The following is a 112,607-nucleotide window of genomic DNA, read 5'->3' on the forward strand; positions in this document are numbered from 1 at the left end:
AGTCAAATCCGGTCATAGACCAGCATTTTGCTCACGTAGACGCGTTCAGGTGAACAGGAAGTCAGATGCCATATATCGATGCCACGGGTGTGAAGCTTTATTTTGAGGAAGCCGGGGAAGGTCATCCGATCATTTTCCTGCACGAGTTCGGCTCAGATAGCCGCGGATGGAAAACCCAGGTTCGCTACTTTTCTCGTGCCTATCGCTGCATCACTTTCAACGCTCGCGGATATGCCCCCAGCGACGTTCCTGACGATCCGACGCTATATGGCTGGGAGCTCGCTGTGAACGACATCGCCGCCGTCATGCGTGGCCTCGCTGTCGAACACGCACACCTGGTCGGATTGAGCATGTGCGGATATGCCGCCTTGCAGTTCGGATTACGCTATCCGAAGAGAGCCAGCGCGATTGTCGCGGCCGGTGTGGGATCCGGATCGGCTCCTTCCCAGCAGGACGCCTGGTCGAGAGAAACCTCCATTCTCGCGCGGGCTTTCATCGAGCGCGGGATGGACGCGATGGCCCGGAGAATGGCGCATGGTCAGACTCGTATTCAACTCAAATACAAGGACACACGGAGCTGGGAAGAGTTCCAGGAACGCCTGCGTCACCACTCACCGCTAGGTATGTCGAATACGATGGCGCGCTGTCAGGGGGTGCGACCGCCATTGCATGATCTGGCCGATCAGTTCTCAACGATGCGAACACCGGTATTGCTGGCCCTGGGCGATGAAGACGCGCCCTGCCTTGAGACTAACCTGATGCTGAAAGCAGTGCTTCCCAACGCCGGTCTTTGGATCTGTCCCAACACCGGCCACACCATCAATCTGGAAGAGCCGACAGCATTCAATGCTCAGCTCGACAGCTTTCTAGCCGCCGTCGAGCGTGGGAGCTGGCGCCGCGGGCATCCGGAAATTGAGGCTGAATCCGATCTGAAACTTGAGATGACGTGCGATACACGCACGAAGGCAGTGGCCCGTTACTGCAACACTCCAGGCGCTTCACAGTGAGTCCTCTCATGAAATCCCGGACCGGCGTTCATCTCAGCGAATCCATGTCAACGCGGTTGACCGCCGCGGCTACACGCACGGGAGTCACAAAGTCAGAACTTATTGAAGCCGCGCTCGATAGCTTTCTCGAATCCGATAACGCTGCTGAACATTTCGCGATCGTGGCAGGCCGCCTCACTGAGTTGAACGATCAGATCGGGCGTCTCGGTGCCGATCTCAAGATGGTGAATGAGGCCGTCGCCCTTCACGCGCGCTTTCACTTGGCTGTTACGCCCTCGTTATCGGCGGCAGAGCAGCATATGGCGACTGTGGTGGGCTCAGAACGCTTCGATGAGTTCGCTGCGCAAGTAGGACGTCGTGTTGAGCGGGGGACATCCCTCCTCCGGGAGACGATGAACCGGCGCCTCGTGACGAATAAGAACCGCTGGGCGAGCCACCTTGCGGCAAGCGCGGATCGCCGCACGAATTGCAGGTCTTCAGAACCAGACCGTCGTCTGTCCGACACGGTTGATGGCGGGTCAGAGCCGAATGCTGCCGTGCGGGAGGGCGGCAGCATTCGAACCTTTCCAGACCGGACCAACATCCCGCTACAGCGAGAGATCTAACGGCGCTGAAACCACGCCTTATTCGCGGCCGCCTAGCCCAAGCCGCACCTACGTGCCGCGACGATCAGTTGCAGACGTGATGGGTGTCTCCGCACTTGTCATGCGGGTGTTTCTACCTTTTGCTGTCGGTTATTACCTCTCGTACCTCTTCAGGACAATCAACGCTTTGATCGCCGCTCCCCTGACATCGGAATTGGGGCTCGACGCTGGTGATCTTGGCTTGCTGACTTCGGTCTATTTTCTCACCTTCGCGGTAGCGCAGATACCCGTCGGCATCCTTCTGGATCGATATGGTCCGCGGCTGATCCAGAGCGTGCTGCTGGTTGCTGCTGCGGTCGGCGCCGCATTGTTTGCTACGTCAGACAATTTGCTCATGCTGCTTCTAGGCCGGGCGCTACTCGGTCTCGGCGTCGCCGCGAGCCTGACCGCCGGATTGAAAGCCCTCGTTCTCTGGTTTCCGAAGGACCGTCTTCCGTTTCTCAACGGCCTGATGGTCATGCTCGGTGCATTGGGAGCAGTCACCACGACCTCGCCGGCGCAGTGGTTGCTGGCTTGGGTTGGGTGGAGGACGCTCTTCGCATTGTTAGCTGTCTTCACGGCCGGCTGTTCGGCGATGATCTATCTCGATGATCTATCTCTTGGTGCCGGAGAGTGCATCGGCAACGCCGGTCCTGCGTGGAACAGCCGTGGCCAGCTTGAAGAAGATTTATACCGATCCGCATTTCTGGCGTCTGGCGCCGCTATCAGCGACTTCCGTCGGCACCGCCTGGGCGCTGCAGGGACTTTGGGCAGCGCAGTGGTTCACTGACGTCGAGGGACTTGATCGCGCTGCTTTGGTGCAACATTTGCTTGTCATGACCGTCGCGGTAGCCTGGGTGCGCTCCTGCTAGGCGTTCTGGCTGATCGGCTGCGTCGCTATGGCATTGGAACAGAGGCGCTCCTCGCGGTCGTCGGCCTTATGTTCATTGCCGTGCAATTCGCGATTATCCTGCGATGGCCGTTGTCATCATACGTCCTGTGGGCCGCTGTGGCCGCCGTCGGCGCAGCTACGGTGCTTAGCTATGCGATCCTGGCTAGTTATTTCCCGAAAGAGCTTGCCGGACGGGCCAATGCTGCGCTGAACGTGTTCCATATCGGTGGAGCGTTTGTCCTGCAATATGCCACTGGCGTCGTCCTTGAACATTGGACGCCTCAGGCGGGGCATTATCCGGAGATCGCGTACCAGATAGCCTTTTTCCTCAATCTTGTCCTTCAGATCATCGCATGGGTCTGGTTCGCTTTCCCGTGGGTGCTTCGGCCGTCGACGAGCGCTAGGTTCAGCGATTAGGGGCGCGAGTCGGCGGCAGCCAAGGTTCAGCCTGCCGGGACTGTGAGCGATCACAGCAAGCACCGGCGAATGTTCGACACCGCGACGCACCTCGTCCAGGAAATGCCGCCCCCCAGGGGTGATCGTGACACCCCGATGCCGATGCTCGAACAGATGCTGCAGTCTTCAGGGATCTCAAAGCTATGCCGATTCTGACGCGTAGCGGCGGCGCGACGACGCCGACCAAGGCTGCCAAGTTGATCGCCAATGGTTGGGCGCTTTATCGCAACCGACCGCGCCTTTGCGAAGGCCCGACGAAATGCTGTTCAGCTCGCATCTGGGGCAGCGGAAATATCAGGATAGCGCTCCCGAAGCAGGTCGAGCAACGGACGCAGCGATGGATTAGCGTTGTCCTGCCGCCAATAAGCGCGCAAGCTCAGCCGCGTCGGCCCCTCGGCATCATGCACCTCGCGGAAGGTGACACCCGGATAGACTGCGCCCGTCGCACTTTCCAATACCAGTAGAATGCCCCAGTCCACGCCGACCAAGGAGAGAAGACGGTCGAGCACCACATCATGGCGAACCAGCGGGCAAGGATCGGAAGACCCCAATTTGCTGTCAAGGAGCTTCAGGAATTCCGGTCCCGGGCCTCGCTGCGACATCAAAAGCGATTCGTGCCTCAGTTCGCCCCAGTGAATTACGTCACGACCTGTCAGCGGATGGTTCGCGGGGAGGGCGGCAACGACACGCTCGCTCCAGAGCAACAATGACCTGTCGCTCCACCTTGGACTGAGGCCGGCCACAAAGGCGACGTCAATCGCGGAGCTGGCGAGATCCGAAATCAGATGGTCGCTCGCTCCGTCAACCAGTTGTCTGTCGACATCGGGGAAGCGGTGCCGGTGCTCGATGAGAGTGGCCCGGAGATTGCCGGCTGACAGGGAAGTGTGGATGCCGATGGTCAATCGGCCGCTCTCACCACGCGAGCGGTTCTTGCCACGAACCGTGATTGCTTCCGTCTCATCAACGAAACGCCGGGCAGCTTCGAGGAATTCCTGCCCTTCAACGGTAGGTCGTGTGCCGCCATTGGTACGCTTAAACAGAGTGACGCCCAACCTGTATTCGAGATTGCGCAGGCCGCGACTAAGAGTGGGTTGCTTGATTCTGAGCGCCTCTGCCGCTTGGCGGAGGCTTCGGTGCTTGGACGCGACGATCGCCCAGCGCAGGTCTCGAAATTCCACAGGCACGGTCGAAACCCTAGGGTAAGTTGCCGGTGACCAATTGACCAATTTTTGTCTTGAATGGCGCACGCCATTTGCTTGCGCTGCTTCTGGATCTTCCAATTTGGCAAGCGCAAAAATGGGCGAGGCTGGAGCCAAAAAAGTTTGGCAAGTTTGCCTTTCATTTGCTTGCGCTGCTTCAACCCGCCAATTCGGCCTCGAAAGGGCCATCAAAAGACATCCGCCCTCCGGGCCGGTTAAGACCCTGCCGCCATTTGCTCGGTACCTAGGCTCGCTGGAGGCACGAGAAGCGCAAGCTCTTCTAACTTCATGTTTCGGGTAAACTGCTATGATTCCAAATGACAGTGAACCAATCGCCAACCCAACCCGATCATGAAAAAGCCTCCCGAACGACCCGAGAAGCAGTCTTTTCGATTGAAATGGGTAGAACGGGGAAAATCCGTTTTTGTGACCGAGCGTGTGATCCTACACGAGGTAATTTTGCGACAGGGCAACAGAAACCGACTGAGCTTCAGGTCAGCTTGGTTGTCCGCCTAAATGCTGTCCGCCAACGGCGCGCAACTGAGGATCGAAGTCGACAGGTTTTTGACGACAGTTCAGGCGGCCTGAGCGAACTAGAAGTATAACTGAATCATCGGGATGAAAGCCTCCCACCTATCCAAGTTAAGGCCTAGCTGCCCGCCTTGCCTTTCTTCTAATCCGCAATTCCTTTTCTGCTACCGATTTTCGGGGTAACTCAATCTTACCCAACTTCAGCGTGAAAGGGCGCTTGAGACCAAAAAATGGCGATTAGCCTTTCAGTACTACGGCCCCTGGAAGAGGAGGGGCGCGCGGATTACGGGTCGAAGAGCCCAGGAGGGATTAATGCCAAGGACGCACGCCGTTTTTCGCGGCTATTCGATGAATCTTGCCCGAAACGCTCTCATCTGCTCCACCCTTCTGGCGCGAACGGTTGGATACAGCGACTGGGGCGGTGTCATCCCCGCTAGGGATTGTCCCGGAAGCATGACGCTGGCAGCAATTACAAGCGCGCCAGAACCATAGACGAGATAGTTGTTGGAGGAGTTTGAACTGAGCGTGGTCGTGCCTGAAGAAACAAGATTGGTTGTCACGGCTTGCTCCAAATAGATTACGGAAACTTGGACGAGCTTAATTAGTCAAATTCGGTATCGGTCCTCGCCTGCCGGATCGGCCCAGCAAGGCCACCTTGGATCCTCTGATTGTATTCCCCAACCGCGGCATGCGTGCGCAGCACGCTGTTCACCATCTCGAACATGTCGTGCATGCGCTGCTCGGAGACCGGGCTCTCGACCACGACGACGAGCTCGGGCTTGTTCGAGGACGCGCGCACCAGGCCCCAGCTGCCGTCCTCGACCGTGACGCGTCCGCCGTTGACGGTGACGAGATCGCGGATCGCCTGGCCGCCGATCCTGGCGCCCTTGGCCTGCAAGCCTTCAAAATGCTTCACCACCTGGTCGATGACGCCGTACTTGGTCTCGTCGGCGCAATGCGGCGACATGGTCGGCGACGACCAGGTTTTCGGCAGCGCGTTCTTCAAATCGGCCATCGACTTGCCCGGCGCGCGGTCGAGCATGTCGCAGATCGCGAGCGCCGACACCAGGCCGTCGTCATAGCCGCGCCCATACGGCTTGTTGAAGAAGAAGTGGCCGGACTTCTCGAAGCCCGCGAGCGCACCCGTCTCGTGGGTGCGGCGCTTCATGTAGGAATGGCCGGTCTTCCAATAAGCGACCTTGGCGCCCTGCTTCTGCAGCACGGGATCGGTGACGAACAGGCCGGTCGACTTCACGTCGACGATGAACTGCGCGTCCTTGTGGATCGCCGACATGTCGCGGGCGAGCATCACGCCGACCTTGTCGGCGAAGATTTCCTCGCCGGTGTTGTCGACGACGCCGCAGCGATCGCCGTCACCGTCGAAGCCGAGACCGACATCGGCCTTGTGATGCAGCACCGCATCGCGGATCGCGTGCAGCATCTCCATGTCTTCCGGATTCGGATTGTATTTCGGGAAGGTGTGGTCGAGCTCGGTGTCGAGCGGGATCACCTCGCAGCCGATCGCCTCCAGCACCTGCGGCGCGAACGCGCCGGCCGTGCCATTGCCGCGGGCCGCGACGACCTTGAGCTTGCGGGTCAGCTTCGGACGGCTGGTGAGGTCGGCGATGTAGCGCGCCGGATAGTTCTCGTGGAACTGGTAGGAGCCGCCGGCCTTGTTCTTGAATTCGGCGTTGAGCACGATTTCCTTCAGCCGCGTCATCTCGTCGGGGACGAAGGTCAGCGGGCGGTTGGCGCCCATCTTCACGCCGGTCCAGCCATTGTCGTTGTGCGAGGCCGTGACCATGGCGCAGCAGGGCACGTCGAGGTCGAACTGCGCGAAATAGGCCATCGGCGTCACCGCGAGCCCGATGTCGTGCACCTTGCAGCCCGCAGCCATCAGGCCGGAAATCAGCGCATATTTGATCGAGGCCGAATAGCCGCGGAAATCATGGCCGGTGACGATCTCCTGCTTGACGCCGAGCTCCGCAATCAGCGCGCCCAGCCCCATGCCGAGCGCCTGGATCCCCATCAGGTTGATTTCCTTCTGGAACAACCAGCGCGCGTCGTATTCGCGAAAACCCGTGGCCTTCACCATCGGCTCGGATTCGAAGGCATAGGTGTTGGGCAACAAGACGGATTTCGGCTTGGGGAACATTGAGACAATCTCAGAAATGCGAGGAATTGACCGCCGCCATAGCGAATGCCCAGGCCGAGGTATCGCGGGCATCACACAATGGACAAGGTAGGCTTGTTGGCTAAGTCTTGGTCAGCTTTCCGTCATCGAAAACCAGGAAACGTTGACCTGCACAGCGAGAAGAATGCAGCCGGCCGGCCAGTTTGGATGGGCGGGGTTATAGAAGCCGGGACAATAGCGAGACTAGCTCAGCTTGCCGCCTGGTCCCGGTTCGCAAAAAGACAGCTTTCAGATGGTTTCGCGCTGTCCCCGACGAAATGTTCATATAAAATGCAATTTCTTCCAGCGACTTTCCCTCCACCAGCAGCGATGCGAGACGAGCCTGCGCGGGAGTCAATCCAAAGATCTCCATGACAGAGCTCTGCGAGACGCGAGGTATTTCATTCAGATCAGTCAGGATCAGAAGGGCGCCCATGTCCGGGAGGAGGGGATCGCCTGCACTTTCCCAGTCCTGAACGATGGCATCAATGACAATCGGCCGGCGCTGACTCCGGGTGACAACTGTTTGCAAGGTGCTACGGCCCGGTTTGCCAGACAAAAAGCGGACCTGAGTGATCAGTCGGTCCAGCCTCAGTCGTGACTGAGCATCCGCTGCAAACAGACGCCGTCCCTTCACCGATAGATCGTCATCGAAAAGCTTCGACGCGTTGTCGTTGACAGCCGCCACGAAGCCATTCTGATCGATCAAAATCGCAGGCCGGCCCAATAGATCAAGCGTACCAATCATACTGGGCCGTTCCCCACGAGCGATGCGCAATTCACTCGGGCAAAACAAAGCTCCTTTCGGACCTGCCCCCGTTCTCTCGTCACCCTCAAGCATAGCAACAGTTCAAAAAATGGTTCGCATAACTAATGCTGAAAACGCCATCGTCCCATGTCTCAACTTATAGCTGCGTGCGTCAAAGTGGACAGTCCCATTTGAGATATGTTTCGCACTAATTTCTAGAGTTTCAGACTGAGTCCGTAGGCTACGGACCTTTCGGGCGCGCGATGAATAAGCGCTCGCTGCGTTTGCCCGTTCGAATTCAGCGCTTCTTCGCCGGCATTCGAGCTGCGCGATCGATGCAAAAGTGAAAATCTAACTAGTCATAGGAAGAAGCCGCTGATCTTCGCAGTCCTGCCTGCACAAATCCGGCGAACTTTCCCATTTTTGTGCTGAATTTGATCACGGCAGGCTCTCTTGAACGCGCCTCCTGATTTTGCCTCGCGCCGCGAACCCTCTAACGCAGAGCGGGCTTCACCCTGAGTGGCTCCGGGCTCTGGTACGCCACTGCTTTCGATCTCCCTAGGAGGCGTAGATGCCTTTGGGAACTTGAAAACCAAGGGAAAAATAGCCGAGACTAGCGCGTCGAGAGCACATCGCTCCTCGGACAGACGTCTTTCGACATACTGGCGGTCAAGCCCCGCGACCTCTGTTTCAAGCAAACGGCGATAGCGGTGGATGCGGTTACGGTGGGTTCGCATGGCGGCGAGCGTTTCGCTGATCATCGGCAGAATCTCATTCGAAATCAAATCCTCTCCTCCTTAACCGCGTGCCTGCGGTGGAGCATAGCTGACTCCGCGGAGCGCTGTGATTTGATGTCCTTTCTCTAGGGACAGCCCTGAAGGGTCAATTGGGTTCGTAACGCGCCGCTTCTGTACGTAACGTACAATGAATCCAGCGGGCGCCGTCCGGACAGTGAATATGGCAAGCCAGATGTTGCGCCCTGTTCTGCCGAAAGCAAGACATTCTGAGGGGCGCGCAAAGCCCGATCGCTAGCTGAGAGCTGTTCGTTTGCCCGAGGCACTCACGGGCCCTGCTCGTCATCGTCGCCGCTAGCCGATGAAGCTGAAGCCGACCTTGCTGACCTGTACGACGAGCGCGGCGACCTCAAGCCCATAGACGCTTGGCCGGAAATTTGGCGGCAAGGCCTCGTTGCCGGTGTCGAGATCGACGCGCTATACGAAGGGGCGGGCGAGGAGCGTAGGCAAGTCGGTCACGTCAAGAAGATCAGGTTGAGTGATCGACTGCGCCGCCTGGAGCTGATCGGCAAGCATGTTCGCGTCAATGCGTTCCAGGAGCGGGTTGAGTTTAGCCTGTTGGAAGGACTGGGAGAGCGCATCGATCGCGCCAAGGCTCGCGCAGCATCTCTTCCAGCGCTTCCGGCTCCGCCGATCGTGAAGGTCGCGTCTGCTCCTCTCCCTTCGCGTGTAGAGCAGCCAGCGCCAGCCGCACCACCTGCGCCGCCGTCACCACCACCGCCGCTGCCGAAGCCGGCTTACAAGCCGATCATGCCCGCGCCTGAACCCGCAGCACCGTGGCCGTCGTTCGGCGGCTTCGCTGCGACCGACTACGATCCCACCTAGCAAAAAACGAAATGCTCCATCATGGCAACAATCGCTGCCAACATCGCCACCATCCAAGCCCAAGCCGCCGTTCTCGACACGCTAATTGGGCAATTTGCCGCCGCCAAAGCGTTGATCGACGCGGCCGAACTCGACATTCGCAGTCAGCAAGCCTAAGCGTGGACTTGCACAGGTTTCGCTGCGCTGTCTGCAATCACGCACTTACGACATTCGCAGCGCATGAAGATTCCATGCATTCCAATGGCCGGTGGCTTCAAGGCGATTTGCGCCCACCGAAGTAAGCCGCGCTGCAAGTCGTGACCGAAGGCGAGACGCCGCGGCTGCCGGAAGGTTTCAGGGTCGAGCTCGACAAGGACGGTTGGCGGCACTGATTCGCGCGAAGCGCCGATGGCCTCAATGCATCTGCCGCTCTGACTGATCTTCACTAATCCGCCAGCCGCGTAGGGCATGACCATGTCCGATGACTGGACCAAACGAGCGACGAACATCCTTCGAGAACTTCATGCTGCCGAGACGGAGCTAATCGGCAGGGGGGCTATCCTGACCGACGGTAAGGCGGGGACGGTTGATCACGTCTTCCTTGACGAGGTGCACGGGCTCCGGATCTCGATCGGTGGCCACGACGGCAAGTGGCCGATTTCGACTCTGAAGCTTCTAGACTCCGGTTTCGCCAGATAGCGCAGGCGGTGTCAGCCCGTGGCAATGACCGATCAAGGCTGGGGCGCCCGTTCGAGGATGATCCGATCGAGGTAGACGGGCGCAAGCTGGGGGGTGGCATCATGTGGGCCTTGCACCTCGGAGGGCCGACACCAGATGGCGGGCCACTGCGCAAGAAGGGCAAACCGTGCAGGGTGATCCGATGAGCCAAATAAACCAGACCGGCCGTAGGATTATCTACGTCATGATGGTGGTCGTGGTGCTGGTGGTCATCTGGCAGATTCTCACGCCGCTTTGAGAAGGCCCGCCAGATAGCTTGTCCGCCCGGTCACCGTCCGCGGTGATCACTCGGTGACCGGGCGCCCAGCGCGGTGCGCGGCAGCGAGGCGGAGCCTGGCCGAGTAAGCCAGTCACAGTTTACCTGGAGTGGCAGCCATGATGCAGAACGTTGTAGCCGGATGCGTCGCAGTGGCTTTGATTATCCTGGCCTTGATTGGCTTCGCCCAAACGCACCGTGAATGTTGGCACGGGCACGTGCTCCTAACCCATGAGCCCTGCGGATCCGTCAGCCCTTCAATATAGGAACAACCATTTTCCGCTGATCTGGGCGCGGGACCGAAGCCCCGCGCTCTCGTCGTTCACCGCCTCGGCCGGCGGGCGCAAAACCAGCTGTCGATCGCAGTGAGCGCTTTTCCACACCCACGACGCGCAGTAGCTCGCGCGCGGTCCGAGCCACCAGTAATCGATAATTTGACTGTCGCCCGCGCAGCGGTTGGATCTCGGCATGCCTCACCCTGCCCGCCGCCACACGCCCACGCACGCCGAGGGTCGGCCAATCAAGATCACCTTTGGCGAGATGCGCGAGATGGGCTTGCGCGGCGTCCTCATGTATTGCCCCTGCGGCCGTCACGTTGCGCTCGGCACCGATCGCTGGCCCGACGATGTTCGGCTGTCAGATGTCGAGCCGCGCTTCGTCTGCACCGCCTGCGCCGGGCGCGGCGCAGACGTACGACCGGATTTCAACTGGAACGCAAAAGGGCCGATCGGCGACATGGGCTATCGGTAGCCACCTTAAAAACGGCCCCGGCCATGGGGGCTTTTGAAGTGTGGAGGCCGGGGCCGTTGGAGGTGACCTTGGCGGTAATGGGGTCGCCAGGTGGTGACGAGCATAGGAAAAACCGGCAATCAGTTCTGTCCACTTGTGCCCAAAGCGGTATAGTTCCTCATCGGGAACGGAACCGGTCGCAATGAAGGACATGCAGGCTCAGTTAGAAAAGCTCCGCACGGATGCTGCCGAGTGCGCCTTGATCCGCGATCTTGCTACTGAACCCAAGAAGCGAGATGTTCACAAGGCTGGCCGAGCATCTGACAGTTCTGGCCGACGAGGTTGAACGCGCCATTGCTGCCGCGAGACCTGAGCTGAAGCGGAAGGAATGACGGAACGAGGCTGGGGTCGGCGTTTCGAGGATCCGATCACGATCGGCGATCGCATACTGGTGACGCAGCTCGACGCCGGCGAGTACATCGCCGCGTCGCCGAAGAAAGAGCACGCCGCATCGGAATGGCAAGCCGCGATGAAGGTGGAGGCCCGAGTATGTTTGCCAGCATCGGGGTCATGCGGGCATTGAACCGCCACCACGTCCCGGAGTTTAACCCGAAGGGCAAAGAGCCTCACTGGGGCCGGCGCAAGCTGAAGAGGGACCAATAAGGCGCCGCCAACTGAGGCGGCCTTACTCTCTCACAGGATGCAAGTCGGACGGCTGTACGGCGAGCCGATAAGCAATCTCCCGGGAGCCGTCGAAGACCTCTAGGACGCGCTCACAGATCAGGCACTTGTAGTGCCCGGCGTTGCCCTTGCGGGATTCAAGTTCGATCCGGCGAGATCCCGCCGAACAATCAGGGCACGTCACGTCGCCTTTCTTCATGTGACAGTTATGATGCAGGCTACCGCAGGGGTCAAAGGTTAGTGTTTGCCCGACGGAACGCAGCTGGGACCAGTACGCCCCGAATGGGAAAAGCCGCAGCGTGGTTCCAGCCCCACTGCGGCATTCCCGGAATAACAAAAAAATTAGTGCTCAAATCGCGCCGGTGTTCCTTCAGTAGAACACCCCGTTCCGAAAATGGAGTCCGGACAACTACCGGACTTCGGTTTTCTACGTATTGTCACTTGGAGGGCCGACATGGCTGGGCATGGCAATTCCAGCCCCAATGCTCCCGGTTGCCGATCCAATTGCGGATTTGAGCGCCGGGAGTGCTAGGCCCACCAGCGTGAACCGGCGCCCACCGTAAATTTCCCAAGGTCAAAAAAAAGAACCGCCGACCTTGGTAACTAAGGCCATCAGCTGAGGCTGCTTACCTCTGCTCGTTCCTCGCACGGGAAGCCAGTCTATCCAGCTGGCCAGCCAAACCCACGAAACTTCGGGCGATGTTTTTCAGGGCGGCGGCGCGATCCTTGGAAATGCCGCTCACGCCAGAAAGTCTCTTGTAGTGGTTAGCCTGCTCGCGGCACTCAGCAATGTTGATCAATGGCTCAGCCTTCCTGTTGCCCGCGCGGGACGTGGGATCGCCTTTCCCCGCTGGCTTGCCTTCTACCATGTTAGGCCCTTAAATCAGGTTCGGACACTGGGTTAGATACGGACAGCGCCGGCTCGAGTTTTGAAAAGGAACACAACGGTGGGCGTCTATGTGAACACCGCCAAGCAGGTCGGCGACGTCGATCACATCAAGTCTTCGCGACGGTGGACGCCGCGGAACGATGGTTCGAGGAGAACGACCCGGAGGGCGTCGCCTTCGAATACGATGTGATCGAGTGATGTGGAGCGGATAATCAGCGCCACATCGTTGGTGGGTTCAAGGCCTTGCGACCCGCCGCTTTCAACGCGTCGGTTGAGAGCTGTCCATGTGCCGCAGCATCGAGCAGCTTCGAAGCAACGTACGCTCTGGCGCCCGTTTCGCTTACAGGAATATTTTCGCAAACTTCGTCGAGCACCGCCCTGAGCAGCGCAGTCATTTCAGCATCAAACACGCCGAACTCCCGAAATTGAGAGGATCCTGAACGCTGCACAAGCGGAATATATTCGCTTGGCAGCGTTCGCCGCGTATTCCGGTCTGGGCTCCGAAATCCCAGCGCCTACAAAATTGGCACCTGTACGTCAAAGTAATGTGACAGCTTCCTCGGCCACATCAACGGGCGTTTGCAGGGCCTCCCCAAAGGCCCTTACCAAGGAGGATAGAGCGCGACGAACAGCCCGAGGCCGGCAAGAAGTATTGCCCACGCGACGGCCTGACGATTGCGAAGCGAGCCACGGTTCATTTGCGAGCCTTCTTACGAGACTTTCGCGTAACCGAGGCCGCAGGATTTGACCCGTCGAACACAATGACGTCGAAGAGCGTCTTCGCGTCATCGGATAGGATCCCCAACCAACATCGCTTCTAATTCGGCGGCTGTCGTTGGGACAATCCCACCATTCGGCCGAACAGGCATAGTCGACACTTCATCTCAGAAAAAACCAAATAGCCTCCCATAGGCCCGGGCGACGGGCTCGGTGCCAGGCGTCGTGCGTCGCTCGCTGTCGGGGCGTCATCGCGGCCAGGCGCTCGGCGCGCTGTTTGGCATATCTCTGTTGCTGCCGAACCTTGCGGTTGAACCGCGTCGCGCCGGCAGGTGTTGAGGCGTCCCCGTACTGTGGCAGATGCCAAGCCTTTCCGATCCGAAACGACAGATACGCATGCCCCTTGACGACGTTGCGCTCGACGTTTGGTGGCAGTTTGCGAGGCATGGCCTACCTCTCCCAACCAACATCGGCGTCAACGCCGGTCGCGTGCTCTTCCCCGTGGTGAGGCAGAGCGTCGATCGCGCTCGAGTTCGCGAACGTCCCAAGCCAGTCGTCTCGTACCCGGAATGACCCGCGGCTTGGGCATGCTTCCCGCCGTCACGAGAAGGTCAAACGTGTTCGGGCTAACCGAGGCATATGCTGCGGAGGCCTCACGATCGATTAGGCGCGGCGGCAGAGTTGGCGGCAATGCAGCTTGACGTGCCACTACCGCTTCTCCCCATCCTCCATTTCGAGAGCGACTGCCCCAACTCGGAGATCGGCTGCTTTTAATGGCGGCATTCCGCCGCTTCGCGGCGCTGACGACAGAAAGAGCATTGCGGTCATCATGCCAATGATGTGCAAACAGGTGTGTAATATGAATGGCCCTCTGGGGCTATCTAGCTGATTTTATTGTATTATTTTCTTTAAATGGCGCTCCCTAGCGGAATGTAACCACAGGTAATGATGAGATTTCCTATTATATTTCAATATGTTAAAATCTTGCCGTTTCGACGTGTATCTACGCGGTGTATCTACTTTTTGGGTCGGTAGCCGACTCGGCTACCGAAACTAACGAGTCGATGAGGGGCGGTAGAGCGCAAACCCATAACTATACAACTTGTAACAAAACTTGATTTGACTTTTCGTATTGCGGTTGAGGTCCCGTTCTGCTATGTACCACTCATGGCGACGTTGCGCGATTCGAGGGCGCGCCCGTGACTGCCTGACGGACACCTTGTCCGTCATCGGCTCATAGCCGAGGTAATGCAGCCGCTCAGCGGCAACGCTAACCGAAAATTCCCACACCCATGACCACTTTAAATGCGTCTGCGGTTACCGCTGATCGCCTTGACGCGGCCCTCGACCTCAGAGCTGGCCCCGGTTGTTTGGACAGCGCCGCGCTGGATTTAAGTGGATTCCTGCCGGGTTATGCTGAACGCGGGGCTTTACGATTTTGTCGTTGCGTCGGGAGGGCGTAGCCCGACCAGAGCGACGACAAAATCGTCGGCGACGGTCATGCGGCCATCACCATAGCTTGCGTGCCGAAGTAAGCCTCGTCGGGCGTGCGCCCGTCAAGGCTCGAGTGAGGGCGTCCCTGATTGTAGAAGGCCAGATACTTGGCAATTGACGCTCGCGCCTCGGACACGCTGTCGTAGGCGCGGAGATAAACTTCTTCGTATTTGACCGTGCGCCAGAGCCGCTCGACAAACACGTTGTCGCGCCAGGCGCCCTTGCCGTCCATGCTGATGGCGATCTTCGCGTCCAGCAGCACATCGGTGAACTCGAGGCTGGTGAACTGGCTGCCCTGATCCGTGTTGAAAATCTCGGGTCTGCCGTGCTTCGCCAACGCCTCCTGGACCGCTTGGACGCAGAAGGCCGCCTCCATTGTGATCGAGACGCGATGGGCCAGGACCCGTCGGCTGAACACATCGACGACCGCCGCGAGATAGACGAAGCCACGCCGCATCGGAATGTAGGTGATGTCCATTGCCCACGCATGGTCGGGCCGCTCGATCTTCAATCCGCGCAACAGGTACGGGTAGATCTTGTGACCCGGAGCCGGCTTGCTCGTGTTCGGGCGACGATAGACCGCCTCGATCCCCATGCGCTTCATCAGCGTCGCGATGTGGCGGCGACCGGCGTATACGCCCTCCCGCCGCAGCAACGATCGCAGCATACGCGCTCCCGCGAAGGGATAATCGAGATGCAGCTCATCGAGCCGACGCATCAAGGCAAGGTCCTCGGCCGAAACTGGCCGAGGTTCATAGTAGACCGTGCTGCGAGCCAGCTTCAGGACCTTCGCCTGGCGCACGATAGAAAGATCATGACCGCGGTCGATCATCGCTTTGCGCTCAGCAGGCCCGCCTTGGTGAGCGCGCCGGACAAAAAATCGTTTTCCAACGCCAGCTCGCCGATCTTGGCATGTAACGCCTTCAAATCGACCGGCGTCTCGGCCGATGTCTTGTCATGCCCAAACACGCCGGCGGCGCCTTCCAGGAGCTGGTTTTTCCAGATCGTGATCTGGTTCGGATGAACATCAAACAGTTGCGCCAGCTCCGCCAGTGTCTTGTCTCCTTTGACCGCAGCCAAAGCAACCTTCGCCTTGAATGCCGGAGAATGCGTCCGGCGGCTCTTCTTCGTCATCTTCGCTCCTGATTCGCAGCAAGAATCCTCGCCGCTGTCAGGCAGAAAATCCACTCAAGCTACTGTCCGAATTTGCGAGGCCAGCTCTCTCATCGCCGAGGTGATGGTGCTGCACGACCGGCCGGGCTTCGCGCCCTACGTCGAACGCCTGGAGCGGGAGCTTGCCGCTATGCAGTCGAAGGATGACGTGATGACACGCGCGCGGCGGCGGCTTGCTGCCCGCGGCGCAAACGATAACGGCAAGTCCAAGGTAGCTGCGTGAACAACAGCCCCGCGTCGCCCGCCAAATATCTGCAGCGCGACCTTTAGTGTCACGCCCGAAAAATCTCACTACTCATCACACACTACGAACGGAGGAATTGTGTGCAGCCACAACTCAATTTCCACCACAACTTCAGAGAGCCGGTCAAGATCCCCGGCTCGTTCAACCTGTATTACGATCCGGTTCAGGTCGACCGGCAACTGACTAAGCTTCTGATCGAGGGAGACCCGGAATATGAAAATCCTCGCCACTCATTCGCCGCTCGGTGCTGACGTTGCCCTTGCGGACGTCGAAGTCTGCGAAGGGGTGAAGTTGTTCGGCGTGCGCATTGTGCGTGCGGCCGATGGATCGCATCGAGCTTACGCGCGCGGGGCTGCGCTTTCGCCCGCGATGGTCGAATCAATTTCATCTCTCGTTTTAGAGGGCGATTGCCAACATGCGGGCCACGCTTAAGCGCATTATCCACCTTCGTCGCAGCCTTATTGCTTACGGATACCGTCCCGTCGCGTGTAGTGGCAAAGCCGCTGTCATGGGTAACTGGCAGCGCTCGCGGTGGTCCGCTGCGCAAATGGAAGGCATCGCTCGCAACTATCCGGACGCCACAAATACGGGTCTGCTCTGCGGCGAACTTGTGGGGCTTGATGTCGACACGCCGGACGCTGAGACTGCCGACGCTATCCGCGCGATGGTGATGGAGTTGCCGGGGTCGGACAGAGCGCCGTATCGGATGGGCAAGGCACCGAAGACCCTGTTCGCATTCCGCGCCACCGAGCCTCGCGAGAAGCGCGCAACAGGCGCCTACCTGATCAACGGCGCCAAGTGTCAGGTCGAGGCGTTTGGTGAACGCACGCAATTCGTGGCGTTCGGAACGCATCCCGATACGGGCCGACCTTACGAATGGTTCAACGGTTCGCCGGCCGAAACACCGTTGGCCGAGCTTCCGGAAATCACACCAGAGGCGATCGACGAATTGTTGGCTCGGGCGGAGGCGTACTTCGCCGAGCGCGGGACGCTGATTAAGCCAGCCAGCAAAGCCAGTGACCGCGGCCCGGTGGTAGTCGATAGTGACCACCCGTGGGCTGACACATCAACGCCGCGCGTTGGCTAGCCTCGATGCATGGGTGCCGGAGCTTGGACTCGAAGATCTGCGCAAGTACCAGGGCGGCTTCCACGCTGTTGCATCCTTCCGCCCCTCGATCAACTCGAAGGTGAAGAAGCGAGGCCGCGCGCTGAATATCCAGCCCAGTGGTATTGTCGATTATTCGGCTGGAAACGCCGGCTACTCGCCGATCAACATGGTTTCAGTCAGCCTCAGCATGTCCGCGTCAGAGGCCGCCGAGTGGCTGCGTAAACGAGTTGGCGGCGGCGATGACACCAAGCCAGTCAGCGTTGCTCGTCTTCTTACTCAACCCGCCAGGCGTGCCGCAGCGCGTCGATCAACATCAACTTTGTCCTGAAGGGCGATTGCTGAATGCAAAATGCAATTAAAACCGACGCGTCCAATTCAACCGTTGAAGCCCGCGATGAGGAGCCTGTCGCAGCCAACGACAACAAACCCGCATCTAATCCCGGCACTTCGGTAACCGAGGATAGTGTTGCGTATATATTCGCGAGCACCTATCGAGACACGCTGCGCTTCTGCCACTCCACTGGCGCGTGGTTTGAATGGGATGGTTCGTACTGGCGCAGGAACGAAGTCGGCCTTGCGGCTCACCATGTTAGGGTGATGGCCCGCGATATGTCACAGGGCCTGTCTCCGAAGGCGCTCGCGACTATACGAAAGCGTTCATTCGCTTCAGGAGTCGAGGGGTTCGCTCGCAATGACCCAACCTTCGCCGTCACGATCGAGGCTTGGGACCGCGACCCGTTTCTGCTCGGAACGCCAGACGGCACCGTTGATCTGCGTACAGGGAAAATGCGCGCTGCCGACCCTGCAGATGGCATTACCAAACTAACGTCCACCGCGCCGTCTGCCCAGGCAGACTGTCCACTTTGGTTGCGATTTCTTCAAGACGCGACTGGCGGCGACGGTGAAATGATCCGCTTTCTGCAGCAGTGGTGCGGCTACTGCCTTACGGGCGACACGCGCGAACATGCACTTGTCTTTGTGCATGGCGACGGCGGTAATGGGAAATCGGTTTTTCTCAACACCACTAGGTATATTCTGCACGATTATGCGACTACGGCGTCAATGGACACGTTCGTTGCCAGCCGCAGTGACAGACACCCGACAGACTTGGCGATGTTGCGCGGTGCGCGTCTAGTCAGCGCCAGCGAGACAGAGGAGGGCAGGGCTTGGGCCGAGTCGCGAATAAAACAGATGACGGGCGGCGATGCGATTTCAGCGCGCTTTATGAGGCAGGACTTCTTTACGTTCCAGCCGCAATTCAAACTGTTTGTGGTTGGAAACCACCAGCCAGCACTGCATAGCGTCGACGCCGCAGCCCGGCGGCGATTCAACATCGTGCCGTTCACGCGAAAGCCGACGAAGCCGGATCGTGAACTTGAAGCAAAGCTTCGCGGTGAGGCGCCCGCCATTCTGCGGTGGATGGTTGATGGGTGCCGGGACTGGCAGCGCAATGGTTTGGTGCGACCTGCATCTATTGTTGAGGCGACCGAAACGTATTTTGCCGAGCAAGACACGTTCGGCCAGTGGCTGAAGGATGCTTGCCGAGTTGAGCCGGACAATCGTAGCATCTCAGACTTCGTCGCGGATCTGTTCAAATCGTGGACCGATTATGCTGAAGCATCTGGCGAGCGCCCCGGAAGCCAGAAGGGATTTGTCCAGTCGCTGACCAAGAGTGGCTTCAAGAAGGGGCAAAGGGTACGCGGCGGACAACTCTATATCGGACTGCAACTGCTTAGGCAGGCCGAGAAAGAACCTAGCGTGCGCGATTGAGCACGGATCGCGCACGGGAAAACGAAATGATTTCAATGGTCGGTGCTACGTGTGCGACATGTGCGCGATTTTTCCATTATAGGCGCTTCGCGCGCGCGTGTAGAGAGTCATACGTGAAAATCACGCACATCGCGCACACCGCGCACGGCGGCGGGGTCTAGCTGATCTCTCCCGCCGTTCACATAGGGACCCGCGCCCCCAGGAAAACATCTCCGAGTGCAAAATGAAAACCAAAACATGGGGCGGGGATATAGCAAATCCCTTGGATCCCGCGAGCCGCCCGAACCAGTGGCCGAGTTACGTATAACTTTTTTTGATTGTTTGATTATTCGATCGGCACGCAGATGCCGACGCACAAGACCGCAGAAGCGGTCAGGTACGCTCGTCACGAGAGACAACCAATGCAACACGCAAACGACAACGACCAACCCATAGCAGCCGACCATGTTACCGAGGTCCGCCCGCGCCCTGGCGAGCTGAACCGCATTCTACACCGCCGCTTCCCCGGTATGGGGCCGGCCCATGGCTGGCAATTGGATGCGGCGGCGAGGGCGACGTTTAATGCGGATATGTCCAAGTGGTTTGGTTTGGACGGGCGATGGCATTCAACTGCCGAGCAATATCGCCAGAGCAAAGGCAAGCGCCGCACCAAACAGGCGGCCACCCCCAACAAGCCCGGCAAGCCCGCCAGGCCAGAGCTACTGGATTGGCAGCAGGACGTGGGCGCACCGTACTCCAGGTGGTCGCATGCAGTTGCGGAGGGCGCTGAATTTCTTGCGGGCCGCACCGCCCCGGCGACAAGCGGCATTCGGCTCATGCAATTCGGTGCCGTTGAGGACGCCATGATCCGGGCAATCGACGCCAAGCGATTCCTGACGCAGGTGGCCAATGATAATGAGCCCGACATTCGCAGGAACAGGCCGCGCCGGAGGAAAATCGCGCTGGCGGCTTAAAATCCAGTTTTCGCCATAGTTGGGAACGTATCACCTTGAAGACCACGATTTGTGGTCTGACGTGACGTGCACTCGGCGCGCTGGCCACCACCCGGCGTCGCCACTTTTTCCCGGCCCTGAGCCGCGAAGCCGCTGCATGCGGCGTTTTATTTAACCCTCCAATCGCAATTTCCAATCCTGAAAGGAGAGCGGCCCCAATGGCCACTTGGAATCACGTGCTCGACGCGATCGAGCGTCATCTTGATTTCCCGCGCTCGCGAAGCACCGGAATCGCCAGGCGTTTGCAGGAAGCCGGAATCTTGCCTTCCGGCGCACCGGGCGTTGCGCCTGAGCTAGACGAGGACAATGTTCTCGACCTCGTTGTTGCGCTCGCCTCTGACACCGAGTTGCACACCGCTGTTGACGCGGTCCGCGCCTACCACGCGATGACACCCGGTAGTGTCAACCTGGATGGGGCCCCGCAGTCGATTCCCAACGCGCCGATCGCTGTTGCGATTTTGGTCGAGGACGCACGCACTGGCGTCGCGGAGGCGCGAAAATCTCAGGTTGCCGTATCCTGCAATTGTAGAGCCGTCGCGATTCACAAACCTGATGGGTCGGTCAGTCGCTTCAGTCAGCCGGGCGCTCATTGCGCTCACTGGCAATCCAATGGCCATCACAAGTCAGTCACCATCAACGTCGCCGCTGTGGCCGGTATCATTGATGCATTGTTTGGAAAGGTTGTTGCCTAATGGCTCCGTTGAAGACGAAGACCACCGACGAATTCCGCGTCCCCAGCCTCGCGGAGGCCGACAGCTCGTACGCCGACCTGATCGCGAAACGCGTGGAATTGGAGCAGAGAGACTCTAAGCTCAACAGCGAGCGCTCGAAACTGCGCGGTAAGATCGAGGCGGGCAGGGCGGCTTTTGGGAAACATATCTCGCCCGGCGTGGCCGCGCTGCTTGGTGACGATCCTACTGACAGCATTGCCGATCTGTCGCGGCAGCTCCGCGAAGTCACCACGGAGATAGCAAACATCGAGTCAGCGCGGGAGGTCCTGCATAGGCGCACAGACGAAGCGCGGAACGTAGCCTCCAAGCTCGTGTGCTTCACCGTGATGCCAGAGTACCAGCGCCGTTTGGGTGCGGTATGTGAGGCCGCTCGCGCGTTGGAAGCAGCCAAGCCCGAGAAAAGCACGACGCGCTGCTGGACGATCTGGAGCGCGAGGATGTGCGCCTCGGTTATCTGCGGCCAGTGCGCGCGCACTTCTTGGGCGATCGGCGCGAAGGCCGCGCTTTTTACTTTTTGAAGGAAGTGAAGGAGGCGGGCCACAATGTCTAAGGGATCCGAACGCACTTCCGATGTGGCCGACCGAAAGCCAGTTCGGCGCCGTGTAAAGATGCCTGGCGAAAGCCGACACTCCGAGTGCTCGGACTCACCAGCCGTGATTGCGCGCAAGTTGATGCAAGCGAAACGCGAGAAACGATTGCGGGTGACGCAACGCAATGGCTGAAACCATCTCAGGATTCGCGATTTCCTGGAATCGGCCGGCCATCATCGCGGGGCTCTTCGAGGAACGCTTCGCGCGCGGCGCATTCGACAAGCACATCGCGCAAAATCCAGACGTCGCCGCGCTTTGCAGTCATGATGTCAGCAGGCCTCTGGGGCGCATCAGCAACGGCACCCTCAAACTACGTTCGGATAACGTCGGACTCTACTACTCGTTAGAGCCGCATCCTGATGCGCCTTTAGGGCAGGAGGCCTTGGCACTGTCAACGAGGTGAGCGTGTCGTTTACTCCACTTGTCGAGGAGTGGGACGACGGTGGCGACATTCCGAAGCGCCTCATCACCGAGGCCAAACTTTTCGAGATCAGCTTGGTCCTGTGGGGAGCCTACGGCAAGGACACCTCAGCTCAGATCAGTCGAGCATCCAGCAACAACCAGGCAGCACGACGGCGCGTTGAAGCGAAGATGCGGGCCCGCGGCATCCTTTAAGCGCAGGGGGAGGGGTGGGTCAGATCCCTCCCACTGCCGCCACTAGCTACCGGCGGCCCCCCATTTCACGCGCATCTGCAATTCGGACCCCCAGGGGCAAAATGCCACGACCAAGAAAGCCGGCCGCCAAGGCGCTGGTTGAAGGCCGGCACATCATCAATGCTGGCCGCTATAAACGCAACGATCCAACCGGTGCCGAAATCGGCGCTCCACCCACTTGGCTAAACGAGCAACAGGCCAATGCATGGCGTGAATTCGCCAGCGAGTTGCCATGGCTCAATGCATCTCACCGTTGTCTTGTCTCCATCGCATCAGTCTTGCGCGCTCGCCTGCAAAGCGGCGCGGAGATGGGTACAAAATCGCTCAGCCTACTGAGGCTGTGCCTAAGCAGTATGGGCGCGACACCGGCCGATGCGAGCAAGATCAGTTGGGCGCCGGCAGAGGAGGCGGACGATTTACTTGACTAAAACTCACGGACACTCCGGCAGAGCTAGTAGGTTATCGTTGTAGTAGCCGTCAGCGTGAGTTCGAACATATTTTCCGTTCGGGCCGCTAACGACGCCAACGTCCGCGCGCTTACCGCCGACCAACGTAAAGAATGTATTGGTCCCGTTCTCGATCGATCGAATGACCTCCGATCTCGGCCACACCAACCACACGCCTCCGAATGCGACATACTGGCAATTGCTGGCGTCGAAGGGGGATGCTGGCGCCACGGGCTCAACCGGTGCTGCGGGGGCCAACGCCCCCACGTATGGCGGCACTTCGACCACGTCGCTCGCTATCGGCACCGGATCCAAAGCGTTCACCACGCAGGCCGGCCTCGCCTATCAGAATGGCGCTCGCGTGCGGGCTAGCTCGGCGGCGAACACGGCGAATTGGATGGAAGGCCTCGTCACCTACAGCGGCACGACGCTGACCATGACGTCCGACAAGACCGGCGGCAGCGGCACGCTCGCGGACTGGAACTTCAACGTGGTGGGCCAGCCTGGGGCTGGTGATCTGTCGAGCGCCAACAATCTGTCGGACGTGGCGAGTGCTCAAACGTCACGTGGCAATCTCGGGGTTCTGTCTCCGCCGCAAGGTCGCCTGACCCTGGTGAGCGCAACGCCCGTGATGACGACGACGCAGAGCGCCAAAACGACGCTGTACTATGCGCTCTACAACGGCAATCAGGTGCCAATCTATGACGGCACCAAACTCACGATGACGACATTTGCCGAGTTGTCGATCGCGACGACCGACATCACCAAGAACCCCGCGGCGATCGGCGCCAGCAAGGTCAATGACTGGTTTGTCTGGAACGACAGCGGTACGCTGCGGCTGCCTCACGGTCCCGACTGGACAAGCGACACGGTGCGCTCGGCTGGAACGGCGTTGGGCCAGGTCAATGGTATCTGGCTCAACAATCAAGCCATCACCAATGGGCCGGCAGCGTGGCGCGGAGGCACCACGCGCAGCAATGCATCGTCGCAACTTGATTGGATTCTTGGCGGTTCGGGGTCTGGCGGTGTGGCTGGGTACCTCGGCGTGTGGAATGCCTATAACCGCGTGACGGCATCCGCAGCGGCGATCGATAGCGGCCTCGCATACACCTATTCCAGCGCGACCGTGAGGCAGGCGAGAGCGTCCGCAGGCAATCAGGTGTCGGCTGTATTCGGGCTGGCCGAAGATGCGACGCAGATTTCGTATGCATCACGCATTGGTCTGGTCACGAACTCAGCAGCCGCGGTTTCCGGTATTGGCGTGGATGCGACCAACGTTTTCATTGGTCAGGGGGTTCTTGCAGGCGGACGAATACTACTCAGGTCGGTGGAGCAGCCGCGTACGCGGCTCCGCCACTATTGGGTTTGCACGTGTTCTCAGCCAACGAACAGGGCGATGGCACCAACGCCAACAACATCAACGTGGCAGGTCAGAACGCGCTTAGCGTCCTGGCGAGGATGTAAGATCGGTGCCACCCGTATGGCCTGCGGACGCGCGTCGCGACAAGCCATTCTTTTGTCGGAGTCGCGCACTACTTTTCATTTTTGAAAAATGGAGAAGTAAGGTGGCAATTGGGACAGTGAAGTGGTTCAACCCAACAAAGGGGTATGGGTTCATTCAACCGGATTCCGGCGGCAATGACGTCTTTGTCCACATCTCCGCGGTTGAGAAGGCTGGTTTTACTTCGCTCGCAGAGGGCGCAAAAGTCAGCTTCGACATCGTGAAAAATCGCGGAAAGGAGTCGGCGGAAAATCTACGAATCGAGTGATGCACCACCCATTGTGTTGCTCAACAGAAAGGCCGCAGTGGTACGCCGCTGCGGGCGGCCGAGGAGATCGATCGGAATCGGCCGATGGATAAGGCGCTATTGTTCGCGTGGGCGTGCGCTCTAATCCTCTTGGTACTGTTCGTCGCGCTGTACCTTCCTTGGTAGTAAGTTGCCGATGGCGACTCGCCACGGCGCTGCCTGCGATCCGAGACTGATTGCCAAGTCACCGCCCACAATCCTGGTAGTTGCTCTAGGGCATTCGTCCGGAGGATACGTTGCCCGGTCAGCTTCTCCCTCCCTTGAGGCTGACCGGGCGAAGTTAGTGGCGCGCGCGATAGGGACAGCGCTTTATCGGTCCACCCCAAAGCACCGAGTCACGTGGCCGCTAACGTTCCCGCTGTTTAGGTCGCGCGGCTGCCACCGTGAGCCCGGTGTGATCCTTGAGGCTATCGATTACCTTGAGCGCGGCTTCGAGTTCATCTCGAAGACGCTTCGTAATCCGCAGAATGCCGCTCGCGAGCTCCTCGCGGCTGATTTCTGCACCGTGAGCAACTTTTTCTTCGAGGTCGCGTATAGCTTCGTCGATCTTGTGCAGCGAGAATGTGCTAGGCATCATCCGGCTCCGTCCTGATTAAGGGGCCGGCATCCGCCGACCCGCAGCGTAAAAATGCGTCCGCTACACGGTTTAGTAAAGCGGGTGGTGTTGCGGGAAAATCTGTCCCCATCTCGCGTCTGAGCGCCTCGAATTCGGATAAGGTCGAAAGAGGGCAATCCGCCACCGCGTCCATTTTTGAGCAGATAACTTCAACCCGGGATCGCCAATCGGCCAGCTGTTCTTCAGTTCGCTGTGGCGCGTACGTGTCTTCTGCCGGTGTATGGCTTGGCCTACGGACGTAGTCCGTGAATGCTTGGATTGCCGCTACCACTTCGGTCCTAGGCACGGCGGTTACTCCTATGAGCGGAGCCAGCTCGAACATTTGCAGGCCGAGCACTTTGATATGGCATGCACGCGGGGGCGCGACAACCCACTGGTACTGGTAGGTGCTTCCAGTCCTTCTCAGCGATACTCCTTGGTGGCACCAGGGGGGAATTTTGGGCCCCTCGGGAGCAAAGGTGGCCAGCCCTGCCAATCCAAGGGGCGAAGGCTGGCCACCATCGCTTGCGACGTCACCACACAGGGTAGCTACAGGCCAATGGATGCACATATTCGAGCAGCAAATCACGTCCCTGCGGTCCCAAGCGCTTGCGGTGTTTGCAGCCAATCAGGCCAGCGCGGCCGATCAGTCTTTGAGCCAAGCAGATCGCCAAATCGCGACGTCTAATGCCGAGGAGGCTCGACAGCTTGAAACCCAACCTCGGGCCGAAGGAGGCGCGGAAGATCGCTGCACGCATACGCGCTCTTCTAGGAGAGCCGCGTGTGTGCCAACCGGTTCGGGTGGCATGCCTGTGAGACTTTCGCCAGCGCGCCCGCGCTGCTTGCGGTGTGCGGGTTAGTCATAAAAGGCACTGGGTGCGCTCGCGATAGCTGACGAAAGGGTGACGGACTGTCTTGCTTCAATCACGACCGACAGGCTGCCAGGACTCCAAGTCAGTCTCCGAAAGAGAGACCCCAGCACGGGCAGCATGCTGGGGCGAGACGTTGGGCTGACGCGAGCCAGAAATCGAGCCACGACTCGATCATTATGACCGTGTAAATGTAGAGCAGCATCACGCACCGGTCAAAATCGCACTGCATGACAGTAATCGGCGGTAGGATCTTCGTTCGCGCTTTGAGGTGCAATCCGAGCAAACGCGAGAAAACGGCAGTTGCTAATCGCGCATAAGCAAATCTCACGTCCTGAAAAACGACCAAGTTGCTATCGCAACCAAAGGCTGTCCACCGGAAAGAGACGGCTTCGCTCTCCGCAAATGTCCGGTGGTTGGCTAGGTGCGAGAGGTTTTACATCAAGCGACGTAAGGAGATTTGGGAGCAGGTGCAGGCAGAAATGGCCGTTGGAGAAAGTGCGAGAATTTCTCGCACTTTATCGAAGCCGAAACGGGCCGAGGGAATAAACAATTCGCATCTGCAGCAGGCCATCTCCACTGGTGCCGGTGCGGCGAGTCTCCGCGCCGTAGCCGATTGGAACGAGCGCAAATCGTTTGACGAGCGCCGCCGCGCTGGCGGCCCTGAAGCTCCGTGTCGGGATGCGCAGGGCGGCCGGAAGGAAAAAGCGTTAGCTCGCGGAAGGGGGGTCTTAGCCGTGGAGGCCGTCGCTAGTGGGGATCACGGGCACTCAGCCAGTGAAAGAAGATTGTCTGGCTGAACGCCGTCCGCCGTTGTCTTGATGTATTTGTGCCCGTTGTGTTCGGCCACGACCACGCCAGCCATGAGTCCGTCTTCTTCGACATAGAACTCCCATTCGCCGCTTTCAATGTCTCTGATCGTCTGAACGACAGACTGCTTCCATTGACTTCCGTTTGAATATTCACCTCCGACACTTTCAATCCTCTCGTGGGGATTCATCCTGTCGGTCTTATTGATGCAGCGAACGCGTGCGAGTTTAACCACAGGGCTCTCTCCTTCGTGCTGCAAAGGCTGGGTGACCAGTTTAGCGTTCAGTGGCGGCCCAGGCAGCCCAACCAATCCTGGTAGGGGCCCGGGAGGCTTTTCGCCGATACAACGCGAGGGCCCCCCGCGGGTTGATGCCCCCCCTCGGGGGCGGGGCGGTCAGTTTTGCAGCTCAAGGCGGTAAGGCTGACCACGGAAGTTAGTGGCGCGCGCGATAGGGACAGCGCTTCTTCGGTATGGAGGCGCCGAGTCACGTGGCCGCTAACTTCACCGCGGCGCGGGTGTGGCAGGGACAGCGTCGTTTCGCATGTTTCGCGACGCCGAGTCGCCCCCGCGCCCCCCCCAGGACTGTTGGGCTCAAAAGGCCGATGAGCGCCGCGAGGAACGATTCTACTGGATATGCGCGCGCATTACGCTAATTGATTTGGCCACATTTCCCCACTTAGGATTTGTGGCCGTCATCTGCATTTTTCTGATTCAGATAGTCGCACTTGCCGCCCTGGCCAGAAAATATGCTGATGAGAACATCGCGATAGCGATCGACAAAATCATCGCATCGATTTGCGACAGGTTCGGGTGGAAGTAGGGCGGCGAGATCCTATCCGTAAAAGCCAATCAAAAAACGGATAGCAAAAAACGCCCCTGCGACTACGGCTGCCGTGATGGCTATCGCGAAACCAACCCTAAAGCTTTCGCTCATCAGTTCCCCCTAGGCCGCAGGCACATCCCCCTCCGAAATTGCGTCTGCGGCCTCCGCTGCGACGGTCCGCAATCATGCCGGTCACTGCGGTAGGTGTGCGACTACAAATTCTTGTAGTTGACCAGTTCGTGTTCTCTGGGCTCGAATTGCTGTCGAGCGGACCCTACGCCAGTCGCGAGCCCAATCGCCGGATGGATTGTAGCCATGACGAATGAACCGGATGATCTCATCGGACGTATTGCTGAGATCGAACTAATTGCTGAGATCGAACTAAATGAATCGGCGGCGATCTGTGTGAGCAGATGGACGACGAAATCACGCTCGTCATTGCAAGCATTGTCGGCGTTCACTTCCAAGTGACAGTGGAGCAGGCGCTTGAGTTGTCGCGGGCCTTAGCTGTAGCTGCGGAGAATGCGGAAAAATTCCGTAAGTCAGCCAAGACGTAGCGGCTACTTCTTAATCGAGTGCTCTTGCATAAACCGCGCGGCCCTAACGCGCGCTCGCTCCATCATGTCTTCCTTCGCTTTCGCAGTGGCAAGCTCTGATTCAAGCCGCTCGAAGATCGGGAGATAGACTTCACCGCCTTGTGGCGACTGATCCATTAGGATCGCAAGACAATCCAAGCAACGCTCCAGTGTATCGACCGTGATTGGTTCGTCACTGCGGATCGCGAACCGTTTGGTCATCATTCGCCTACGCTGTCCGCGTCAATAGGGAGCTTGCTCCGCTCCCACTCCAATAACTCGGATAGAAGCCAGAACCTGGTGCGGCCACCGAGGCGCGTCGACGGTTGCGGAAAGGCCGCATCGCGCATGCGCCGGAATAGCCAAGTGTTCGATACGCTGCCGTAGCGCTCGCGAACTTGCTTGGCGTTGAGATACTGATCTGTCGCGAGGGCGTTGAGATCAACGGTCGACACGGGCGCCACCGAATCGTTGCTGCCGCCGCACGCTGGAATGGGAGTGTGGCTTTACAATAGGGCAGCACCCACATCCCTATGGACGCGCCGAAGCGCCCCGATAGGTGTGGGCAGCTAGGCCTTCGGTTTCGCCAGCCTCACACCAGGGCCGCCATCGATCGATTGACCATCTGCCAGGAAGATGGCGCCGGCAGATTCGAGGGCGGCGCGGATGGCGGCTATCGAATGACCCGGTGCCGTCGCGTCGGTCTCAACCCTCGTCACGGTGTTTCTGTGCACACCCGATTTCTCCGCAAGGTCTCGAACGGTCCAGTTCAACAAACCGCGCGCCGCCCTAATTTGTGCACTTGTCACCATGGTTAATTCCTGTATAGTGCATTTGTCACCATAGAGGTGATAGATGCACAATAAAGGAACCCGCCCAATGCTGCAAGCCGCCTCATTTCCGTCCGCTGAACGACCCACCACCCTTTCGCAGTTTCTCTACACCCATCGCCGATTGACCGACCTGGCCCGTGGGCCGCTTCCCAGCGAGATCGTTGAGGAGATGACCCACACCGCATGCGGAATTGCGGAGAGGATCCTTGAGGCGCCCGCCGCAGACTGGCGGGATCTGAGCAAGAAAGCCCTGCTGCTGCTCGACGAATTGCCCTACGAGCAGGAGTGGCTCGATCGTATGTGAATGCGGATCGAAATTTGACCCCTCAATCAGTCTATCTCGTGGGCTAACGTCTTGATTTTTCAAGTGCCGGAAAAGTGACCCCGGCGCCGATCGGCGTCGGACCCCCGCGCCGATTCACAGAAGCATGCGAAAACCATCGAGGCTCGCGGCGAAGACGTTGTCCAGCCGCATCAAGAAGCCGGATATACGTCAGTAGTTGTGGCCGTCGATCCTGATCAAGTCGGTCGTTGCAATCGGGCGGGGTCCATATGGGGTCCGGACGCCGATCGGCGTCCCAAGTGCTTGATGGGTCAATGTTCAGCGTCGATTCACAAAGATGTTGGCTGGAGATAGTCCTCGCCGCGAAAGCTGGCCGTACGCCTCACCGATGAGGAGCAGTATTTTGTCTCTGAATCTTCGGTCTATCGGCTGTTGACGGCGAAGCGCGCAGGCACATGCGCCATGCTGTCTTGGCGCGGCAATTGTCGTCATCAGGTTCTCGACAGCTTCCCCATTTAAGTTTAACAAACATACAGGGCTGATCCCCTTGGAAGAACATCCGCTGCCGATGCTCACGGTGCGTGCCTGCCGGCGCTGTAAAGGGCGGTTTGTTGCTGATTGCCCGGCATGTCAGATCGATAGCCCAGGTTCATATTTGAAGAGGACGGATGGATTTCCCCTTGACCAAGTCGGTGCATGAACAATCGGGCAGCACGGGTCCGCAAGAGAGCTCACCCGCGGCTCCGTCTGCAGCCGCGGCGACCTTTGAGCGGCAATTGAGAGAGATCAGCAGTTCAGGTGTGGGTGGTGGAGCAATGCCGGCCGCCGCTGCGCTGCAGCCGGCTCAATCAACGGAGGTTTTGATAGGGAGGCAGTGCAATCAGATCCTTTACTCCGAGGATGCTCGCCTTATCTCGGGGCTTGAGAAGGCCCTTACGAAGGGCGGGGCCGCCAAAGGCACCACCAATAACTATTTACGTGTTCTTCGCGGCTTTGGCCATTGGCTCTCCGCAAATAACAAAAAGGGCATCTCTGCTCGGCTCGACGACAAAAAATCGCTGTCTCAAGATGCGCGCGAGTTCAGCGGAGAGGGTGAGCCCTGGAAACTTCTTACAGCAATAGGTCATCTCCGAAATTCGCAGTCGACCGGCGAAGTCGTGCCGATCACACGCCACGTTGAGGTAAATCCTTATCAGCAGGACGCGGAACTCATCAAAGAGTACCAAAACGAAGTAGCGTCAGAGATGGGCAAGAGGGATGCAACCGCTCTTCGCAATTTCAGCGACTACCTGCGTGACAACAACAAGAAGGGTATTGTTGGTCGGCTTCGCGGCGAGTTGTTAAATGAAGATGTTAAGAGCTATAAGAAAGTCTCCGCTTTTCGTTCGAAAATCGGTGTCGCGCTGGATCGTCTCCGAAAATCGTCGGCCGGCGCTAAGGCGATGGATCTCGAGCGCAATATTGATCCCGAAGACGCGGCCCTGAAGGAGTCGAGGCAGGTCGGCGACGCCGCTGCGCAGCACAGTTCGTCGCAGAAAGCTGGCAGTTGGCCAGAGGAATTGCTTCCTGCGGAAGGCCATGATCAGAATTTGCTTTTGGGGCCGATGGACGAACCCGGCGCGTCGTCCTCGGCGCCGCAGCCGACTCAGTCAACTGGGATTTTGAGAGGGAGGAGGAGACGGCCTCTTTATCCCGAGGATGCTGCCCTTATTTCGGGGCTTGAGAAGGCCCTCATCAAGGGCGGGGCCGCCGAAGGCACCGCCAAGGACCATGTACGTACTCTTCTCAGCTTTGGCCAGAGGCTCTACGCAAATAACAAAGATCCCATTGCTGCTCGGCTCGACGACGAAAAGTCACTGACCGCTGATGCGCGCGAGTTGTTCGAAAAGCGTCCCGCGACACTCCATAGGGCAATAGACCATCTCAGGACCTCGCGGTCGACGGGCGGAATCGTGCCGATCGCAGGCCGCACTGAGTTGCATCCTTATCCCCAGGACGCGGCACTCATCAAAGAGTACAAAAACGAAGTAGCGACAGATGCCGGCAAGAGGGATGCAACTGCTCTTCGCAATTTCAGCGACTACCTGCGTGACAACAACAGGCCGGGCATTGCTGCTGGGCTCGGCACGTCGTTTGATGGAGATGTCGAGAGCTATAGGAAGGTCGCCGGTGCTGATTCCAGGATTGGTGCCGCACTGGCTCGTCTCCGAAAATCGCAGGCCGGCGCTGAGGCGATGGAGCACGAGCGCCATATTGATCCCGAAGAGGCGGCCCTGAGGGAGTCGAGGCGGGTCGGCGACGCCGCTGCGCAGCACATTGCGTCGCAGAAGGGTGGCAGTTGGCCAGAGGAATTGCTTCCTGCGGAAGGCCATGATCAGGATTTGCTTTTGGGGCTGATGGATGAACCCGGCCCGTCGTCCTCGGCGCCGCAGTCGGCTCAGTCAACTTGGATTGTGATAGGGAAGAGGAAGCAGCCTCTTTATTCCGTGGATGCTCCCCTTATTTCGGGGCTTGAGAGGGCCCTCATCAAGGGCGGGTTCAGCAAATCCGCTGCCGAGCAGCACGGAGGTTCCCTTCGTAGCTTTAGCCGTTGGCTTTTCGCAAAAGAAAAACCGAGCATTCGTGATCGGCTCGACAATAAGTCGCTGACCGATGGCGGTGAGGTGCTCGAGTTCACCGGAGAGGGTAATCCAAAGAGACTCGTTCAGGCAATCGACTATCTCCGGACCTTGCGGTCGACGGGCGAAGTGCCGATCTCACGACGCGCTAAGCTGAATCCTCACCCCCAGAACGTGGCCTTTATCAATCCCGAAGACACGGTACTGATGGAGCCGAGGCGCGTCGACGCCGCCGCTGCGCAGCACAGCGCGTCGCAGGAAACTGGCCGTCGGCCAGAGGAGCTTCCCGCGGAAGGCCGCGATCAGGATTTGCTTTTGGGGCTGATGGACGAACCCCGCTCGTCGTCATCTCTCGAGCCAGCCGCGCGCCATGACCAGGCACCGGATCCCGGAGAGCCCGACCGCCAGCAGTCCCCGGACGAGCCGATGGCTGCGCTTGCCAGGAGCAACCGCCTGCCAAGCGAGGAGGTCCTCATCAACGATGAGCATGACACAGCTGAGTTGAGGCCAGCGAAGAGGCAGAGGACCCTAAACAATCCGCAAGGCGTTGCCGGCGAGCGGCAGCTGAGCGAGATCGCCAATTCAGGCGGCCAGCCGACACCGGCGCCTACCCATCAACAGGGTACGTCGTCATGGGAGACGCAGCCGATGCTGCTGCGGAGCGGCTACGAAGATGTCACGGCGCCGCATGCGGTCGCGATGTACGTCGGGGGCGCCGCTGCGCAGCACAGCGCGCGGCAGCGAGCTGTCAGTCGGCCATTGGTCCTCCCGGAAGGTTACGATCAGGATCTGCGCTTAATGGTGGAAGACGGCCCATCGTGGCCCGAGGTTCCTCCTGAGCAGGCGCAGGACATAGTCCAAGCTGGGCAGGAACCTGCCCGGCCGACCGTGGAAGCAGCGCCAACGCACTCTGCCAGGGCTCGCTCAAATACCTACGGCGGTATTGAGGTGTCGTTTAATCCGAATTCGCCCGCATCATTTGAGTTGCGTGACAATGCTTGGAGCCCGGCGCCTGGCTTTCCGCCGCCGTTTGCCGGGCCGGTACCGGGGCATCACCAGGGCGCTCAACAGCTCGGCTCGCCGCAGGGGCTTTCTCCGGTGTCCGCCCACTCGGACGATGACGCTTTGGCGTGGTTGAGCGAGGAGCTTGCGCGGCAGATGCAAGAACCGGCATCACCATCAACTGCCAGGGCTCAGGATCTCTATCGTGGATTTGAGGCACTCCTTGATCCGGATGTGGCCGAGTTGGATGACAGTGCTCACTTTGCGCCAGCGCCTTCTGCCAGGGCTTGCTCAGACACCTACGGCGGTCTTGAGGTATCGTTTAATCCGAATTCGCCCACATCATTTGAGTTGCGCGACAATGCTTGGAGCCGGGCGCCTGGCTTTCCGCCGCCGTTTGCCGGGCCGGTACCGGGGCATCACCAGGGCGCTCGACAGCTCGGCTCGCCGCAGGGGCTTTCTCCGGTGTCCGCCCACTCGGACGATGACGCTTTGGCGTGGTTGAGCGAGGAGCTTGCGCGGCAGATGCAAGAACCGGCATCACCATCAACTGCCAGGGCTCAGGATCTCTATCGTGGGTTTGGGGCACTGCTTGATCCGGATGCGGCCGAGTTGGATGACAGTGCTCACTTTGCGCCAGCGCCTTCTGCCAGGGCTCGTTCAGACACCTACGACGGTCTTCCATTGGTTGATCTGACCGCGCCCGCACCGTCCCCATTGCGCGACGATATCGTGCGGCGGTTTCCGATCACCTCCTCCGATGCTCAGATCGGGGCGTTGAATCCGATAGCCTTGTCCCATAACCGCGGGCTGGTGCTCGAGGACACGGAATGGCTGGGCGACGAGCATATCCTCAGGGATTACCAGCTTCAGGAGCTGGATTTGCAGAGGAGCGATTCGGATCTCGCCGCCCGGACGCGGTTCGTAGATCCCCTCGAAGCGCTGCGGCTGCGCCTGGGCGCGGAGAGCGACGTGCTACGCGTATTCCATCGCATCGTCCATGATCGGCGTGATAACGATACAGCCGACTTCCTGTTGCTGCCAGTGAACGATGCCAGTGCTACGGACCGCGGCAGGCATTGGTCGCTGCTGTTCGTTGATCGCAGCAACCGGCAACGGCCTGTCGCCTATCACTACGATTCCTACGGGAGATACAACGAGACGCATGCAAGACAACTCGCAGAAAGGCTGAACCTCGCCCTGCAGCCCGCCGGCATGGCCCAGCAGCAGAACACTTGTGATTGCGGCGTCTTTGTCGTGGACGGCACGCGGGAGCTGGTTAGGCAATTGGCGCAAGGACGGGAGCCAGACCAGCTGAACCTCAGCAACGTCGTTGCCAATCGGCAGGCACTGCAAGCGCGACTCAGGGGTTGATGTCGCCGTGGGCGGACCCTCGCGGCGCTTCTCTTTGAGCTTGAATGACGGCTGGAAGAAGTTCACCAGCAGGCGCGCCGCGGCGTAGAGACGTGCCATCACGCGGGCCGTCTCGCCCCCGTCGAAGCGCCCGTATCCGACGAGCCGCCGGACCACCGACAGCGCGATGCGGTTGTCGGCAAGGGCGAGCGCGCGACGCTGCGCTTCGGAAAGACCGGTCAGCTGACCGGCGCCTCGAGGAGACCGAGCTTTCGCGCGGCCAGGTATCGGCCTTCGCCCGCGATGATCGTGCCATCGCTGTCGACGAGCAGCGGGTACCGTCAAGTTAACGAATTGCAGCGGCCGAGGGGTAGACGACCGGCATGCCGACCGCCCGGGACCCTCTTTATCGCCGCCATCGCTTCCCATCGGAAGTGATCAGCTATGCCGTTTGGTTGTATTTCCGGTTTCCCAGCGGCTCATGAAGAAGCTCTTGAAATCCGCCGGCACGCCGCCGCGCGTGATGATCACGGACAAGCGTTCGCACGGCGCTGCGAGGGCGAAGATGGGCTTTTTCGTCGAACATCGCCAGCACAGAGCTCTCAACAATCGGGCTGAGAATTCTCATCAGCCGACGCGGCAACGCGGCGGATCATGAAGCGTTTCAAATCGTCCCGTCAGGCTCAACGGTTTCTGTCACTTCACGTTCCAGGCATCGTAAGTGGATCCGTAATCCCCGGGAAATTGACGAAACCTCAGACTCTCTCCTCAGCAGAGGTGTATCCGCGCCTGCGCTTGGCGCGCTCCAGCCGTCCGAATGCTTCGCCCGCTTCAGCGCTGGCATCGAAAGTCTGCACCATCGTCTGGCCGGTCGTGCCGATCCGGCCCCAGTCGCGGATCAGCGAGACCCCGCCGAACAAGGTCGGTTGGATCGAAAGCAAGTAAAACCGCCGCATGTTGCGGGTGGTGTCGATGCGGCGAAGGTGAAGCGGCCCTAGCTTAAGGTTCGGCATGCATGGATTCTCGCTTCCTGTGGAAGCGAGGTCCAATGCTTTCTATGAATCGATCAGGGCCAAACGATTCATTCTCTCGCTACATCAATTGCACCAGGCGGGTGTCTTCGGACTGTGGCGATGATGTGGAGGCTCCACGGCCCGATTTGAACCCCACCGTCTCGCGGCAAAACCGAGACCGCAGTCTGAACTGATCGAGAAGCTCACTGAATCGCGCCGGAGCTAGGTCCAAGCATTGTCGATCCAGCAGCCTCAGCAAGGTTTGAAAGCTGACTAGGTGACATCGGTGCAGCCGTTGAGCGATCGACGGAGCAATTGCGGACGAACGGGAAATCGAAGTCCGGACACGGGTGAATTATGGAATGACACCCGGGCACTTCTTTGCCGGTGCTGCTGCAGAGAATCAAGCGCGCGATGTGGTCGGACATCGCCGACCTGCGTCTGGCAGCCCGACCAACCTTATGGGGTGTTGAAGAAGCGCGCGGCCTCTTAAAGGCCGCATTCTCTGTGGTAGGGCAGTATCTGAAAGCGCGTATGGCCGCGCAACCTGAGGCGAGAGGAGGATTCCGATGTTCGAGGCTAAAGACTATCGCGTGTGCTGCCATCACTTTGTCACCCCGACCGACCGCGCCGTCTACCCGGCGCAAGAGCCCTTACTAACCTACTCTGAGGCCCTCCGGCAGGTGCAGACCGAGCAGGCCAAGGGCTACATGGTGGCCTGGGTCATCGATCGCACCGGAGCAGGCGCCACCAATGAGATTGGTGGTTCGAACGCATCGGTTCGACGTTGATCGTAAGCGCAGCTCTGGCCCTTGGATTGGCGCTTGACGTCTGTTTTGATTACGGTGTGAGCCGGCACGGCTTCCACTTTTCCGACAACGTTGACGCTGGCCTCAAGCGCCTGCCTGTCGTCGAACCACTTTTTAGAGCTTGATCACATGATCGCAGCCGCGCCGAAGATCGAAGAGGCTGCAATGCCGTTTCCACGCCGAGTCACAAGCAGAAGAAACTCAACCAGGACTCGCGCTGGTCAGCGTCATCAGAAACTGTGCACGCTCGACAGGACGATCGAGCCAGTGCGTCGAGGTCTATTCCTGCATAGGAGGACGCGGCGAGGCGGCGGGAAAGTTGGAAGGTTGGGATCCAGCAAGGTCCCGATTCGCGCGCTGTACCTCGGCGGTCCCAAACACGAGGACGCAGAGAGGTCTGTTTTGGGCGCGGGATTTTGGCTGGGACACGAGCCCGTCAGAGCGTTGCCGCCGCCGCTCTGAAATGGTCGGGAAACCTTCCGATCGTGCGAGACTCTTATCTAACCTCACTTGTGATCCGCTCCCCTCGAGACTTTTGGAAGATATCCCAACTGCCGTTCCAGAGCAGCTAAGGTTCGACGGGCCGAATCCAATCTCGCAGTCGCCTCGACCAGGTCGGCCCATGTTTTATCCGACCGTGCAACCGCCGTGGAGCCGGTCTCAAACAGGTTGTTGTTGAGATGCGGGGCCGCTTCGCCTCGCAGGGCACGCTCCAAATCGAGCAGGGTGCTCGTCAGCGCTCGATGCGCGCACGCGTCCTCTCGTTCCAGGTTTTCCGCCACGTCGAGCGCCGCACGATAGTGTCGTATCGCTGCAACGACTCTGCTCTCGAGGTCGGGCTCATCGCTCATCTGCTTTTCTCTCCACGAATCTTTGAGCAATTTGTGTCGGTCTGAACGAGCAAAAATTGTAAGCGGAGCTTTTCTCCCATTTGATTGACTGGTTTCGCTTCGGCTTTCGCTCTGCGATCCTTGGCTTGTCAGAGAGCCGAGAGGAGACTGAAGGCGATGGAACAATCGGGGGAGGAAGCCGAAGCTGATGGCTTTGTGGGGAAGCTTACGCGCCGGACGCGTTCTGGATGCCGGTTATGGTCTGCGGAGATCAAGGGGCGCGCTGTTTTCGAGAGCATGAAGCCCGACGCCCGGGTATGTGATGTCGCACGGCGTTATGGTGTGAAGGCCCAGCAGTTGACGACGTGGCGCAGATTGGCGCGTGCTGGCCGGCTCGCATTGGTCACGGACGACGCGGCGGATTTCGTGTCGATCGAGCTGAGCGATCCAGTGGCGTCAGGCAAGAGCGAGGGGCCCGTCGAGATTACGATTGGCAAGGTTTCGGTCCGCCTGGATGCGGACGTGTCGGCGGTGCGGATCGCGGAGATCGTGACTGCGATCGAGCGCGGCGCATGATCATTCCGGCGCAGGGACTGCGGATTGTGCTTGCTGTGCGTCCTGTTGACTTCCGGTGCGGGCACGACGCGCTGGCCGGTCTTGTGCAAAACACGCTTGGGCTCGATCCGCATTCGGGCCTGATCGTGGTTTTTCGTTCGAAGCGCGCCGACCGGCTGAAGATTTTGCTATGGGACGGCACGGGCCTCGTTTTGGTCTACAAGCGCCTTGGCCGCGATGGTCGTTTCGAGTGGCCGCAGATCAGCGACGGCGTCATGCATCTGACGCGCGTGCAGTTCGAAGCGCTGTTTGAAGGGCTGAACTGGAAGCGAGTGGGCGAACGGATTGTCGCGACGCCAGCTGCGGCGAACTGACTCAGACCCGACAACCTGTTTCGCGCGGGGCTTTGGGATGATAGCTTGCGGATGTGCCGCCGTCCCCCATTGATCCCGCCCGTCTTGCAGCGCTGCCCGCCGATTTGCGCGCGCTCTTCCGCGCGCAGGAAGCGATGATTGAAGCCGAGCGTCGTCGCGCAGACGATGAATGCTCGGCGCGCCTTCATGTCGAGAGTGAACTGGCTGCGTCCAAAGAGAGCGTCGAACGCCTCGAACTGCTCGTGAAGGAGTACGAGAGAGCTGGCCCCGGTTGTTTGGACAGCGCCCCGCTGGATTTAAGTGGATTCCTGCCGGGTTATGCTGAACGCGGGGCTTTACGATTTTGTCGTTGCGTCGGGAGGGCGTAGCCCGACCAGAGCGACGACAAAATCGTCGGCGACGGTCATGCGGCCATCACCATAGCTTGCGTGCCGAAGTAAGCCTCGTCGGGCGTGCGCCCGTCAAGGCTCGAGTGAGGGCGTCCCTGATTGTAGAAGGCCAGATACTTGGCAATTGACGCTCGCGCCTCGGACACGCTGTCGTAGGCGCGGAGATAAACTTCTTCGTATTTGACCGTGCGCCAGAGCCGCTCGACAAACACGTTGTCGCGCCAGGCGCCCTTGCCGTCCATGCTGATGGCGATCTTCGCGTCCAGCAGCACATCGGTGAACTCGAGGCTGGTGAACTGGCTGCCTGATCCGTGTTGAAAATCTCGGGCCTGCCGTGCTTCGCCAACGCCTCCTGGACCGCTTGGACGCAGAAGGCCGCCTCCATTGTGATCGAGACGCGATGGGCCAGGACCCGTCGGCTGAACACATCGACGACCGCCGCGAGATAGACGAAGCCACGCCGCATCGGAATGTAGGTGATGTCCATTGCCCACGCATGGTCGGGCCGCTCGATCTTCAATCCGCGCAACAGGTACGGGTAGATCTTGTGACCCGGAGCCGGCTTGCTCGTGTTCGGGCGACGATAGACCGCCTCGATCCCCATGCGCTTCATCAGCGTCGCGATGTGGCGGCGACCGGCGTATACCCCCTCCCGCCGCAGCAACGATCGCAGCATACGCGCTCCCGCGAAGGGATAATCGAGATGCAGCTCATCGAGCCGACGCATCAAGGCAAGGTCCTCGGCCGAAACTGGCCGAGGTTCATAGTAGACCGTGCTGCGAGCCAGCTTCAGGACCTTCGCCTGGCGCACGATAGAAAGATCATGACCGCGGTCGATCATCGCTTTGCGCTCAGCAGGCCCGCCTTGGTGAGCGCGCCGGACAAAAAATCGTTTTCCAACGCCAGCTCGCCGATCTTGGCATGTAACGCCTTCAAATCGACCGGCGTCTCGGCCGATGTCTTGTCATGCCCAAACACGCCGGCGGCGCCTTCCAGGAGCTGGTTTTTCCAGATCGTGATCTGGTTCGGATGAACATCAAACAGTTGCGCCAGCTCCGCCAGTGTCTTGTCTCCTTTGACCGCAGCCAAAGCAACCTTCGCCTTGAATGCCGGAGAATGCGTCCGGCGGCTCTTCTTCGTCATCTTCGCTCCTGATTCGCAGCAAGAATCCTCGCCGCTGTCAGGCAGAAAATCCACTCAAGCTACTGTCCGAATTTGCGGGGCCAGCTCTCTCGACGATGGTTGCGTTGAGTTGGACACCAATCCCGTCGAAAATCAAATCAGGCCGCTGACTCTGACGCGTAAAAATAGTTTATTTGCTGGTCACGACGAAGGTGGTCGTTCATGGGCGCGCATAGCTTCGCTCATCGCCACCTGCAAAATCAACAGCGTGGAGCCCTACGTCTGGATGAAAGCGACGCTCAAAGCGATCGCAACCGGTCACCCGCAGTCCCGGATCGACGAGCTGGTCGTTCGGCCGCACCTCGTAATTCTCCGTCGTTGCCGCCTCCATACCCCCCGCCAACGATTTGCAAACACGTTGATCAACAGACTGCAATCCCCACGCCAAACCTTTGCGAATGGGACGCGAACGTCGCTTACGGTTCTTCAGCGTCTGATGCCAGCGCTCGATCTTTCCCTGGGTCTGAGGATGGTACGGAGCGCCGCGCACGTGCTGCATGCCCTTCTGGTCGAGCCACTCGGACAGATCATCCGCCACGTAACTCGAACCATTGTCGCTGAGAAGCCTTGGCCGGTGCGCGACGGCGCCGTCGTCTTGTCCTTGATCTCGTTCGCGGCCTTGATCACCACATAGACCGGGCTGGTGATGAGGTCATGCGCCTTCAGCAGCCGATAGACCGACGCCTCGGATACAAAGTACTTTCGTTCGTCGGTGAACCGCACGGCCAGCTCGCGTGGCGACAGCTCAGGTAACTCCAGCGCCAGGTCGATGATCTAGTACCCGGAATCAGAGCTGAGTGATACGGCGGCCTTTGAAACGGCGTTGACGGACCTTTTTCTTGGTCCAGACGAAGGGCTCGGCTCTGTCGTTGTATGCGTTGACGTAGGCATCGATGTGTTCCTGAAGCTGCTTGAGGCTCGTGAAGGAGGTGCCGCTGAGCGACTGCCCCTGCAAGATGGAAAACCATACTTCGACCTGATTGAGCCATGACGCACTTGTCGGCGTGAAATGAAATTGCACGTTGGGGTGGGCCTTGAGCCAGTCCTCGTTCTTTTTATGGGTGTTGAGGTTGTCGAGGATGACGTGAAGCTTGCGGTTCGGAAAAGCCGCGGTGACGCTGTTCATGAAATCGAGAAACTCGACGCGGCGCCGGCGTTTTGAATGGGTCGCGATGATCTTTCCGGTGGCGACTTCGAGCGCCGCAAACAATGTTGTGGTGCCATGCCGCTTGTAATCGTGGCTTTGGCCGGTCAAGGCGCGGCCATTGGGCAACTTCAGATAACCCTGCGCTCGCTCCAAAGCCTGGATCGAGGGCTTCTCGTCCACGCACAGCACAATGGCCTTCGCCGGCGGCGCGACATAGAGGCCGACAACATCGGCGGCTTTGGCCGTAAAGTTCGGGTCGTTGCTCTCGCACCAGGACTTGCGAGCCACCAGGTCAATCTTGTGGCTGCGCAGGAACCGCCAGACATATTGGACATCGACATCGCCCAGCGCCTCGGCCAGAAGGGGGCCGGTCCAGCGCGCAAACCCTTGCGGTGGCGGCTTATCCAGCAGCTTCAGAATCCGCTTGTCGGTCGTCTTCGTATAGATCGGCTGCTTGCCAGGCCGCGGCTTGTCTTGCAGCCCTTCAAGGCCATGGTCGGCATAGCGATGCCGCCAAAGGCTGACAATCCGCGGCTGGACCCCAACTTCCTTGGCGATCGACCGGGTGCTGCGCCCATCCGCCGCCAACAGAACTATCCGCGCCCGCTTCAAATCGCGCTGCAACGTCACCGGTGAGCGACAGCACGCCTCAAGCACCTTGCGATCTTTCCTCGAAAGGTGGACTTCTCTTGCTTCGGGTATCATCCCGACCTTGAATCACGACTCACGTTCCAAGAAAAGTGGGTACTAGCCCCGCACATCGTCCGGGATGCGGTTCCAGACCCGGTCTGGTCGAGACCGATGATCGGCCAGAGCGGCGATGCCGCCCTCGCGGTAACGATCATGCTAGCGATAGAATGTGGCGCGCGGGATCCCGAGCTTGTCCAGCGTGCGCTTGGCCGGAGGTGCGATTGCTCGACCAAATGGATGAATCTCGGCCTTCTCTGAGGCGGGATACCTCATGCCTCGTCCTCCCCATCTCCGTTCATACTTTTTTTGAGCAGACGGTTCTCCAGCGTCAGATCGGCGACGGCCTCCTTCAAGGCGCCGGCCTCCCGGCGGAGGTCCTTCACCTCGCCGGAGGTCGCAGCTCGTGCCGTGTCGCCGGCCAGGCGGCGCTTGCCGGCCTCGAGAAACTCCTTGGACCAGCCGTAATAGATCGAGGCGGCAATGCCTTCTCGGCGACAAAGCTCGGAGATGTTCTCCTCGCCGCGCAATCCTTCTAGTACCCGGAATCAGAGCTGAGTGATACGGCGGCCTTTGAAACGGCGTTGACGGACCTTTTTCTTGGTCCAGACGAAGGGCTCGGCTCTGTCGTTGTATGCGTTGACGTAGGCATCGATGTGTTCCTGAAGCTGCTTGAGGCTCGTGAAGGAGGTGCCGCTGAGCGACTGCCCCTGCAAGGGAAAACCATACTTCGACCTGATTGAGCCATGACGCACTTGTCGGCGTGAAATGAAATTGCACGTTGGGGTGGGCCTTGAGCCAGTCCTCGTTCTTTTTATGGGTGTTGAGGTTGTCGAGGATGACGTGAAGCTTGCGGTTCGGAAAAGCCGCGGTGACGCTGTTCATGAAATCGAGAAACTCGACGCGGCGCCGGCGTTTTGAATGGGTCGCGATGATCTTTCCGGTGGCGACTTCGAGCGCCGCAAACAATGTTGTGGTGCCATGCCGCTTGTAATCGTGGCTTTGGCCGGTCAAGGCGCGGCCATTGGGCAACTTCAGATAACCCTGCGCTCGCTCCAAAGCCTGGATCGAGGGCTTCTCGTCCACGCACAGCACAATGGCCTTCGCCGGCGGCGCGACATAGAGGCCGACAACATCGGCGGCTTTGGCCGTAAAGTTCGGGTCGTTGCTCTCGCACCAGGACTTGCGAGCCACCAGGTCAATCTTGTGGCTGCGCAGGAACCGCCAGACATATTGGACATCGACATCGCCCAGCGCCTCGGCCAGCAGGGGGCCGGTCCAGCGCGCAAACCCTTGCGGTGGCGGCTTATCCAGCAGCTTCAGAATCCGCTTGTCGGTCGTCTTCGTATAGATCGGCTGCTTGCCAGGCCGCGGCTTGTCTTGCAGCCCTTCAAGGCCATGGTCGGCATAGCGATGCCGCCAAAGGCTGACAATCCGCGGCTGGACCCCAACTTCCTTGGCGATCGACCGGGTGCTGCGCCCATCCGCCGCCAACAGAACTATCCGCGCCCGCTTCAAATCGCGCTGCAACGTCACCGGTGAGCGACAGCACGCCTCAAGCACCTTGCGATCTTTCCTCGAAAGGTGGACTTCTCTTGCTTCGGGTATCATCCCGACCTTGAATCACGACTCACGTTCCAAGAAAAGTGGGTACTAGTATTCACTCGCGTCCGGCTGGTGACACAATGTCGGCAACCCGACTCTGCGTCTCGTGCTGCGCAGAAGAGACGCATCATCCTATTGTCATTGAAGCTTAACTACACAGAGTCTCTGGTGGCACATCAATTGCTAGTCCAGACTTTGCCCGGGGATCAGTTCCGGTCCACGCGCTGGGGAGAATCAGCTATGACGAACAAGATGCTAGGCCGATCTGCGCAAGCTCGCGTCGCCACCGGAAGACGTCCGGTGGTCGAGATACCGTCCTCATCACAAGATCAACAAGGAGTTGTTCATGCTGACAACCCCGGAGGCGCGGGTTTGCGCACCTCATCACGGCCTATCGCGCACGGCCTGCGGCCGCACACCGCGGTCATGAATTTCATCGAGGGCGCGCGCGCCATTACCGAGAGTGAGCTGCAAGCCAACAACATCACGCAGTATCACGCCACAAATTTTTATCGCGATCAGATCACCAACAGTGGCTACTACGACCAGCTTAAATACATTGTAGAGCCCACAATTGCTGAGTTCAAGAGTCCCGGAAGTCTTGACACCAGCGGCGAGCATGACAATACCGTCGTGCCCGGGCTTCAGCACAAATACGCGCAGACCGGTCTGCTGCTGGTAACGGACCGTTGCGCGTCCTATTGCCGTTACTGCTTTCGCAAACGCATCGTCGGCAAGGACTCCGATGAGATCGCGCCCGATTTCGCCCGGGTCGCGCAGTATATCGCCGGCCATCCTGAGATGACGAACGTGCTGCTATCTGGAGGCGACCCGTTCGTGCTCAGCACCGCTAAGCTCGGCAAGATTCTTGATCATCTGCTACCGATCCCGCACTTGGAGTCAATTCGATTCGGCACAAAAATAGTCGCCTTCGCACCCAGGCGGTTTGAGGATCCCGCACTCCCGGCGTTGTTCCGGCGGATCAGTGAAGCGGGAAAGACCGCAGTGATCGTCGCGCATTTCGACCACATCGGCGAGATCTCGGTCGATGCGGAGCGCAACATTCGCGCGCTACGCGCACAGGGCGTGCAGTTTCTGAATCAGTCCGTGCTTCTGGCGAAAGTCAACGACGATCCCGAAATCTTGGCGGCGACCTTTGCAAAGTGTCACCAAATGGGCGTCCGCCCTTATTATCTTTTTCAAGGCAGGCCGGTGAAAGGCGCATCGCACTTTCAGGTCTCGCTGCGGCGCGGTATAGAGATCGCGCGCGGCATCAACCGACGTCTCAGCGGTATCCAGAAGACGTTCAAATACATCATGTCCCATTACACGGGGAAGATCGAGGTTCTCGACCTTGGTGCCGATGGCCGCGTGTATATGCGATATCATCAAAACAAGATTCCCGAAGAACTCGGAAAGGTCTTTTCCCGGCGGCACGTCGAGGGCGCCTGCTGGTTGGACGATTTGCCCGAAGGCTGAGATCGAAATGCGCGCGATGCTGATGCCCAACTTGGAGCGCGTGGAGCTCGACGGCCCTGCCGCTTCCGTAGGGCAGCGCCACGAGGCTGTGGTGACGGCTTTCCCGAACGCTACCGAAGCCGGGGTGGAAATCCTGCGCGCCGGCGGAAACGCGATCGACGCCGCTGTGGCCGCCGCCTGGGCGCTTTGCGTGTGCGAACCCAGTGCATCGGGTCTGGGCGGGCAGACCGTGTTGCTCGTCCGTTTTGCGGATGATCGAATTCGGATCATCGACGGACATTCCCGTGCGCCCGCAGCCGCTTCGCTCGACACGATCAAAGCGGGCCAGCAGCGGCGCGGGTATCGCTCCTGCACGATTCCATCGACTCCCGCGACGCTGGACTGGGCGCACAGGAAATACGGCGTGCTCAGCCGCGAAACTGTGATGGCGCCAGCGATCCGCATTGCGGAAGAAGGCTATCCGATCACGCCATTGCAGCACCGACAAGCCCGATGGGTGGCCGATGATCTGCGAGCATCGCCGGCCGGTGAGCTGTTTCTCCAAGACGGTCTGCCACCGGAAATCGGCCACATGTTTCGACAACCGGAGCTCGCGGGCACGCTTCGCCGGTTGGCCGATTTCGGCACCGAGGACTTCTATCACGGCGGAATTGCCCGGCAGATCGCAGCCGATATGCGAGCGGCCGGCGGTCTCATCACCGAAGAAGATCTAGCAAGCTGCGGTCCGCCCGCACAGGTGGAGCCGGTTTCGACGTCCTATCGCGGCCATCGGATTCTCAGCATCCCGCCGCCTAGCGGCGGACTGCAACTCTTGTTTGCACTTAACATCATCGCGCAGATATCAGCGACAAACTCGGAGTCATCCGACGATAGCTGGCACGAAGCGATCGCGCTCGCGTCATCCGCCGTCTTTCGCGAGCGGGAGCTCCGCCCGTTGCTGCCCGATGATCTCATTCCGCAATCGCGTCAAGGGCGGTTGAGCGAAGATTACGCGCGGCAAGTCGCAGATAGCATCCTGGCGCCGCAAAGTACCAAAGAGCTCGCGACCGACAGTGCCGAAGAACCGGGCGATACGACCCATCTTTCGGTCTGCGATCGAGATGGCATCATTGTAGTGCTGACACAGTCTATCCAATCGGTGTTCGGCGCCAAGGTGGCACACCGGGATCTGGGTTTCCTCTACAACAATTATCTGTGCACGTGTCCCCGCCTTTCTCACCCCTATGAGCTCGGACCAGGTTGTCGACCGCGCTCGAACATGGCCCCAACGCTGGTGTTACAGGGCGCCACCGGCCGCCCGCTCCTGGCACTGGGCGCCGCCGGCAGTCGACGGATCATTTCGGCAATTCTCCATGTCCTAAGTGGAGTCATCGACTTGGGCTTGGATATCACGGACGCTGTGGCGGCGCCTCGCGTACATGGACTGGTCGGTCGCAAAGTCTGGATCGAGCGGCCGGCAGCCAGCAATGCCCTGTTGGCAAGATTGCGCGCCCGTAACCGCATCCCAATCGTCAAATCACGACTCAATTTTGCGATGGGTTCGGTCAACGCGCTCCAACTCATGACTGACGGAAGCGCGAAAGGCGCTGCCGATCCCCGGCGTGATGGCCTGGTGGAGGTGCTCTCTTGAGTGAAACGTGCAGAAATAAGAATGCCTCGGCGGACGCCGCGCCAAAGACCGATTGGTTGCTCGTGGGCCTCTTTGTCCTGCCGCTCGGCGTAGCGCTCGCCAAACTGCCGATGCTATCGACTTCGTCCATCAGTGCGAGTTTTGTTTCGCTCACAGAGTTACCGGCCCAGTTCCACAAGTCAGCCGAGAGCGTGGTGTTCGTCTCCTTGGGAGCTGTCTTCGTCGTACTCTTTCGCCTCACTCTTGGCGTCAGGGTGCTGGGGCTTCTTCGGCCGATCTTGTTGGCGATGGCTTTCGATACCGTCAGCATCCCGATCAGCCTTGCCTTCCTGCTGTTCGTACTCCTCGTCGTTGTCGCCTTGCGGCCGCTGCTCAAGACAGACCACAGTTACGCGCGAGTGGCTGTGCTGTTGAGCTTGGCGGCAGCGCTGCTGTTTGCGCCTTTGACCGCGGGGGAATGGTGGCATATCGCCTGGCTTCGTGAGATTGCGTTCTTTCCGGTTATCGCCTTGTGTTTGACCTGCGAAAGCTTCGCAAAAGTGCTCGACCAAAATGGAGTCCGTGAAGCGATCTGGCGCGCCTTCACGACGGTGTTGGCCGCCCTCATCATCGTGGCTCTATCGAGTTTGCCAGGCACGTTGGAACTCTTCCTGCGATTCCCGGAACTGCTGTTGGTGCAGGCCGGGTGCATTTTGCTAATCAACAAGTATCTCGATTTCCGCTTGTTGGAAGGAGTGAACCCGCTCGTCGCCTGGCCTTGGGGCGCGGGCACTCCAGGCGAGCCGTCCCTCTCGATCTGCCAAATCCAGGCGAATGAACGTGAAAGCCGGCAACATACAGGGAGCAGCTCATGCGGGTAGCCGTCGTGTGGAACGATGATCATAGGGGCGTGATCAACCACTTCGGTCAACCTTGCCCGGAGAAATACGGCCGCAAGACGGTCGAAAGCGTGGTGGCGGCACTGCAAGAGGGTAACCACGACACGCTGCTGTGCGAAGGTGATAAAGGACTGCTCGCGACGCTTGAGCGGTTCATGCCACCCGATTCGCAAGCCCGCCCTTCAGGGATCGTTTTCAACATGGCGTACGGAATTCAGGGCGAGTGCCGCTACACGCACGTTCCGGCCATGCTCGAGATGGCTGGCGTTCCGTACACCGGCTCCAGCCCGCTCGGGCACGCACTGGCGCTCGACAAGGCCATTACCAAACAGCTCATCCGCGATTGCGGCGTGCCGACGCCGAACTTTCGTGTGATGCGTAGGGGCACCGAGAGTACCGGCGATCTGTGCTTCCCGTTGGTAGTAAAGCCGCGTCATGAATCCACGAGCTTCGGATTGCAGCTCGTATATGAGCCCGCCCAGTTGAGACAGGCCGTAGAAGTGATCGTCACGCAATATGCGCAGGATGCACTCGTAGAAGAATACATCGAAGGGCGGGAGATCTGCGTTGCCCTGCTGGGAAACGGAGAGCTTGAGGCGTTGCCTCTGGTGGAGCAGGACTTCGGCGAGCGCGAGACGCGTCTTATCACTTGGGAAGACAAGATGCACATGGCGGTCGTGGAGCCCCAGAAGATTTGCCCGGCGCAGGTCGGGAGCAATCTCGCGACAATACTGCGGGATATTTCGGTTGCGACCTTCCGCGCCTGCCGCTGCCGGGATTACGCCCGCGTCGACATCCGGATCGACCGCTCCGGGCACCCCTTTGTCCTGGAGATCAACTCGATGGCCGCACTCGGTATCGGCGCGTCTTATGTCCTGGCCGCGAAAGCCGCCGGGTACACCTTCTCGAGTTTGGTCAACGGTATCCTCGACGTCGCCCACGCGCGGTATTTCGGAACTGGCATTTCCCAGGCCGAACAACCGTCAAATCGCGAGCGGATTTATTATGCCGCTGGGTAGTGTGTTGAGAGCTGTCACTTTTTGTCGATCGTATGGTTCGGCGGAGCAACAATAGCGATGTTTGCACAGGCAAATGGAGGGCGGTTTTCCTGCCGGACTCGAAACTGATGATGCAGACGATCGCTGAAGCTGTGCGCTCGGGTTGTTGGTGCCGGCACTTCCGGAGGGATGGGCGGAAACGGCTTGCGTGCGCGAAAGGACCTGGCGGGAAATGCGGCGACATATGCAGACCGCGATAACGACCGGTACCGACTGCCTCGTTATCTTAGCTTTACAGTTGGTGCGCCGGGAGACTGGCAAGGTGCATGGCTCGGATGTTTCAGGAGTCGTCATCTTTCGCAAGACGCTGCGACGAGATCAGCTCCTCAAATTCTTCGCTAGCCGCCCGTGAAGAATTCGGAAGCGATTGATACGTCGCGATGATTTAACCTGAGCAAGTATTCGATTTTGCAAGAAAGCCGGGGGGAGGGTCGGTTTCTTGCGTTTTGGGATACCGGATTTTGGTGGATCGTGATTCCTTTGACGGCAAGATTCGCTGTTGGAGAACGGGCCGTGAGTCAGCCGCGCGACGATCGCCAGGACGACCTATTTCGGGCTTCTCTGGATGCGATCATCAACCTTCGTCATCCGCTGGTGCGGCTTGCGGCGGAGATTGATTGGGATTTTCTGGCGAAGCGCTTCAGCTCGGTGTGTCGCACCGGGCCGGGCCAGCCGCCGCTGCCAACGAGGCTCGTGGCCGGGCTGTTCATCCTCAAACATATGCACAATCTGTCTGACGAAGCGCTGTGCGGGCGGTGCTTGGAATGGATGCCGTCGGCCCAGATGTAGATGTAGCGCTTCGCCGACAGATCGCGCTTCTGCCACGCGGCGTGCTCGTCAATCCGACGTCCTGCAGCCGGCCGATCGCGGATGCCGACAACCCGCCAGCATCGTTGCCGAGCAGCGCCGGCAGCGCCTCGGAGAAGTCGCCGGTCGAGATCCCTTTCAGGTAAAGGATCGGCAGCAGTGTCTCGATCGACTTGGAGTGGCGCATGTTGGCCGCAGCATCGACGGAGAGAACCGGCGCCCAGGTAGCGGCCGCCTCGCGAGCGCGTACACGCGGCCGGCGGACGGCGACCGGACCGATGCCGGCCATCACCTCGCGCTCCGGCAGGTGACCGTGGCGCGCGATGCGCTGGTGGCCGTCCGCGGTCTTCAAATCGGCATGCTGGCCGAGAAAGTCTGCGACTTTGGCCTCGACCGCCTTGGCGAGAAGGCACGTGCCCCGTTGCGCAAGACTTCTGTGAGTTGATCGTCAACGATTCCTGGCTGAATCGGCTGGATGACGTTATCGTTGGACACGGCATATCGCTCCTTCGGTGGAGAAGTGGAGGCGTCAAGCCCCCCCACGGGGTGCCGCCTTTGCGATTCCGCCGTCACCAACTTTCAGCGATAGCTCTCTTGCGCTTCCCGCGCACCGGCCGGTTCAATTCCAGAGGTGGCGCTACCTCACACCGATCTCATCCACCGCGTCCGCCAGCGTCCTCAGAAACGATTGGTGCCAATCATTTTCATCAGACAGCAGCCAAGCCGGTAGGCTGGCTACGTAGCGGCTCAGGGCGATTACGCCCGCAAGCGTAGTAGGCTTGGAGTGGATGAGCACGTCTGCATACTCCTCGAGAGCCAACCCTCTTTCCTCGCTGATCGCGTCGGCGGCATCAAACTCGGGACCTGCGACAAGTTTCGAGGATACCGATGCCGCGGCGGCGTGCTGCGCGGAAAGCTCGCGGTGACGCTCAATCACATCAAAAATCGTATCTAATTCAGTCGCCATGGCGCATTTGCCCCAGGCCACATCAGATCGGCACCAACCAATCTTGGTAGGTGCTTCCAGTCGTTCTCAGCGATACTGTCTGGTAGCGCCCTTGGAATTGAGCCTCTCGGGGAGGTGGTCGGTCTCGCTAATCCAAGGGCGAAGGCTGGCCACCGAAGTTTGCAGCGCGTGGTGGGGACAGCGCTTCCGGAGCCGTGAGCGCCGAGTCACCGCCGCCAACTTCACTGGCAGCGTGGGCGCGGCAGGAACAGCGGCGGGTTTTCACTCTCCACGGCGTCGAGTCATGTCCGCGTGCCTCCAAGTCCGCGTGTGCGCCGCAGAGTGGAGCAACCATGATGCCCACATTTATTGCCTCGTACGATCTAAAAGAGGCTAGGCCAGACCCGCACGAACACTTTCTTACAAATGCGATCGAGTACGGCTGGTTTCCCTGGATTCTGGACCATGACGACACTCTATTTACTCTTCCGAACACCACCTTGGAGGGTTCGTTTGTCGACCAAACGCAAGCGGTCGCAGCACTCAACGCAGCAAGGATAGAGACGGAAAAAGAGCTTGGGATCACGGTCATGATGGAAAAATGGATCGTTTCCCTCGGATGCGTTTTCGTTCTGCGAGGATCGCCTCGGCCCTGCCGAAGTAGGCATCGGCTGCTGTGAGGTTGTCGATGCTCTCATGATAACGGACGTGATTGTAGTGTTCGACGAAGGCCCGTACCTGACGTTCGAGATCACCGGGCAGGTAGTAGTTGTCGAGCAGGATGCGGTTCTTCAGCGTCTGATGCCAGCGCTCGATCTTTCCGCTCGATCTTTCCCTGGGTCATGGTACGGAGCGCCGCGCACATGCTGCATGCCCTTCTGGTCGAGCCACTTGGCCAGATCGTCCGCCACGTAACTCGAACCATTGTCGCTGAGAAGCCTTGGCCGGTGCGCGACGGCGATGTGGTCAAGGCCGGATACAGCGAGTGCCTGGTCGAGGGTGGCTGTGACGTCGGAAGCGCACATGGTGGGACCAAGCCTCCAGGCCACGATGTAGCGCGAGAAGTCGTCAAGCACGGTCGAGAGATAGTACCACCCCCATCCGGTGATCTTGAGGTAGGTGAAGTCGGTCTGCCAGAGCTGACTGACGGCCGTCGTCTTGTCCTTGAACTCGTTCGCGGCCTTGATCACCACATAGGCCGGGCTGGTGATGAGGTCATGCGCCAGAGCTGGCCCCGGTTGTTTGGACAGCGCCCCGCTGGATTTAAGTGGATTCCTGCCGGGTTATGCTGAACGCGAGGCTTTACGGTTTTGTCGTTGCGTCGGGAGGGCGTAGCCCGACCAGAGCGACGACAAAACCGTCGGCGACGGTCATGCGGCCATCACCATAGCTTGCGTGCCGAAGTAAGCCTCGTCGGGCGTGCGCCCGTCAAGGCTCGAGTGAGGGCGTCCCTGATTGTAGAAGGCCAGATACTTGGCAATTGACGCTAGCGCCTCGGACACGCTGTCGTAGGCGCGGAGATAAACTTCTTCGTATTTGACCGTGCGCCAGAGCCGCTCGACAAACACGTTGTCGCGCCAGGCGCCCTTGCCGTCCATGCTGATGGCGATCTTCGCGTCCAGCTGCGGATTTCACGGATCGTGAGCATCGATTTCGCGCGATCGTGAGCACTGAATTCAGACGATCGTGAGCAGCCCGCTACGGCCGATGGGAGATAGAGTCAGTGTTCTGGTTGGCCGTCAAGGGTGATGGTTTTGGCGCTGCGTTTTCGCATGCTTTCTCCGGTGAGCTGGAGGCGGTGGGCGTTGTGGACGAGGCGATCGAGAATGGCGTCGGCGACCGTGGGGTCCCCAATGGCTCCATGCCAGGTGTCCACGGGGAGCTGACTTGTGACGATGGTGGATGCGCGGCCATGTCGGTCCTCGAGGATTTCGAGCAGATCGCGGCGTTCCGCGGCGGTGAGCACCGATAGTCCCCAATCATCCAAAATCAGAAGCTGAGCGCGGCCGAGGCTTTTGAGGAGCCGGGCGTAACGTCCGTCTCCGCGCGCGAGCGCGAGCGCCTCGAACAGCCTTGGAACGCGATGATAGAGGACTGATCGGTTGTCGCGGCAGGCCTTGTGGCCGAGCGCGCAGGCTAACCAACTTTTGCCCAGGCCGGTTGCCCCGGTGACGAGCAAATTCTCGTGGCGATCGATCCAGCGACCTTCGACGAGTTTGGCGAAAACGGCGCGGTCGATGCCCCGCGGGGTGCGCAGATCGACGTCCTCGACGCAAGCAGTCTGGCGCAGTGCGGCGATCTTGAGGCGCGTGGTGAGCCGCCTGGTGTCGCGTTCGGCGGCTTCGCGGTCGACCAACAGGCCGATGCGATCTTCGAACGGCAGGGCTTCGAGATCGGGCGATCGGCGCTGCTCCTCGAAGGCCTTGGCCATTCCGGTCAGGCCAAGCTCGATCAGCCGTTCGTGGGTTGGGTGGTTAAGCATGCCGGGTCTCTCCTTGCTTCAGTGGAAGTAGTCGCGTCCGCGGATGTTGCCGTGGCGCAGGGGCTGGTGCTCGAAAGATTCGTCGAAGAACGTGCGATCGAGGCCGTTCTGGAGGATCGATCTAATCGAGGCGACGGAGCGCGCCTTGATGAGGATGCCCCTCCGGCAGGCTGCGTCGAGGCGTTCGGCGCCGTAGCTTTTGACGAGCGCCAGAATGCCAAGGCAGGTTCGAAAGCCTTGTTCTGGATGGGGCCGGGCGTCGATCACGGCCTGGAAAAACGCTGCTGTCGAAGGACCGATCCGCTCGCCGGCGGCGATCACCGCGGCGGGGGTCCATTCGCCGTAGCGGCGATGGGCGCTGGGCATGTGGTCGGCGATGGTGGTGTGTCCGCGTCGGTTGGGCGCGCGGGCATGGCTGGCGATCCGCTGGCCCTTGTGGAAGATCTCGACCGTCCGATCGTCGATACGGGCATCGACCAGCTCGCCAATCAGACGATACGGCGCGGAGTACCAATGGCCGTCGACCTCGACATGATAATCGGGAGCGAGGCGGCAGCGCTTCCAGCGTGCGAAGGCATAAGGCTGATCTGGCAGCGGGGTTAGCTTGGGTTTGTCGAGTTCGGCAAACAGTTCGGCGCGGCTTGAGCCGAAGCCACGCATTTGACGAGCATTGAGTTCGTCGACGAGTGTCTTGATGGCGGCGTTGAGCTCGGCCCGGGAAAAGAAGCGCTGATTGCGCAGCCGGGCCAGAATCCAGCGCTGGGCGATTTGCACCGCGACCTCGACCTTCGCCTTGTCTTTTGGGCGCCGCGGCCGTGCGGCGAGAATGGCCGTGCCGTAATGGCTCGCCATCTCGGCATAAGTGCGATTGAGGCCGGGATCGTAGCGGTCGGGGTTGCTGACGGCGGCTTTGAGGTTGTCGCAGACCACGAACGTCGGCGCACCGCTCAAAAACGTGAACAAGTTGACGTGGGCCCGGATCCAGTCGGCCAAGCTCTCGCTGGGGCAGGCCTCGGCGTAGGTGTAGTTCGAAGCGCCCATCGCCGCGACGAACAGCTTCATCGGCTGCACTTCCCCGGTCAGGGGATCGACGATGTCGATGGTGTCGCCGGCGAAATCCACGAACACCTTCTCGCCGCCCAGATGAATCTGCCGCATCGAAGGTCGGACCCGCCCCTTCCAGGCCTCGTAGGTAGTGCAGAACCACGTGTACCCGAAACCGTCGGGATTAACGGCGCGATACTCCTCCCAGAGCAGGCGACGGGTTACGTTGCGCCGGCGGAGCTCCTTATCGATGTAGCTCCAGTCGGGCACCGGCCGCTGCGGGCTCTGAGACGCTGGTCGTGGGGCTGGGAAAAGCAAAAGCTCCAGGTCTTCATCGGTCATTCCCTCCGGAAGCGGCCAGCTCAACCCAGCAGAGCGGGCGCGGCTCAGGTAGCTGTGCACAACGCCGTTGCTGACGCCCACGCTCCGCGCGATGGCCCGCTCTGGCAGGCCTTGAAAATGTTCTAACCGAAGGACTTCCTTGATCCGGCGCATCGACAATCTCTGGGTAGGCATTGGGCTTCCTCGTTAACCACGAGGTCATCCCTAAGCCGGTTGAGTTGTCGGCCGAAGCGCTGCAAGGCTCCGAAAGCCTTGCTCACGATCCCGCGAAATCGTTGCTCACGATCGTCTGAAATCTCTGCTCACGATCCCCTGAAATCCGCGCTCACGATCCCGCGAAACGCGCACGTCCAGCAGCACATCGGTGAACTCGAGGCTGGTGAACTGGCTGCCCTGATCCGTGTTGAAAATCTCGGGCCTGCCGTGCTTCGCCAGCGCCTCCTGGACCGCTTCGACGCAGAAGGCCGCCTCCATTGTGATCGAGACGCGATGGGCCAGGACCCGTCGGCTGAACACATCGACGACCGCCGCGAGATAGACGAAGCCACCCGCATCGGAATGTAGGTGATGTCCATTGCCCACGCATGGTCGGGCCGCTCGATCTTCAATCCGCGCAACAGGTACGGGTAGATCTTGTGACCCGGAGCCGGCTTGCTCGTGTTCGGGCGACGATAGACCGCCTCGATCCGCATGCGCTTCATCAGCGTCGCGATGTGGCGGCGACCGGCGTATACGCCCTCCCGCCGCAGCAACGATCGCAGCATACGCGCTCCCGCGAAGGGATAATCGAGATGCAGCTCATCGAGCCGACGCATCAAGGCAAGGTCCTCGGCCGAAACTGGCCGAGGTTCATAGTAGACCGTGCTGCGAGCCAGCTTCAGGACCTTCGCCTGGCGCACGATAGAAAGATCATGACCGCGGTCGATCATCGCTTTGCGCTCAGCAGGCCCGCCTTGGTGAGCGCGCCGGACAAAAAATCGTTTTCCAACGCCAGCTCGCCGATCTTGGCATGTAACGCCTTCAAATCGACCGGCGTCTCGGCCGATGTCTTGTCATGCCCAAACACGCCGGCGGCGCCTTCCAGGAGCTGGTTTTTCCAGATCGTGATCTGGTTCGGATGAACATCAAACAGTTGCGCCAGCTCCGCCAGTGTCTTGTCGCCTTTGACCGCAGCCAAAGCAACCTTCGCCTTGAATGCCGGAGAATGCGTCCGGCGGCTCTTCTTCGTCATCTTCGCTCCTGATTCGCAGCAAGAATCCTCGCCGCTGTCAGGCAGAAAATCCACTCAAGCTACTGTCCGAATTTGCGGGGCCAGCTCTGCCTTCAGCAGCCGGTAGACCGAGGCCTCGGATACAAAGTACTTTCGTTCGTCGGTGAACCGCACGGCCAGCTCGCGTGGCGACAGCTCAGGCAACTCCAACGCCAGGTCGATGATCTGACCCCGCACATCGTCGGGGATGCGATTCCAGACCCGGTCTGGTCGAGACCGGTGATCGGCCAGCGCTTCAACGCCTCCCTCGCGGTAGCGATCATACCAGCGATAGAATGTGGCGCGCGGGATACCGAGCTTGTCCAGCGTGCGCTTGGCGGGAAGATGCGATTGCTCGACCTGCTGGATGATCTCGGCCTTCTCAGAGGCGGGATACCTCATGCCTCGTCCTCCCCCTCTCTCACCCGACAGGTGAATGCGGAGCATTCACCTATAGAGCCCGTTCATGCTATTTTTGAGCAGACGGTTCTCCAGGGTCAGATCGGCTACGGCCTCCTTCAGGGCAACAGTCTCCCGGCGGAGATCCTTCACCTCGCCGGAGGTCGCAGCTCGTGCCGTGTCGCCCGCCAGGCGGCGCTTGCCGGCCTCGAGGAACTCCTTGGACCAGCCGTAATACATCGAGGCGGCAATGCCCTCGCGGCGACAGAGCTCGGAGATATTTTCCTCGCCGCGCAATCCTTCCAGCACAATGCGGATCTTCTCCTCCGACGAATAATGCCGGCGGGTTTGTCGCAGAATGTCTTTTAGAACTTGTTCTGCGGCACTTTGCCCGGTACGGATTTCTGCTTCATCTTCGCTCCTGGTGGCTACGATGAACCAGAAATCCTCCCTCCGCAAAATCCTTCAATTTGTCTCACAGGTCCTGACGGCGAACACCCTTCGACGATGAGGCGCGCGCCGTGAAGTTGGCCAACGACACCGAATTTGGGCCGATTTCCTACGTCTACACCGAGGACCTGAAGCGTGGTTTGCGCCTTTCCGGGCAAATGCAGAGCGGCATGGTCGCGCTGAACAGAGGACTTGCGTCCGATCGGGCGGCGCCCTTCGGTGGCAGCAAGGCAAGCGGCCTCGGTCGTGAAGGCTCGAACCGAAGGCATCAAGGAATACCTTGAAACCAAAGTACATTGCGGTCTCGCTCTAGCGCGCGATGGGTAGTCGTGTGCCGATCTTTGGACGAGCGGATCGAGCCCGACGACGTCATTGAAATGGATGTAAGCGGGATCGGTGTTGCGCTTGGTGGTGCTCGGCGAGAGCAGGATTGGTAGGTTACAGAATACAATGCTTTTCATAGAACGCGGCGGCCCCCGGGGGGTGATCGCCAAGAAATAAAAAAGATACCAACAAGTGGAGGAGGAGAAATGGGCGCGGTGAAGAAGGTTTTCATCGTAGGTGGCGGGATTGGCGGCTTGACGGTCGCCCATGCGCTTCAGCGGATAGGCGTATCTACCAGAGTCATTGAGATGGGAGATAAGCGTGACCGGATCGGCACCGGTATCACGCTGCTGGGGAATGCCTTGCGGGCACTTGCCGAATTGGGATTGGTGGATGCCTGCCTCGAAGGCGGCCTTGGTTGGGATACCGTGTCGGTACGCGATGGCGCGGGAACGATTCTGAGCGAACAGTCCTCACCAAGAATTTGGGACGCTGATCGTCCAGCCGCACTGGGACTCATGCGGCCACGTCTGGGACAGATTCTGGAAGACTTTGCGACGAAGAGCGGCGCGAAAATCGATTTCAACACAACGATCACCCGTATTGATCAGGACGATCGAGGGGTGACGGTTCAGCTATCGAACGGCGAGACAGATCGCGCCGATCTGCTGATCGCTGCGGATGGAGTCTATTCCAAGATCCGCCAGAGCATCTTCGGCGACGAGTTCAAGCCGCACTACGCCGGCCAAGGGGTATGGCGTTATACGGTTTCTCGCACCGAGGCGATGAATGGCTTCGTCCTGTACCGCCTTCCGACGGGCCGCGTAGTTGGCGCGCTGCCGCTATCGAAGGAATTGTGCTATCTATTCTTCCTGGAAAGCACGGACGAAAAGCTTCGTATTCCGCAAGATCGGGTGTGCGACTATCTCCGTAACCTGCTCGCCCCCTTTACGGCGCCCGAACTGGTCGCGGCTGCCAAGGTGATCGGCGAAGACAAGCACATAAGCTACCGCCCATTTGATGTCTTGATGATGCCAGCCCCCTGGCACCGTGGCCGTGTCGTGCTGCTCGGCGATGCTGCCCATTCGTTGATGCCGCAAATGACATCCGGCGGCGGAATGGCGATCGAGGATGCGCTGGTTCTGGCCCAGGAACTGAATCGCAACGACGATCTGGAGACTGCGCTCAAGACCTATTGCCGACGCCGCGAAGAAAGAGTCGGGCGCGTATACGACATTGCATACGCCATTTGCCGGGAAGAGCGCAAACCGGAGCATGGCCGCGACTATTCGATGGGCCTTCTTCGTGAAGGCTACGCGTTTCTGGCTGCGCCCGTCTGATTAGAAGCAGGCGAAGTCACATGGGAATTTGACGGACGTCGCTACCGCGGTGGATCGGCCACATCCGTGGACTGAAGGTAAACTCTGTAGCATTTTGGCCGACAACAAGCATGTCACGACAGGGGAAATGCATGACAAGACAAGCAGGTTCGTTGCAGGGATGGATTTTGACCTCCGCCCATGGATGACGGTGTTCGGAGTGGTCCTGCTATCGCCAGTCCTGCCACTTGCGCATTCGGGTTTTGTGCGAAATCCTTCATCATGAACGGTGGTTGTATTTCCGGTTTCCCTTAAGCTTGCGCTTGGTCAAGGAAATGCTGGCGGCGCGTGGCATTGGCATGACCTATGAAACCGTGCGCCAGGGGGGACGGAAATTCGGCAAGCTGTTCTCCGATCGGATCCGTCGAGCGCGCTCCCACCCGCGGTGACAAATGGCATCTGGACGAGGTCGTTATCTCGATCGCGGGCGAACAACATTGGCTCTGGCGCGCTGTCGACCAGAATGGCTTCGTTCTCGACGTCTTGATCCAGCGCCGAAGAGAGACTCGCGCGCTGCCCAGCGGCTCATGAAGAAGCTCTTGAAATCCGCCGGCACGCCGCCGCGCGTGATGATCACGGATAAGCTGCGTTCGTACGGCGCTGCGAGGGCGAAGATGGGCTTTCACGTCGAACATCGCCAGCACAAAGCTCTCAACAATCGGGCCGAGAATTCTCATCAGCCGACGCGGCGACGCGAGCGGATCATGAAGCGTTTAAAATCGTCCCCATCAGGCTCAACGGTTTCTGTCAGTTCACGATCAGGTCGCGAACCTTTTCCACATCCCCTATCCCGGAGCCGTCACGGCCGACTTCCGTCGAGCTTCGCGCGAACGAGCCTTTGCGACTTGGCGCGAGATCTCCAGGACAAGCGCTATCGCCGACTCTCGACCTCTGAGACTCGCCTCCTTCAGCTCGGCGATCGATTAGTTGACGATGCCTGCGATGGACCTCGGCTTCATCGGGCTTGGCCACATGGGTGCGCCAATGGCGCGGAACCTGCTAAAGGCTAGCCATCATCTCATCGTCTACAATCGCACGCGCAGCGATATTGAAGCCCTATCACTACTTTGGGTGCGCCGGGAGACCGGCAAGGAATAGATGGTGGAAGTCCATTGCGATGAAGGTGTAGCGAACCACATCGGCCCCGAGCCGTGCGCAGGCGTCCGCGAGGGTGTCGGCGAAGCGTCGGTAGGGGAGCATGCAGGCCAGCCATTGAGCCGCGAAACAGTGTTATCTCGGGAGCCGACGCTGTCCAAAGAGCGGAAGGCAATATGGGCGAGTGCGCAAACGCGAGCACCCGTCCAACCCGGCGTGGTCGTAGACCCTGGCATGTATGGAAGCTCCTTGTACGGGAACCGGGATATCTCCGGGTCGGCCATCTTCCTTCTCGGAGGAGATGGTCCGCAGCGGGAAGGCGAGGAGCTGTAGCCGCTGATGCACGACACGGAGAAGTCTGACTCTGGCATAGTAGCTGAGAAGCCAACGAACAAAGCCGGATTACTGGCGGCGGAGTGGGCGGAGCCAAGGCCGGGGACCAAGGGAAACGCGGAACAGCAGCGCATGCACCGGACACAGGGCCGGGCTCGCATGACCCAGTCGCTGGACCGCGTACGGACAGCCGCAAGGCTGAGGAAGAAGGACCGGTTCACCGCGCTCTTTCACCACATCAATGTCGATACACTGCGGGCGGCGTTCTTTGCGCTCAGGCGTAAGGCTGCTCCCGGAGTGGATGGCATGACGTGGGAGGACTACGAGGAAGATCTCGAGCCCCGGCTCGCCGATCTGCACAAACGGGTCCAACGAGGAGCGTATCGCCCGCAACCGTCTCGCCGGACGTACATACCAAAGGCAGACGGCAAGCAGCGCCCGTTAGCGATCGCGGCTCTCGAAGACAAAATCGTCCAGGGCGCCAACCGTCATCGTGCTCAACGCCATCTACGAAGGAGACTTCTGTGGCTTTTCCTACGGGTTTCGGCCCGGCAGAGGACCACATGATGCGTTGGACGCGCTCTGCACAGCGATCGAGACGCGGAACGTGAACTGGATCATTGACGCCGACATCCAAAACTTCTTTGGCGCAGTCAGTCAACCTTGGCTGGTTCGCTTCTTGGAACATAGGATCGGCGACAAGCGCATCATCCGCCTCATTCAGAAATGGCTGAAGGCGGGGGTGTTCTCGAAGACAGCGTCGTAGCCGCTGATGACAGGGGAACGGGTCAAGGTTCGGTGATTTCACCGCTTCTCGGCAACATCTACCTGCACTACGCTCTCGACCTGTGGGCCAAACGCCGGCGACAGCGCGAGGTCTCCGGCGGCATGATCATCGTGCGTTACGCGGACGATGTAGTAGTCGGCTTTGAGCGCGAGGATGACGCACGTCGTTTCCTTGACGCGATGCGCGCGAGACTGGAGGAGTTCGAGCTGACGCTCCATCCGGCCAAGACCCGCCTGATTGAGTTTGGTCGCCATGCGGCGGCTCAACGCAAGCAGCGCGGACTCGGAAAGCCGGAAACCTTTGCGTTCATGGGGTTCACGTTTATCTGCGGCAAATCACGCCAAGGGCGCTTCCAGCTTCAACGGAAGACCCGTAGCGACCGCTTGCGAACCAAACTCCGCGAAATCAAGGAGGAGCTAAGGCGCCGAATGCACTGGCCGATCCCTGCACAAGGGAAATGGCTGAGGCAGGTCTTGACCGGCCACTTTGCGTACTTTGCTGTCCCGACGAATGGCCGAGCGCTCAATGCGTTTCGGTTCTATCTGACCGATCTCTGGAGGCGGACGCTTCGGCGGCGCAGTCAGCGGACCTGTCTGACCTGGGATCGCATAACGCAGATCACCGATGACTGGCTCCCCAAGGCTCGCATCCTTCATCCATGGCCGAAGCTGCGCTTCGCCGTCAAACACCCGAGGTAGGAGCCCGGTGCCTTAATTGGGCTCGCCGGGATCTGCGCGGGGGGCGCCCAGTGATGGGTGTCCCTACCGCGAACAGAATGCGTTTGCGCCACTGCTTTTCAAGGATTTGCTTTCGGCAATATGGGCATTGCTGAGGCGGCGGCCGAAGGATGAGATCGACGATGGCATGGCGTGCGGCGGGCATGGTTGGTTGAGGCGGAGGCCCGTTGATTCTTTTTTTTCCGCCCCGCGTATGCGAGGCGACGATGTTGCAGGAAGGCGTAGGCAATCATTGTCATAAGGGCGTGGCGATGAAGACCTTGCCATGATCGCCCTTCGAAGTGATCAAGTCCAAGCTCCTCCTTCATATCGACAAGGCTGTGCACGACCCGCGTCGGATCGCGCCGATCCGGGAACACCCGGGCCAGATTGTCGGCCAAGCCGAGACGCCGCTCGGCCATCGCCAGAAGCATCACGCCCCCGTTCGAGGTTAGGCGCCCACCATCGAAGGCAGCTGTGACTTTCTTGGCGTGAATGGCTGGAAACGAGAAGGGCGGAATCGTATCGTCGGTCATGGCGGGCGTGGCGTTCGCGGTTGGAGGTGATGGGGTTGGCTTCACAACCGAATCCTACGCCGTATGAGCGCTTTACACCACGCTCGCCAGCCTCTCGGGCGCCTCTTACGAATAAGACAGGTTAGTCGGTCCGACCCGTCATGTTTTTGGGGTTTCGGACAAGGTTCTGACGATGACGCTTTCATCCGTTTTGATGGCGGATCGCGAGGCCCGTCCTGATTGGTATGCAGTTGGCATTGCCATGATCGTCGTGGATCGGCTGGTTCACAACTTTCTGGTCCGAACCGGGATTTTGGAGCAACTTGGCATGGTTCATCCGTACGGTCCCCGTTGCTATGCAGACGGCGGCTGCGCCGAGGTCTTGCGGCGCGTCTCGGCACAGATCGACGCGCGCCAGTTTGATCGTAATTTTCCGGCGGATTTTCCGCGCTTTGTTCAGCACGCTCTTTGGCGTTACTGCGCTGCTGACGGTTTGAACGTCTGCAACGGCAACAATATTGATGATCGCAAGTCATGCGATCTTTCGTCGTGTATTGTTTACAGTAATTGTGCCAAAAAAGCGCGGAAATTACAGTAATTATCTTCTATTTAAGCGCAATTTTTCTGCAGCTAAATTATTGCAATCATTGCGCTTTTGGATGATATGCTTTATTATACTTACGACGAGATTGTTTGAACGCTCTTCTCGTCTTCAGCAAAGGAGTCGTCCAATGACAAGACCGCCATTGCCGGGAGCATCCCGCAGGACCAGCGACAACGCCGTTTCAGAAAGGGGCCCAAATCGGGCCCCTTCGGCTTTTCAGGAGGGCAAAATGGCCAAGCCCAATCTCACGAACCAAAAGACACTCTCCGCCTCGGCAATCATCGTTTACGGGATCGACGCGACCGGCAAGCCGAAGGCCGGCCGGTTTCCGGAGCGCCAGGCGGCGGCGGCCAAAAAGGCCGCGCGCTCACTCAAGCTCGCTGTTTGCAACGTCGATCGACCAGCTCTTGTCGAAATCGTTGCGAAAATTCCGGTCGGACGCGTTCACGACCAAGGCAGTCGCTTCTGCCCTACATCAAACGCAGCTTGTACGTGAGCGTCACGACAGGATCACCGGTTCCCGGGCTTGACTTGCGCGGAATGCTCTGGATAGCGCGGTCGGGATGATTGACGCCGCCGGGGCGCGGTGATGGGGTGATCCCGGTTCGGAGCGGGCAACGGGATCAGAATGAACAGCGAGTCGCAGCTGCGCGAGAAGCTTCGGAAGATCGAGGCGTTGTTCGTGGGGGCCGGAACTGCTGGTGAGCGCCATGCGGCGGAAGCCGCGCTGCAGCGGGTGCGGGCCCGGGTCGAGGAACTCGCTCGCCACGATCCACCAATCGAACAGCAATTCTCACTTCCCGACCAGTGGTCTCGGCACCTTTTTCTGGCGCTTTGCCGCCGATATGGGCTGCGGCCGTTTCGTTAGCTTTGAGCGTCTTCAGCAGCCAGCGTTCGACATCATGACCGGACAGCAAGTACGGCAAGACGGCTTCGCTCGATTCCAAGCAGTCCCTGAGGCCGGCAAAGAATATCTTGGCAGCGGCATCCAACGGCGACAGCGCGCTGTTGTGTCGTCTACAAAGGCAGTTCGCGGTGAGATTCTTTGGAGCCAGCGCCTTTGTTTCGCCTGCTTCGAGCCAAGGCAGTCCAGAGGCCGTGAAATTACCGTCCCCGCGAAGTATTTCGATCACAGCCTCGCTGATCAGATGCTCGCCGGAGATTGGCGCTTCGCAATTTCCCAGCTCCTGCATGTAACAGCGTTCAAGTGTCGTACTGGGCGAGCCGGATCGAAGGTCAAGCCCTGAAGCCGGCTTGTGCCATCGAACACCATCAAAACAGCAGGAAGCCGATTGTCGCCCCGATCGACAACGACAAGGTGCCACCTTCATTTCCTCAAGTCTGCGCTTGGCTTCACCCATCGGAGTGACCCCCAGCGGCAGTCTAGCCCGTCTTATTCGTAAAGGACCGGCTCATGCGTCGGCTTTGTCAGCTTTCTGTCAGCTCGTCCAAATAGTAGCTCGTTGTGATGAGAACCAATTACAACAACTGGCCCTCCGACGGGCAAAGTGTGGACCAGCAGCGCGATGCGCTGGCCGGCACTTCTGGCGCAGATGGTGCTGCTTTTACGGCCGCTTTAGCTGCTGGACCAGCGTCTTCCGCTTTTGACAAGAGGACAGGTGTGTCAGTCCGCCTACACAGAGTAAGTAGCAATATTGGCAACGCCCAAAGTGTTTCTTTGTTTACTGATGCCAATGAACGCAATAAGGTGGGAGCGATGACCGTGGCGCCGGGGCGCAACAGTTTGCGAATTCTCAGCATAGAAAATCTCGGCCGGTCGAGGTACAAAGGGGTCGGGACGGCTATGATTGAAGTCGCCGATCATACTAGGCAGTCCGCGGGCCTTTCCAAGCTATCCCTTCTCTCTCAAGATGAAGGAGCTTCAGCATTTTTCTACAAGAAGGGATTCCGGTTTGCGGACGAGGGCAAGAATGCGGAAATGCGGACTGTCATTTCCAATCCACGATACGTCTCAGATGAAATTCTTATGGGCGAGATGGAGCGCTAGCCCGTCTTATTCGTAAGAGTGCGCCTGAGGGCTGGCGAGCGTGGTGTAAAGCGCTGATGCGGCGTAGGATTCGGTTGCGAAGCCACCCCATCACCTTAAACCACGCCCGCCATGACCGATGATACGATTCTGCCATCCTCGTTTCCAGCCGTTCACGCCAAGAAAGTCACAGCTGCCTTCGATGGTGTCATTCGGCTTGCAATATTGACCCCCTAAGCCGGGGGATCGGCGTCCAAAATTGCCCCCCTACAGGTTGGTCTGTTGCGCTGCCTGCTTCGTAACAAAGCAGGTGGTGGAGGATGCTGGTCGTGGAGACGATTGCGCGGATTCGGCGCGAGCACTTCATCAAGGGCAAGACGATCAAGGAGATCGCCCGTGACCTGAAGGTGTCACGGAACACGGTTCGGAAGGTGCTGAGGTCGGGAGAGACCTCCTTCGAGTATGAGCGGCAAGTGCAGCCGCGGCCAAAGCTCGGACGATGGGCAGTCGAACTTGACGGGCTGCTTGCGGCGAACGCGGCTAAATCGGCTCGTGAGCAGCTGACATTGATCCGGATCTTCGAAGAGCTGCGCGGTCGCGGCTATGACGGCGGCTACGATGCGGTGCGACGTTACGCCAGGCGGTGGAGCAAGGAACGCGGGCAATCGACCGCGGCGGCCTATGTCCCGCTGAGTTTTGCGCCAGGCGAAGCCTACCAGTTCGACTGGAGCCATGAGGTGGTGCTGTTGAGCGGAACCACCGTGGTCGTGAAGGTTGCTCACGTCCGGCTCTGCCACAGCCGTATGCTATTTGCCGGGCGTATCCGCGAGAGACGCAGGAGATGGTGTTCGACGCCCACGACCGAGCGTTCGCGCTGTTCAAGGGCACCTGCACCCGCGGCATCTACGACAACATGAAGACCGCCGTGGAGACGATCTTCGTCGGTAAAGGGCGTCTTTACAATCGCCGGTTTTTGCAGATGTGCAGCCACTATCTGGTCGATCCAGTCGCCTGCACGCCGGCGTCTGGCTGGGAGAAGGGGCAGGTTGAGAACCAGGTCGGGCTGGTCAGGGAACGCTTCTTCACGCCGCGTCTGCGGTTCAAAAACCTCGACGAGTTAAACGCCTGGCTGCTCGACAAATGCATCACCTACGCCAAGGCTCATCGCCATCCGGAACTGGTCGATCAGACGATCTGGGACGTGTTCGAAGTCGAACGCCCTAGGCTCGTTCCCTATGCAGGGCGATTTGACGGCTTCCATGCGGTGACGGCGTCGGTCTCGAAGACCTGCCTGGTGCGCTTCGACAACAACAAGTACTCGGTCGCAGCCAGTGCAGTCGGACGACCGGTCGAGGTTCAAGCCTATGCCGATCGCATCGTGATCCGCCAGGATGGACGTATCGTTGCCGAGCATCAGCGATCCTTTGGCCGCGGCGATACCGTCTACGACCCTTGGCATTATGTGCCGGTGCTCGCCCGCAACCCCGGCGCCTTACGCAACGGCGCTCCCTTCAAGGACTGGGTGCTGCCGGCCGCGATCGAGCGGATCCGGCGCAAGCTTGCCAGCATCGACGATGGCAATCGGCAGATGGTCGACATCCTCAACGCGGTGCTGACTGACGGTCTGCCTGCGGTGGAAGCGGCCTGTGCCGAAGCGCTCAGTCACAGCGTTCATTCCGCCGATGTGGTGCTCAACATCCTGGCCCGTCAACGTGAGCCAGCCCCGCCGGCCAACATCATGACGCCAGCCGCCCTGACGCTCCGTCATGCACCAATCGCCGATTGTGCCCGCTACGACAACCTTCGGAGGACCAACTGATGGAACGAACTCAAATCTTCGACCTCATGGGCGAGCTCAAGCTCTATGGCATGAAGGCTGCCTTCGACGAGATCATGGCAACTGCCGTCAAACGTCAGCATGAACCCCAGCGCATCGTTGGCGATCTACTCTCCGCCGAGATCAACGAGAAGCAAGCCAGATCTATCAAATACCAGCTCACCATTGCCAAGCTGCCGCTTGCCAAGGACATTGCCGACTTCCAGTTCGACGGCACGCCGATCAATCAGACGCTCGTCAATGATCTTGCTGGCGGCGGCTTCGTCGCCCAACAGCGCAACGTCGTGCTGGTCGGCGGCACCGGCACAGGCAAAACCCACCTGGCCATTGCCATCGCAAGAAGCTGCATCCGATCTGGTGCCCGCGGCCGCTTCTTCAACGTGGTCGACCTCGTCAACCGCCTCGAGACCGAGACCCGCAATGGACGGCAGGGACGGCTTGCCGAGCATCTGACCCGGATGGACTTCATCGTGCTGGACGAACTCGGCTATTTGCCCTTCGCCCAGTCCGGTGGCCAGCTTCTCTTCCACCTCGTCAGCCGGCTCTATGAGCGCGCCTCCGTCATCGTGACCACCAATCTCGCATTCGGCGAATGGCCCAGCGTGTTCGGCGACGCCAAAATGACCACAGCGTTGCTCGACCGATTGACCCATCACTGCGACATCGTCGAGACCGGCAACGATAGCTGGCGGTTCAAAAGCCGAGACGACGATCACGCCACCCGCGCTCGTCTCGCCTCCGCTATCCCGGCCAGCTCCGACGAGACGAGCGCTACCAGCAAACCCCGCCGCGGAAAGGGGTCAAAATTGGACGCCGATGAAGGGTCAAATTTGCAAGCCGATTGACACTTTACACTTCTGGATCTGAAATGCGGGTCAGCATCCTCACGTGCGGTCCCGCCCGTTTGAAGACCGGCTCCCAAAACGCATAGGCGTTCTCGACGAAACTCGCGGTTACGGAGAACTTCGTGAGCGCCGCCCGATATGCGGCCTGGCGCCCGCAGCCCTGTCCCTCGACAAGGTGCCAGATGAACTGAGCGACCTGGCGCGTGTACGTGCTCGGACGACCTCGGTGGTTGGGTACGATCTCAAGTCGCTTGGTCCCGGTGTCACGCGTCTCCGGTTCGGTGATATTGGCAAGCCAAATGAAGATTGATGGATCAATGCTCGCGGGATAGCCGTCGCGCTTGAGCTGCTGATTGATGATAGAGAACGCGCTGGCGGCTTCCCTGAAGCACTCGCTCAGGATGAAGTTCGCCTGGTTCTCCAGCTTGCCGCTCCGAAGATCGTCGAGCAATCTGACCGCCTCGTCGGTGAGCCGCCGCATATATCGCGGTTGCGACTGTCCCGCGCTGTCGGCTGGTTCCTTCTGCATGATTAATTCGGCCGCATCCGCGCGAAACCCCGTTGCGGCTTCTTTGAGAACGGTCAAAAAATTGCTTTCAAGTCCGGAAGCGACGACGGTTTTCGACGCCGCTTCGCCTCCCACCCGCGTCTCTACGAGGCCGTTTGCATGGTCCAAGGCAGCATTCAGGCTGGCTTTGATGTTTTCAGAAGCTCTGTCTTGAGAGTCTTCGGCAACCTTCACCATCATCTCGGTGGTAGTGTCGGAATCTAGGAGTTCGTCCTTGCGCGGCGCCGCCGCATTCCGAGATTCAAGCACCGCAACGGGACTCGGAGCCGTCGCTTGCCTTGCAAGAATTGTTTGATCAGACGTATTCGGGCCTGAGTGCTCCGATCGCAGATTGGAAGCAGCAATCCCGCGGGGCAGCACAAACAGGCCATCGTCAACGGCTCGGCTCGCCGCCGCGGTAAGCTCCACGAGCGAGCGTCGCGCGCAGCGCGTCTGCCTAGTACGCGGCTTTTTCGTTTCTTGCGTGTGGTTCATGATCTGACGACCCCTCGACAAGCTTCTTCAAGATCCAGCGCCACAGCTCACGAACTTCCTCCGAGGCTCTTCCCTCTTGTGCAAACTCCGTCACGCCTAATCCTGCCCCAAGCGCGTCCTGATGGTCATTGCGCTGTCCGACATAGGGAAGCGCGAGCACCCCGAGCGAATTGAGCGACGTCGCGGCTTCACTCACGCGGCAGCCCCGCGGTGGCGTCTGAGCGAGGACGAAAGCAAATCGGCGGTTGAGCCTACGAATAGCAATCAGCGTCGGTATCGCAGCTTCGATGTCGGCGGGACTCGGACGCACCGGGATCAGGCAAAGATCGGCCCTCGCGATGGCGCGCATGGCCAGTGCATTGTTCGTGGCGGCGGTATCGATAACCGTAAGCCAGATCCCCTCGGCTTCAAGGCTGACGAGCGCCCGTTCTATTTCGGCCGAATCAGCGACCCGAACGACCCGGGGATCGGGATGGCGGCGCCGCTCTTTCCATTTTGAAATCGTGCCTTGTGGATCCGCCTCGACAATTGCGACGCGCTCCCCGTTCCCCAACGCTGCGACTGCAATTCCGACCGCCAGCGTGCTCTTGCCGCTTCCGCCTTTTTGGGTGACCAGAGCAAGGACATACATCTTCTACGCGTCCCGGACGACAACGACATGAAACGCACGAGTCGTCGACATCGAGCCTACCCTTCCCGATGGTGGGTCGCATCAAGAGCGAACGTGGAAATCGCAGCCAAATCGAGGCCCAGCCATTAACGATATACCGCGCAATACGTCGGCCAAGGGCCGCGAGAATCACCACGACGTGGCTTTGTAAAATAGCCCATTATTCGGCCGTGTCACGGATCTTCGCGAAAGGATTGCTGAGCACCGTCGTACAAGCATGAAAGCAGAGCCTGCTCGCCTCTCTGGAATGGACACGGCAAGAAGCGGCTGTCGCAGTTGCAGCAAGATGCTGCCTCCTACCAGATTGGAGAGGTGATCTGCCTGCCAGCTCGAACTATCGAGCTAACCACAACTTGGGGACAAGCTACGCAATATTTTTCCGTGCTCAGCAGGAGGACTCTCGGATGAAGTGCAACAAGCAATTGTCGCTCGCGAGCATCATTGCGTTCGGGACGATCGCTTTTGGGAGCGGAAGTTTAGCTGCTGATTTGCCTGCGGCACCTGTCGTCAAAGCGCCGGCTCCCGTTTATCCTCTCTTCAGCTGGACTGGAGGTTACATCGGCGGCAGTGTAGGCTCGGGTTGGGGTACCAGCCAGACCGACCTCGCTGTGGGCAATACATTCATTGGCGCCCCCGTCAACCAGACCGTAAACCAGCTCATCGGCGGCACTGCCGATTTGAATGTGCCATTGCCGCAGGTGCAGCTGAACGGCTTCCTCGGCGGCGTACAAGCCGGTTACAATTTCCAGTCCGGTGTGATGGTCTACGGCGTGGAAAGCGATTTTTTATGGAGTGGTATCAAGGGGCGCACTGGCTGCTTTGTGGTCTTGAACTGCACGAACGACACCAAATGGATTGCCGATATCACCGGACGGGTCGGCGTCACGGTGGGCGACCGCGGCCTAGTCTACATCAAGGGCGGCGCAGCTTGGGCCGATTCCAGCATCGGCATCAACCAGTCCTTTGCCGTTACATCGAACTTGGGGGCTGGCTTTGCTGCTAACGGTGCTGCCGATGGCCGAGCGACCAAGAACATATTTGGCGGCACATTGGGTGCGGGCATCGAGTATGCCTTCCTGCCCGGCTGGTCAGCCAAAGTTGAGTATGACTACTTCGATTTCGGCAGGCAAGACGTAAAGCTGCCGGTTTCGGTAGTCGAGAACACGGCGATTGGTGATGAACCTAGTAACACCGAGAATATCCGTTCAGAAACTTCAGACCTCGCTGCAGGCGAAAGCTAAGGCTGAACCAGATTATCGATTCTACTCTCTTTGGGACAAAATCTGCAGACTGGATGTGCTGGAGGAAGCCTACAGGCGCTGCCGAGCAAACCGGGGGTCGCCGGGGGCGGATGGCATCACATTTGCTCAGATCGAAACCGAGGGACGCGAACGATGGCTGGAAAATGTCAGACAGGAGCTGACGGCGGGTGACTACCGACCGCAGCCCCTTCTGAGGGTATGGATACCGAAGAGCAATGGCGGACGCCGACCGCTCAGCATTCCAACCGTAAAAGACCGAACGGTCATGACGGCGGCGATGCTGGTGATCGGCGCCATCTTCGAAGCGGACCTGCTGGAGAACCAGTATGGCTTCCGCCCGAAGGTGGACGCCAAGATGGCAGTGCGCCGCGTGTTCTGGCACATCAGAGATCATCGGCGATCAGAGATCGTCGATGCGGACCTGAGGGATTACTTCACCTCGATTCCGCATGCACCACTGATGAAATGCCTCACACGCAGGATCGCCGATGGTCGGCTTCTTTCGATGATCAAAGGCTGGCTGACAGTCGCGGTTATCGAGAAGGACGGCCGGCGGATCACAAGGACGGCGGAGGCTCGGACGAAGAAAAGAGGAACTCCACAAGGCTCACCTTTGAGCCCGTTGTTGGCGAATCTCTACTTTCGTCGGTTTCTGCTGGCTTGGCGCAAACACGGACACCAAGATCAACTCGATGCGCATATCGTGAATTACGCGGATGACTTCGTGATCTGCTGTCGCCCCGGTTCGTCCGAGACGGCAATGGCGCGGATGCAGACGCTAATGAACAGGCTCGGGTTGGAGGTGAACGATACCAAGACGCGACTCGCTCGGGTCCCAGAGGATAGCGTAACATTCCTCGGGTATACGATCGGACGCTTCTATGGAAAGGGAGGTCAAGCCTTTCTTGGCACAAGACCTTCCAAGAAAGCCGTTCGACGATTGCTCAGACAGGTCCACGACCGCACGACACGTCAGTGGTATCCGGACTCACCGGAGAACACAGTCGCTGTCATCAACCGCTTCCTACGCGGCTGGTGCGGCTACTTCGACCAAGGTCCAGTGGTGGAAACTTACAACCTCATTCGGCAATACGTCGACCGTCGTCTGCGTCATTGGTTGGTCCAGCGCACCGGGGCACGTGGCCGGGGCTTCAACCGTTACTCGCAGGAATACCTGCATGAAACGCTTGGCCTCTACCGCCTCCCAAGAGCGCGTGCCGACGTGCCGAGAGCGAAGGCTTGATGGGTTGAGAGAAAGCCGGATGCGGGAAATCCGCACGTCCGGTTTGACGAGCGGCGACTGGAAACGGAGCCATGGTCCGAAATGAGCCACCGGCACTCAGCGAAAGCTGCCGGCCAACGGCAACTCCTCGGAACCTGTAGCCACCGCGTCAGTCGTCGACTCTACCGAGCTCGATGCGACCATCGGTCAGAAATCGTTCGAAGATGGCACGGCGCGAGACGGCATAGCGGATCGCCTCAGCCAGTTTTGATTTGCCGAAGATCCGACGCAAGGTCTGCTGCCAGAGATCGAAGAGATCTGCGACGATCGCCGCGGAGGCTTGCTGGCGCGCGGCAACGCGAGTGTCGGGGCTTTGACCGCGCATCGTTTTCTCGACCTGCCAGAACTTCGCCATCCGCTCGACCGTCGCCGTTGCCACTTCTGAGCTCCCTGCAACATGCAGCTCGTAGAACTTGCGTCTGCAGTGTGACCAGCAGCCAGCCTGTGATGCAATCATTGCCGCGATCGGATCGCGCGAGCTTGTTATAGGCGGCGTAGCCATCCACCTGCAGGATTCCGCGATAACCATTGAGATGGCGGACCGCGCATTCACCGGAGCGGCTGTCTTCGAAGCGATAAGCCACCATCGGGGGACCGTTGCGGCCAAACGTTCGATCATCCCTGGCATAGGCCCATAAATAGGCCGTCTTTGTCGATCCGGAGCCCGGAGCGAGCGTCTGCAAAGTGGTTTCGTCGGCAAAGACCCGTTCGGCCTTCTTGACCTCGCTGAAGATGTAGTCGGCCATGATCTCGAGCTCGAAGCCGAGCTTGCCCATCCATTGCGCCATCAACTGGCGGTCGAGCTCGACCTTGTCGCGGGCGTAGATAGCCTCCTGCCGGTAGAGCGGCAGGCCATCGGCATATTTGGCGACGGCGATCTGGGCCAGAAGCGCTTCCGTCGCCTGAGACGCCCGCCTTCTCAAGTCCCCGGCGCATCATCTCGACATCCGCAGCGGCGTATCGGTGGGTCGTGGCGACCTGAGCATGGCCAAGCCAAGCCTGAATCGTCAGGAGGTCCACGCCTGACCGGAGAAGCTTCATGGCGAGGGAATGCCGGAAGATGTGCGGCGATATCGGCTTGCCCTCCAAGCTTGGCCTCGTGGACCCGGCCTGGGAGGCGGCACGCCGCACGATGTGTGTCGCGCCGAAACGCGTCAGGCGCTCGTTGTGGACCCCGACGAAGATTGGCCGCGGTTCATGATGGGCGAGGCCGCGTTCGCTCAATAGGTTGGTCAGCGATCGCACCAAATCCTGAGGAATGGGAACGACGCGATCTCGGCGTCCCTTGCCATGAAGCAGCACCTGCGGGCGTCCTCGCTCCAACTGAAGGTCGTTCGCGTTGACGCCGGTCGCTTCGGACACGCGAGCGCCGGTTCTCGCCAAGAAGAGCAGAAAGGCCCGGTCGCGCCGACCGCGGGACGTCGTCTGATCAGGGGCTGCGATGATAGCCTCCACCTCGGCGTTGGTGAGATGATGCGTCACCTCGATGTGGGCCCGTTTGGTGGGGATCCGACGAGCCGGTGAGGTAGTAGGCTGTGTCGCTATAGTTGGCGTGGCCGAGGTAGGTGGCGAGTAAGGGCAGCAGCGCTTGGACGTCCGCGCGCTCGTGGTGCCACAGCCTCAGCCTGGTCACCGCGAACCGGTGCCGGAGATCGTGCGGTCGCAGAGGCTTGCCATTGTCAAGGCCCGCGAGCTTGCGGGCCTTAGCGAAGTTGCTTTGCAAGCCGGTTGCCGACAGACGGCAGCCTCGCGAGCTGAGGAAGAACGCCTCGCCTTTGGGCCTGGGAAACACGGTGTCGCGCTCACGGGCGTATCGACGAAGTTTGGCTGCCTGGGTCGTTGGGTGAACAGGAATCAGGCGGTCTTTACGGAACTTGGTTTTACGGACGAGGATGCCCCCGTTGGTCAGATCGACGTCGCCGCGATCAAGCCTGACCACTTCGCCCGATCGTAACCCCGTGCTGGCCAACAATCCGATTAGCGTCGCCATCGTGCGGCCCCTGAGAGGGGTCCCTGGCGAAATGAAGCTGCATGCGTCGATAAGCGACGTCAGCTCAGCCTCACTTAGGGATGCGCGGCGGCGGAATCGCCCTGGACCACGGGAAAGCTCTGCGCTCCAAGACCTCGGTCTGGGGGTCGTAGACGACCAGGTACTCGTAGAATCGGCGGAGCACGCCGTGACGGACCGCGCGGCTGTCGGCGGCGCCACCGAACGACAGGACGAAGTCCAGCGCCATCGTCCGGGTGGCGGGCGCACCCAGCTGAGATCGCTCGACGTAGCGAACGAAAGCCCGCAGCGTGCCGGCTTCTGGAAGCGGCGACAACAGGTGAGAGGAGGCCTGACTACCTCAAGCAGATTGGTCGCGACGCTCTTTCCAGAGCTCCGATAGTGTGGCGTTAGGTTTACTGAGGCCTTCCGCCGCGGCCCTGTCTTCCTAGAATCCATAGGACCGTTCGGCCCAGCGGAGAAGCACACGCGCATCCCGATCGGGTAAGACCACGCGCTGACTACGCAGGCCCTTGGCGATCGCTTGGCCAACCTCTGGCGCAACTCGATTACCATGGGTCATCAAGAAGAACCAACCAAATGGGACGCCGACCTCACGGTCGATGGCTTCGACGCGATCCATCAGGATATGAACCGAGGCGTCGCCAGCGATCAGCCTCTCTTCCGGCAGATGCCGCGGGCGCGGCACGAATCCGATCTCGCGTGTGCCTTTATCGTCGTAGTCGTAAATGTCGAGCGCCCAGTGCACATAGACCCGCTCGGCCGAAGCGCTTGATTCTTCCCAATCCTGGAAGAAGCGCGTCTCCCGCGGCACGAACTCGAACCAGTCCGGCACCAGTTCAAGAAACGGCGTCTCGGTCGTGCCCTCGCGTGTCGTTTCACGTACCACACGGCGTTCCATCTCTGGCCGCTGCGCCTCGCGCTTCTCGCGCTCGAGGCGGGCACACCGCGTCAGGAAGCTCCGGACATGGACGACGCTGCTGCCTGGGCGCCCAAGCATCCGATAGAGCGGACCAGCGATTACCTTGTCGTCGGACATATCTTCGTGCGTGATCCATGACGGATCGAGTAATTCGCCCTTGCCCCAAGGGCGATATGTCGGATTGACGATCGGCCCGGCACGCCATTCAACTTCCAGACCGAGACGGATTTGCACATAGTCCGCCGCGCCCGGTCCAGTTGGCGCGAAGGCATACACACTGTTGCCGTGCCATTCCGAGATCTGAAGGTCGCTCTCGCGCAGTCGCGTCCAGAGCGCGCCAATGTCGCCATTGTCCTTGGCAAGCTCCGCTTCCATCCACGGCCGGTATTCTGCGATCCGTGTCCCGTCGGCGGCGACCACCGAGCGCGTGTCGCGCCAATACTGCTCGTCAATGCCCGATGTCGAAAACGGAAATCCCGGAAACGCCTCTGTGAGCGCGGCCGCCAGCGCCGCTTCGTCAGATCCGGTCGGAAGACGTGCGAGAACCGCCTCGATCGAGGCGGGATCGGGCAATCGCATTGGGATGTTCTCTGGAGCGTCAGCCATGCCATGATCCTATCATCGGCGGTTGTCGAATTCTGCTCGTTTGCTAGCGCGTCCTATTCACCGCGCGTTCGATCTTTTCCATCGACGCGAGGATTTGCTCGAACCGAGGAGCCTCGCCGAAGATCATTGGCGTCATGTTCGTATAGTCACGCGCGAGCGCGTCGATCATTGCCGCAGTCGGCGCAAGCGCAAACGATCCGGTCACGGCCGAGACGAGATCGTAATCAGGCCGGTTGAAGAACATGAGAGCATGACGGACGCAGTCGGCCCCCAATTCGGCATCTTTGACCGCCGACCGGCCGATGTCGGAGGCGAAGAGGCAATACAGGTCGTAGAAGTGCCGCGAAATGCGCTGGCCTTCCTGGCGCAGCTCACCGCGGCGCTCGAACCAGCGGCGCAGCCCGTGAGCGATCACGATTTTGTCCCAGAACGTGCGCTCGGCGTCGATCGTCGTGACGTTCGGCACCGTCAATTCGAGGCCTGCCACGTCGTCGGCAATGTAAGGACGGATATTCGCCAGGTGGTTCGGGTCAAGCGCCGACTTCGCTCCGGACTCGATCCGGACTGCCGGCCGCACATAGGCCTCGTCGCGCGGTTCAACCTCGGGATACCAGACGAGAAGCGTCTGCCCGTCGGCATCCGACGCGTCGATCTCGAGGCGTCCGCGTCCACTCGTCGCTTCGGCGAGATGTTCGGTCAGGAAGGCGTATAGCGGACCGCTAATATAGCTGCGGCAAGCGTCCCGGATCGCATCCAATCGAGCGCGGCGTTTCTTATTCGACAAGATCGATCTCGAGTTCTTCGACTGAAGCAGACTCGTCGAGATCGTTGCGAAACACCGTTATATCGATGTCTTCGGAAAATCTTTCGATCAGCCCGTATGCCTTCGACAGCGACGTCCCGCCCTTGAAGAGAAGGCGCGGACCTCCTGCGGGCCGTTCGTGATAGAGAGCATTGAGGGTCCAGCAGACCCAAAAATCCTTCTCGACGTTTCCGATCGGCGCACCGAGCCGGTTCGCCGTCGTCAGGAAAAGATCAAGCTTCTCGCCGGGTGCGGCGGAGATGACCTCCTTGTAGGCTGCGCTACTCACGCGTGATCCTCCGCCGCGTCGTCAGGTTCGAGCAAGGGCCTGAGAAAGTCCTGCATCCAGATCGGCATAGCTGAAAGACCTGCACGGAGATCGTCGCGAATCTCCTTTCCATGCTGCGGGTTTGCGAACAGCTTGCTGAGGACGTTCTCTACCGCTTGTCGATCGTCCTTCCCCGCCATCATATCCTGCATCCAATAGAGCGCCTGAACGACGCGCATGCCCGGACGTCCGGCCCAATAAAGACGGCTAGGTGCCGCCGACTTGAAATTGATGACCTGCTTTCCAAGTTTGATCGGCTTCAGGCGAGCGTCGACCAGGACCTCGATGCGCGCCGGCACGGCCGTGGTGAGGCCGAGATCATTCGCGGCAGTCATCCCGTCGACCACGACGCGGGCCTGGTCGCGGCGCGCCACAGCCCTGATGACCGCGCGATAGTCGGGGACCATCGGCTTGCCTGTGAGGTTGCTCTTTCGCGGCCGGTCGTAGAGCCCGCGGTCGATGCGGCGCAACTCGCCAGCCGCAACGAGACGCTGCAACGTCTTGTCGACGGCCGCGCGACTGCCGAGATCAGCGAAATCACCGGGTGTCCATACCTCTGTCGGCGTTGCGTCGATGCGGGCAATGAGCCGCGGGCGGAGGTCTGTGGTCGGTTGATCAAGCATGTCCGAAATATGATGCAAATTTCGGTCGTCGGCAAGATTTGTCCGTCCGAACTATGCAGCATTTTTCGGACGTTCCGTTCCCCAAAGAAGCTCATCCAAGGCGACGAAGAATCAGGCAGTATAGCTATAAGTGGTTGATATAAAAAGTTAATTTGCGGTATTTCTGGCTTAATCTGAACCGGTGCCGGGTGGCTGCCTGCGGCGGCCCCGGCAAGGCGGGTAGCTACCAGAGCGGGTGCGGACGCGGAAGGGCTCGCAGGGGATATTTCAGACATACTGCTGCGACCGGCGGATGCCGGTGACAATTCTTGTTAAATTCAGCTCGCCGAATCAGGCTATCCCGCTGCTCGGGACGTTGCCGACGCAAATTTCGATACCATCGTTAGTTGGCTGCGAATACTGAAAATCATTGCATGTGCAAACGCCCGCCGCGCCAAAGCAGATGCTCCATTTGAGCTCATAGTTGATGCCGAGCACATTGAAAAAACTGCGGCCGTTGACGGATCAGTTCGACCTTGGGGACCAATACCTCTCGGCCCCCGGTGGTGAGCCGCTCAAATCGGCGATCATTTCGGCCCACGACAAGCGCGACGACCAGCCAGTCGTGCTCAAATACTGGCAAAAGACCGGCTCAGCGGTCGACGATGATCTTCGTGAAATTTGGCAGCATGAAATGCGCCAGGCACAGCGTGTGCTCGCCTATCCAGGCGCCGACAAGGTCATCGTCGAACTGCTGCGGTACGGCGAGGCGTCGGATGCCTTCTTTCTGGCCATGCCGCGAGATCTCGCGCCACTCGATACCATGGTCAAGCATGCGCGCCCCGATCACTGGCTGAACAATCTTGATGTCCCGCGCTCGCGCATCGTTCTCTGGCGCAACGCCGAGCGTCTGGCGAAGGCGCTTGAAGCCGTCCACAACCAGGGACTGGTCTATGGCCGTCTCGACAGTTCTTCGGTCTTCACGGCGTCTGCCACAGCGCCCGACTTCCGGCTTGGCAGCTTTGAGTGGTGCGTCCGATTGTCGGAGGCGGACAAAGCGCCGCTCGTCGTCTTTGCGAAATCCGCAGGTGCACCGATTATCATGTCGTTCCTCGACGATTGGCGTGCGCTCGGCCTGTTGCTCGCCGGTCTCCTGAAGCTCGATGCCTCGAGCCTCAGCCGTGGGCTCTCAGCCGTGGAGAACGAATCTGATGCGGCAGGTGAGCGGCTGGCCGTCCTCGAGGCCGGTGAGCGAGACACGCTCAGATGGTTGATCGAGCCTGCGCGCCATCGGGCGGTCGACGCCGAGATTGTTTGCAGACGTATCGGGCGCGCACGAAGGGCGAGACGGAGAATGGCGTCGGCTACGTGAAGAAGAACGCGATCGCCGGTCATTCCTTCCCAAGTTGGGAAGCATTCGAGGCGCATCTCGACAGATGGGAGCGTGATGTTGCGAACGTTCGCATCCAGGGCGCGACCGGCGAGGCGCCCCGATCATCCGCTTTGCGCGTGATGAGATACATCGGTTGAAACCGCTCGGCGGACAGCCGTCGTTCGGACCCTTGCGTGAACTGACCCACGTCGTCGGCAATGATTGCGCCGTCGAGATCGACGCGAACAGCTACTCCGTGCCATGGCGCCTTATTGGCGAGCGCATGGCGGTGACGATCGTGGCCGGGGAAGTGCGGATCCGCCATGGATTGCACCAGGTTGCCGTCCACACTGCAATCGGATGGGCGCCGGCTGCGGGTCGTCGACTCCGCTCATCTCGATGGAGTTGTTAGTCGCAATGGCGCGGTCCGCCCGGCTGAGATCGCGGCGGAGCTGGCGGCGTCCCCACCGCCGTCGTTGTTACGCATGCGCGGCGGCGATCAGGGTGAGACTCTCATCCTGATTGTCGCGCTATATACGCACTCTTGCCGAATACGAAGCCGTGGTCGGAGGAAGCTTAGGCGAGTGTGCGCTGCAGGCGGCTTTCGCGAAGAAATTAATAGCGGGACTATAGCCAGTGGTTTGAAGCCCCGGCTTCATGACATGTTTTACGCATGAAAACTCGTGCGATTGTGGCCTGGAATGTGCGTCGAATCCGCGTAGAGCGAGGTATTTCGCAAGAGAAATTGGCTTACGAAGCGGGGGTTGACCGCTCGTATATGGGGGCTCTTGAGCGGCAATCGAAGAACCCGACAATTGATCTTCTCGAACGCATCGCCGAGACGCTGGACGTTCATTTGTCCGAGTTGTTTATTCGGCCGTCTAAAAGTGCGACGACTCCCAAGACCCTGCCTGGAGGTCGCAAGCCGGCGCGTCCACGTCGCAGGAAGAAGAAATAGTGTAAGCGGCAAGCTGAGGCTGTCGGGCGGCGTCGTTCCATGCGAAGTGACCTCAAGGGACATTCGGCCTTCGACAAAGTCATGCTAGCAATGGACCAAGCGTTTATAGAAGTTCGTGGCTTGTAAGTAGCGTACTGGCTAATCTTCGTTACGGATATATTCCTAATCTCGGCTTAGTCGCGCGACCGAAACCTTCGACGACGAGGACGCTAAAAAGAATGATTTGGCTGACGGATGAGCAACGGGAACGCATCCGCAATCACTTTCTGGAGGAGCGCGCTATCGATAGACGACCGGTCGCAAGCCTACTGCGACGCGCCGGATTCTGGAAGCGGTTCTGCGGAGATCGGCGACCAGGCCCAGGACAGCGATGTGCTTAGCGGCCGTCACGACGACGGGGTACGATAACGTGAATGCTTTGCAAAATGGCGGTTCAGCCCTTCCGCAGGATAATCGCTGAAAGCAACCGCATCATCGGCGTGAACATGAAGTAGGCAGTCGTCCGTTAAGAGCGACCAAGCGACTGATGTGGAATCGTAATCTGACAGACCGGCTTTTTTGCGATTGCAGGGTTTTGATGCTTCAGGGATCGGAACCTTCCAATTTCATTTTCAAGATTCCGTCGAATCGCCAGTCATGATTCCGTGGTCGCATCGGAGGGGGTGATGCGGCCGAAGAAGCAGAAGGCGACGGGATCGGGCGATCTGTTCCGGGCCAGGCTGGACCAGATCATCAATATGAAGCACGAGCTGGTTCAGCTCGCCGGCAGGGTCGACTGGGACTGGATCGATGGGGAGATCGCCCCGCTCTACAGCGAGAACGGCCGGCCAGGCATCGCGACCCGCTTCGTGATTGGGCTGCTGCTGCTCAAGCAGATTTACGGCCTGTCCGACGAAGGGGTGTGCGAGCGCTGGGTCCACGACCCGTATTTCCAGTACTTCACCGGCGAAGAGTTCTTCCAGCATTCATTTCCGCACGAGCGCTCGGACCTGAGCCACTGGCGCAAGCGGCTCGGCGACAAGCTGGAGCTGCTGTTGGCCGAGAGCCTGCGGGTGGCGCACGAAGCCGGCGCGTTACGCAGCCAGGACCTCAAGCGTGTCACGGTCGATACCACCGTGCAGCCGAAGGCGATCACCTTTCCGACCGATGCTAAGCTGCTGCACGCGGCCATCAAGGGGCTCAACCGCATGGCGAGGAAGCACGGGGTCAAGCTGCGGCAGTCCTATCTTCGCGTCGCCAAGACCGCGGCAATGATGGCGGGACGCTACGCCCATGCCAAGCAATTCAGGCGGCATCAGCGGCAGTTGCGCATCCTGCACAGCCGGCTGGGCCGGATCATCCGTACGCATACGACGAGATCCCCGTCGGAGGCGTACGATCATCCGCGATATCGGCCGCAAGATCGAAGGTCGAGCTGTGCTCGAGAACGCCTTCGTCCTCCCGCTCAGCCGCGCTTCGCAGATCCGCTCGCAACAGCAGCGTCAGCGTGGCTGGAAGCATTATTCTTTCCACGCCCCGGAGGTGGAGTGCATCGGCAAGGGCAAGGCAGCCGCGCCTTACAACTCCAGTGAAGAACAGCGCCATTGGCGCACAGTCGCGGCCATTGTCATGAAATCTCAAGGCCGCGTTCTCGATGTGGAAGCTCAGATCCGACGAAGAGCTGAGGGCGCTAAAGTCCGACTTGGCGGACGGCAAGGGAATGACGTTGTTCACTAGGCTCTCGCTTTCGAACGACATCGAGAAGGGAGTGCCGAACAGCCCGGCGAAGAGAACGAGTAGATTCTCAGACAAGTACGACGCCTTTGGGATATGCTTTAGCTTCGCGCCATTGGACGGAGGGCGGTCGATGTTCGCATCGACCGGCAGATTCGTAATCTCGATAGCCGCGGGGCGAGCTGACGGAGGAACCTGCTCCGAGAGAAACGGCAGGATATCGGTCAACGCAACGGCGATCTTCGACCGCACTGCGGAGATCTGCGCAAGATAAGATCCGTAGGCGGTGGCAGGATATTTGATGGGAGCTAGTTCCTTCTGCAAAAATGCTTTTGCTGCATCGGGAAGCACGAAGGAATGTATCTGGGTTTTGTTCATGTCCGGATTCTTCCTATGTATTTGCGATGTCGCTTTCTGGCCACCGCACTACGAGATCCGCTTCGACTGTCCGCCGATCGCCCTCTCGTGCCCAAAGACAACCATGGGCGCCGCAAGAACGTAAAACGATCATTTGTAAACTAGGGTGCGTACTCATAAACTCTGCCGCTGAGAGTAGGCGCACCTATGTCCGCTTGTCCCCCAACAACGGCGCGAAAGCGGACATTGTCGGACTTCCGAGATGGGTCGACGCTTGGCCGCGACCGGCGTCAATGTCAGGAATTTCGTCCACTGGTAAGGCGTATGATCCTGCCAGTCGGAATTGACGAGTTAACGGGATGCATCGCGACATCCGCCCGTCAGAGCGGGGCTCCGATCATTCGGGTAACGTTGGCGTCAGTAAATCGGGGGACATCGTCCATAATTGCGTCGGTGTCGGCGGATGCAAGCGCAGCGTGAAGCGAAGCCTCATCGCGAAACCGATAAAACCCGACGGAAACATCTACCGAATTGACGTCTCGAGGGAAGAAGGCGGCGGCGCTTTCGAGGCCATGCTTCTGCCAGCATGCGAGCGCCAACGGTAGATGCACGTCGACATAATAGTCGCGATCGAAGTATGTGCCGCCGCTGCAGGTCACGACCATTGTTGCATTTGCCATCAGACGACTTTCTACAGAACCTTCGCATTCAGCGCGCGTCCGCTGTTTATGATTGCGATCGATATGTATGTCGGCCGCCGGACGGCCCTTGCCCGGTTTACGCGAACCGTGTGAATCGTCCGGCATCGCGCTGCCCCGCCGATTCGGGCACATATCGAGGATGAGACGGCGGCTTGGACTCTGTTTCGAAAAGACGCGCGGAGGACCGAGCGCCCAGCCGGTGCCGTGCAACCTGCATGTCGACGGCGCGAGCCGGCGCCGTCCCGCTCATCTCAATCCTCGTCTTGCCACCTCCGCAAGGCCGTCTGGTCGTGGTAAGGCATGCGATCTGGCGTGGTGATGAATTCCATCGTGGTGCCCCATGGCATTCGGCAGTAACAGACCTTGTTTCCAAGACCTTTCTCGGTTGCGTAAGGAATCGCGCGCGGCGCGGTGAGGCGTGTGCCTCCGGCCTTTTCGAAGCGCGTGACCGAGGCGTCGATGTCGTCGGTGTAGACACCGAAATGCGTGATGCCGAAGTCGCTCGCTCGGATCGGCTGGGCTTGTTGGGGGCCGTGCATTTCGAACAGCTCGATGTCGGGTCCGGTGCCGATCTTGACCATCGCCTGTCCACGCACGACCGTTCCCGGGAACGCTCCGACGGCCCGCTCGAATTCGGGGCCTTGCCGCGGCGGATCCTGCGGCCCGAAGGACTGATAGATCACCTGGCCGCCGAAAGCTTGCACCAGGAACGATTTCGCGGCTTCTATGTCGGGCACCGTGATGCCGATATGGTTGACGCCGCGGATGATAGGTGTGGTCATGACGGGTTGTCCTTTCTGATTGAATTGATCGATCGTGATGAGTGCGGGGCTCTGTTGCCGCAGTGTCGCGATTTCTCCGGCCCACAACGACACGGGCGCCGAGTTTCAATGGGCTCCGATGAACTCGATCAGAGCGGCTGCGACTGCATCCGGCCGCTCGTCCGCGACATAGTGGCTACAGCGGGCGATCGAGCCGCCCGTTACGTTGCTGGCGAATTCCTCGACCATCGGCACCATATGCGGACCAAAGCGATGATCCCCGCCGAGAGCCAGCACCGGGATCTCGAGCGGTTGCTTCTTGTACTCAAGCGCCGCTGCGTGGTCGGCGGCGAGGGTGCGATACCATTCCATGCCGCCGCGGGTGCGGCCGGGGAGCGCCATTGCTTTGGCGTAGATCTCGACATCCGCCGGATCGAAGCTGCTGTGATCGTAGAACCGCTCGGCCATGAAGCTCGAAACATAGTCGTATTCACGGCCATGGATCAGGCGCTCGGGGAGATCCCGGCTCATGTGGAAACCAAAGTGCCAGAGCGTTGCGATCGTCGCCTCCCATCCGCTCCAGCCGGGAAGCGGAACGTCCAGAACGGCCAGGTGGGTTACGGCCTCTCGATAGACAGCAGCCAGCGGCAAGGCCACCATTCCGCCGATATCATGGCCGCACACTGCGTAGCGTTGATGGCCAAGGGCAGCCATCACTTCGTGCGCGTCGCGCGCCATTGTCGCCTTGTCGTAGCCGCCGAGCGGACAGTCGGAAAAGCCGGCGCCGCGCAGATCGATCGCGACCACGCTGAAATGCGCGGCCAGTTGCGGCATCACATGGTGCCATTCCCACCATGTTTCCGGCCAGCCATGCAGCAGAAGAATCGACGGGCCTGAGCCGCCCGTGACGGCGTTGATCTTGATGCCGTTCACCGGCACCAGCTGTTGGGCAAAACCCTTCAGAGTCGCGATCATGGTCGCTGTCCCGTCGATGTTGACGTTCGATCGGAGCTCGCGACCCGCGTTCCGGGCGGGTCGAAATCGGTAGCGATCGTGATGTCGTGCCAGGCGTCGATATCGCTGCGGAAGGCAGCCAGCTTTCGCTCGGCGGCAGCATGCGCGACCGGGCCGAGCGGCAGGTGAAGCGGGGCGTCGTCGTCGTCGACGGCGCGCAGGATCACTGCGATCGCCTTGTCGGGGTCGCCCGCCTGATTGCCGTTATTGGTTTCGCGATAGTGCCTGCGCGAGGTCCCGGCATATTCCGGCATCTCGTTGGCGGCGACTGTGATCGAACGGCCGAGGAAATCGGTGCGAAACGGCCCAGGCTCCACGATCAGCACTCGGATGCCGAACGGCTTCAACTCGCTGGCGAGCGCTTCGGAAATCCCTTCCACGGCGAACTTGGCGGCGTTGTAGTAACCGCCGCCTCCGCCGCCCGAGATGCCGGCGACGGACGACATATTGACGATCGCTCCGCCCGAGCGCCGCATGACGGGCAGGGCGGCTCTGGTGGCTTCGATCAAACCGAAGAGGTTTACCTCGAACATCGGCCGGTATTCGTCAGACGTCCCCTCCTCAATCGCGCCATGCAGTCCGTATCCGGCATTGTTGACGAGCACGTCGAACCCGCCGAAGGTCTCGACCGCTTTTGCGACCGCGGCCTTGGCTGCCGCCGCATCGGTCACGTCCAGTGGCACGGTGATCATGCGGCCGTCGAAAGGCTCGGCCATATCCTCGATCGTCTTGACACTGCGGGCCGTCGCGACGACCTGATCGCCGCGCTCCGCCGCCGCGAGCGCGAGCCGCTGGCCGAAGCCGCTTGAGCAGCCTGTGATGAGCCAAGTCTTCATGCTTTCTTCTCCGAGTTGTTATCAGACGATGCAAATCGTTCGCCGCTATTGCGACCCGTGATATCGGCCAAGGCCGACCGACTCTCTGCGATCAGAGGCCATGCTCAAGAACTCACCGCTCGGCCGCCCTGGATGACGACGACGCGGCTGCCGATCTTGACCCGGCTATAGAGATCGATGATGTCTTGGTTGATGAGTCGAATGCATCCGCTCGAAACGGCGCGACCGATCGTCTCCGGCTCGGTCGTCCCATGAATGCGGAACATCGTGTCCCGTTCGCCCTGAAAGAGGTACAGCGCGCGTGGTCCAAGGGGATTGCCAAGCCCGCCGGCCATTCCGCTGGCGAGATGGCCATAGCGCGCAGGCTCCCGATTCATCATGTTCTTGGTCGGAGTCCAATGCGGCCATTCCGCCTTTCGCCTAATGGTCGCGGTGCCTGCGAAAGCGAGACCATCCTTGCCAACGCCAATGCCGTAGCGCATGGCCTTTCCGTCGCCCTCGACAAGATAGAGCTGATGAGCAGCCGTATCGATGACAATCGTCCCGACAGGCTCATTCGTCGTATAGTCCACGCGCTGGCGCAACATCGCCGGATCGACGCCGGATATGTCGACGGCTGGTAAGGTGTAAACTCCGTCGACGAGTTGCGCGTACTCACTCGGCGTGCTGATGATATCGGCCTCGACGAGGCCGCTGCGACTGGCACAACCCGAGAGAACGATCGCCATTGCACCGAATACCGAGAACCGCATAGAGCGCCTGGCATCTGAGTTCCTCATATCGAACCGTAACCTTCGCCGCAGTCCAATCGGTGACTCTGTTGCTGATATCCGAACATTGAAGCTCCCAGGAAAGCCAAGCGTGCCATCGGCACAACTGCAATAGGAACCAATTGGTTCCTAATTTTGCTTTTAAAAAAGCATCTCCATCAGGAGATCGGCATCTTTCAGCATCTCGTCGCGGCGTGATCCAACTTTACCAAGCACCCGCATGCCTTGTGCATGTGAGACGATAAAGTGCGCGATGACTTCAGGATCGGACCTATTGGCGATTTCGCCGGCGGCCTGTCCTTTCGCGATCGTTGCAGCGAACAGGGCTTGAAGCCTGGAGAAAAGACGCTTGATCACCTCTGCGATGTCGGGATCTCCCGGCAACATCTCGGCAGCCGTCAACACACCGAAACAACCGCGCACCCCTTTTTTCCCAGACGACAAATCCGCATACCGCACCAACGCGTTGCGGATTGCCGCCTTCGGCGAGGGGGCTGATCGCAGAACCTCCTGGACGTTTCGTACGCCATCGTCGGTGTAGAACTCGAGGGCGCGCAGGAAGACAGATTTCTTGTCACCGAAAGCCTTGTAGAAGCTGCCCTTCGAAAGCTGCATTCCGGCAAGCAGATCAGGCAACGATGCGTCGTGAAACCCACGATCCCAAAAGATTTGCATCGCTCGCCTCACCGCCTCGTCGAGATCGAATTCACGGGGGCGTCCCACAGGAAGTTTGGTATTGATGGTCATCATACGGGCAATATAAACCAAACGGTTCCTAATTGCAATAGTCGATTTATATGCAGGCCTGCGTTGCTCAGGCTGTGAGGACCGTCCAAAATTTTCGTTCGGCCTCAGTAACGGCTCCCGGCATCGCCTCGTAGTTGGTTACATCCTGTCCGACGCCGCCTCGCAAAGGAGGCGAAACGACAATCATGATGCTTCCCCTCTGCTACGCCGTGGCGTGAAAACATAATGACCAGGCGGACGGGTAACTGCCATCCAGGAAGAGACCACATGACGCTCAGCACTACACGTCCTTCTCCGAAAGCCAATGCCTGGCTCAAGCGCTACTATTTCATTCGCTCTGCCGTCGCGGCTCTATGGGCGGTTGCGGCCTTGACGATCGCCAGAGACCGTTCCCATCTCGCGGCCATCCTGCTGGTTGCCTATCCCTTGTGGGATGCCCTCGCCAACTATCTCGACGCGCAACGCAGCAGTGGGCTTGCTTCGAGCAAGAGCCAGATGGTCAATGTCATCATTAGCATTATTACTGCAATAGCGGTCACCATCGCGCTGACGCGGAGCATGAATGCCGTGCTTTTGATCTTCGGGGCATGGGCGGTCGTCGCGGGGCTTCTTCAGCTTGCGACCGGCGTGGGCCGCTGGGGATCGGCCGGCGCACAATGGGCGATGATCCTCAGCGGCGCACAGTCGGCGCTGGCGGGGTGCTTCTTCGTCTACCGGGCGGGGGTTGTTACCAATGTCGGGATTAGTGACGTTGCCGGCTACGCCGCGTTCGGTGCCTTCTACTTTATGGTTTCGGCCGTTTGGCTATGGAGCACCGGCTTGCGTCGCTCTTCTGTGCAAACCACTGCGTAGCACACGTTTGACGGACCTTCATCATGAAGGACCGGCAGCTGTCTTCGATACCGCCGGTTAGCCGATTGATGGTCCCCGCATCAGCCGTCAGGACGGCCCAGCCATCGCGCTGGCGCCGTCCTATCGAGAAAGATCACCACGTTGGCTACTTCGCGGGGCTCGGCGCAACGCCTCAGATCTGCTAATGGGATGGTCCGGCCGTGCTCCTGCCCCGCCAGCGATAAGCTGGCCAGGGGCGCCAAGACAAGGAGCACGCCATGTCCCAGACACCCAGTACTGCGATCGCCGTGATCGGCATCGATATCGGCAAAAACTCGTTCCACGTCGTGGGCCACGATACGCGCGGCGCCATCGTGCTGCGGCAAAAGTGGTCGCGTGGCCAGGTGGAGGCGCGGCTCGCCAATATGCAGCCTTGCCTGATCGGCATGGAAGCCTGCGTCGGCGCACATCATTTGAGCCGCAAACTCGCATCGCTAGGTCACGATGCCAGGTTGATGCCGGCCAAATATGTCCGCCCTTATAGCAAAGGACCGAAGAACGACTTCAATGATGCCGAAGCGATTGCCGAAGCCGTGCAACGCCCGACGATGAAGTTCGTGGCGACCAAGACCGCGGAGCAACTGGATCTGCAGGCGCTGCATCGGGTGCGCGAGCGGCTGGTGTCGCAACGCACCGGCATCATCAACCAGATTCGCGCCTTCATGCTGGAACGCGGGATCGCGGTGCGCCAGGGTATCGGCTTCCTGCGCACAGAACTGCCCACCATCCTTGCCACGCGCACCGATGCCCTGTCGCCACGCATGTTGCGTGTCATCGAGGAGTTGGCAGGCGACTGGCGCCGGCTGGATCAGCGCATCGATAGCCTCTCCGGCGAGATCGAAGCACTGGCCCGTCAAGATCAGGCATGTTCGCGCCTGATGACGGTGCCTGGCATCGGGCCGATCATTTCGAGCGCCATGGTAGCCGCGATCGGCACTGGAGACGTCTTCTCCAAAGGCCGTGACTTCGGCGCCTGGCTCGGACTGGTGCCCAAGCAGATCTCGACGGGAGACCGCACGATCCTCGGCAAAATCTCAAGGCGCGGCAATCGCTACCTGCGCGTTCTGTTCGTGCAGGCGGCATGGGTGGTGCTGGTCAGGATCAAGAACTGGGAACGTTACGGACTCAGATCCTGGATCGAAGCCGCCAAGAAGCGATTGCACCACAACGTGCTAGCGATCGCACTCGCCAACAAGCTTGCCCGCATCGCCTGGGCGGTGCTGGCTAAAGGACGCGCCTTCGAGCTGACAAGGACCAACGATGCAGACGTCCAATCCGCTTGATCGTCGCGCCGTGCTCGGGGCGGTCAAGGCGCGGCCTGGCAACGCCGGAGCCAGCCGCAAGCAAAGCGCAACGGCCGGCCTTGACCGCCCGTGCGCGCGACGCGACGCACGTCCTGCGGGCCGGGACGAAGGAACGGCCCCCGGCTCGAACACAGGAACTGCGAGGTAGGAGGAGCAAGCGATGACGTAACCCCATCAACAGGTTCCAGCCAAGGTCTGCGAGAGGATGAGACGAGATGGAGGTTCGGTCTTCCCGGCGCATGCGAACACTGGTGACCCAAATGGCCCAATCGAGGCCTGTCCGCTAATGAGAACGCACGCGCGCTGATATCCATGATGGCCCGGAGAGAATGCTCCAATCAAAGGCCGGATACATTGATGCAAGACCACTCACCACCTGATCGACGAACCTCTTGCTACGCACGGCCGGACCATACATTGGGTCAGGAACGACAAAACTCAAGGTGAGCATAATCGGTCGGCTTTCGAGTGCATAGCGACCAGTTGAGCCCGACAGCCGAGCCATGATTCAAGCCACACAACGGAAGGGGCCGAATCATGCGCTACGAACTCACGGACTATGAGTGGTCCGTCATTAAGCCGATGTTGCCGAATAAGTCGCGCGGCGTGCCGCGGGTGAATGACCGTCGTGTCCTCAACGGCATCTTCTGGGTCTTGCGATCCGGAGCGCCATGGCGCGACCTGCCAGAAAACTTCGGTCCGTACACCACTTGCTACAATCGATTCGTTCGCTGGCGACGGGCCGGCGTGTGGGCCAAGCTCATGAGCGCACTGGCCGGCGCCCATGATGCTGCCGTGCAGATGATCGACACTTCCATTGTTCGCGTACATCAACATGGGGCCTGCATCACAAGAAACTGGCGTCAATCGATGGGAAGGTCACGCGGCGGTCTGACGAGCAAAATCCACGCGGTGGTCGACAGCAATGGTCTACCGGTACAACTTGCGTTGAGTCCTGGCGAGGCGCACGACGTTCGACTTGCCGGTAAACTGCTCTCTCGTTTGAGATCCGGATCAATGCTGCTCGCCGACCGCGGCTACGACGCTGACTGGATCAGGGAGCTTGCCATGAAAAAGGGCGCATGGGCCAATATCCCGCCGAAAAGCAATCGGACCGATCCGATCTGCTTCAGCCCGTATCTCTACCGCGCCCGCAACCGCGTCGAGCGGTTCTTCAACAGGATCAAACAATGCCGTCGGGTGGCGACGCGCTACGACAGGCTTGCTGGAAACTACCTTGCCTTCATCCAACTTGCATCTATCCGGCTATGGCTCGCCGCTCGTTATGAGTCCGCGCCCTAGCACTACTTTGGCAGAATGTGTTTTGGCCGCTGTTTTTCAAGGATTTGCTTTCGGCAATATGGGCATTGCTGAGGCGGCGGCCGAAGGATGAGATCGACGATGGCATGGCGTACGGCGGGCATGGTTGGTTGAGGCGGAGGCCCGTTGATTCTTTTTTTTCCGCCCCGCGTATGCGAGGCGACGATGTTGCAGGAAGGCGTAGGCAATCATTGTCATAAGGGCGTGGCGATGAAGACCTTGCCATGATCGCCCTTCGAAGTGATCAAGTCCAAGCTCCTCCTTCAACTGTTGATGCGCCTGCTCACAAATCCACCGTGCCTTGATGGTGGCGGCCAGCGTGCGCAGATCCGTCGTCGCCGGAAGATTGGCGAGATAGTATTTGCTCTCCCCGGAGGCACGTTGCTCGCCAATGAGCCAGACTTCGTCGCCTGGGAGATGCTGCTGACCTTTATCCCATATCCGCTGCGGAGGGCCGTCGGCGGTGCGGACACGGAGGGCAGCAAATCGGGCTTTGAGCCGACCTTTCGTCCCGCTACGCCAACTCACGGTTTTCCATTTGGCGCTGGCCAGCATTTGTTCTGCCGCAATCGATAAGATATCGGGCACGTGGTGCTTTCGTGGTTTGCCACGGACTTTGGTGATCGGCCAAATGAGCTTCACATCGACGGGATACACTTTCTGGTGCCGAGGGATACCGACCGCCCAGGCCAGCCCGCGCTCTGTTAGCCCTTGTCGAAACGGTGCGCTGAGGCCGTATCCTGCATCCGCCAGCACACATCCAAAGCGCATGTTGGCTGCCATCGCGCGGTCAATCTCGGCCAAAGCGATCTCCGGCTTGGACCGTGGCGTTCGGTGTTCGATTGGCACGCGAGCGCGCTTCAAACGGGGCATGTCGCTTGTCCAGCTGTCAGGCAGAAAGAGACGTAACGCGACCATCACTGGCACTTCGCCGCGCGCAAGCGTTAAAGACACCAGCGTTTGGCAATTTGCAGTTTTACCGAGAGCCGATGCGTATTGCGCCGCAACACCGACCGATCGCTCACCCTTCTTCGGCAGTGAGGTGTCATCAATAACCAGCACCGCATCCCTGCCGCCGACGAGTCGGTCCGCCTGGTTGAGCAGCTCTGTCTCCAGCGGCGTCGCGTCCCAGACACCGTCGGCAATGAAATGGTGCAACTGGTCGTAGTTGCTCGTGACAAGGCGTTCCGCCATCGGCTGAACGCTCTTGCGATCGCCAGGACCGATCAATCCCGCAACATACAGAGGACACATCCGCTGCCGGGTCTTATGACCCAGCCGGTCCAAGAACGGCATCAGCCAGCGTTCGAGTTCGTCTTCCCATCCCGGCATGGTCAGCCCTCCAAGAGCCGACCACCCATGAATCATTGAAAAATTGATTCGGGAATCCTATAAAACGCGGCAAAATCAACAATCTGCCAAAGTAGTGCTAGTCACATGAATCTAAAGTTCGCCACATAAAGTCTGCTGGGCTTTGTGGCAAAAGCGTTTGACGGAAGCCAAGATCTGGTCTGCGGACTTGGTCCATTTGAAGGGCTTCGGGTTGTTGTTGTGCAATTCGATGAAGGTACGGATGTCGGCTTCGAGCTGCCTGACGGAGGTGTGAACACCTCGCCGGATCTGCTTTCTGGTGAGTTCAGCGAACCAGCGCTCGATCTGATTGATCCACGACGCGGAAGTCGGCGTGAAGTGGACATGATAGTGCGGCCGGCGAGCGAGCCACGCTTTAATCTTGGGGGTCTTGTGGGTAGCGTAGTTGTCCATGACGATATGGACAGCGAGCCCCTCAGGGATTTGAGCGTCGATCTCTTTGAGAAACTTCAAGAACTCGAGCGCCCGATGGCGCTTGTAGCATTTGCCAATGACGAAGCCGGAAGCGACATCGAGCGCGGCAAACAGCGTGGTCGTACCATGCCGCACATAGCTATGCGTGCGACGTTCCGGCACCCAAGGCATCATCGGCAAGACCGGCTGCTCGCGATCGAGTGCCTGGATCTGGCTTTTCTCATCGACACTGAGGACAACGGCTCGGTTAGGCGGCGACAGATAAAGCCCGACAATATCGCGCACCTTATCGACGAATAGCGGATCGCTCGATAGTTTAAATGTCTGGCTGCGGTGCGGCTGCAAGCCGAACGCCGTCCACATTCGGCGGATCGTGGTGTGAGAAAAGCCAGTATCCGCAGCCATCGAGCGGATCGACCAGTGCGTTGCGTCGGGCGGCGTCGTACGCAATGTCCGCTCGATTACCTCGGCAACCTGATCATCGTCGATGGTTCGAGGGCGGCCCGGGCGGGCTTCGTCAAGCAGGCCATCACAACGATCCTTCAAGAATCGGCGGCGCCACTTGCCGACGGTGTGTTCATGGATGCCAAGTTCGGCAGCCACAGACTTGCTTGGCAGACCATCTGCACACCGCAGGATCGCGCGGCATCGCTCAGATAGCGATCGGGCTACACGATGACGACGAACTTGCCTCTCCAAGTACGCCCGCTCCTGCGAACTCAGCACCAACGGCGCGATCGGCCGGCCTTTCACACCTGCATTCGCCACGAGCGCTCTCCTCTCTAGAGATCCGAGCGATCAACTAATGTCACGAACTTCCGTTCCAGATGACTAGTTCGTGAAATATCTCGTCGGTGGCCATCTCAACGAGAGGCTTCACGTTCCCAAGAGCGACAAACATCCTCAGGAGAAGAAAAACTCTTTGACGGTCGTGATCGTTGGGTAGTGCCTTTATAAGGAGGTCGCGAATGGCCTCGCGTGCATTTTGCAGATGCTCACCCCCGGCGTCACTCAGGTAGGTGCGGCCGAGCGGTCTCATCGCATCGTGAATCTTGAAACGATCGACACCGAAAATCTGGATTGTACCGCTTGTTCGCAATCGCCTGAATGCCGTGGCCGCGATCTCCGGCTCGAGGTCGAAGGCGCGCTTCAATACGACACTGGCTTCGGATTGAGTCAGTGGGACGTCGCTGAGACTGAGCGCCGCGACAGCGCGGCGCTCAGGGTCGTTAAATCTGTCGAAGACATCTGACAGAATAAGTTCTTGCGCAGTCTCGACAATATGGGTGCGGTCCTCAAGCGCCGCGCAGACTCGGGTGACCACCCCCTCGTAGCTTTCAGCCGCAATTTTCAGCGCATTCTGGACGTAGAGCGGCAGCCCACCAGTGATTTTCAACAAGCGCTCATAGTCTGAGAAATCCCCACGGCATCCGAGCGACGCTCCCTCGGCCGCGGCCGTCTCATTGGACCAGCCGAGAAGCAACTCCGCCTTCACGCCAAGCGTTGCCTCGATTCGGGCGATCGTTGCGCTGGGCTGGGCGAGAAGCACAAACTGCAGCTGATCGGAGGCCCCGACCAGCGAAACCAAATCCGCGGCTGCAATGCGATGCGCGTTATCCAACACCACAGTCGCGGTGAGTTTGTCCTCGGCTAGGTGGCGACCGATCGCAAACAGGATTTCGGTGCCGCTTGCGCCCGGTAACAAGATCTCGCCTAGCTTGCCGCCACGCGATCCGAAGATGCGAGCTGCAAGTTCGCGTGCGACGGCATTGGCCAGCGCAGGGCCGGATATCTCGGCAATATCGTAATATGCCAGACGGTCAGAAGTATGCAGAGCTGTCTGAGAAACCCAGGACGTCTTTCCTGCACCGGAGAGGCCGACGACGAGCCGCACGCGTTGGCCATTTGCCAGATTTGGTTCATGTTCCTGCGGACGATATCGAAGCGGCGGAGCAGGAAAATCTTGGAGTTGGACAACAAGCTGCTCGAAGAGTGCCGGTAATTCCTCAACCGTGAACGTGTGATTGGAGCTTGGCTCAATCCCACCCGCTGCTGCCATCATCCGGCCAGCGATTTTCCAGACGAGGGTTTCTGGAGCCAATACGGAAAAAGGAAGCGTTTCGGCAGCCGCTCGGCACGCCTCGAAACCATCCGCGATGGTCCTCCACGGCAAGGGAAGGGCTTCGTCTACCGCCGGTGATTGCGGCCAATGGAGCCTGGTGTCGGACGGCCATTCTTTACCTGTGATAAGCTTGGCAAATTCCGGCCCAGGCGCACTATTCGATACTATGACGAACTGGCATGAACCGCTCCGTCGACCTTCCTCGTGCTCCTGTCTAATAGCCGCGAACCTTGAGAGTGCGCCATCAATGTCGCTTAGAATAAGGTTAGATGCCCGAGTTTTGACTTGTAGGTAGATTCGTCTGTCAGGCTGGACGAGTTCGACGTCTTCATCATTCTCGACGATGACATGGGTCACACCGGCCCGGGCAGCATCAAACAGACACGCGGCGGCATAGAGGTGCTGATAGAGGAACCCGCGATGAACGGCTTCGATCCGGGCAAGTTGACGGGGATCAAGGTTGAACGTTTCCATATCTGGCGGTCTCGTTATGGCTCAATAAAAGCGTGCGATGGCCGCTCGCGTTCGGCGATGGGTATCCGCTCTGTCGCACCTGTCGTTGAACTGCATCATGCCTTCAATTTCTCCTGGATTAGGCGCGTCGCAGCATTCGCGGGATGTGGACACGGTGAAAACCGTGGGTCTGCACTTGTCGGCGAAGTTTGGGGGTGTCATTGACGCCGAACGCAACCGCCGCCTTCAAGGGGCTGGCAAAGGTTGCGTAGAAGGTCCAGCGAGCGTCTTTCGGCAGAGGCGCGTTCTGCCGACGGTCGGTGATGACGACGTCGCGCGGGTCTTTGGTATTGCGGAAGGCATGGAAGGTGATCCAATCGGGCCGCCTGTAACGTGCCGCCTTGCTGAAGGGCACCGACTGAACCTTCACGTCGCTTTGGTCGAGAACCCAATCGCGCTGTTCCAATATCTGCCTGACCATGTGGCCGACCATCTGCTTGACGCGGTCAACCAGAACATCTTCGCGAAACTCCTCCAGAAGCTGCTCCTCGATGCCCTCGACGGCAGGCTTTCCGAGCTCCGAGGCCGTCTCCAAGCGAGCGATAGTGGCGGGCTTCGTAAGAAACGACCAAATCCGCTGACCGATGTCGGACTCCGAGAGCGAGGCGAATTTCTCCGGATTGTAACGAAGCATGATAAAGGTCTCCTTGACCGGTCATAAATGGCCGGTCATAAATGCCTAGTCAAGGGTACTGCACGTTGAATTGCCCAGTTTGCTGGTTTGCCGCCAGTGTGCCGCTCCGATTCCGGTCGGCTGCCTCACGCTGCCAGGCTCCCTCATGTAAATTTTGAGTCATCGAATACACGGGATGAGGTTGAGATGAGGAAGGTCGTGCCGAACGGGAAGGCGGTGAAAGCCCTGAGGGAGCAGCTTGAAAGGCTGTCGACCCAAAAGGAAATGGCGAGTGAAATCGGTGTCAGCATTCGCATGCTTCGTATGATCGAGAATGAGAATGCGCCAATTGCAGTGACAACGGCTGAACGGTTGGCAAAAGCGCTGCAAGTTCATCGTGAACGCATTATCCTTGGCTCCGAGCTTTCGGAAATGACGCCGACCGTAAGTGCGCCGGAAGTCCTTTCCGCGCTGATGGAAGATGAGGACCGGCTCATCCCCCGCAACGACTATGACATCGCCAGTGCGACAGCGGACGAGGGCGCGCTCTATACGGAGGCGGCCCGCTCGCACGACGTGGCCTGCATTATCGAGACAACGCTCGATGAGGAAACTGGAGCCTATGCGCAGGAGCTTTTCGATATCCTCGTTGGCTTGTCCTGGTCGCAGCGAGATATTCTCGTCGACATTCCCCCCGCGACGGAGATCGCGGTTCGCCGGCGCCTGCGACAGCTCATCGTCCTTCTCAAGGGCAACGACATCTGGATTTATCGAACCTCGGTTCTGAGGCGATTGCCGGAGCGCTACACGGTCGCACCGCCGGACGAGCCGTTCTCCTATCAAAGCCGTCAGGTCGTAGCACTAGGGCCGCCGGGTGAATATGGCGAGACCACCATGCGCGTGCCGATCGATCATGGGCAGCCGTTCATCCTTCCGGCATGGCGGAAGCTTCGCAAGAGCGACAACGAAACAGAGACAGCCTGATGATGAGACGCAATCGCTTGATCGTCGCAGAATTGCACGCGCGCACTGAAATCAAATAGAAGTGCATTGGGCGGAAGTCGGGGGAGCGTATGAAGTTTAAGCTGGAAAATACTTTCGAGGACAATCTCGCTTTGTTTAGGGCCGAGGCTGTACAGATCGATCCCGAATGCGCGAAGATCCTCTTCGACAATTTGCATCTGCTGGATTCGGGAGGTGACACCGCGCCAAGCCGGGCAACAATCGGCGAGTTTCATAAGGCGGTACTGGATGCGCTTGATGGCATGTCCATCCCTCTGGGCGAGGACAAGGCATGACGCGGTATTTCCTGGGCAGCCTGTCCATCGAGGGTTTTCGTGGGATCAATAATGACGGTGACCCGCTCGTCCTCAAGTTCAAATCTGACGCCGTCAACTCGGTGCATGCGCCGAACGGCGTCGGTAAAAGCTCCATATTCGAAGCCGTTTGCTTCGCGATCCACGGCATTGTCCCGCGCCTGAAGGCGCTCCAGGAAGCCGAGCAGGGCGACAGCTATATCGTGAATCGCTTCCATCCCGGGCAGCAAGCGACGGTTGATCTGATATTCGCCAGCGATGACGCCTCGCCAGATGTGGCGATCAAGGTGGTGCGGGCTGCCAACGGTGCGCGCCTAGTGACTTCGCCGAGCGGTCATGCCGACCCGCAGCAGTTCCTCGCGAGCCTGCAGGAGGATTTCGTCCTCGTCGACTATAATCGGTTCGCAAAGCTCATCGATATCTCCGCCTTGGAGCGGGGACGTTCTTTCGCATCGCTCGTGGGACTGAGCCGATACTCCCGGCTACGTCAGGCTCTGGACGGCGCCAAGCGAACGCAGAACGTCAACAGTGATCTGGGCCTCTCCGCGCTTGATGCCGAGGTGACCACAGGCGCGCGCGCGTTGAGTGCGATCGAGCGGCGTGTCATTGCGGCGCATGACGAGGTCGCCGGAGCGGGAAGCGCCGCCGTCGATAAACTCTCCGATCTGAAGGCGGCGGTAACCGCCGCCTTATCCGCCATCGCCTTGCTCAAGCCATTGATCGGCGAGGCCTCGGTAATGGATCTCGATTTCGAAGCGGCAGAGTTGGCGATCGAGAAACAGGAAGGCGGCGAAGCGCGAAAGACGCTGGACACGCTAACGACCTCCGCCACGTCGCTGGCGGGGCTTGAGGTCACGGTAGAGGAATTGGCCGACGTTGATCGGCTGCTCGAGTTGGCCGGAAGAAGAGACGAGGCCGTGCGCAGCGTCGGCGCGGAAGCATTGCACGCCCTTTTGCGCGATGCGCTGGCTGTGGTGTCCGGCTCCGATTGGCACGACCCGAATCAATGCCCAGTTTGCGGGGCGAAAGGTAGTGATGCTCTAAAGCCGCGGCTGGAAGGCAAGATCGCTAAATACGATGTAGCCGCTCAGCTCGGGGCCGAACTCATCAACGATGTCGCCACAGCGCCTGGGATCGCGAAGCTACGCAAGCTTGAAGAGGCGCCGGCCATGGCGATCGCGACGGGTGATCGCTTGCACGTAGCGTTCGATTTGGCCGCCAAGAAGGGGGATTTGGCGACCTCCGACCTGGAGATCATCAAGGCGCGCCTCGGGGTTCTTGAAACGCAGCGTGGCGAAACTCTTGCTCGGGTGCGAGGTGAGGCCGACGCGTTGCAGGCGCGCTTGCCTCCCTCATTGGTGCAGGTAACCCGCATCCTCAGCTTCGCAAAGCAGTTCCGCGATGCCGTGCTGGAATACGAGAGCGGCGAGCCGGTGCTCAAGGTGAAACAGGACAAGCTCAAGGTTCTGAATCGCTGGAAGACATTCATCACGCGCGCCGGCCAAAGCTTTGCTGATGCCGAAGCCGAACTGGCCAACGAGCGGATTGGCGAGATTCAGACCGCTTGTCAGGATCTGTTCGGCCGGTTCGTGCGAGGCGGTCCCGATGTGAAGCCGACCCTGAGCCGCGCGCAGAACAGCGAAAACGTTGATCTAAAGCTCGCGGACTTCTTCGGCCTACAGGACCTCAGTGCCCGGGCTCTACTCTCGGAAAGCTATCGGAACGCTGTGGCGGCTGCGATTTTCTTCGCGGCCGCGACCAAGCACAGCGGTGTTCCGCGCTTCATGGTGCTCGACGACGTGACATCGAGCTTTGACGCTGGTCACCAGTTCGCGTTGATGGACGCCGTGCGGACGTTGCTACGCTATGGCGCTGTGCCGGACGGGCTGCAGTTCATTTTCCTGAGCCATGACACCAGCCTGGAGAAGTACTTCGACAAGCTCAATGGCACTGCGGATTGGCATCACCAGAAGCTCCAAGGCATGCCTCCAAAGGGGCGGCTCATGGTATCGGCCCAGGAGGCGGATCGTCTCAAGGCGCAGGCGTTGCAGCACCTGAATGCTGGCCAGATCGATATTGGTGCGCCGATCCTGCGGCAATATCTCGAATACAAGCTGGGACAGATTATCGCCAAGTTGGAGATCCCTGTTCCACCGGACTATGCCACCCGTGGTGACAAGCGGACGCTTTCGACCTACATCGACGCAATCGGCGAGGCCGTGAAGCTTTATCATGCGGCCAATCGGTGTGTGCTGACGCCTCAGCAGATCGCCGATCTCCAAAACCATCATGTGCCATCGATCGTTGGGAATTTCGTCAGCCACTACGAGACCGGCGCGGGGACGCCTTTCAACGCCTACGCCTTGCTGGGGGTGTTGCAGAGCATTGATAGTCTCGCGGACTGCTTTACCTACGTTGATCCGAGTAACGGACAGAAGCGATACTATCGCCGGTTAGATCGCCGTTAAGCGACTCACGGAGGCTACGCGACAATCTCGCGATCAAGCAACAACAGGGCCGAAGGCCCTGGCGTTGCGCGTGCAGGGAGTTGCCGCAAGCTAGTCGAAGTGTGGGTCGGGATAGCGCTCTTCGATGACGTAGCGCATGACATTCCACCAGACGTTCTCGATCGTGTAGTCCATCGGTTTGATTTTGCGTGGGACCCACTCGCCGAGCGAGCTTGCCATGCGGACATGCCCGGGGGTCTTGATTTCCGGTTCCCTCTCGGCGGCCGTGCCCGATTTGACCGACAGCTCAATGACGTTGAGCGTATCCCGATCATATTCAATGATCGCCTGGAGGAAGCTGCCCTTATCGGTTAGCGGATGAGCGGCTGTATGGGATACAAGAGCCACTTGCAGTTTATCGCCCATTGCGATGTAAGGCTCTAGCAGTCCGTCTGTCTGGAGGCCTTGGCGCCAGCGGTCGTGGGTGTCGAGGGCGTCTGGAAAATCGCCCCAGTTGAAGTCTCCCCGGCCGCCGAAGGTGATCTTGCCGTAACCATCGACATGGTAACGCAGCGCGTCCATCAGCTCGAGCGCTCGACGCGGGTCTTTTTCTGTAAGGACCGCGTCGATGGCTCCCAACACCTCCTCCATGTCGAAAACGATCTTTCTGAGCTCCTCTTTTTGCTCAACAAACATCTTCGGGATTTCACCGACGGGGTTCGGAAGCGGAAGTGTCCAAGGAAAGTCGATGTCGTCTTCGCTGAAGCGCCGATAGGGAATGTTGAGCTTGTCCAGGAAGGCGGCCGACTGGTAGTAGGTCTGGCTCTTCAAGCTATGCTCGATCTGATCGAGTGCGAGCTTACGGGCATTAATTCTAAAAGTGCCTTGGAGCGCAGTCGTGCCGACGACGTAGCTTTCCGGTGAATGGGTGCTGCTGATGGATAGCGTGTTGACGATTTGCCGGGCCGACAGCAGGTACATCTCGCCGTCGTCCTCCCGGCCGACGTGAAGAAGCGCGAAGAAGCCTTCGAGCGGCATTCCTTTGTCGTCAACCACGTAGCTTTTGGGAATGTAGTGCGTTGTGCGGCGATCCTGAAAATATTTTGCCTGTATCACTCCGACGCGCGGCGGGACTCTATCGGTAAATCGCTGCGTGGTGGTGCGTCGCTGTATGAGAAAATCGGCCCCGTCGGTATCTACGCTCCGCTCGAGAACCCAGAACCGGTCGATGAGAAAAGAACGCGTACGCGCTTCTCCGACGGCGCCGTTCTCCATAATTTTGAGCCACGTCGGCCAGCTGTCTTCCACGAGATTGTCCTGTGCTTTCTGGGGTTTTGTCGGTGTCGGATTTGCCGCGAAAAGCACCTTACTCGTCTGTATTCAGTTTCTGGAGTTCCCCAAGGAAGATCGTGCCGATTTCGACGGCGCGTTCAGCGGTCTCCGGGTCCACATCCATGCCATGCGTAGCTTCGTTCATGGTGTGGAGGGCGTCGAGCATCTGCTCTGTGCTACTTGGCACCGATCCATTTCGATGCAGATCACGGAGCATTTTCATGATGCCGGTCGGCCGGTCGAAAGCGACGCCTCGCTTGTCCGCGAGATCGCGTACCGCGCGCTCGATTTCGATGCGTAGCTTGACCACGGACATCAGTGGAAATTCTCGCGCGAACTCCGCGGCCGTCGGGAGGGCATCCTCGAGTTGTGGCGGCAACGCAGCCGAGAGCTGATACTGGGCGACCCCCATCGGTTTGCTGGAGTCTCGCAACGCGTATTCCACGATCACCTCGTTGCGCCCTTTGCACAAGATGATGCCGATGGTCGGTTTGTCGTCGGGATGGCGCAATTGCTCGTCCACGGCCGAGAGGTAAAAGTTCATCTTTCCCGCAAATTCGGGTTTGAAGTCTTCGATCTTCAGCTCGATCACCACGAAGCAGCGAAGACGCAGATGATAGAAAAGAAGGTCCAAGTAGTAATCCTGCCCGCCGACTTCGAGGTGATATTGGCTGCCGACGAATGCGAAGCCCTTGCCGAGCTCGAGGATGAGTGAACGCAGATGCTCGACCAAACCACGCTCGAGGTCGCGCTCCAGCATGTCTGGGCCAAGCGAGAGGAAGTCGAACGTGTAGGGGTCTTTGAGGATTTGTTGGGCAAGCTCGGACTGCTCTGCGGGCAGGGTTCGCGAGAAATTGGTGAGGGCGCTTCCTTGCCGGGCAAAAAGCTTGCTTTCGATCTGATGGACAAGAACGTTACGACTCCAGCCGTGTTCAATTGCCTGCCGCGCGTACCAGGTGCGCTCTTCCTGCGTTTTGACGGCGTCGAGCAAACGGACGTTATGCCCCCATGGCAATAGTGCAACAACCTGTTGCACAAATTCGCCGTTGGGCCAGGCCTCGGCGAACGAGCGCATGTATTTCAGATTCCGGGGCGATAAACCGGTCATTTCCGGGAAAGCCAGGCGAAGATCGCCAGCCAGACGGTCGACCACCCGGGCACCCCAACCTTCGCGCTCCTGCCGTTCCAGGATGTCGCGCCCGATCGTCCAGTAGAGCGTCACTAGCTCGCGGTTGATCGACAAGCTGGCTCGGTGGCGTGCCGCCGCGATCTTCTGCTTCAGATCCCCGACGAACGCCGTGTAGCTTTGCGCGTCCACTTCGCCAGCGGAACCGAGCGCATCGCTGCGGCGAGGGGGCTTTCGCGGCCGCGAGCTCATGCGGCCTCTTTCAGTCGCTTCTTCGCCAGCATGGCGCGCACGAATTTGTCCCATTTCGCCATGCCAGCGCGTTTCTCGATCATATAGTGCCAGCGGTCGTAGTGCTTGGAGCTGACATCCTGTAGCGCGTGGTTCTGGAGGCGATCGCGGATTTCCTTCGACACGCCTGCCTTGCCGGCGAGCGTCTTGAACGTGCGCCGGAGATCGCGGTTTGTCGCATATGGAATCACGCCGCGATCTCGCTGCCGCCAAACAAAGCTATAAAGAGTGCCGTGGCTGACAGGCTTCGAGGGGTCCTTGGCGGAGGGGAAGAACCAGCCATACTCGTTCGGCTTGATCTTTTCGATCAGCTCGGCGGCAAGCAATGGCACTGGGACAGCGTGCGGCTGGAGGTTCTTGGTCTTCGACCAGTCGATGATTCGCTCACTGGCGTCCCATTGATTGACATGAAACCGCGCGATCTCCTCGACGCGCTGCCCTGTCAGCATGATGAGTTGCACCGCGCGGGGATAGGAGGGGTGGACCGGCGTGTCGGGGCTCTCCAGCCAGCGATAGAGTTGCACAAACTCGTCTTCGTCAAGCCAGCGCGTGCCCTGGATCTTAGGCTCGGTAGGAATGCCGGTTGCCGGATTGAAAGGGAGTCGAAAGCGTCTGGAAGACTGCTGCCGATAGTCGTTGTCAGACTTCATGCCCCAGCTAAAGGCGGCATGGAGATAGGAGCGCACATGGTCGGCCATTGATTTGGCACCGCGCTCGTAGATCGGGCGGATCAGCTCGATGATTTCCTCGGCCTCGATCTCGCGAGCGAGGCGGTTGCGTCCGAGCGTGTCGGCGATCTTGTTAAGGCCTTTTTCCGTTTCCTTCCAGGACGGCTTGCTCGCATCCTTGAGCGCGGCGACATAGCCTTCGAACAGATCAGCGACGGTGCCGGGGCGCGTGTCGGTAGCGATCTTGATGCTGCGACCCTTCTGGATGACGTCGGCGAAGTCGCGTTTGAATATTTCGCGTGCCTGGGCGAGCGATATGGAGGGATAAGCCCCGAGCTTCTTCTTGGTCCGCTTCCCATCGCGCCATTGCTGCGCCATCCAGTCGGCGGTGACGCGCTTCGGCATGGGCTTGAGGACAAGCACGAGGCGGCCGGTGCCGCGCCCTTCACCGTCGGCGAGATTTTCCTGTTTCTGACTTAGCTCCACCCGCTTCAACGCATGTCGGATCGCGGTGTCGGTCAGGCTTGGCATGGCGTTTCCTCCTGTGCCGCAACTGGGATCGGTCGAGGAGAAACGGGGATCGTTTGCTGGGATCGGAAAGCCGCTTTCAACCCCTCTTACCGCTCCCAATTTGCCATAGCCGCCCCCTGTGTGCAATGAAGAAAAAATCGGATATATCGTTGATGATTCATCGGTATTGAACGTGATCCAACGTGATCATAGGGTGGGTAGTGGGGTGGTTGTGCACGAGGATCAAGGCGGTCGCCGATAATTCCAGCGCGCGCTTGATCACTTCGCGCGGATAGACCGGGGTGTGGTCCACGGTGCCGGTCTGCTGCACCTCGTCGGCGATGAGCTGGTTGCGCTTGTCGAGAAACAGCAGGCGAAACTGCTCCCTGTCGGCAAAAGCCATGCTGGAGCGGCAATAATCGATCACCTCGTTCCAGGACGACAGCGCGTTGCGGCTGTTGACCTCGCCCTTGGTCACGCGGCTCGCGGCGGCCGCAATCAGCTTGAGCTGGTTGATCGCGGCCTCGCCGATGCCGTCAACCTCGCGCAAGCGCGCCACCGGCGCGTGCACGACCTCGGCGAACGAGCCGAAGGACTTGATCAGCGCCTTGGCCAGAGGTTTCGTGTCGCGTCGCGGCAGTGCCGGAAACAGCGCCATCTCCAGGAGTTCGTAGTCGCTCAGCGCATCCGCGCCGGCATTGTAGAAACGCTCGCGCAGCCGCTCGCGATGGCCGTGATAATGCGGCGCGTCTTCAAGCTTGCTCTTGTCGTGGTCCGGCTTGGCGGGCATCGGCCGCCAGCATCGCCGGGGACCTCCGTTTTTGCAACCGTCAATTGCGACGGCGCCCGTTCGGTAATTGCCCAGCAGGCACGTCCCGAAAGCTCACCCGATCTGCTTCTCGCCGTGCCGCTCCGACAGCGTGAAGATCTCGACGCCATCAGCGGTGACGCCGACGGAGTGCTCGAACTGTGCCGACAGCGAGCGGTCGCGGGTGACGGCAGTCCAGCCGTCGGACAGGATCTTCACATGCGGCTTGCCGAGATTGATCATCGGCTCGATGGTGAAGAACATGCCAGGCTTGAGCTGCACGCCTTCGCCGGGCCGGCCGATATGAATGATGTTCGGCTCGTCGTGGAACATGCGGCCCAGACCGTGGCCGCAGAAATCGCGCACCACGCTCATGCCCTGCGGCTCGACGAAGCTCTGGATGGCGTAGCCGATGTCGCCGGTGGTGGCGCCGGGCTTCACGGCGGCGATGCCGCGCATCATCGCTTCATAGGTTACCTCGATCAGCCGCTCGGCCTTGCGGGCGATCGGGCCGACCGCATACATCCGGCTGGAATCGCCATACCAGCCGTCGACGATGAAGGTGACGTCGATGTTGACGATGTCGCCTTCCTTCAGCGGACGGTCGCCGGGCATGCCGTGGCAGACCACGTGGTTGAGCGAGGTGCAGGTCGAGTAGCGATAGCCGCGATACATCAGCGTCGCCGGATAGGCATTGTTGCTGAAGGCGAAGTCGCGGACGAATTCGTCGATGCGCTCGGTCGGCACGCCGGGCCCGACGATGTCGGTGAGCTCGTCGAGGCACTTCGCCACCAGCGCGCCCGCCTTGCGCATGCCGGCAAAGGCGCTCGGCCCATGCAGCTTGATCTGTCCGGTCTTGCGCAGGGAGGTATCGGAGGCTTCGACGTAGCTCATGCGGGCGCAATCTTCTGAGGTGGGCTCGATATCGGCGGAAAGTCTTGATTTCAGGCCCCAATTTAATGATTGCGGGCCTTCGTGCAAGCCAAGGGAGCGCGTTTTCGAGCGACGTGGCTACCGGTTCGTGTGAAGAAAACGCGTCAAAACAAGGATCTTGCCGCCTCTTGCGCCCGAAAGCGGGCCTAATTCGGGACTTCTACGGTGGTTTCCACCGGCAGCGCGCCGCCGCGGACGCGGATTTCGCGGACGGGGTAGGGAACCCGGATGCCCTCGCGCTTGAAAGCGTCCCACAGTGCCAGCATCACGTCGCTCTTGACGTTGTCCATGCCGTCGGGGTCCGCAATCCAGAAGGTCAGCGAGAATTTCATCCCGGCTTCCGCGAACTCGGTCAGGATGGAGTTCGGCGGCTTGCCCTTGGTCGCGCGCGGATGGGCCGCGGCGGTCTCGGCGGCGAGCTTGGTGACCAGGCGGGGGTCGGCGTCGTAATTGGTCCCGAAGGCGATCTTCACCAGCGTGTTCTTGTCGGTATAGGTCCAGTTGACGACCTTCTGCGTCACCAGATCCTCGTTCGGCACCAGGAACTCGCGGCCGTCACCGGCGGCGACGGAAATATAACGCGTCTTCATCGCGCTGATGCGGCCGGTATTGTCGCCGATGGTGACGAGATCGCCGGGCTTCACCGACTTGTCGGCGAGCAGGATGATGCCCGAGATGAAGTTGGCCACGATCTTCTGCAGGCCGATACCGATGCCGACGCCGACCGCGCCGGAGAACACCGCGAGCGCCGACAGGTCGATGCCGACCGCGCCGAGCGCAATGACGATTGCGATGGCAAGAAGCCCGATGCGGATGATCTTGACCAGCAGCACCTGCACCGACGGCGTCAGGTCGGTGGTTGCGTTGATCCGGCTCTCGGCAAAATTGCTCGCGATGTTGGTGAGCCACAGCGCGATCAGCAGGAGCGCGCCGGCCTTGAGGACCAGCAGCGGGGTCAGCCTGAGACCACCGAGCACGATCGCGTAGGAATCGAGCAGGTCGACCGTCGTATCGAGCTGGCCGAGGATCGAGAGCGCGGCGAGAAGCCACGCCGTGATCGACACCAGGCGGACGATGAAGGCATTGCGCAGCACCGAGGTCACCAGCCGGATCACGAGCCAGGCGAAGCCCAGCTTGGCGGCGACCATCAGCAGATAGGAGCGGCTCGGCCAGGTCGCGTGGTACATCACCACACGCGAGATGATCACGAGCAAAGTGAACACCGCCGTCGAGGCGCTGGAGAGCATCACCCGGGCGAAGTGCCGGAGCGGCAGCGGCCAGCGCATCGTCAGCGCGGTCATGTCGACCCGGTTGCGGATCGCGGTCTCCGCGGCATAGGCGATACCGGCTGCGGCCAGGATGAGGCCGAATTGCAGGTAGAACCAGGGCGAGGAGATTTCCGCCCCGACGCTGCGCGCGGTGGTCTGCACGAACTCCATGAAGTCCTTGAGGTCCATGTCCATCGGTCTCGTCGGCAAGCGGGGAGGAATTGATTCGAGGGAGCCGCAGAATCCCACAAAGGGCGCGGCCGGGCCATCGATACACCGGCATGTGATGGGCGTTAAGGCCGTAAAATGCGGGCAGATTGCCGCGAGCGGGAGAAATGGGTTGGCGTGCCAGGGCCGCGACGATATGGATGCCCTTCCAGCTGTTTTGAACCGGAAGGTGGATGGCCTCTCTCGACTCCGTCAGCATCGCCATATTGCTCGGCTCCGTCCTCGTGATGGCCGGTATCCTGTCGAGCCTGCTTGCGCTGCGCTTCGGAGCGCCCTTGCTGCTCGTCTTCCTTGTGATCGGCATGCTCGCGGGCGATTCCGGCCCCGGCCGGCTCCAGTTCGACGACGTCCGCACCACCTATCTGGTCGGCTCTGTGGCGCTGGCCCTGATCCTGTTCGACGGTGGCCTGCGGACGCGCTTTGCCAGCATCCGTACCGTGCTCGCGCCGTCCGTGGTACTCGCGACCGTCGGCGTGCTCCTGACCGCGCTGATTACGGCGCCGTTCGCTAAATACGCGCTCGACCTCAACTGGACGGAGTCGCTGCTGGTCGGCGCCGTGGTCGCCTCGACCGACGCCGCCGCCGTCTTCCTGCTGGTGCACACCCAGGGCCTGCGTCTGCGCCCGCGCGTCGGCGCGACGCTGGAGGCCGAATCCGGCACCAACGACCCTTTCGCGATCTTCCTCACCTTGATGCTGGTCGAATACATCTCGCTGGGATCGAGCTCCGCAAGCCACGTGGCGATGGAGTTCATCCAGGAGGCGGTGCTGGGCGCCCTGGTCGGCGTCTTCGGCGGACGGCTCGTCGTCATCGCGCTCAACAAGGTCGCGCTGCCGCAGGGCCTGCACGCGCCGTTCGTGACCACGGCTGCGCTCGTGATCTTCGGCGGCTCGCAGATCATGCACGCCTCCGGCTTCCTCGCGGTCTATCTGGCCGGCATCATCATCGGCAACCGGCCGACCCGCGCGCACAATTCGGTAGTGGCTTTCCTCGATGCGGCGACCTGGCTGGCGCAGATCGTGATGTTCGTGCTGCTCGGCCTCCTGGTCTCGCCGAGCCGGTTAGGGGCCAGCGTGCTGCCGGCGGTCGGGGTCGCCTTCGTGCTGATGCTGGTGGCGCGGCCGATCGCGGTATTCGTGTGCCTGGCGCCGTTCCGCTTCAACTGGCGCGAAAAGATCTTCATCGCCTGGACCGGCCTGCGCGGTGCCGTCGCGATCTTCCTGGCCTCGATCCCGATGCTGGTCGGCCTGTCCAAGGCCTATCTCTATTTCGACGTCGCCTTCGTCGTCGTCATCATCTCGCTGTTGCTGCAAGGCTGGACGTTGGCACCCGCCGCGCGCAAGCTGCATGTCGCTCTGCCGCGCGCCGAGCGCGGTCCGCGCCGTGTCGAGCTGGATCTGCCCGGGCAGCTCGAGCAGCAGCTGGTCGGCTATCCGGTGCGGCCCAAGAGCCTGTATTTCCGCCGCGGCCTGATCCCGTCCTGGTCCAAGCCGACGCTGGTGATCCGCAACGAGAACATTTTGACACCGACGGAAGCCGACCCGATCGCGCCCGGCGACTACATCTATTTGCTGGCGCCGCCGGAAAAGGCCGAGTCGCTCGACCGCTTCTTCGTCGACATGCAGCCGGGCTCGGCGCCCGATCCGCATCTGCTCGGCGACTTCATGGTCTCAGGCGAGCACACATTGGCCGAACTCGCCGAGATCTACGGCGTCAAGGTCGGCGAGGACGAGGGCAAGCTGACGCTGGCCGATTATTTCGACGTCCATCTCGACCGCGCCCCGAAAGAGGGCGCCGAGCTGCCGCTCGACGAGATCGTTCTGGTCGCGCGCAGCATCTCCGGCGGCCGCGTCAATGTCGTCGGCCTGCGCCTGCCGGAGGAAGACGAGACGCCACCGCCGCTGACGCGCGCACAGGCGCTGCGAAAGAAGCTCGCGGAGGTATGGACGTCGGTGGCGGGGGTCTAAGCGAGCTGCCGGCGGATCAACAATCTCCCGTGTCGTCCCGGCGAACGCCCTAGGGCATGCACATATCTGGTGCGGCGGATTGACTCGGGTTCGCCCTGGGGGTTCCAGAATCGGAGATCTATGTGATTCCTATTGCGGCACTCCATGGTTTGGACGGGGGTGCTGCGATGTTGTCACGGATTGACTGGACGCTGGGCCGGTTCGGGGATCGTCGTCTCGATAAAGGGGGGCGGCGCTCGCTGAACGCATGGTTGCGGGCAAAACTGTCTGCCTTCGGCAGCTCTCCAGGGGGAACCGCGCGCTGGAAGTGCGGTTCAACCGCTTTCTTGGCCATGACAAGGTGACGGTGGATCGGATCATCGAAAGCTGGAGCAATAGCACGGGCCCTGCCGTGGAAGGCCGCCACGTGCTGGCCATCCAGGACACCAGCGAGATCCACTTCAACACCACGCCGCAACGCCGGCGCGGGCTCGGAGAAATCGGCAAAGGCAATAACCACGGCGTGCTGCTGCACCCGCTGCTGGCTGTGGACGCCGACGACGGCAGCTGTCTTGGGCTTTTGAGCGGGCAGATATGGACGCGCGCAGGTCGCCGCACGACCTCGCATGATGATCGGGAATTATCGGACAAGGAATCGCAACGCTGGATATCGACTGCCGTGGCGGCAAGGCCGCTGCTCACCAAGGCCGCGGCGGTGACGGTGCTGGGTGACCGCGAGAGCGATATTTTTGCCCTTTATGCCAGCTCGGCCAAGCAACATTTCCACGTCATCGCGCGCAGCATGCATGATCGCAAGCTTGCCGACCGCAGCAGCCTGTATGAGGCCAGCGATGCCATGGCCGCGGTGGACCAGCGTATGATCCAACTGCCTGCGCGCGCCGCGCGGCCGGCTCGCCTGGCCCACCTCGAACTTCGCTTTGGCGCAATCGAGCTCGCCCGCCCGCAGAATAAGTTCTTGCACCATCTGCCGAAAAGCTTGCCGCTGGCGGTGGTCGATGTGCGCGAGATTAACGCCGAAACCGGCATAGAGCCGCTGCACTGGCGGCTTCTCACCTCTCACGAGGTCACCAGCATCGAGGACGCCTGGCGCATCGTCCAATGGTACAAGCAGCGCTGGATCATCGAGCAGTTCTTCCGCATCCTGAAGACACAAGGCCTCAAGCTCGAAGACAGTCAGATCGGATCCGCCGATCGGCTTCTCAAGCTGGTTGCGATCGCCGCCAAGGCGGCCGTCATCACCATCCAGCTTCTGCAGGCCCGCAATGGTGGTCGCCAGCCCATTCTCGCGGCCTTCGACAACGGCCAAATTGGCGCGCTCACAGCCCTCAACCGGCAACTCGAAGCCGCGAGCAAGCGACTAAAGAACCCACATCCGCCCGATAGTCTCGCTTGGGCCGCCTGGATCATCGGCCGTCTCGGCGGGTGGGATGGCTACCCATCGTCCAAGCCGCCGGGCCCGATCACCTTCAAAAACGGCCTCGAATACTTCAACGCCGTCGCAGCAGGATGGAGCCTCAGAGATATGTGCATGCCCTAGGGCGTTCGCCGGGACCCATAACCACAGGGAGGAATTTGGCGAAGGCTCGCAGTTACTCTTTCTTCGCCGGTATTTGCACCACAATCCTTCGGCAGATCACGCGGTATGGGTCCCGGCGTTCGCCGGGACGACACGGTGGGTGTTGCGCCAGCGCAGCCCAAACAAGCGCTGCATGCCCCTCATGCCAGCACCTTCACCCCGCCAAAACTCGTGACCCGCCCCTGTTTCAGCATCACGATCTGCGTCGCGAGCTGGCGCAGCTCGGCGGCGTCGTGGCTGACATAGACCATCGGCACGTTGGCCTCGTCGCGCAGCCGCACCAGATAGGGCAGGATCTCGAGCTTGCGGCCCTCGTCGAGCGCGCCGAGCGGCTCGTCGAGCAGCAGCAGGCGCGGCCTTGAGAGCAGCGCGCGTCCGAGCGCGACGCGCTGGCGCTCACCGCCGGAGAGCTTTCCAGGGCGGCGGCCGAGCAGGGTGCCGATATCGAGCAGGTCGATGACGCGCTTGTGCTGCGCCGGATCCGGCGCCAAGCGGTTCATCTGCCGTCCATAGTCGAGATTCTGCGCGACGTTGAGATGCGGGAACAGCCGCGCATCCTGGAACACATAGCCGATGCGGCGGCGCCAGGCCGGGACATGGATGCCGGCCGCGGTGTCGTCGACGGTTTCGCCGTCGAGCACGATGGTGCCGCGGTCGGGCCGCAGCAGCCCCGCGATCATGTTGACCAGTGACGTCTTGCCGGCGCCCGAGGCGCCGAACAGGCCGATGACGCGGCCTTCGCCGGTGAAGGATGCGGAGAGCGAGAATTCACCGAGTTGTTTTTCGACATCGACGCGCAGCATGGTCAATTCCCGTGCAGGCGCTGCGTAGCGCGGCGAGCGAACCATTCGGCGGCGATCAGTGCGCCCAGCGCCAGCACGATCGAGACGATCACGAGCCGGCCGGCCGCGGCGTCACCGTCCGGCGTCTGGATCAGCGAATAGATCGCCGAGGAAATCGTCTGGGTCTCGCCGGGAATGTTGGAGACGAAGGTGATGGTGGCGCCGAACTCGCCGATCGCCTTGGCAAAGCCGAGCACCATGCCGGCGAGCACGCCCGGCAGGGCCAGCGGCAGCGTCACCGTGAAGAACACTTTCCAGGGCGCGGCGCCGAGCGTCTCGGCGGCCTGCTCGAGCCGGCGGTCGATCGCCTCGATCGACAGGCGCATCGGCCGCACCAGCAGCGGAAACGACATCACGCCGCAGGCCAGCGCCGCGCCGGTCCAGCGGAACGAGAAGACGATGCCGAGATGTTCGGCGAGGAAGCCGCCGACGAGGCCGCGGCGGCCGAACGTCAGCAAGAGCAGATAGCCGGTGACGACAGGCGGCAGCACCAGCGGCAGGTGCACCACCGCGTCGAGCATCGACTTGCCCCAGAAGTCGCGCCGCGCCAGCAGCCACGCCAGCGCGACGCCGAATGGCGTCGCGACCAGCGTTGCGATGATCGCGACCCTGAGCGAGAGCAGGATCGCGGTCCATTCGGCGGGAGAGATGTCGAACATCAAATGGTGAATATCAGATTGTCGGGCTGACGAGGAACTTGAAGCCGTATTTTTCCAGAATGGTCTTGGCGGCCGAGGAGCGCAGGAAGGTGAGATAGCCGCTGGTCCCGTCCTTCGCCGTCATGTTCGCGGCGACCGGATAGACGATCGCGGGATGCGACTCCGCAGGGAAGGTGCCGACGATCTTGACGCCGGGCTCAACCTTGGCGTCGGTGGCATAGACGATGCCGAGGTTGGCCTCGCCGCGTGCCACCAGCGTCAGCGCGGCGCGCACGCTCTCGGCCATCGCGAATTTCGGCTCTGCGGCCTGCCATGCGCCGAGCTTCTCGAGCGCGGCCTTGGCGCATTTGCCTGCCGGCACCGACTTGACGTCGCCGGTCGCGATCCTGCCGTCGCCGGCGAGCTTGGCAAGGTCGAAACCTTGCGTGATGGTGACGTTGTCGATCCTGGAATCCTTCGGTGCGATCAGCACGATGCTGTTGCCGAGCAGATTGACTCTGGAGGACTCGTTGATGGTCTTCCTGGAGATCGCGTAATCCATCCAGTCGGTGTCGGCGGAGACGAACACATCGGCCGGCGCGCCCTGCTCGATCTGCCGCGCCAGCACCGAGCTTGCGGCATAGCTGACCGAGAACTTGACGCCGGTCTTGGCGGTGTAGGCGGCGTCGATCTCGTCGAGCGCGTTCTTCATTGAGGCCGCGGCGAACACGGTGATGGTCTTGTCCTCGGCGGCGGCCGGCGAAAGGCTTGCGCCCACGAAGATCACGAGGGCGGTGAAAAATCCCGAAATACGTAACATGGGGAGCGCTCCGTGCGAGTCCGCGCGCGCAAGATGCACGCACAGGTCTGGCGTTGGTGGGTCAGTCGCGACGGGTGGAAGCGCTGCTCCACGGGGCCCGGCTGCGGCTTACGGCCGGCAGGGATATCGCAATTGCGAAGATAGCAGGCTGGCGCCGCAGGTCAAAGGGTGGCCGTTTGTCCGGCAAACAGCGCTATTGAACCGGGAGGATCGCGATCGCGACCGCATCCTCCTTGGCGCCGCTGATTTGGAGTACGAAAGGCTGCGCCGACAGCTCGTATTTCACGGTCTTGCGAATGCCGCCGCAATCGGTCGCGCCGCTGAAGACCAAGGGCTTCAGGACATGCCCATCCTCGACCACGTCGATCCAGGCACCGGTGGACAGGCTGATCGTGTAGAGCCCGGGCTTGGCGGACTTGATGCTCGTGAAGCCGGCAAAAGTGCCGTCCTTGGGCGCTCGCTCCGGCGGCGTCGGCAGTTTTGCCTCGCTCGAGGCCGCCAGCCCCAGCGTGATGGCCGAGGACGGCAAGCTCGCCTGCTCGCTGCCCGATGCGAGCGTCGCGCGGTCCGGCGCGGTGAGCGCAGCGCGCTCCCGCTCGATCGGCCATTTGAACTTGTCGCAGCCGCTGGGCTCTTCAGCGGCGAGGGCGGAGGTTGCGCTGAACGAGAGCGCAGCGAGGAAGGCGAGGACGCGCATGTGAAATCCCATCATTGGCCACGCGACCAGTGCGAGGCTTGCGGTCAGGTCTTGTTGATAAGGGAGGCGCGTCCCGAGATGCCGCGGCTTACGGCTGAGCGGCGAGGCGACCGTAGCGCATTGTCGCGACACGAACCAACCAACGAGTTCGTCATCCCGGGGCGCGCGTAGCGCGAGCCCGGGATCCATAGCCACAGGATTGCATTTGGCGAAGACTCGGAGTGACAATCTCCCGCTATAACCACGGCCTGTGGTTATGGATCCCGGGCTCGCTTCGCGCCCCGGGACGACAGTGGTGGCTGGGGCGACAGCGTACCTTACGGCTTCGCATCCGCCGCGTGCAGCACCGCTTTGCACGCCGCCGGCATCTGCGCCAGCGTCATCGGCGGTTTCGGCTTTGGCGGCTCCGGCGGCGGCTTGGGGTGCAGCACCGCGTCGGAGAACCAATAAGCGAGATCGGCGGGCTTGCAGCCTTCGTCCTCGGCCTGTGACGGCTGGCCCTCGCATTCGCCGGCGCCTGGCGGGCAGTGCATGCGGATGTGGAAGTGGTAGTCGTGGCCCCACCAGGGCCGGATCTTCGACAGCCAGGCGCGGTCGCCCTTGGCCTCGCGGCACAGCGCCTTCTTGATCGCGGCGTTGACGAAGATGCGCTGCACCGCCGGCTCCCGCGCCGCGTCGCGCAGCACCAGCACATGGCCAGGTGTGAACACTTTTGGATCGACGTCGAGCCGGTCGTGGCGCACCATCATCACAGCCGACATGTCCTCGCGCTCCTCGCGCGAGAGGCGGCGGTCCGGCATCGGCGTCAGCCAGATGTCGGCATCGAGACCGATCTGGTGGCTGGCATGGCCCGACAGTGCCGGGCCGCCGCGCGGCTGGGCGATGTCGCCGACCAGGATGCCCGGCCATCCCGCGTCCTTGCGCGCTTTGGCCGCGAGCCGCTTGATCAGGGCGATCATCTCGGGGTGGCCATAGCTGCGGTTGCGCGACAGCCGCATCACCTGCCAATTGTCGCCGTTGAGCGGCATCTGCTCCGCGCCGCCGATGCAGCCCTTGGTGTAGGAGCCGATGACATGGGCCGCCCCCTTCGCCGGCAGCAGCTTGCGCGCGAACAGCTCCTTGGCGGCGAGATCGGGGTCGTTGGGATTGGCGAGCGGCGGCAGCGGCTTCGGGTTGACGCTGCCCTTGTCCTGGGCCAGCGCGCCGCCGGCGGCCAGGAGCGTCATGACGAGCAGGAGAGGGGCGAAGCGGCGGGGACTCATGCGCAGCCCTTATAACCCAACACGGCGTCGGGGGTAAGAATCGGGCTGTGCTGCGGCGGACGACCTCACGGCGTCTTGACGGCCGCAGCCCCCGCGCGAAGGCGCGTCCGGGCATGACGATGTCATATCCAACAAGGTTGTCCAAAAGTCGTAGTTTTTTCGCGGGGCCAGCCGGATTCTTAATGGTGCAATAACCGTATCCTGCATTGACCAAAATTCGTGCGCGGAACCGAGTTCGTTTCCATCCCGTATGCAATCGGACCCGCGCCCGGAATTGATTCATGGAGAGCGCGCGTTTTTGCACCATCGCTCTCTTCGATTGCGACCAAGACGCAGGTCTGGTGCGCCACTCGGCCTGCTTGCGCCTCGTAAACAGGCACCAGAGCCGGGCTCTCGGTGCTCGCAAGTCGGAGCCTTGGCTGGCGCGGGCACCCAAGATTACTTTTTTTTCAGACACTTGCCCCAAGACTTGCGCCCAAAGACTTGCGGCCACAGGGCGCGACTGGGACGAGTGAAGTTGGGTTTGGGGTCTCGAAAAACAAGGAAACGAAAGCAAAGCGTGCTTGCCCGGGCTGGCCAATCGCCGCGCAAGCCACGCTTCGCGCGCGCGCCGCGAGCTCTTTCGGAACGCGATGAAGTCCTGCGCAGCCGCGCCGAGGCGGAAGCTGCGATCGCGGACGCGCGCAAATCCCATGAGCGTCTGCGCCAGGCCGTCGACATCCTGCCGCAGGGCATCGTGTTTCTCGATGCCGAGGGCCGCTACGTCCTCTGGAACAAGAAATACGCCGAGA

The 112,607-nt window shown here is 60.1% G+C and carries 105 protein-coding genes and 22 pseudogenes (1 of these 127 cut by a window edge); 66 read left to right on the top strand and 61 right to left on the bottom strand.

The window, feature by feature from the left end; genetic code table 11:
* The first annotated feature begins 65 nt into the window (after positions 1-65).
* The 5 genes from CIT37_RS04825 to CIT37_RS04845 all read left to right on the top strand — a co-directional run bounded on the left by CIT37_RS04825 (position 66) and on the right by CIT37_RS04845 (position 3,281).
* Positions 66-1,007, top strand: a complete 942-nt coding sequence (locus CIT37_RS04825; protein ID WP_011090985.1) for an alpha/beta fold hydrolase — start codon at positions 66-68, stop codon at positions 1,005-1,007.
* A gap of 8 nt (positions 1,008-1,015) precedes the next feature.
* Positions 1,016-1,612 (top strand): ribbon-helix-helix domain-containing protein, encoded by a 597-nt coding sequence (locus tag CIT37_RS04830; protein WP_161170741.1) that lies wholly within the window; start codon positions 1,016-1,018, stop codon positions 1,610-1,612.
* 79 nt (positions 1,613-1,691) lie between these two features.
* A complete protein-coding gene (locus CIT37_RS04835; RefSeq protein WP_016848072.1) occupies positions 1,692-2,420 on the top strand; it encodes an MFS transporter in 729 nt (242 codons plus the stop codon).
* Positions 2,421-2,570: 150 nt separating this feature from the next.
* The gene (locus CIT37_RS04840) at positions 2,571-2,939 is read left to right on the top strand and encodes a hypothetical protein (RefSeq protein WP_095424574.1); all 369 of its coding nucleotides are present in this window, start codon (positions 2,571-2,573) and stop codon (positions 2,937-2,939) included.
* A 246-nt stretch (positions 2,940-3,185) separates the two neighbouring features.
* Positions 3,186-3,281, top strand: a complete 96-nt coding sequence (locus CIT37_RS04845; RefSeq protein WP_301309069.1) for a hypothetical protein — start codon at positions 3,186-3,188, stop codon at positions 3,279-3,281.
* Here CIT37_RS04845 and CIT37_RS04850 read toward each other — a convergent pair.
* The 5 genes from CIT37_RS04850 to CIT37_RS04870 all read right to left on the bottom strand — a co-directional run bounded on the left by CIT37_RS04850 (position 3,245) and on the right by CIT37_RS04870 (position 8,414).
* The gene (locus CIT37_RS04850; RefSeq protein WP_011090981.1) at positions 3,245-4,366 is read right to left on the bottom strand and encodes a LysR family transcriptional regulator; all 1,122 of its coding nucleotides are present in this window, start codon (positions 4,364-4,366) and stop codon (positions 3,245-3,247) included. The genes CIT37_RS04845 and CIT37_RS04850 overlap by 37 nt on opposite strands.
* Before the next feature lie 683 nt (positions 4,367-5,049).
* Positions 5,050-5,268: a hypothetical protein gene (locus CIT37_RS04855; protein WP_125459388.1), complete on the bottom strand. Its 219-nt coding sequence runs from the start codon at positions 5,266-5,268 to the stop codon at positions 5,050-5,052.
* 41 nt (positions 5,269-5,309) lie between these two features.
* Positions 5,310-6,863 carry a phosphomannomutase/phosphoglucomutase gene (locus CIT37_RS04860; RefSeq protein ID WP_049801880.1) on the bottom strand — a complete coding sequence of 518 codons (1,554 nt, stop codon included), beginning with the start codon at positions 6,861-6,863 and terminating at the stop codon, positions 5,310-5,312.
* A 196-nt stretch (positions 6,864-7,059) separates the two neighbouring features.
* Entirely contained in the window at positions 7,060-7,629 is a 570-nt protein-coding gene (locus CIT37_RS04865) for a helix-turn-helix transcriptional regulator (RefSeq protein ID WP_016848068.1), read from the bottom strand.
* 359 nt (positions 7,630-7,988) lie between these two features.
* Complete coding sequence (locus CIT37_RS04870) at positions 7,989-8,414, bottom strand: hypothetical protein (protein WP_223153798.1); 426 nt, start codon at positions 8,412-8,414, stop codon at positions 7,989-7,991.
* Between the two features lie 336 nt (positions 8,415-8,750).
* On the opposite strand from CIT37_RS04870, the pseudogene CIT37_RS40290 reads away from it, so the two are divergent.
* The 7 genes and pseudogenes from CIT37_RS40290 to CIT37_RS04900 form a co-directional block, all read left to right on the top strand.
* Positions 8,751-8,888, top strand: a pseudogene (locus tag CIT37_RS40290) (terminase small subunit); the annotation flags it as partial.
* A gap of 9 nt (positions 8,889-8,897) precedes the next feature.
* The gene (locus CIT37_RS04875; RefSeq protein ID WP_161170744.1) at positions 8,898-9,248 is read left to right on the top strand and encodes a hypothetical protein; all 351 of its coding nucleotides are present in this window, start codon (positions 8,898-8,900) and stop codon (positions 9,246-9,248) included.
* 21 nt (positions 9,249-9,269) lie between these two features.
* On the top strand, positions 9,270-9,404 hold the full coding sequence (locus tag CIT37_RS04880; protein ID WP_016847164.1) for a hypothetical protein: 135 nt from the start codon (positions 9,270-9,272) through the stop codon (positions 9,402-9,404).
* Between the two features lie 291 nt (positions 9,405-9,695).
* Entirely contained in the window at positions 9,696-9,926 is a 231-nt protein-coding gene (locus CIT37_RS04885; RefSeq protein ID WP_016847165.1) for a hypothetical protein, read from the top strand.
* 763 nt (positions 9,927-10,689) lie between these two features.
* Positions 10,690-10,971, top strand: a complete 282-nt coding sequence (locus CIT37_RS04890; protein ID WP_011090974.1) for a hypothetical protein — start codon at positions 10,690-10,692, stop codon at positions 10,969-10,971.
* A 181-nt stretch (positions 10,972-11,152) separates the two neighbouring features.
* Positions 11,153-11,342, top strand: a pseudogene (locus tag CIT37_RS04895) (hypothetical protein).
* Positions 11,339-11,533 carry a hypothetical protein gene (locus CIT37_RS04900; RefSeq protein ID WP_011090973.1) on the top strand — a complete coding sequence of 65 codons (195 nt, stop codon included), beginning with the start codon at positions 11,339-11,341 and terminating at the stop codon, positions 11,531-11,533. Before CIT37_RS04895 ends, CIT37_RS04900 begins: the two are co-directional and overlap by 4 nt.
* A gap of 1,199 nt (positions 11,534-12,732) precedes the next feature.
* Here the strand turns inward: CIT37_RS04900 and CIT37_RS04905 are convergent.
* Together CIT37_RS04905 and CIT37_RS04910 are read right to left on the bottom strand one after the other, a co-directional pair.
* Positions 12,733-12,969 (bottom strand): hypothetical protein, encoded by a 237-nt coding sequence (locus CIT37_RS04905; RefSeq protein WP_011090972.1) that lies wholly within the window; start codon positions 12,967-12,969, stop codon positions 12,733-12,735.
* A 1,766-nt stretch (positions 12,970-14,735) separates the two neighbouring features.
* Positions 14,736-15,865 (bottom strand): IS3-like element ISRj2 family transposase gene (locus CIT37_RS04910; protein WP_085967575.1). Its coding sequence is split into 2 segments (ribosomal slippage): positions 14,736-15,613 and positions 15,613-15,865, totalling 1,131 coding nucleotides; the frame shifts between segments, so codons are not numbered across the junction.
* A gap of 103 nt (positions 15,866-15,968) precedes the next feature.
* Here CIT37_RS04910 and CIT37_RS04915 point away from each other — a divergent pair.
* The 10 genes and pseudogenes from CIT37_RS04915 to CIT37_RS04960 all read left to right on the top strand — a co-directional run bounded on the left by CIT37_RS04915 (position 15,969) and on the right by CIT37_RS04960 (position 22,421).
* Positions 15,969-16,127, top strand: a complete 159-nt coding sequence (locus CIT37_RS04915; RefSeq protein WP_016846393.1) for a hypothetical protein — start codon at positions 15,969-15,971, stop codon at positions 16,125-16,127.
* A gap of 234 nt (positions 16,128-16,361) precedes the next feature.
* Positions 16,362-16,580: a hypothetical protein gene (locus tag CIT37_RS04920; RefSeq protein WP_129964954.1), complete on the top strand. Its 219-nt coding sequence runs from the start codon at positions 16,362-16,364 to the stop codon at positions 16,578-16,580.
* A gap of 76 nt (positions 16,581-16,656) precedes the next feature.
* Positions 16,657-17,235: a bifunctional DNA primase/polymerase gene (locus CIT37_RS04925; protein WP_231088587.1), complete on the top strand. Its 579-nt coding sequence runs from the start codon at positions 16,657-16,659 to the stop codon at positions 17,233-17,235.
* A gap of 13 nt (positions 17,236-17,248) precedes the next feature.
* Complete coding sequence (locus tag CIT37_RS04930) at positions 17,249-17,584, top strand: hypothetical protein (RefSeq protein ID WP_161536874.1); 336 nt, start codon at positions 17,249-17,251, stop codon at positions 17,582-17,584.
* 14 nt (positions 17,585-17,598) lie between these two features.
* Positions 17,599-19,026: a phage/plasmid primase, P4 family gene (locus CIT37_RS04935; protein ID WP_095424485.1), complete on the top strand. Its 1,428-nt coding sequence runs from the start codon at positions 17,599-17,601 to the stop codon at positions 19,024-19,026.
* 401 nt (positions 19,027-19,427) lie between these two features.
* Positions 19,428-19,979 carry a hypothetical protein gene (locus CIT37_RS04940; protein WP_014498619.1) on the top strand — a complete coding sequence of 184 codons (552 nt, stop codon included), beginning with the start codon at positions 19,428-19,430 and terminating at the stop codon, positions 19,977-19,979.
* 197 nt (positions 19,980-20,176) lie between these two features.
* On the top strand, positions 20,177-20,710 hold the full coding sequence (locus CIT37_RS04945) for a hypothetical protein (protein WP_011090966.1): 534 nt from the start codon (positions 20,177-20,179) through the stop codon (positions 20,708-20,710).
* 8 nt (positions 20,711-20,718) lie between these two features.
* Positions 20,719-21,267 (top strand): hypothetical protein, encoded by a 549-nt coding sequence (locus CIT37_RS04950; RefSeq protein ID WP_223153797.1) that lies wholly within the window; start codon positions 20,719-20,721, stop codon positions 21,265-21,267.
* A 196-nt stretch (positions 21,268-21,463) separates the two neighbouring features.
* Positions 21,464-21,954: pseudogene (locus CIT37_RS04955) on the top strand (HK97 family phage prohead protease).
* 101 nt (positions 21,955-22,055) lie between these two features.
* A complete protein-coding gene (locus CIT37_RS04960) occupies positions 22,056-22,421 on the top strand; it encodes a hypothetical protein (RefSeq protein WP_014498622.1) in 366 nt (121 codons plus the stop codon).
* A 3-nt stretch (positions 22,422-22,424) separates the two neighbouring features.
* Here the strand turns inward: CIT37_RS04960 and CIT37_RS04965 are convergent, their stop codons facing one another.
* Positions 22,425-22,670: a DUF3892 domain-containing protein gene (locus CIT37_RS04965; protein WP_309248086.1), complete on the bottom strand. Its 246-nt coding sequence runs from the start codon at positions 22,668-22,670 to the stop codon at positions 22,425-22,427.
* On the opposite strand from CIT37_RS04965, the gene CIT37_RS04970 reads away from it, so the two are divergent.
* Both CIT37_RS04970 and CIT37_RS04975 read left to right on the top strand, forming a co-directional pair.
* On the top strand, positions 22,582-23,988 hold the full coding sequence (locus CIT37_RS04970; protein WP_011090961.1) for a hypothetical protein: 1,407 nt from the start codon (positions 22,582-22,584) through the stop codon (positions 23,986-23,988). The genes CIT37_RS04965 and CIT37_RS04970 overlap by 89 nt on opposite strands.
* Positions 23,989-24,004: 16 nt before the next feature.
* On the top strand, positions 24,005-24,208 hold the full coding sequence (locus CIT37_RS04975) for a cold-shock protein (RefSeq protein WP_011090960.1): 204 nt from the start codon (positions 24,005-24,007) through the stop codon (positions 24,206-24,208).
* A gap of 385 nt (positions 24,209-24,593) precedes the next feature.
* On the opposite strand, the gene CIT37_RS04980 is transcribed toward CIT37_RS04975, so the two are convergent.
* From CIT37_RS04980 to CIT37_RS04990, 3 genes are all read right to left on the bottom strand, one after another.
* Positions 24,594-24,821, bottom strand: a complete 228-nt coding sequence (locus CIT37_RS04980; protein ID WP_223153796.1) for a hypothetical protein — start codon at positions 24,819-24,821, stop codon at positions 24,594-24,596.
* 554 nt (positions 24,822-25,375) lie between these two features.
* Positions 25,376-25,600, bottom strand: coding sequence for a hypothetical protein (locus CIT37_RS04985; RefSeq protein WP_154694125.1), 225 nt, complete (start codon positions 25,598-25,600; stop codon positions 25,376-25,378).
* Positions 25,601-26,471: 871 nt separating this feature from the next.
* Positions 26,472-26,756, bottom strand: a complete 285-nt coding sequence (locus CIT37_RS04990) for a DUF3892 domain-containing protein (protein ID WP_011090958.1) — start codon at positions 26,754-26,756, stop codon at positions 26,472-26,474.
* 1,002 nt (positions 26,757-27,758) lie between these two features.
* Here CIT37_RS04990 and CIT37_RS04995 point away from each other — a divergent pair.
* Positions 27,759-27,902: a hypothetical protein gene (locus tag CIT37_RS04995; RefSeq protein WP_196238411.1), complete on the top strand. Its 144-nt coding sequence runs from the start codon at positions 27,759-27,761 to the stop codon at positions 27,900-27,902.
* Positions 27,903-27,905: 3 nt separating this feature from the next.
* On the opposite strand, the gene CIT37_RS05000 is transcribed toward CIT37_RS04995, so the two are convergent.
* The 3 genes from CIT37_RS05000 to CIT37_RS05010 form a co-directional block, all read right to left on the bottom strand.
* Positions 27,906-28,142 (bottom strand): hypothetical protein, encoded by a 237-nt coding sequence (locus CIT37_RS05000; RefSeq protein ID WP_014498628.1) that lies wholly within the window; start codon positions 28,140-28,142, stop codon positions 27,906-27,908.
* Positions 28,142-28,375: a helix-turn-helix transcriptional regulator gene (locus tag CIT37_RS05005; protein ID WP_223153795.1), complete on the bottom strand. Its 234-nt coding sequence runs from the start codon at positions 28,373-28,375 to the stop codon at positions 28,142-28,144. Before CIT37_RS05005 ends, CIT37_RS05000 begins: the two co-directional genes overlap by 1 nt.
* 114 nt (positions 28,376-28,489) lie before the next feature.
* Positions 28,490-28,732, bottom strand: coding sequence for a helix-turn-helix domain-containing protein (locus tag CIT37_RS05010; protein WP_011090956.1), 243 nt, complete (start codon positions 28,730-28,732; stop codon positions 28,490-28,492).
* Positions 28,733-28,799: 67 nt separating this feature from the next.
* On the opposite strand from CIT37_RS05010, the gene CIT37_RS05015 reads away from it, so the two are divergent.
* From CIT37_RS05015 to CIT37_RS05025, 3 genes and pseudogenes are all read left to right on the top strand, one after another.
* Positions 28,800-29,057, top strand: a complete 258-nt coding sequence (locus CIT37_RS05015) for a hypothetical protein (RefSeq protein ID WP_014498629.1) — start codon at positions 28,800-28,802, stop codon at positions 29,055-29,057.
* Between the two features lie 647 nt (positions 29,058-29,704).
* Positions 29,705-34,030 (top strand): Ulp1 family isopeptidase, encoded by a 4,326-nt coding sequence (locus CIT37_RS05020; RefSeq protein WP_011090955.1) that lies wholly within the window; start codon positions 29,705-29,707, stop codon positions 34,028-34,030.
* A 362-nt stretch (positions 34,031-34,392) separates the two neighbouring features.
* Positions 34,393-34,714 (top strand): annotated as a pseudogene (locus tag CIT37_RS05025) (DDE-type integrase/transposase/recombinase); the annotation flags it as partial.
* Between the two features lie 50 nt (positions 34,715-34,764).
* Here CIT37_RS05025 and CIT37_RS05030 read toward each other — a convergent pair.
* Positions 34,765-35,022 (bottom strand): WGR domain-containing protein, encoded by a 258-nt coding sequence (locus CIT37_RS05030; RefSeq protein WP_011084508.1) that lies wholly within the window; start codon positions 35,020-35,022, stop codon positions 34,765-34,767.
* A gap of 569 nt (positions 35,023-35,591) precedes the next feature.
* Between CIT37_RS05030 and CIT37_RS05035 the strand changes: the two genes are divergently transcribed.
* A complete protein-coding gene (locus CIT37_RS05035; RefSeq protein ID WP_014497999.1) occupies positions 35,592-35,813 on the top strand; it encodes a hypothetical protein in 222 nt (73 codons plus the stop codon).
* 524 nt (positions 35,814-36,337) lie between these two features.
* On the opposite strand, the gene CIT37_RS05040 is transcribed toward CIT37_RS05035, so the two are convergent.
* Positions 36,338-36,682, bottom strand: a complete 345-nt coding sequence (locus CIT37_RS05040) for a hypothetical protein (RefSeq protein ID WP_011084509.1) — start codon at positions 36,680-36,682, stop codon at positions 36,338-36,340.
* A 156-nt stretch (positions 36,683-36,838) separates the two neighbouring features.
* Here CIT37_RS05040 and CIT37_RS05045 point away from each other — a divergent pair, with 156 nt between their 5' ends.
* Positions 36,839-37,237, top strand: coding sequence for a transposase (locus CIT37_RS05045; RefSeq protein WP_011090954.1), 399 nt, complete (start codon positions 36,839-36,841; stop codon positions 37,235-37,237).
* A complete protein-coding gene (tnpB, locus tag CIT37_RS05050) occupies positions 37,234-37,590 on the top strand; it encodes an IS66 family insertion sequence element accessory protein TnpB (protein WP_011090953.1) in 357 nt (118 codons plus the stop codon). Before CIT37_RS05045 ends, tnpB begins: the two co-directional genes overlap by 4 nt.
* Before the next feature lie 403 nt (positions 37,591-37,993).
* On the opposite strand, the pseudogene CIT37_RS05055 reads toward tnpB, so the two are convergent.
* Positions 37,994-39,122, bottom strand: a pseudogene (locus CIT37_RS05055) (IS3-like element ISRj2 family transposase).
* Positions 39,123-39,210: 88 nt separating this feature from the next.
* Between CIT37_RS05055 and CIT37_RS05060 the strand changes: the two are divergent.
* Positions 39,211-39,450, top strand: a pseudogene (locus CIT37_RS05060) (transposase domain-containing protein); the annotation flags it as partial.
* 129 nt (positions 39,451-39,579) lie between these two features.
* Here CIT37_RS05060 and CIT37_RS05065 read toward each other — a convergent pair.
* From CIT37_RS05065 to CIT37_RS05080, 4 genes and pseudogenes are all read right to left on the bottom strand, one after another.
* Positions 39,580-39,935 (bottom strand): annotated as a pseudogene (locus CIT37_RS05065) (helix-turn-helix domain-containing protein); the annotation flags it as partial.
* Positions 39,936-39,948: 13 nt separating this feature from the next.
* Positions 39,949-41,013 (bottom strand): IS630-like element ISRj1 family transposase, encoded by a 1,065-nt coding sequence (locus CIT37_RS05070; protein ID WP_026192128.1) that lies wholly within the window; start codon positions 41,011-41,013, stop codon positions 39,949-39,951.
* A 48-nt stretch (positions 41,014-41,061) separates the two neighbouring features.
* Positions 41,062-41,537 (bottom strand): annotated as a pseudogene (locus tag CIT37_RS05075) (helix-turn-helix domain-containing protein); the annotation flags it as partial.
* A 6-nt stretch (positions 41,538-41,543) separates the two neighbouring features.
* A pseudogene (locus CIT37_RS05080) lies at positions 41,544-42,606 on the bottom strand (IS630-like element ISRj1 family transposase).
* A gap of 420 nt (positions 42,607-43,026) precedes the next feature.
* Here CIT37_RS05080 and CIT37_RS05085 point away from each other — a divergent pair.
* The 5 genes and pseudogenes from CIT37_RS05085 to CIT37_RS05105 form a co-directional block, all read left to right on the top strand.
* Positions 43,027-44,079, top strand: a complete 1,053-nt coding sequence (locus CIT37_RS05085; protein ID WP_016848546.1) for a KamA family radical SAM protein — start codon at positions 43,027-43,029, stop codon at positions 44,077-44,079.
* 7 nt (positions 44,080-44,086) lie between these two features.
* A complete protein-coding gene (locus CIT37_RS05090) occupies positions 44,087-45,709 on the top strand; it encodes a gamma-glutamyltransferase family protein (RefSeq protein ID WP_014498635.1) in 1,623 nt (540 codons plus the stop codon).
* Entirely contained in the window at positions 45,706-46,569 is an 864-nt protein-coding gene (locus CIT37_RS05095; protein WP_014498636.1) for a 7TM domain-containing protein, read from the top strand. The genes CIT37_RS05090 and CIT37_RS05095 overlap by 4 nt, the downstream gene beginning before the upstream one ends.
* Positions 46,560-47,606 (top strand): D-alanine--D-alanine ligase family protein, encoded by a 1,047-nt coding sequence (locus CIT37_RS05100; protein ID WP_011090946.1) that lies wholly within the window; start codon positions 46,560-46,562, stop codon positions 47,604-47,606. Before CIT37_RS05095 ends, CIT37_RS05100 begins: the two co-directional genes overlap by 10 nt.
* A gap of 552 nt (positions 47,607-48,158) precedes the next feature.
* A pseudogene (locus CIT37_RS05105) lies at positions 48,159-48,410 on the top strand (transposase); the annotation flags it as partial.
* On the opposite strand, the pseudogene CIT37_RS05110 reads toward CIT37_RS05105, so the two are convergent.
* Both CIT37_RS05110 and CIT37_RS05115 read right to left on the bottom strand, forming a co-directional pair.
* A pseudogene (locus tag CIT37_RS05110) lies at positions 48,398-48,947 on the bottom strand (transposase); the annotation flags it as partial. The pseudogenes CIT37_RS05105 and CIT37_RS05110 overlap by 13 nt on opposite strands.
* Before the next feature lie 142 nt (positions 48,948-49,089).
* A complete protein-coding gene (locus CIT37_RS05115) occupies positions 49,090-49,419 on the bottom strand; it encodes a hypothetical protein (protein ID WP_016848551.1) in 330 nt (109 codons plus the stop codon).
* 332 nt (positions 49,420-49,751) lie between these two features.
* Here CIT37_RS05115 and CIT37_RS05120 point away from each other — a divergent pair, with 332 nt between their 5' ends.
* Positions 49,752-50,078 carry a hypothetical protein gene (locus CIT37_RS05120; RefSeq protein ID WP_162130962.1) on the top strand — a complete coding sequence of 109 codons (327 nt, stop codon included), beginning with the start codon at positions 49,752-49,754 and terminating at the stop codon, positions 50,076-50,078.
* Here CIT37_RS05120 and CIT37_RS05125 read toward each other — a convergent pair.
* From CIT37_RS05125 to CIT37_RS05150, 6 genes and pseudogenes are all read right to left on the bottom strand, one after another.
* Positions 49,987-50,621: pseudogene (locus CIT37_RS05125) on the bottom strand (transposase); the annotation flags it as partial. The gene CIT37_RS05120 and the pseudogene CIT37_RS05125 overlap by 92 nt on opposite strands.
* Before the next feature lie 147 nt (positions 50,622-50,768).
* Positions 50,769-51,014: pseudogene (locus tag CIT37_RS05130) on the bottom strand (integrase core domain-containing protein); the annotation flags it as partial.
* 104 nt (positions 51,015-51,118) lie between these two features.
* Positions 51,119-51,880, bottom strand: a complete 762-nt coding sequence (gene istB / locus CIT37_RS05135; RefSeq protein WP_011090937.1) for an IS21-like element ISFK1 family helper ATPase IstB — start codon at positions 51,878-51,880, stop codon at positions 51,119-51,121.
* 18 nt (positions 51,881-51,898) lie between these two features.
* Positions 51,899-53,440, bottom strand: a complete 1,542-nt coding sequence (istA, locus tag CIT37_RS05140; protein WP_011090936.1) for an IS21-like element ISFK1 family transposase — start codon at positions 53,438-53,440, stop codon at positions 51,899-51,901.
* 156 nt (positions 53,441-53,596) lie between these two features.
* A pseudogene (locus tag CIT37_RS05145) lies at positions 53,597-54,497 on the bottom strand (IS3 family transposase); the annotation flags it as partial.
* 84 nt (positions 54,498-54,581) lie between these two features.
* Positions 54,582-55,327: pseudogene (locus CIT37_RS05150) on the bottom strand (helix-turn-helix domain-containing protein); the annotation flags it as partial.
* Between the two features lie 108 nt (positions 55,328-55,435).
* On the opposite strand from CIT37_RS05150, the gene CIT37_RS05155 reads away from it, so the two are divergent.
* The 6 genes and pseudogenes from CIT37_RS05155 to CIT37_RS40300 all read left to right on the top strand — a co-directional run bounded on the left by CIT37_RS05155 (position 55,436) and on the right by CIT37_RS40300 (position 59,980).
* Positions 55,436-55,648: an aldehyde dehydrogenase family protein gene (locus tag CIT37_RS05155; protein ID WP_014498644.1), complete on the top strand. Its 213-nt coding sequence runs from the start codon at positions 55,436-55,438 to the stop codon at positions 55,646-55,648.
* Between the two features lie 246 nt (positions 55,649-55,894).
* Entirely contained in the window at positions 55,895-57,028 is a 1,134-nt protein-coding gene (locus tag CIT37_RS05160; RefSeq protein ID WP_011090930.1) for an FAD-dependent oxidoreductase, read from the top strand.
* Between the two features lie 227 nt (positions 57,029-57,255).
* Positions 57,256-57,994: pseudogene (locus tag CIT37_RS05165) on the top strand (IS6 family transposase).
* A gap of 15 nt (positions 57,995-58,009) precedes the next feature.
* Positions 58,010-58,165 carry an NAD(P)-binding domain-containing protein gene (locus CIT37_RS05170; RefSeq protein WP_018269530.1) on the top strand — a complete coding sequence of 52 codons (156 nt, stop codon included), beginning with the start codon at positions 58,010-58,012 and terminating at the stop codon, positions 58,163-58,165.
* Between the two features lie 823 nt (positions 58,166-58,988).
* On the top strand, positions 58,989-59,261 hold the full coding sequence (locus CIT37_RS40295; RefSeq protein WP_014498649.1) for an RNA-dependent RNA polymerase family protein: 273 nt from the start codon (positions 58,989-58,991) through the stop codon (positions 59,259-59,261).
* Entirely contained in the window at positions 59,222-59,980 is a 759-nt protein-coding gene (locus CIT37_RS40300; protein ID WP_011090923.1) for a reverse transcriptase domain-containing protein, read from the top strand. The genes CIT37_RS40295 and CIT37_RS40300 overlap by 40 nt, the downstream gene beginning before the upstream one ends.
* 98 nt (positions 59,981-60,078) lie before the next feature.
* Here the strand turns inward: CIT37_RS40300 and CIT37_RS05180 are convergent.
* Positions 60,079-60,327, bottom strand: a pseudogene (locus CIT37_RS05180) (IS701 family transposase); the annotation flags it as partial.
* Positions 60,325-60,534, bottom strand: a pseudogene (locus tag CIT37_RS05185) (transposase); the annotation flags it as partial. The pseudogenes CIT37_RS05180 and CIT37_RS05185, both read right to left, overlap by 3 nt.
* A 172-nt stretch (positions 60,535-60,706) precedes the next feature.
* Here CIT37_RS05185 and CIT37_RS05190 point away from each other — a divergent pair.
* The 6 genes and pseudogenes from CIT37_RS05190 to istB (CIT37_RS05215) all read left to right on the top strand — a co-directional run bounded on the left by CIT37_RS05190 (position 60,707) and on the right by istB (CIT37_RS05215) (position 65,786).
* Positions 60,707-61,111, top strand: a complete 405-nt coding sequence (locus tag CIT37_RS05190; protein ID WP_011090921.1) for a hypothetical protein — start codon at positions 60,707-60,709, stop codon at positions 61,109-61,111.
* 235 nt (positions 61,112-61,346) lie between these two features.
* Positions 61,347-61,613, top strand: a complete 267-nt coding sequence (locus CIT37_RS05195) for a hypothetical protein (RefSeq protein WP_014498652.1) — start codon at positions 61,347-61,349, stop codon at positions 61,611-61,613.
* 132 nt (positions 61,614-61,745) lie between these two features.
* A complete protein-coding gene (locus tag CIT37_RS05200) occupies positions 61,746-61,985 on the top strand; it encodes a hypothetical protein (RefSeq protein ID WP_018269532.1) in 240 nt (79 codons plus the stop codon).
* Between the two features lie 600 nt (positions 61,986-62,585).
* Entirely contained in the window at positions 62,586-63,125 is a 540-nt protein-coding gene (locus CIT37_RS05205; protein WP_014498653.1) for a GNAT family N-acetyltransferase, read from the top strand.
* Between the two features lie 299 nt (positions 63,126-63,424).
* Positions 63,425-64,923, top strand: a pseudogene (istA, locus tag CIT37_RS05210) (IS21 family transposase).
* The gene (istB, locus tag CIT37_RS05215) at positions 64,923-65,786 is read left to right on the top strand and encodes an IS21-like element helper ATPase IstB (RefSeq protein WP_011090918.1); all 864 of its coding nucleotides are present in this window, start codon (positions 64,923-64,925) and stop codon (positions 65,784-65,786) included. The pseudogene istA (CIT37_RS05210) and the gene istB (CIT37_RS05215) overlap by 1 nt, the downstream one beginning before the upstream one ends.
* 4 nt (positions 65,787-65,790) lie before the next feature.
* On the opposite strand, the gene CIT37_RS05220 is transcribed toward istB (CIT37_RS05215), so the two are convergent.
* Together CIT37_RS05220 and CIT37_RS05225 are read right to left on the bottom strand one after the other, a co-directional pair.
* Positions 65,791-66,828: a hypothetical protein gene (locus tag CIT37_RS05220; protein WP_011090917.1), complete on the bottom strand. Its 1,038-nt coding sequence runs from the start codon at positions 66,826-66,828 to the stop codon at positions 65,791-65,793.
* Positions 66,791-67,459, bottom strand: a complete 669-nt coding sequence (locus CIT37_RS05225; protein WP_011090916.1) for a nucleotide-binding protein — start codon at positions 67,457-67,459, stop codon at positions 66,791-66,793. The genes CIT37_RS05220 and CIT37_RS05225 overlap by 38 nt, the downstream gene beginning before the upstream one ends.
* Before the next feature lie 443 nt (positions 67,460-67,902).
* Between CIT37_RS05225 and CIT37_RS05230 the strand changes: the two genes are divergently transcribed.
* Together CIT37_RS05230 and ltrA are read left to right on the top strand one after the other, a co-directional pair.
* Positions 67,903-68,739 (top strand): outer membrane protein, encoded by an 837-nt coding sequence (locus tag CIT37_RS05230; RefSeq protein WP_011090915.1) that lies wholly within the window; start codon positions 67,903-67,905, stop codon positions 68,737-68,739.
* Positions 68,675-70,003 carry a group II intron reverse transcriptase/maturase gene (gene ltrA, locus CIT37_RS05235; protein WP_014498615.1) on the top strand — a complete coding sequence of 443 codons (1,329 nt, stop codon included), beginning with the start codon at positions 68,675-68,677 and terminating at the stop codon, positions 70,001-70,003. The genes CIT37_RS05230 and ltrA overlap by 65 nt, the downstream gene beginning before the upstream one ends.
* Before the next feature lie 166 nt (positions 70,004-70,169).
* Here ltrA and tnpC read toward each other — a convergent pair.
* From tnpC to CIT37_RS05265, 7 genes and pseudogenes are all read right to left on the bottom strand, one after another.
* Positions 70,170-70,941 (bottom strand): annotated as a pseudogene (gene tnpC, locus CIT37_RS05240) (IS66 family transposase); the annotation flags it as partial.
* Positions 70,942-71,044: 103 nt separating this feature from the next.
* Positions 71,045-71,524, bottom strand: a pseudogene (locus CIT37_RS05245) (tyrosine-type recombinase/integrase); the annotation flags it as partial.
* Positions 71,472-72,524 carry a tyrosine-type recombinase/integrase gene (locus CIT37_RS05250; RefSeq protein WP_309248222.1) on the bottom strand — a complete coding sequence of 351 codons (1,053 nt, stop codon included), beginning with the start codon at positions 72,522-72,524 and terminating at the stop codon, positions 71,472-71,474. The gene CIT37_RS05250 and the pseudogene CIT37_RS05245, both read right to left, overlap by 53 nt.
* Complete coding sequence (locus tag CIT37_RS05255; RefSeq protein WP_018647441.1) at positions 72,478-73,578, bottom strand: hypothetical protein; 1,101 nt, start codon at positions 73,576-73,578, stop codon at positions 72,478-72,480. The genes CIT37_RS05250 and CIT37_RS05255 overlap by 47 nt, the downstream gene beginning before the upstream one ends.
* 43 nt (positions 73,579-73,621) lie before the next feature.
* The gene (locus CIT37_RS05260) at positions 73,622-74,362 is read right to left on the bottom strand and encodes a nucleotidyl transferase AbiEii/AbiGii toxin family protein (RefSeq protein WP_014498610.1); all 741 of its coding nucleotides are present in this window, start codon (positions 74,360-74,362) and stop codon (positions 73,622-73,624) included.
* Positions 74,352-74,669, bottom strand: coding sequence for a nucleotidyl transferase AbiEii/AbiGii toxin family protein (locus CIT37_RS40305; RefSeq protein WP_014498609.1), 318 nt, complete (start codon positions 74,667-74,669; stop codon positions 74,352-74,354). Before CIT37_RS40305 ends, CIT37_RS05260 begins: the two co-directional genes overlap by 11 nt.
* On the bottom strand, positions 74,666-75,331 hold the full coding sequence (locus tag CIT37_RS05265) for a DUF6088 family protein (RefSeq protein WP_014498608.1): 666 nt from the start codon (positions 75,329-75,331) through the stop codon (positions 74,666-74,668). The genes CIT37_RS40305 and CIT37_RS05265 overlap by 4 nt, the downstream gene beginning before the upstream one ends.
* 466 nt (positions 75,332-75,797) lie before the next feature.
* Here CIT37_RS05265 and CIT37_RS05270 point away from each other — a divergent pair, with 466 nt between their 5' ends.
* The 5 genes and pseudogenes from CIT37_RS05270 to CIT37_RS05290 all read left to right on the top strand — a co-directional run bounded on the left by CIT37_RS05270 (position 75,798) and on the right by CIT37_RS05290 (position 79,627).
* Positions 75,798-76,682 carry a serine/threonine-protein kinase gene (locus CIT37_RS05270; RefSeq protein WP_014498607.1) on the top strand — a complete coding sequence of 295 codons (885 nt, stop codon included), beginning with the start codon at positions 75,798-75,800 and terminating at the stop codon, positions 76,680-76,682.
* 190 nt (positions 76,683-76,872) lie between these two features.
* The gene (locus CIT37_RS40175) at positions 76,873-77,094 is read left to right on the top strand and encodes a Mu transposase domain-containing protein (RefSeq protein ID WP_375791502.1); all 222 of its coding nucleotides are present in this window, start codon (positions 76,873-76,875) and stop codon (positions 77,092-77,094) included.
* Between the two features lie 261 nt (positions 77,095-77,355).
* Positions 77,356-77,640, top strand: coding sequence for a helix-turn-helix domain-containing protein (locus CIT37_RS05280; RefSeq protein WP_014498605.1), 285 nt, complete (start codon positions 77,356-77,358; stop codon positions 77,638-77,640).
* Positions 77,641-78,305: 665 nt separating this feature from the next.
* A pseudogene (locus CIT37_RS05285) lies at positions 78,306-79,200 on the top strand (IS5 family transposase); the annotation flags it as partial.
* Positions 79,201-79,273: 73 nt separating this feature from the next.
* The gene (locus CIT37_RS05290) at positions 79,274-79,627 is read left to right on the top strand and encodes a hypothetical protein (protein ID WP_014498603.1); all 354 of its coding nucleotides are present in this window, start codon (positions 79,274-79,276) and stop codon (positions 79,625-79,627) included.
* A gap of 463 nt (positions 79,628-80,090) precedes the next feature.
* On the opposite strand, the gene CIT37_RS05295 is transcribed toward CIT37_RS05290, so the two are convergent.
* The 6 genes from CIT37_RS05295 to CIT37_RS05320 all read right to left on the bottom strand — a co-directional run bounded on the left by CIT37_RS05295 (position 80,091) and on the right by CIT37_RS05320 (position 84,560).
* On the bottom strand, positions 80,091-80,516 hold the full coding sequence (locus CIT37_RS05295; RefSeq protein ID WP_223153792.1) for a hypothetical protein: 426 nt from the start codon (positions 80,514-80,516) through the stop codon (positions 80,091-80,093).
* Between the two features lie 146 nt (positions 80,517-80,662).
* Positions 80,663-81,193, bottom strand: coding sequence for a VOC family protein (locus CIT37_RS05300; protein WP_026192141.1), 531 nt, complete (start codon positions 81,191-81,193; stop codon positions 80,663-80,665).
* Between the two features lie 105 nt (positions 81,194-81,298).
* Positions 81,299-82,147, bottom strand: a complete 849-nt coding sequence (locus CIT37_RS05305; RefSeq protein ID WP_011090907.1) for an alpha/beta fold hydrolase — start codon at positions 82,145-82,147, stop codon at positions 81,299-81,301.
* The gene (locus CIT37_RS05310) at positions 82,144-83,022 is read right to left on the bottom strand and encodes an oxidoreductase (RefSeq protein WP_011090906.1); all 879 of its coding nucleotides are present in this window, start codon (positions 83,020-83,022) and stop codon (positions 82,144-82,146) included. Before CIT37_RS05310 ends, CIT37_RS05305 begins: the two co-directional genes overlap by 4 nt.
* Positions 83,023-83,126: 104 nt before the next feature.
* A complete protein-coding gene (locus CIT37_RS05315) occupies positions 83,127-83,774 on the bottom strand; it encodes a L,D-transpeptidase (protein WP_014498601.1) in 648 nt (215 codons plus the stop codon).
* 159 nt (positions 83,775-83,933) lie between these two features.
* Positions 83,934-84,560 (bottom strand): TetR/AcrR family transcriptional regulator, encoded by a 627-nt coding sequence (locus CIT37_RS05320; RefSeq protein ID WP_223153791.1) that lies wholly within the window; start codon positions 84,558-84,560, stop codon positions 83,934-83,936.
* Between the two features lie 246 nt (positions 84,561-84,806).
* Here CIT37_RS05320 and CIT37_RS05325 point away from each other — a divergent pair, with 246 nt between their 5' ends.
* The 3 genes from CIT37_RS05325 to CIT37_RS05335 all read left to right on the top strand — a co-directional run bounded on the left by CIT37_RS05325 (position 84,807) and on the right by CIT37_RS05335 (position 88,036).
* Entirely contained in the window at positions 84,807-85,391 is a 585-nt protein-coding gene (locus CIT37_RS05325) for a DUF308 domain-containing protein (protein ID WP_009734588.1), read from the top strand.
* A 257-nt stretch (positions 85,392-85,648) separates the two neighbouring features.
* Entirely contained in the window at positions 85,649-86,713 is a 1,065-nt protein-coding gene (locus CIT37_RS05330; protein ID WP_011088795.1) for an IS110 family RNA-guided transposase, read from the top strand.
* A gap of 558 nt (positions 86,714-87,271) precedes the next feature.
* The gene (locus CIT37_RS05335) at positions 87,272-88,036 is read left to right on the top strand and encodes an IS5 family transposase (RefSeq protein ID WP_014498598.1); all 765 of its coding nucleotides are present in this window, start codon (positions 87,272-87,274) and stop codon (positions 88,034-88,036) included.
* 36 nt (positions 88,037-88,072) lie between these two features.
* Here the strand turns inward: CIT37_RS05335 and CIT37_RS05340 are convergent, their stop codons facing one another.
* From CIT37_RS05340 to CIT37_RS05355, 4 genes are all read right to left on the bottom strand, one after another.
* Positions 88,073-89,422 carry an IS701-like element ISBj6 family transposase gene (locus tag CIT37_RS05340; RefSeq protein ID WP_038951335.1) on the bottom strand — a complete coding sequence of 450 codons (1,350 nt, stop codon included), beginning with the start codon at positions 89,420-89,422 and terminating at the stop codon, positions 88,073-88,075.
* 75 nt (positions 89,423-89,497) lie between these two features.
* Positions 89,498-90,607, bottom strand: a complete 1,110-nt coding sequence (locus CIT37_RS05345; RefSeq protein WP_109866585.1) for an IS630-like element ISBj5 family transposase — start codon at positions 90,605-90,607, stop codon at positions 89,498-89,500.
* Positions 90,608-90,647: 40 nt separating this feature from the next.
* Positions 90,648-92,435, bottom strand: coding sequence for an ATP-binding protein (locus tag CIT37_RS05350; RefSeq protein WP_014498597.1), 1,788 nt, complete (start codon positions 92,433-92,435; stop codon positions 90,648-90,650).
* A gap of 118 nt (positions 92,436-92,553) precedes the next feature.
* The gene (locus tag CIT37_RS05355) at positions 92,554-93,108 is read right to left on the bottom strand and encodes a hypothetical protein (protein WP_014498596.1); all 555 of its coding nucleotides are present in this window, start codon (positions 93,106-93,108) and stop codon (positions 92,554-92,556) included.
* Between the two features lie 186 nt (positions 93,109-93,294).
* Here CIT37_RS05355 and CIT37_RS05360 point away from each other — a divergent pair, with 186 nt between their 5' ends.
* The 3 genes from CIT37_RS05360 to CIT37_RS05370 all read left to right on the top strand — a co-directional run bounded on the left by CIT37_RS05360 (position 93,295) and on the right by CIT37_RS05370 (position 96,871).
* The gene (locus tag CIT37_RS05360) at positions 93,295-94,071 is read left to right on the top strand and encodes a helix-turn-helix domain-containing protein (RefSeq protein WP_014498595.1); all 777 of its coding nucleotides are present in this window, start codon (positions 93,295-93,297) and stop codon (positions 94,069-94,071) included.
* An 89-nt stretch (positions 94,072-94,160) separates the two neighbouring features.
* Positions 94,161-94,385, top strand: coding sequence for a hypothetical protein (locus CIT37_RS05365; protein WP_014498594.1), 225 nt, complete (start codon positions 94,161-94,163; stop codon positions 94,383-94,385).
* Entirely contained in the window at positions 94,382-96,871 is a 2,490-nt protein-coding gene (locus tag CIT37_RS05370; RefSeq protein WP_095424752.1) for an AAA family ATPase, read from the top strand. Before CIT37_RS05365 ends, CIT37_RS05370 begins: the two co-directional genes overlap by 4 nt.
* 90 nt (positions 96,872-96,961) lie before the next feature.
* On the opposite strand, the gene CIT37_RS05375 is transcribed toward CIT37_RS05370, so the two are convergent.
* The 6 genes from CIT37_RS05375 to CIT37_RS05400 all read right to left on the bottom strand — a co-directional run bounded on the left by CIT37_RS05375 (position 96,962) and on the right by CIT37_RS05400 (position 103,981).
* Positions 96,962-98,158 carry a hypothetical protein gene (locus CIT37_RS05375; protein WP_225163673.1) on the bottom strand — a complete coding sequence of 399 codons (1,197 nt, stop codon included), beginning with the start codon at positions 98,156-98,158 and terminating at the stop codon, positions 96,962-96,964.
* Positions 98,159-98,216: 58 nt separating this feature from the next.
* On the bottom strand, positions 98,217-99,560 hold the full coding sequence (locus CIT37_RS05380; RefSeq protein WP_014498593.1) for a PDDEXK nuclease domain-containing protein: 1,344 nt from the start codon (positions 99,558-99,560) through the stop codon (positions 98,217-98,219).
* Positions 99,557-100,798: a tyrosine-type recombinase/integrase gene (locus CIT37_RS05385; RefSeq protein WP_011090895.1), complete on the bottom strand. Its 1,242-nt coding sequence runs from the start codon at positions 100,796-100,798 to the stop codon at positions 99,557-99,559. The genes CIT37_RS05380 and CIT37_RS05385 overlap by 4 nt, the downstream gene beginning before the upstream one ends.
* A 157-nt stretch (positions 100,799-100,955) precedes the next feature.
* Complete coding sequence (locus CIT37_RS05390; RefSeq protein WP_095424751.1) at positions 100,956-101,567, bottom strand: JAB domain-containing protein; 612 nt, start codon at positions 101,565-101,567, stop codon at positions 100,956-100,958.
* A 93-nt stretch (positions 101,568-101,660) separates the two neighbouring features.
* Complete coding sequence (gene map, locus CIT37_RS05395; RefSeq protein ID WP_028144405.1) at positions 101,661-102,479, bottom strand: type I methionyl aminopeptidase; 819 nt, start codon at positions 102,477-102,479, stop codon at positions 101,661-101,663.
* A gap of 185 nt (positions 102,480-102,664) precedes the next feature.
* A complete protein-coding gene (locus CIT37_RS05400; protein WP_038973545.1) occupies positions 102,665-103,981 on the bottom strand; it encodes a mechanosensitive ion channel family protein in 1,317 nt (438 codons plus the stop codon).
* A 206-nt stretch (positions 103,982-104,187) separates the two neighbouring features.
* Here CIT37_RS05400 and CIT37_RS05405 point away from each other — a divergent pair, with 206 nt between their 5' ends.
* The gene (locus tag CIT37_RS05405; RefSeq protein ID WP_028139790.1) at positions 104,188-105,981 is read left to right on the top strand and encodes a potassium/proton antiporter; all 1,794 of its coding nucleotides are present in this window, start codon (positions 104,188-104,190) and stop codon (positions 105,979-105,981) included.
* A gap of 247 nt (positions 105,982-106,228) precedes the next feature.
* The gene (locus CIT37_RS05410) at positions 106,229-107,518 is read left to right on the top strand and encodes an IS4 family transposase (RefSeq protein ID WP_038951373.1); all 1,290 of its coding nucleotides are present in this window, start codon (positions 106,229-106,231) and stop codon (positions 107,516-107,518) included.
* A 179-nt stretch (positions 107,519-107,697) separates the two neighbouring features.
* On the opposite strand, the gene modC is transcribed toward CIT37_RS05410, so the two are convergent.
* The 5 genes from modC to mepA all read right to left on the bottom strand — a co-directional run bounded on the left by modC (position 107,698) and on the right by mepA (position 111,816).
* On the bottom strand, positions 107,698-108,360 hold the full coding sequence (modC, locus tag CIT37_RS05415) for a molybdenum ABC transporter ATP-binding protein (RefSeq protein ID WP_028139791.1): 663 nt from the start codon (positions 108,358-108,360) through the stop codon (positions 107,698-107,700).
* Between the two features lie 2 nt (positions 108,361-108,362).
* The gene (gene modB, locus CIT37_RS05420; RefSeq protein WP_028139792.1) at positions 108,363-109,058 is read right to left on the bottom strand and encodes a molybdate ABC transporter permease subunit; all 696 of its coding nucleotides are present in this window, start codon (positions 109,056-109,058) and stop codon (positions 108,363-108,365) included.
* Between the two features lie 13 nt (positions 109,059-109,071).
* Complete coding sequence (gene modA, locus CIT37_RS05425; protein WP_095425096.1) at positions 109,072-109,857, bottom strand: molybdate ABC transporter substrate-binding protein; 786 nt, start codon at positions 109,855-109,857, stop codon at positions 109,072-109,074.
* A gap of 193 nt (positions 109,858-110,050) precedes the next feature.
* A complete protein-coding gene (locus CIT37_RS05430; protein ID WP_161966333.1) occupies positions 110,051-110,554 on the bottom strand; it encodes a hypothetical protein in 504 nt (167 codons plus the stop codon).
* Positions 110,555-110,871: 317 nt separating this feature from the next.
* On the bottom strand, positions 110,872-111,816 hold the full coding sequence (gene mepA / locus CIT37_RS05435) for a penicillin-insensitive murein endopeptidase (RefSeq protein ID WP_028139795.1): 945 nt from the start codon (positions 111,814-111,816) through the stop codon (positions 110,872-110,874).
* A 559-nt stretch (positions 111,817-112,375) separates the two neighbouring features.
* Between mepA and CIT37_RS05440 the strand changes: the two genes are divergently transcribed.
* Positions 112,376-112,607, top strand: the start of a protein-coding gene (locus CIT37_RS05440; protein WP_095425097.1) for a putative bifunctional diguanylate cyclase/phosphodiesterase. The gene runs 1,931 nt beyond the window's last position; the window shows 232 of its 2,163 coding nt (coding positions 1-232); the start codon lies at positions 112,376-112,378; the stop codon falls past the right edge of the window.

The sequence above is a fragment of the Bradyrhizobium ottawaense genome (genome assembly GCF_002278135.3).
GTDB lineage: Bacteria > Pseudomonadota > Alphaproteobacteria > Rhizobiales > Xanthobacteraceae > Bradyrhizobium > Bradyrhizobium ottawaense.

Bases quoted from the DNA above. Each gene is read 5' to 3' on its own strand.
- CIT37_RS04935 (WP_095424485.1), top strand. From the start codon at position 17,599: ATGCAAAATGCAATTAAAACCGACGCGTCCAATTCAACCGTTGAAGCC.
- CIT37_RS05230 (WP_011090915.1), top strand. From the start codon at position 67,903: ATGAAGTGCAACAAGCAATTGTCGCTCGCGAGCATCATTGCGTTCGGG.
- CIT37_RS05225 (WP_011090916.1), bottom strand. From the start codon at position 67,459: ATGTATGTCCTTGCTCTGGTCACCCAAAAAGGCGGAAGCGGCAAGAGC.
- CIT37_RS04890 (WP_011090974.1), top strand. From the start codon at position 10,690: ATGCCTCACCCTGCCCGCCGCCACACGCCCACGCACGCCGAGGGTCGG.
- CIT37_RS04960 (WP_014498622.1), top strand. From the start codon at position 22,056: ATGCCACGACCAAGAAAGCCGGCCGCCAAGGCGCTGGTTGAAGGCCGG.
- CIT37_RS04835 (WP_016848072.1), top strand. From the start codon at position 1,692: ATGGGTGTCTCCGCACTTGTCATGCGGGTGTTTCTACCTTTTGCTGTC.
- CIT37_RS05205 (WP_014498653.1), top strand. From the start codon at position 62,586: ATGAGAACCAATTACAACAACTGGCCCTCCGACGGGCAAAGTGTGGAC.
- CIT37_RS05365 (WP_014498594.1), top strand. From the start codon at position 94,161: ATGAAGTTTAAGCTGGAAAATACTTTCGAGGACAATCTCGCTTTGTTT.
- modC (WP_028139791.1), bottom strand. From the start codon at position 108,360: ATGCTGCGCGTCGATGTCGAAAAACAACTCGGTGAATTCTCGCTCTCC.
- CIT37_RS05010 (WP_011090956.1), bottom strand. From the start codon at position 28,732: ATGGTGACAAGTGCACAAATTAGGGCGGCGCGCGGTTTGTTGAACTGG.
- CIT37_RS04925 (WP_231088587.1), top strand. From the start codon at position 16,657: ATGGGTAACTGGCAGCGCTCGCGGTGGTCCGCTGCGCAAATGGAAGGC.
- CIT37_RS04915 (WP_016846393.1), top strand. From the start codon at position 15,969: ATGGTGCTGCACGACCGGCCGGGCTTCGCGCCCTACGTCGAACGCCTG.
- CIT37_RS05280 (WP_014498605.1), top strand. From the start codon at position 77,356: ATGAAAACTCGTGCGATTGTGGCCTGGAATGTGCGTCGAATCCGCGTA.
- CIT37_RS04830 (WP_161170741.1), top strand. From the start codon at position 1,016: ATGAAATCCCGGACCGGCGTTCATCTCAGCGAATCCATGTCAACGCGG.
- CIT37_RS04845 (WP_301309069.1), top strand. From the start codon at position 3,186: ATGGTTGGGCGCTTTATCGCAACCGACCGCGCCTTTGCGAAGGCCCGA.
- CIT37_RS05390 (WP_095424751.1), bottom strand. From the start codon at position 101,567: ATGCCCGCCAAGCCGGACCACGACAAGAGCAAGCTTGAAGACGCGCCG.
- CIT37_RS04850 (WP_011090981.1), bottom strand. From the start codon at position 4,366: ATGGCCCTTTCGAGGCCGAATTGGCGGGTTGAAGCAGCGCAAGCAAAT.
- CIT37_RS05360 (WP_014498595.1), top strand. From the start codon at position 93,295: ATGAGGAAGGTCGTGCCGAACGGGAAGGCGGTGAAAGCCCTGAGGGAG.
- CIT37_RS04885 (WP_016847165.1), top strand. From the start codon at position 9,696: ATGACCATGTCCGATGACTGGACCAAACGAGCGACGAACATCCTTCGA.
- CIT37_RS05030 (WP_011084508.1), bottom strand. From the start codon at position 35,022: ATGCCGAACCTTAAGCTAGGGCCGCTTCACCTTCGCCGCATCGACACC.
- CIT37_RS04865 (WP_016848068.1), bottom strand. From the start codon at position 7,629: ATGATTGGTACGCTTGATCTATTGGGCCGGCCTGCGATTTTGATCGAT.
- map (WP_028144405.1), bottom strand. From the start codon at position 102,479: ATGAGCTACGTCGAAGCCTCCGATACCTCCCTGCGCAAGACCGGACAG.
- CIT37_RS04920 (WP_129964954.1), top strand. From the start codon at position 16,362: ATGAAAATCCTCGCCACTCATTCGCCGCTCGGTGCTGACGTTGCCCTT.
- CIT37_RS05270 (WP_014498607.1), top strand. From the start codon at position 75,798: ATGCCGAGCACATTGAAAAAACTGCGGCCGTTGACGGATCAGTTCGAC.
- CIT37_RS04860 (WP_049801880.1), bottom strand. From the start codon at position 6,863: ATGTTCCCCAAGCCGAAATCCGTCTTGTTGCCCAACACCTATGCCTTC.
- CIT37_RS05015 (WP_014498629.1), top strand. From the start codon at position 28,800: ATGCTGCAAGCCGCCTCATTTCCGTCCGCTGAACGACCCACCACCCTT.
- CIT37_RS05035 (WP_014497999.1), top strand. From the start codon at position 35,592: ATGTTCGAGGCTAAAGACTATCGCGTGTGCTGCCATCACTTTGTCACC.
- CIT37_RS05160 (WP_011090930.1), top strand. From the start codon at position 55,895: ATGGGCGCGGTGAAGAAGGTTTTCATCGTAGGTGGCGGGATTGGCGGC.
- ltrA (WP_014498615.1), top strand. From the start codon at position 68,675: ATGAACCTAGTAACACCGAGAATATCCGTTCAGAAACTTCAGACCTCG.
- CIT37_RS04940 (WP_014498619.1), top strand. From the start codon at position 19,428: ATGCAACACGCAAACGACAACGACCAACCCATAGCAGCCGACCATGTT.
- CIT37_RS04840 (WP_095424574.1), top strand. From the start codon at position 2,571: ATGTTCATTGCCGTGCAATTCGCGATTATCCTGCGATGGCCGTTGTCA.
- CIT37_RS05085 (WP_016848546.1), top strand. From the start codon at position 43,027: ATGAATTTCATCGAGGGCGCGCGCGCCATTACCGAGAGTGAGCTGCAA.
- CIT37_RS05120 (WP_162130962.1), top strand. From the start codon at position 49,752: ATGATGCCCACATTTATTGCCTCGTACGATCTAAAAGAGGCTAGGCCA.
- mepA (WP_028139795.1), bottom strand. From the start codon at position 111,816: ATGAGTCCCCGCCGCTTCGCCCCTCTCCTGCTCGTCATGACGCTCCTG.
- CIT37_RS05400 (WP_038973545.1), bottom strand. From the start codon at position 103,981: ATGGACATGGACCTCAAGGACTTCATGGAGTTCGTGCAGACCACCGCG.
- CIT37_RS05370 (WP_095424752.1), top strand. From the start codon at position 94,382: ATGACGCGGTATTTCCTGGGCAGCCTGTCCATCGAGGGTTTTCGTGGG.
- CIT37_RS05070 (WP_026192128.1), bottom strand. From the start codon at position 41,013: ATGATACCCGAAGCAAGAGAAGTCCACCTTTCGAGGAAAGATCGCAAG.
- CIT37_RS05325 (WP_009734588.1), top strand. From the start codon at position 84,807: ATGACGCTCAGCACTACACGTCCTTCTCCGAAAGCCAATGCCTGGCTC.
- CIT37_RS04995 (WP_196238411.1), top strand. From the start codon at position 27,759: ATGGACGACGAAATCACGCTCGTCATTGCAAGCATTGTCGGCGTTCAC.
- CIT37_RS04900 (WP_011090973.1), top strand. From the start codon at position 11,339: ATGACGGAACGAGGCTGGGGTCGGCGTTTCGAGGATCCGATCACGATC.
- CIT37_RS05250 (WP_309248222.1), bottom strand. From the start codon at position 72,524: ATGCGCGTGTGCTTCTCCGCTGGGCCGAACGGTCCTATGGATTCTAGG.
- CIT37_RS05100 (WP_011090946.1), top strand. From the start codon at position 46,560: ATGCGGGTAGCCGTCGTGTGGAACGATGATCATAGGGGCGTGATCAAC.
- CIT37_RS04945 (WP_011090966.1), top strand. From the start codon at position 20,177: ATGGCCACTTGGAATCACGTGCTCGACGCGATCGAGCGTCATCTTGAT.
- CIT37_RS05330 (WP_011088795.1), top strand. From the start codon at position 85,649: ATGTCCCAGACACCCAGTACTGCGATCGCCGTGATCGGCATCGATATC.
- CIT37_RS05335 (WP_014498598.1), top strand. From the start codon at position 87,272: ATGCGCTACGAACTCACGGACTATGAGTGGTCCGTCATTAAGCCGATG.
- CIT37_RS04980 (WP_223153796.1), bottom strand. From the start codon at position 24,821: ATGCCTAGCACATTCTCGCTGCACAAGATCGACGAAGCTATACGCGAC.
- CIT37_RS40300 (WP_011090923.1), top strand. From the start codon at position 59,222: ATGGCTGAAGGCGGGGGTGTTCTCGAAGACAGCGTCGTAGCCGCTGAT.
- CIT37_RS05355 (WP_014498596.1), bottom strand. From the start codon at position 93,108: ATGCTTCGTTACAATCCGGAGAAATTCGCCTCGCTCTCGGAGTCCGAC.
- CIT37_RS05430 (WP_161966333.1), bottom strand. From the start codon at position 110,554: ATGCGCGTCCTCGCCTTCCTCGCTGCGCTCTCGTTCAGCGCAACCTCC.
- CIT37_RS05200 (WP_018269532.1), top strand. From the start codon at position 61,746: ATGAACAGCGAGTCGCAGCTGCGCGAGAAGCTTCGGAAGATCGAGGCG.
- CIT37_RS05195 (WP_014498652.1), top strand. From the start codon at position 61,347: ATGGCCAAGCCCAATCTCACGAACCAAAAGACACTCTCCGCCTCGGCA.
- istA (WP_011090936.1), bottom strand. From the start codon at position 53,440: ATGCCTACCCAGAGATTGTCGATGCGCCGGATCAAGGAAGTCCTTCGG.
- CIT37_RS04825 (WP_011090985.1), top strand. From the start codon at position 66: ATGCCATATATCGATGCCACGGGTGTGAAGCTTTATTTTGAGGAAGCC.
- CIT37_RS05040 (WP_011084509.1), bottom strand. From the start codon at position 36,682: ATGAGCGATGAGCCCGACCTCGAGAGCAGAGTCGTTGCAGCGATACGA.
- CIT37_RS05315 (WP_014498601.1), bottom strand. From the start codon at position 83,774: ATGCGGTTCTCGGTATTCGGTGCAATGGCGATCGTTCTCTCGGGTTGT.
- modA (WP_095425096.1), bottom strand. From the start codon at position 109,857: ATGTTACGTATTTCGGGATTTTTCACCGCCCTCGTGATCTTCGTGGGC.
- CIT37_RS05220 (WP_011090917.1), bottom strand. From the start codon at position 66,828: ATGAACCACACGCAAGAAACGAAAAAGCCGCGTACTAGGCAGACGCGC.
- CIT37_RS04880 (WP_016847164.1), top strand. From the start codon at position 9,270: ATGGCAACAATCGCTGCCAACATCGCCACCATCCAAGCCCAAGCCGCC.
- CIT37_RS05045 (WP_011090954.1), top strand. From the start codon at position 36,839: ATGGAACAATCGGGGGAGGAAGCCGAAGCTGATGGCTTTGTGGGGAAG.
- CIT37_RS05380 (WP_014498593.1), bottom strand. From the start codon at position 99,560: ATGAGCTCGCGGCCGCGAAAGCCCCCTCGCCGCAGCGATGCGCTCGGT.
- CIT37_RS05405 (WP_028139790.1), top strand. From the start codon at position 104,188: ATGGCCTCTCTCGACTCCGTCAGCATCGCCATATTGCTCGGCTCCGTC.
- CIT37_RS05410 (WP_038951373.1), top strand. From the start codon at position 106,229: ATGGTTGCGGGCAAAACTGTCTGCCTTCGGCAGCTCTCCAGGGGGAAC.
- CIT37_RS05115 (WP_016848551.1), bottom strand. From the start codon at position 49,419: ATGGCGACTGAATTAGATACGATTTTTGATGTGATTGAGCGTCACCGC.
- CIT37_RS04970 (WP_011090961.1), top strand. From the start codon at position 22,582: ATGACCTCCGATCTCGGCCACACCAACCACACGCCTCCGAATGCGACA.
- CIT37_RS05305 (WP_011090907.1), bottom strand. From the start codon at position 82,147: ATGATCGCGACTCTGAAGGGTTTTGCCCAACAGCTGGTGCCGGTGAAC.
- CIT37_RS05255 (WP_018647441.1), bottom strand. From the start codon at position 73,578: ATGGCTGACGCTCCAGAGAACATCCCAATGCGATTGCCCGATCCCGCC.
- CIT37_RS05000 (WP_014498628.1), bottom strand. From the start codon at position 28,142: ATGACCAAACGGTTCGCGATCCGCAGTGACGAACCAATCACGGTCGAT.
- istB (WP_011090937.1), bottom strand. From the start codon at position 51,880: ATGCTTAACCACCCAACCCACGAACGGCTGATCGAGCTTGGCCTGACC.
- CIT37_RS05090 (WP_014498635.1), top strand. From the start codon at position 44,087: ATGCGCGCGATGCTGATGCCCAACTTGGAGCGCGTGGAGCTCGACGGC.
- CIT37_RS05290 (WP_014498603.1), top strand. From the start codon at position 79,274: ATGTGGAAGCTCAGATCCGACGAAGAGCTGAGGGCGCTAAAGTCCGAC.
- CIT37_RS05300 (WP_026192141.1), bottom strand. From the start codon at position 81,193: ATGACCACACCTATCATCCGCGGCGTCAACCATATCGGCATCACGGTG.
- CIT37_RS05340 (WP_038951335.1), bottom strand. From the start codon at position 89,422: ATGATTCATGGGTGGTCGGCTCTTGGAGGGCTGACCATGCCGGGATGG.
- CIT37_RS05170 (WP_018269530.1), top strand. From the start codon at position 58,010: ATGGACCTCGGCTTCATCGGGCTTGGCCACATGGGTGCGCCAATGGCG.
- CIT37_RS05385 (WP_011090895.1), bottom strand. From the start codon at position 100,798: ATGCCAAGCCTGACCGACACCGCGATCCGACATGCGTTGAAGCGGGTG.
- CIT37_RS05020 (WP_011090955.1), top strand. From the start codon at position 29,705: ATGGATTTCCCCTTGACCAAGTCGGTGCATGAACAATCGGGCAGCACG.
- CIT37_RS05190 (WP_011090921.1), top strand. From the start codon at position 60,707: ATGACGCTTTCATCCGTTTTGATGGCGGATCGCGAGGCCCGTCCTGAT.
- CIT37_RS05310 (WP_011090906.1), bottom strand. From the start codon at position 83,022: ATGAAGACTTGGCTCATCACAGGCTGCTCAAGCGGCTTCGGCCAGCGG.
- CIT37_RS05265 (WP_014498608.1), bottom strand. From the start codon at position 75,331: ATGCTTGATCAACCGACCACAGACCTCCGCCCGCGGCTCATTGCCCGC.
- modB (WP_028139792.1), bottom strand. From the start codon at position 109,058: ATGTTCGACATCTCTCCCGCCGAATGGACCGCGATCCTGCTCTCGCTC.
- CIT37_RS05350 (WP_014498597.1), bottom strand. From the start codon at position 92,435: ATGGAAACGTTCAACCTTGATCCCCGTCAACTTGCCCGGATCGAAGCC.
- istB (WP_011090918.1), top strand. From the start codon at position 64,923: ATGGAACGAACTCAAATCTTCGACCTCATGGGCGAGCTCAAGCTCTAT.
- CIT37_RS04985 (WP_154694125.1), bottom strand. From the start codon at position 25,600: ATGCGTGCAGCGATCTTCCGCGCCTCCTTCGGCCCGAGGTTGGGTTTC.
- CIT37_RS05295 (WP_223153792.1), bottom strand. From the start codon at position 80,516: ATGCCGGACGATTCACACGGTTCGCGTAAACCGGGCAAGGGCCGTCCG.
- tnpB (WP_011090953.1), top strand. From the start codon at position 37,234: ATGATCATTCCGGCGCAGGGACTGCGGATTGTGCTTGCTGTGCGTCCT.